Below are 115,343 nucleotides of genomic sequence, written 5' to 3'. Positions count from 1 at the left end.
TTCATCAATAAAAAAGAACTTGTGAAAATCACAAGTTCTCCTCCATACCTATTAAGCACTCTGATTGCCTTCCATTTGCGTTTTATACATATCATAATAACGCCCACGCTTTTTCATTAGTTCATCATGAGACCCTTTTTCCAAAATCGTCCCTCTATCGAGCACAATAATTTGATCCGCACTTTTAATCGTTGAAAGACGGTGAGCAATAATAAACGTCGTTCTTCCTTTTTTCACAACTTCCAGCGCTTGTTGAATCATCGCCTCTGTTTCTGTATCAATACTAGATGTTGCTTCATCTAAAATTAAGATAGCTGGATCAAAAGCAAGCGCCCTAGCAAACGAAATAAGCTGACGTTCTCCAGTGGAAAGCGTACTTCCCTTTTCTGTAATTTCTTCATTTATATTGTTTGCAAATCTTTCAGCACCAACATCATGCAATGCTTTTATGATACGCTCTTTTGAAATTTTTTCGTTTTCTAAGCTTACATTGGAAGCGACCGTTCCGCTAAAAAGAAACGGGTCTTGCAGTACGATTCCCATATGTTCACGGGTTGCTTGTTTCGGCATCTCTTTTACATCGTGACCATCAATCGTAAGCTTTCCTTTTTCAAACTCATAAAATTGAAAGAGTACATTCATGATAGAACTTTTTCCTGATCCAGTATGACCGACAAGTGCCACTGTCTCGCCTTGTTTCGCTTCAAAAGAAATATTTTTTAACACTTCATCTTTTCCATTATAAGAAAATGATACATTATCAAATTTTACATTTCCTTTTAAACGAGGCATACGTTCTTCTTCTACCGGTTCCCCTTTTTCCTCTAACAATTCAAAGACACGTTCTGATGCAACGCGCGCTTGCTCTAAGTTTGCAAGCTGGTTCACCATATTCGTAATTGGCGAGAATAATCGTGTTAAATAATCGACGAACGCATACAGTACCCCAAGTGAAATAATACCTGTAGCACTTAATGACGCACCGCCGAAATACCAAATTACTCCTGTGAAAGCGATATTTCTTAATACGGCTACTAAGTTATGCGAAGTTGCTGCATTTAAATTTAAAATTTTATTTTGATACTTAAAATAATCGCCATTTAATTCTTCAAATTCTTTTTTCGTTTCACGCTCTTGACGGAACGCTTGAATAATTGGCATCCCTTGAATGGATTCATTCACTGTTCCGTTAATATCAGATAAGCGAGAGCGCATTTTATGATTGTATACAGACGCATATTTTCTATAAAGAATCGCCCAAACAATTAAAATTGGGATAATTAATAAACATAATGAAGCGAGCTTCACATCTAATAAAAATAACGCAGCGAATATCCCAATAATATAGATGATACTAGAAACGAATGTTGCCAGCACCGTTACATATAAATCACGAATGGCCTCTGTATCATTCGTCACACGCGAAACAATTTTCCCCGCCGGTAAATGATCAAAGTACCGAATTGGCAACGTTTGAATATGAGAAAAAACATCTTCCCTCATAATTTGAATAATTTTGTTCGCTGCCTTCTGCAAGAAGAACTGCTTTCCGTATGCAAATAATGACACGACTACTAATAAAGCGAAATAGCCACCACCAAGTAATAATAGACGGTTTATTTCTGGTTTATAAAATGCAAACACTTCTTCTTTCGTTAATGCTTTCGCTTTATACACTTGCACCGCCTTACCATTTTGAACGGTAATCATATCCCTTTTTACAGTCCGTGACCCTTCCGCATTTACTTTATTCGGTACAAAATAATATTGAAAACCGACTTGCATTACGCGTACTTCTTTTCCTTTTTTCTCGCCTTGTTCAAAGCGATCACTTCGCTTATAAAAAGCCCCATTATACGAAACAGCATCTTCACTCTGTTCTGTTTCATACCAAGGTTTCTCTATCCCGACGATATGATCGTCAATCATCGTTTTAGCGACGAAAGGACCAGCAAGCTCTGCGATGACGAAAATAAATAACATTAACATCGCAGCAAAAATCGTCCCCTTCACTTTCATCGCGTATTGAAACAACCGTTTTGAAACACTCATATTTTCACCCCACTATCCGCACTTTCACTTTCACCTTGTTGTCTTTCAAACTGCTCAGCATACCAGCCTCCCTTTTGGATAAGCTGATCATGCGTACCTTCTTCTATAACTGCACCTTCATCCATAACGAGAATCCAATCCGCATGTTGCACTGCAGATAAACGATGCGTCGTAATAATCGTCGTCTTTCCGCTTCTTTCCGTTCTTATATTTTCAATGATCGCTGCTTCCGTACGAGCATCTACAGCTGATAAAGAATCATCCAAAATTAAAATTTCTGGATTTTGAATAACAGCTCGTGCAATCGAGATCCTTTGTTTTTGCCCTCCTGATAAAGAAACACCTTTCTCTCCAACGAGCGTTTCTAACCCTTCTGGTAAAAACTCTAAATCCTTTTTAAACGCAGCAATTTCAATTGCTTTCTCTAATTCTTCTTCAGTCGCTTCCCTATTTCCGAATAAAATATTTTCTCGCGCTGTTTTTGAGAACAAAATATGCTCCTGCGGTACATAACCAATCCAGCCGAGTACATTTTCATTCGTCATTTTATCTAATGTCACATCAGAAACTGCAATATCTCCATCTCCAAGCGGATATTGGCGAAGAAGCTGACGTACAAGCGTCGTTTTCCCGCTTCCTGTTTTTCCGACAACCCCTAGCGTTTCTCCTTGCTTTAATGTGAAAGAAACCTTTTTTAAATTTTCTTCAGTTGATGAAGGATATGAGAAAGACACATCATCAAACTGAATATAATCCGGCTCTTGCACAAGCTTTGGATGTTTCGGATTCTTTACATCTGGCTCATACGCTAACGTTTCATTCACACGGTCAAGCGAAGCATTTCCTCTTTGCATAACATTAATTAATTCACCAATTGCAAACATCGGCCAAATCATCATCCCTAAATACACGTTAAAAGAAACGAGTTCACCAAGGGTCACCTTTGACTGGAACACAAGGTATGCACCGTACACTAAGCCGATTAAATAACTAAGACCGACAAGCATTTTCACAGTTGGTTGGAATAATGCATCAATCTTTGCTACCTTCATATTTTTTTCGTAGACGTCATCTCCTAGATGATGAAATCTTTCCTCGTCTGCATTCTCTTGTACGTATGCACGAATAACGCGAACACCAGCGATTGATTCAAGCACTTTATCGTTCATATCACCAAACGCATCTTGCGCAACTGTAAATCTTTCATGCAATTTCTTTCCATATATATTCATCGCATACGCCATAATTGGAAGCGGAATAAGCGCTGCAAATGTAAGCTCCCAACTAATTGTAAACCCCATCATAAAGACAATCGTAAGCATATATAAACTAGAATCCACAAGCGTTAATATACCAAAACCAGCTGTCATAGCGATTGCTTTCAAATCATTTGTCGCTCTCGCCATTAAATCACCAGTACGATTTTTTTGATAAAAAGTCGGCGTCATCTTAAGTAAATGCCCCATAAATTTAGAGCGCATCGTTTTCTCAAGTACGAATGCACCGCCAAACAATTGATGTTGCCATACGAAAGTGAGGCCATATCCAACGATCGTAACCCCTATTAAAATAAGAATAGACTGTATAATAGCTTCGTTCGATAACGTTCCTGTTTTTATGTTATCTATCGTAACCCCTAACACTTTCGGGGGAATCACTTCAACTATATTCACAATTAAAAGAGCTCCAATGGCAATACTATATCTCTTCCAGTGCTCCCTAAAAAACCACTTTAGCTTTAGTAATACTGATAACAATGTAACCTCTCCCTTCTCGTTCTCGTTTACCTCTCATTTCTTTATCCACTATCCAGACCTATCACATTTACATTTCGTAACCCATACAATCTCATCACATTTTTCCACCTTCCAAAGTTTTTTATCGGAACTAAACAAGGGAAAATAAACAAAAAAAAGCATACCGCCGCTTGACGATATGCACAGGAATGCATAAAAAGCGTACGTTACGATATACGCAACGTACGCTTCTTATAAGACAAAGATGCCCTATATATCCGTACGGGTTGCGTAATGATATGAATGTTTTCTGCCATTTAACAGAGCTAAGCCCATTACATTTACGATTACAATCATTACGCACACCCCTTTCATTTATTTTCCATTTATAATCTTACAACTTTATTGAGTATTCTGTCAATTATTTTTTTACACTTTAAATAAAAATATATGATACACCATTTTGAAATAAGGGAATGTTCTGTAAGAAAGGGCATACAAAATAAAAAAAGAATAAGAAATCGTTTTCACAAACATTTCATTTGAAAAATGTTATCAAACCCCCTACAATCACCTTATACTCACTCTTACAAGTTGCTATTTTAGGAGGACTAATCATGACAACTAGCAATACGTACAAATTTTATTTAAACGGAGAATGGAGAGAAAGCTCTTCAGGAGAAACAATCGAAATTCCATCTCCATACTTACACGAAGTAATTGGACAAGTACAAGCAATTACTCGCGGAGAAGTAGATGAAGCAATTGCATCTGCAAAAGAAGCTCAAAAATCATGGGCTGAAGCTTCCCTACAAGATCGCGCAAAATACTTATATAAATGGGCTGATGAGCTCGTAAATATGCAGGATGAAATTGCCGATATCATTATGAAAGAAGTCGGTAAAGGCTATAAAGATGCGAAGAAAGAAGTTGTTCGTACAGCTGACTTCATTCGTTACACGATCGAAGAAGCTTTACATATGCACGGAGAAAGCATGATGGGCGATAGCTTCCCTGGCGGAACGAAATCGAAACTTGCGATCATCCAACGCGCACCACTTGGTGTTGTATTAGCAATCGCACCATTTAACTACCCAGTAAACTTATCTGCTGCAAAACTTGCACCAGCATTAATTATGGGTAACGCTGTTATTTTCAAACCAGCAACTCAAGGTGCAATTAGTGGTATTAAAATGGTTGAAGCACTTCACAAAGCTGGCCTTCCAAAAGGTCTTGTAAACGTAGCTACAGGACGCGGTTCTGTAATTGGTGACTACTTAGTAGAACACGAAGGCATCAATATGGTATCGTTCACAGGTGGTACAAACACAGGTAAACATTTAGCGAAAAAAGCTTCAATGATTCCACTTGTATTAGAACTTGGTGGTAAAGATCCTGGTATCGTTCGTGAAGATGCTGACTTACAAGATGCTGCAAACCATATCGTAAGCGGTGCATTCTCTTACTCTGGTCAACGTTGTACAGCTATTAAACGTGTACTTGTACACGAAAACGTAGCCGACGAGCTTGTTAGCTTATTAAAAGCGCAAGTAGCTGAACTATCAGTTGGATCTCCAGAACAAGACAGCACAATCGTTCCATTAATCGACGACAAATCTGCTGACTTCGTTCAAGGCTTAGTTGACGATGCTGTTGAAAAAGGTGCTACAATCGTTATCGGTAACAAACGTGAGCGTAACTTAATTTACCCAACATTAATCGACCACGTAACAGAAGAAATGAAAGTTGCTTGGGAAGAGCCATTTGGCCCAATCCTTCCAATCATCCGTGTTTCTTCAGACGAGCAAGCAATTGAAATTGCTAACAAATCAGAGTTTGGCTTACAAGCAAGTGTCTTCACAAAAGACATTAACAAAGCATTTGCAATTGCTAACAAAATCGAAACTGGTTCTGTTCAAATTAACGGACGTACAGAGCGCGGCCCTGATCACTTCCCATTCATCGGTGTAAAAGGTTCAGGTATGGGCGCACAAGGTATTCGTAAGAGCCTTGAGTCTATGACACGTGAAAAAGTAACTGTATTAAACTTAGTTTAATCTTATAAAAAGAAGCTGATCTATTTTTAGATCAGCTTCTTTTCTATATAAATACTTCCGAAAAACGAAGTATTTCATTCTACTTCCGATTTGGTTTTCCAAATCGAACTAAAACATGCCATAATAATTTTAATTCCTGAAGCACTTCTTCATAAGTGCCACGATCACTCCAAGATAATGGATTGCGTTTCAAATCCACTACAGCAGAGCCAATTATATTTGCATCGATACAATGATTCCTTGCAATGCGTCTTGCTAAAGATGGCATTTTTGAACCTCTAAAATCCATCGGAACTTCGTCTACCATAAGTACAAAACCGATGTGCCAATACAAATCAATAGCATACTTCAGGCAAATCTCTTCTAAAACTCTTCCTACATCCGTATCCTTAAATGAAGGATCTGCAACAAGCACCTCTACGTCTTCTTTAAGAGAAATCTCTCCATGAATCTGCGCTTCAATATAATGATTAAGATTACGGGCTGGCTCTTTGCTTACTAAATCTATAAACGGCCTTTTCAGGTTAGCCAGTAAATGATTAATAAATATTGTTGGAGTCAAATTTCCTTCACCAATTGCAAAATCTCTTACGAATGTCTCTTCTAAAAGAGCAGCTAAAATCATATCAAACTCCTCATAAGTCCCCTTTTCTTTCGGATCTTGATGCGAATCTAAATATGTATATGTAGAACGCGAAGAAACTTTTGGAGATAAAAGAAAATAACATGAACCAAAACGCGGAGCGGGCCCATCTGGATGTAACATTAAATTTAGCGCTCCGTATTTGGGCCGTTGCTCATTCGTTACGCCTTCTAATTGATATGCCCCTCCAAATATTCTCTTTTCCCAAAGGTCACGTTCACCACCAGGATAAGCAGATACGCTTCCATTAGATAGTAATGTTTCAAATTGACTTTTATATACTCCTTGCTCAAACAATGCTTCAGCAACACTTTTCATACTCGAATCAAGTCTGTCTGGATGAAAGTGTAAAGCAATCCTTGCATGAGATTTTAAATTAGCGACAGCTTCTTCAAATATTTCATCTGTAATATTAGACATTTTAAGTATATGATTAATCGTTGCTTTAGCCCCACGTTTTTCGTTCTCTGCATATTTTGAAATATACTCTAAAGCAAATAATTGAGATCTTGATAATTCCATAATCAAACCTCTCCTTTAATTAAAATGACCTTAATCATTTCAATTAAAAGCTTATTCTTTCCTTCTTATGAAACGAACCTGATTTATTTAAAAAAGTAATTTACTAAATCTTAATTATGCATACACGCATTTTTCATAGGCAAATGTACACATTCTACAGAAATGTGATATCCTAGCCATCGCTCAGCAATATGTTCAAATGATAAAACAGATCCCGTTGTAAAAAAACGATGTTTCGGATTCAGATTGTCAGACAAAATTCCTTTGTGCTGTAAAATGGTGCTTAACTCTATCGCCGTTTCTTCTGCAGAACTAATAATCGTTATATCTTCTCCTAGTTCCTTTTTTATATAGGACTCTAAAAGTGGATAATGCGTACATCCAAGAATTAACGTATCTATATCTTCTTTCGTTAATGGAAGTAAAGCTTATTTCACTTGCTGCGTGACATATGCTGTATCTTCTAATTGATTTTCTACAACTGTGGCTAAAGTCGGGCAAGCATAGCTATGCACTTCCAAATATGTATCCAGCTCGTGTAATGCTTTTTCATACATATTAGATTTTATCGTACCTACAGTTCCAATTACCCCGATTTCCCCTTTCTTTGTTACTTTAATTGCCGCTCTTGCTCCTGGATGTATAACGCCAATAACTGGAATGGAAAGTGCTTCTTGCAGCTCAGTCAATGCAGCAGCTGCAGCAGTATTACATGCTACGACTAGCGCTTTTAATGGAAACTGTTTGAGGAACTCAACCATTTCAAATACGAAAGATTGCACCTCCTCTACACTTCTTGGTCCATACGGGCAACGCTTATTATCACCAATATAATAAATGCTTTCTTTAGGCAATTGTCTTATAATTTCGCTCGCAACTGTTAATCCCCCAACTCCCGAATCTAGCACACCTATTACTGAATGTTTATGACATACAGACATTTACTTCATCCCCTTTTCAATCATCTAGCGCTAATAATATGTATTATATTACGAAAATTCAAATATCACATAACAACCCCTCTTACTTTTAATCACAAACTCTTCTCTATAATCTGATTATTACTATATCCATTGACGTATAAAAATTCATTTGTTACTCTTAAAGACGTTAATTTAATATTTAAATCCTCATTCGTATCTCGGTGAGGTAGAGGTTGCAATCATTAAGAGTATCATTTCAGGAGATGTAGTGGCATTGATGAAGGAATGAGAAAGGAATGGTTGCCGAAGTAAGTCGTGTCCACCATGCACGCTTGCTGGGTCTGCATTTAATAAGTGCAGAACTGTCACAAACGTTTCGTTTGTGGAGAGCTATCGAGAGGTATGTCGTGGGTTTCTTATAAGATAGAAAGCATGTAGCGGCAAATTACATGCTTTTTTTGTTTTGTTTGGGACTTCTCTTCCTAACTCAGGAAGACATACATATCTCCTCGCTTGACTTGGTTATACTAACTTTGGAGGTATTTTCTATGCAACAAAAAAAATGGGGCTTTTGGGTACTAACAGCTTTCGTTGTCGGTAACATGGTTGGCGCTGGTATTTTCATGGTGCCAAGTACGTTGGCACAAACAGCAAGCCCACTCGGTGTCACTTTAGCTTGGTTAACTACAGGGTTTGGTGTTTTAATGCTAGCTCTTGTTTTCGGTAATTTAGCAATTCGTCGTCCTGATTTAACGACAGGGCCACAAAGTCATGCATATGCTTTATTCTCAACACCAAAAAAGAAAAAAATGGCTGGTTTCAGTATGGTATGGGGATATTGGGTTGCAAACTGGGCAAGTAACGTTGCCATCATTACATCATTTGCGGGATATTTATCACTCTTCTTCCCAATTATGAAAGATACGCGACTACTATTTTCAATCGGCTCGTTTAACGTAGAAGTCGGAAAACTAATTACATTTACGATTTGTTCCATCTTACTTTGGGGAACTCATATTATATTAACAAACGGTGTAAGCGGAGCTGGAAAACTAAACTTCTTAGCAACAACAACGAAAGTAACTGGATTCCTTTTATTCATCATCGTTACGTTATTTGCATTCGAAGCTTCTAAATTTGGACAATGGTACACACCGATGATTGATAAATCAGGTGCATCACACGGTCTTCTTTCACAAGTAAATTTAGCTGCTCTTACAACGCTTTGGGCGTTTATCGGAATTGAATCAGCCGTTCTTTTATCAAACCGTGCTGTTTCTCCAAAAACGGTAAAACGTGCAACAGTTGCGGGATTACTTATTACAGTTGCCATCTACTTAGGAATTACAATTTTAACAATGGGTGTACTTCACGTTGATAAATTACAAGCTTCTGAACGTCCATTAGCAGATGCACTAAACGCTGCAATGGGTCACGGCGGCGGGAAACTGATGGCATTACTGGCTCTTACTTCCCTGTTCGGTTCTATCTTAGGCTGGATTTTATTAAGCTCAGAAGTACCTTATCAAGCAGCAAAAGAAGGTTTCTTCCCTTCCTTCTTCACGAAAACAAATAAAAAAGGAAGTCCAATTTACTCATTACGATTAACAAACATTATGTCGCAAGTATTCCTATTCTCAACATTATCAGGAACCATTGCGGAAGCTTATACATTCGTTATTACCGTATCAACACTGGCCTACCTCATTCCATATCTCGTTTCACCAATCTTCCAGTTAAAACTAGTCGCAACTGGTGAAACATATAAAAATGAAATGCGGGCAAGAATTACAGATGGCATAGTCGCAGTTATCGCACTTTGCTACGCACTATGGGTTATTAAAACGGGCGCATCCGATATAAAAACGTTCCTTCTCGGAATTGGTTTATTCGTAATCGGATTTGCTTTCTATCCATTAATGAATCGTGATCAGAAAAAAAATAACGAAAAGAAAAACGGGCAAGTTGCATAACGCAATTTGCTCGTTTTTTCTTTTGTAAAACATATATAATAGAACAAAGAGGTGAAAAACATGTCAATCGAATCGCTATGGAGCAGTCGCTTCCAACAACATATTCAAAATATCATTACATACTTTGCACGTATGATTAACGGTTTACTATATAGCTTTATCTTTATTTCATGCGTTGGTGCATATTATTATGCTCAGTTTCTAAAAGCATCTCCTTCTAAAGGAATATCTTTAATAATTATAACGATTGTACTTACATTCATTATAACGAGATGCCCTATCCGTACATTTATTCAAAAACCTGATGCTGTCTATTTACTAGCACTAGAAGAGAAATTAACATCTTATTTTAAAAAATCTCTTCTATACAATTACATCATGCAGCTTTTCCCATTATTATTTACGTTCCTTATTCTCGTTCCACTTGCTATGCAATCATTGCAATTAACTGTACCTTTTTTATGTACAATCTTTATCGTGTTAATGATTACGAAAGCCTGGAACATGTACATACATTGGATGTGGCGTGATAGTCACGAAAAAAATATATGGCTAATCATTCGTATTACTTGTAACGCCCTAATCATTTACATGCTGTTTTATTCCGCAAATGTTCTCATATTGGGCGGACTACTCTTACTACTTGCTTTCCTACTTCTATATACGAAAAAACAGCCTACAAAACGAATACCGTGGGATTACATAATCGAGCAAGAAGAAAAAATGAACGTTCGTTTTTATCAATTTGCTAGCATTTTCACAGATGTTCCGCAACTGAATAAACAAGTAAATAAAAGAAAATGGCTTACAAATTGGATTGAACCTTTATTACATAAAAAACGAGCAACTTTCTTCTATTTACATACATTAGCATTTTTACGTGGAAATGATTATTTCGGTATATATATTCGCTTAGGATTGATCGGTGCCTTCGCCTTATATTTTATACCAAACATATACGTAAAAGGCGCTATCGCATATATCGTCCTATATATGATTTCTATGCAGCTCCGTTCCCTGTGGAAATATTTTTCGGGAAATATTATTGTAGCATTATATCCAATTGATACTGAAAAGCGAATGAATCAATTTCTTCACTTAATCTTTATATTGCTAAGTATTCAACTCATTGTATTTTCGAGTGTTATACTCATTGCTACAGGTCAATTTTTACATATCCTTATCATTATGATTGTCGGGTTACTCTGGATCAAATTTATTATTGTACCAAAAACGAAGCAAAGAATTTCCGCATTTTAACGAAAAGAATTATCTTAAAAGCCAAGGAGAAAATAAACTTTCTCCTTGGCTTTTTTATTTTTCTTCCTCAAACAAGAATCACCAGCACAACCAATGTATTATGATTTTTACATACAAAAATCATAATACATGTTTACGTCCTAATAAAAAGGGTATCTATTAAATTAACAAAGTAAAGGAGGGGCCTATATTGTGAATAAAAAAATGGAGCAATTGAAGCACCATGTTACGGATAATCAACGCAAACATGCTTTAACAACAAACCAAGGAGTAAAAATAGCCGAGGATGAATTTTCTTTAAAGATGGGCTTAAGAGGCCCAACCTTAATGGAGGATTTCCACTTTCGCGAGAAAATGACCCACTTTGATCATGAACGAATTCCTGAAAGGATTGTTCATGCACGCGGAGTTGGCGCTCATGGTTATTTTCAGCTTTATGAATCGTTAGAAGCATATACGAAAGCAGATTTTCTTACTAATCCTTCAAAGAAAACACCTGTATTTGTACGGTTCTCAACCGTTCAAGGTTCTAAAGGATCCAACGACACAGTAAGAGATGTACGCGGATTCGCCACAAAATTTTATACAGATGAAGGAAACTATGATTTAGTGGGTAATAATATGCCCGTATTCTTTATCCAAGATGCTATTAAATTTCCTGATTTTGTCCATGCAGTTAAACCAGAACCACATAATGATATTCCTCAAGGAGCTAGCGCTCATGATACCTTTTGGGACTTTGTTGCGCATAATCCTGAGTCCACTCATATGGTCATGTGGCAAATGAGCGACCGAGCTATTCCGCGTAGTTTACGAATGATGGAAGGTTTTGGAGTTCACACATTTCGACTCATTAACACAGCAGGAAAAGCCCATTTCGTAAAGTTTCACTGGAAACCTACCCTTGGGGTTCATTCATTAGTATGGGATGAAGCTCAAAGGATTGCTGGGAAAAATCCTGATTTTCATCGTCAAGATTTATACGAAGCAATTGAAAAAGGGGATTATCCTGAATGGGAGCTTGGATTACAGTTAATTCCAGAAGAAGATGAACATAAATTTGATTTTGATATTTTAGATCCAACGAAATTATGGCCAGAAGAAGAAGTTCCCGTAAAATTAGTTGGTAAAATGACATTGAACAAAAATGTTGATAACTTCTTTGCTGAAACAGAGCAGGTAGCTTTTCACCCTGGTCATGTCGTACCAGGTATTGATTTTTCAAATGACCCTCTTCTGCAAGGAAGATTATTCTCCTATACAGATACACAATTATCTCGTTTAGGGGGCCCTAATTTCCATCAAATCCCTATCAATCAACCCGTATGTCCTTTTCATAATAATCAACGTGATGGTATGCATCAAATGCAGATTCATCGCGGTCAAACAAGCTATCATCCTAACGGATTAAATAACAATCAACCTGCAACCGTCCAAGCCGAACAAGGAGGATATGAACATTATCAAGAAAAGATTGATGGGCATAAAATTAGAGGTCGTAGTAAAAGCTTTCTTAACTTTTATTCTCAGGCTAAACTTTTCTACAATAGTATGAGCCCTATTGAAAAGCAGCACATAAAAGAAGCTTTTTGCTTTGAAGTTGGGAAGTGTAAATCAGACATGGTGAAGGCAAATGTAATTGCTCTCCTAAACCACGTCGATCGTCAATTAGCACAAGAAGTCGCTAACATTGTTGGAGCTCCTTTACCTAAAGAAAATCACGAAGTAAATTCAGATGCAAAATCACCTGCACTAAGTATGTCCAATACTATTTTTAAATCTGATTCTAAAAATGTCGCAATTCTATTAAATGGTGACCCAAGCGTCTCCCTTCTGTCCGAATGGATTCAAGCTTTTGCACAGCACCGAATGAACTATAGCATCATAGATAATAAAATTTATCATTTCAATGATTCCATTAAAGTAACTGATACTTATACAACAACAGACTCTTCGCTTTTTGATGCAGTATTAGTGTTTAGTAGTGAGTCTGTCATTCACCCCCCTGTTTTAGAATTTACAGAAACTACTTTTAAACATTTTAAACCGATAGCTCATGTCCTTAGTAATCCTCATGCTTTGGACAATAGTAAAATTAAATTAGATGGAGCAGGAGTTTATAACTTAACAAACACTTCAATTGAATCATTTATAGAAGGTATTGCCCAAGGAAGATTCTGGAACCGATAATATAATATAAGGAGCGGATTAGAATGAGTAAAAAAATTGCTATTTTAATAACGGATTATTTCGAGGACACAGAATACACAGAGCCAGTAGGAGCTTTTAAACAAAAGGGATATGAATTAACAACTATTGAAATGGAAAAAGGGAAAACGGTACACGGTAAACAAGGAAAAAGTGAAGTCGTAATTGATAAAAGTATTGACGATGTTTCTCCAGAAAACTTTGATGCCCTCTTCATACCAGGCGGGTTCTCCCCAGATATACTTCGTGCAGATGAACGTTTTGTTCGCTTTAGTAAAGCATTTATGGATGCGGACAAACCCGTTTTCGCTATTTGTCACGGACCTCAGCTACTCATCACTGCACAAACACTTGAAGGACGTGATGTAACTGGATATAAATCTATTGAAGTCGATTTAAAAAATGCCGGCGGGAACTTTCATGACAAAGAGGTTGTCGTATGTCAAAATCAGCTAGTAACAAGTAGACAGCCAGAGGACATCCCAGCGTTTATTGAAGAATCGTTGCGTATATTAGGATAACTAACCTCCTTTTATTTACATGAAAATAGTTAATCAGTGAGGTTTTATTCATCCCCCACTGATTAATTAGCCCCCACCAACTGGTCGTTTACAGGCAATCCGACCACCACAAATAGCAAGATAAATAAAAAGAGGGGAATCCAAAAGTTCAGTTTTAATAATCTTTTGGATTCCCCCTTTTTCTCGCCCAAAAATTCCTTATCACTTTTCATAGGCAGTTCTCATATAGTGAAAATGACTATATAATTCCTATCCATAAGTTAAATAATGATTTCGCACATATATAAATACAAAAGATGGGAGCCTAACTATGAACAATAATCCACCTTCTCCGCCCCAAGACAACTCCGAAAACAATAGCCGTGATATTACACTGCAAACATTACGGGTCATTGGACTCATCGTTCTTATTAGTGGTTATATCCTCGTTGCTCTCTCAGAAGTAGGTGAGCTGAAAACCTTATTAACAAATCCGAATGCTAACCCTGATTTAGCTGAAGTTGATCCGTTCTAAAAATTATATAAAAAGCGAGTCCCAGTATAACTGGTTCGCTTTTATATAGTTTCATCCAATTTGAGAAACATTTCTCTCATCCTCCTCATACTTCTCTTTCCCTATCGCCTTCATAAATAATAAAATACTGCTCATACCAACGATAAAGTACAGAGCACTCATGCCCCAAGATGCAATAAATGAACCTAGCATAACATCTAATGCCCCGTTCATTTTTGCAACTTGAAAGACCATCCCGTTAATCGCCATATAAGAACCCCTTGCCTCATTGTAAATTTAATTCCATCTCATTGTTTTTTTATTATAGAAAGTTGACAACATAAATATGCAAATCATTAATGATAATAAATATACAATTAGAACAATAGACAATTGTTTTATTTCAATGCTTTCAAAATAAAGACTCATAATTGGATATGACCAAGGGAATAGTATCCAATAGTTTGTATGAGAGATAAAAAAGCTACCCAATCCGCCTATAACCCCTACTAATAATGAAAGTAACGGGATTTTATAAAATATTATATTTATTAAAAAATGTAGATTCACAATAGTTAAAGAACTAATCACCATAAAAAGTATAGAAAAAATTAATCTTTGATAAACAGTCCCAAGATTATCAACCGTTAATACTATAGGTATACTAGTTATGACTAAAGCACATATTAAATAACTAAAAGTAATTATTAAGCAAAACAAAAACTTATTACTTAATATAGTTTTTAAAGTGATTCCATGATAAATAGCAGACATATATCCTTTTCTTCTAAATTCGTTTACAAAAGAAAACGACACTAATAGACCTATCGCAATAGGTAAAAACAACCTACAAAAAAGGCTCAGAATCGCTATATGCATGACAACGCCATCTTTTAATTGAGACGCTACAGTTAGAAAAACTTGAAAACTTATTGGTATCAACAAAAATACTAGTAACAGGATATACAATCCATTATGAAGACTTTTTTTATACTCACCTAATATACCCACTTATTTCACCCTTTATTATTCATATGTATAATATTTAAAATTCACAGTTAATAACATAATTCCTAAAATATATATTAAAGAACTTGCAAGATATATTAAAATAGTTGTTTTTTTAATCATTATGTCACTTACTATATTCAATGCATAAAATATTGGAAATGTCTTTGTGAATATTGCAGGGAATAATCCATATGTTACGCTAAAGAAAATCCAAATAACTGACAAGGATGCCGCTAAGACTCCCTTTTTTATTATTAAATGTAAAAGCAATTGAGAATATGGTATTGCTAAAGATAAAACGGTACAAAGTATCAACATTTTTAAAAAATACAGTATGGATATTTCATAACCATTTATAAAAGCATAGATACCTATTACCAAAAAATTTAAAATATCAAAGATCAAATAGAACAGTATAAACAATATATTTTTAGCTATCAATAACTTAAATTTTGAAATGGGTTTTGTATAAATAATAGCCCAAGTACCATATTTATTTTCAGAAGAAATGATAAAATACCACATACAAGCAGAAAAAATGCTTAATGTTAGTGTATTAAAGTTTACTGTAATTGCTATAAGATTTGTAGATTGAAACATGTCAGGATTATTCTTGTTAAAAATAAAATAACTTATACACAAAAAGCTTGATAATAATGAAAAAAACAAAGAAAATAATAATAATTTTCTCCCACCAATTTTCCTCATCTCACTATTTACACTTTTAAAGATAAATTGCATTATTATAGTAACTCCTTTTGTTTAGTTAAAGATAAAAATACTTCCTCTAATGTTGGCTTTTTAGGACTAACTTCAAAAATATCTATATCATTTTTAATTAATATTCTTGTTAAACTAGGAACACTATCTTGATTTATTATTACTTTGAATACCCCTTCTTTTTCTATGCTATAAGGCATACCCTCTGTATTTAAAACCCTTTCTGTGGCAGCAGTATCATCAACATGAACAATATATTCTCCAGAAGTAATAATACTGTTTAACTTCCCTTCATAGAGTAAGCCACCCTTATGTAGTAATGCTATGTGATCTGCTATCATTTCAATTTCAGCTAAATTATGACTAGAAATAAATATAGTCTTCCCCTCATTTTTTACTAAATGAAGTAATAAACGTCTAATCTCGTGTACTCCCTCTGGGTCTAATCCATTTGTCGGCTCATCCAGAATTAATATTTTAGGATTATTAAGAATAGCAAAGGAAATACCTAGCCTTTGTTTCATTCCTAAAGAAAAATCTTTCACTTTTTTATCCTTTGCTTTATATATTCCTGTAGTTTTTAATACTCTATCTATTTCATCTAAAGGTTCATTAATCATTTTTTGTACATAGGCTAAATTTTCATATGCTGTTAAATTAGGATAATAGGTAGGTGAATCAATAAAACACCCCACATTTTCAAATAATTCTTCTTTCCATTCTTTGATATCTTTATCATTAAATAATATCGTTCCTTTATCTAATGGAATTAATCCTAATAACATTCGCATTGTTGTTGTTTTTCCTGCACCATTTGGTCCAATAAAAGCATATAAACTTCCTTCAGGAACAGATAAGTTTAAATCCCTTACAATGGATTGATTGTCAAAAGACTTTGTTAAATTTTTTGTTTGAATTGCTAATTTCATTTTGTTCCTCACTTTCTCATTCTTAAATAAAAGTAAGTATCTATCAAATTCTTGATCTATTAGATAGTATATTTACCCTTTACCCAATGTTTGCAATTTAGACTTAGAAAATATTCCTCTTTGTTCTAATTTTTTATCAATAAGTTCATAAACTCTATCTTCACGCTCTAAATTATTTTCGTCATAAGTGATACTAATTTTAGTGGACGGTATGACGAGCATATGTTCAATAACTTTTTTGAAAATACTGTTATATATTCATTTTTTTACCACATTATCATCTAAAAATAATATATCATTAAATAAAATTTTAAAAAAGGTGTATTTACAGAAAATACAAAAACAACAAAATCATTCGACTTTTGAAATGAAGTATTAGTTATTATTTAACTATCTAAAATTCAAGTGCTACTTTTCAAAATAATACTAAAGTTAAAATTTAATTCTCGTAAAAAAATATCCCCACACAAATGTGCAGGGATGTAAACTATTATTGAATGACTTCTTCCAAATGATTCTTCACGTCTACTAAAAACTTCTCAATATCCGGATTCTTCACCACATCATAACAAGCAAAACTCTTTAACGGACTCATACCGAGAAACTTTTGTACGCGGTGTAAATGACTAAGCGCTGATTCTAAACTTTCTCCTTCAAAGAACTTCGTCTTATCTCCAAATGCTTTTTCAGGTGCATTCCAAGTTGTAGAGAACATATACTCTTTCTCTTTTAATAAACCACCTGTTCCATATTCATCTGCACCTTTAAAGAACAAACCATATTCATATACTTCATCCATATACGTTTTAAATAAGCCTGGAACACTAAACCAATAAATCGGTGTTTGATAAATAACAACATCGGCCCATAAAAATTTATCCTGTTCTTCTTTAATATTGTAACCATCTTGAATCGTTGTTGTTTTCACATAATGATTCTCGCCTAATAGAGTAACCATATAATCTACTAACGTTTTATTTAATCGTCCTTCCTTTGTACCGTATTTTTCATGACCATTTATAATAAATATATTTTTCATCGCTTTCCTCTCCCTTATATGATCTACTCTTCAGCTATTAAGCCGAGTTGCTGCTGTAGTGTAAGATTATCTTCTAAATGCCAATCCTCCGTTATCTTTCTGTCTTTCACATGTAAAATATCAATTGCAAAAAAATTAATTTTCTTACCATTATGCGTTCCTGTAAAAGAAAGACGGGCTGTTACTTTATCACCAACAACCAATAAGTCTTCAATCTCGCAATGTATATCAGGCACAACTTTACGAAAATTTTGCGCTGCAAACTTTAATCCTTCAATGCCTTGTGGTCGCCCTTTCGGCAATGTATTATCGAAGAAATCTTTAGTAACAGTCTGCGGAATAAGTTCCTCCTTACCTGTATCCCAAAATGCATAAAAACGCTGCGCCGCATGAACCATTTCTGTCGCTTCTTTTTTACTTAGTGAGGGATCAATTGTCATTGCTTTTGGCCTTGGCATTTCTTTTAATAACTGAACTTCACCTTTTTGTTCCGCGCCGCATGCTACAAGCACAATACAAATAACAAACAAACTAAGGAATCCAAATAACTTTTTTATCCCCATGGAAATCACCACCTCCTCATATAAATCCTTTATGTTTCGTATTACTATTGTATATGCACTAACTTCCCTTATGGAAGTAGTGATATTTTTTTCATATAGTTACCAAAAGTATAGTTTTGTGATACTATAAAGCAAATTCATCCAAAAAAATTTTATGGAGGCTTGTTCCATGAACAATATAGATCCAGTTGAATTAACGAAAGGTTTACCTGGCATACCTTGTCCTATCGCTAAAACGCTTGATGTAATTAGTACAAAATGGACATTTTTAATCATTCGTGATCTTCTTATCGAAGGAACATTACGCTTTAGTGATTTACAAAAATCAATGGATGGGATTAGTCCAAAAACATTATCGCTTCGACTAAAGGAATTAGAATCTCAAGGCATTATAACGAGAAAAGTATATCCAGAAGTTCCGCCTCGTGTAGAGTACACATTAACGGATAAAGGAAAGCAATTAGAGGGGATTTTTATTGAATTAAAACGGTTTGGATTAAGTTTATAAAACAAAAACCCCTTACCGTCGTAAGGGGTTTTATTACTTCGCAAAACTCTCAGCCAACTGTTTCTCTCTCCACATAAATGTAATGCCGAGACCAACTATTAAAACAACTCCTGAAAATGCATATGGATAATGAATATTCATATCAAATAATATTCCGCCCATCGCTGGTCCTGCGATATTTCCTAAACTCGTATAAGTCGAGTTCATTCCAGCAACGAATCCTTGCTCTTTTCCAGCTGCTTTTGATAAAAACGTCGTTAAAGCTGGACGAAGTAAATCAAATGCTAAGAAAATGAAGCAAGTAACGAGAAGTACAATCCAATAATTAAAGACTACAGTTGAGACGAATGCTAATACTGCACCTACAATTAAACATATTTGAATTAATACTTTCTCACCGAACATGTCTACCAATTTGCCAAACATAAATACTTGCACAACTACCCCAAAGATTGAACTGATTGTAATAATTGCTGCAATATCTTTCGGCGAGAAACCAAATTTATGATCTGAGAATAAGCTAAACACAGTTTCATACGCCGATAATCCGAATGCGAGTACAAATACGATAATAAATGCAATTGCATACATTGGATGTAATGATTTCTTTAAATCACCAATAAAACTTGATTCTTTCGTATTAGAAGAAATCTCTGCAAGTTCTTCTTTCGTTAACGGTTCTTTTAAAATAAAGATTGAAATCACACATGCTATAAAAGCAATTGCTGCTGCAACGAAAAACGGCACACGTATACCGTATTCTGCAATAAATCCGCCGATTCCAGGCCCTATAATGAATCCAGTACTAATAGCCGCAGATAAGTATCCCATCGCCTTTGGACGTTCCTGAATAGATGTAATATCCGCAACATATGCCGTAACACCAGGCATAATAAAAGCAGCACTAATTCCGCCTAATACCCTTGCCACATAAAGCATCCACACATCTTTTCCTAATCCAAAAAGAAGCTCTGAAACACCAAAAATAAATAATCCAATGATTATCATTTTCTTCCTACCGTAAAGATCAACCCATCGGCCTGTAATAGGTGAAGTAATGAGCTGTGCCATTGCAAACACTGCAACGAGATATCCCATCGTCTTCCCTGTTAAATGCATATCATTCATAAAGGACGGCATAACCGGAATGATTAATCCAATCCCTAAAAAAGCGATAAATATATTACTCAAAAGAATAACCAATACCATCTTTTGTTCTTTTATCGGTTTCTTCACTTTTTAACACCTCTTCCCATAAGTTCCTCTCAAAAAATAATACCCAAGAAGCTTTTTCTTTATCCTGCTCTTTGCGGGCTAGTAATGAGTGAGGATGCCTCCACTCATTAGAATTTCACTCTATCCTTCTACACATACATAAGTATTAGGTGAATGACTATCATTCAGTTTTCCTCAAAAATGAACCTACCTTTTCAGACAGGTTCATCTTACTACTTCTTTATATGTAGTGCATGTGTTAAAAAATCTAGTACTTCTGCCTTTTGCAAATCCACTTGCTCATCATCTTTATGATCATATAAATAAACTTGTTCCGCTGCTGATTCAACAAGAGCGATAAATAACTTCGCTGTTCGCTCTGCGTGAACCGAATCACGAATTTCACCGGCTTCTTTCGCCTCACTTAAAAATTCGCTTAACCACATATAAAGAGGCTCATACACAGCTTCCCACTCTTTTATATGTTCAGTAGATGCAAGACCTGCATACATTAAAGCTTGTATTTCACGGTATTCCTCTATAAAGTGAAACACCGCATCGATTACTTGTGCCACTTTATTTGAAAAAGGTACATCTTTTTGTACTTTTTCTTTCACTGCAAGTATCATCTTTTCAACCATCACTTCTGCTATTGCAGGCATAACAGATAGCTTAGAAGGAAAATATAAATAGAAAGTTCCTTGCGCAATGCCAGCTAATTTCACGATATCAGAAATCTTCGTTTTTTCGACGCCCTTTTCCTGAAACACTTCAATAGCTGCATAGACAATTTTCTCTTTTTTATTCATCATCTAAACCCTTTCACACGCATATTGAATGACTGTCACTCATTTTATAAGATAATCGATTGTACTGTCAATGATAGTGAACTCTAAGAGGAACTCATTTTTTTATAATAAAATCTCCTAATAAACAATTAGGAGATAAAAATGCAATATATCTTTAAGAAAGTGCCTTTAATCCTGTCACTCCACATACAATAAGAAACACACTAATGATACGCGCTTTACTTTTCGACTCACCAAACAAGAACATGTTTAACAAAACTGCACCTGCTGTTCCGATACCAATCCAAACCGCATATGCGACACTTACTTGTAAAAATAAGAAGGAAGTATACAAAAATGCGAAGGATGTAGCAAACCCACCGATATAAATCGCACCATTGGCTAATGTCTTATCTTTACTATACATTTTAAGTCCTATCACACCGACTATTTCACTAATTGCAGCACAAAATACGAAAAACCAACCCATTTTTAAGCAGCTCCTTCCACAGTTTCTTCTTTATTATCAGCTAGCTTTAAACCGATAACGCCAGCTACAACCATCACGATAAAAAATAACTTCCCTACACTGAAACTTCCGCCGAAAAGAAATACATCCATTAAGAAAGTACCTACCGTACCAGCTCCGGCGAAAACAGCATATACAGTCCCTGTTGCAAGATGTTCACACGCTTTAGAAAGGAAGTGAAAATCAACAGCGATAACTCCTAAAATAATAATCCAATGCCACCAAGTATTAGCCGTATTAAAACCAAACACCCAAAAAATTTCAAAGATACATGTTAATATGACATATAACCATGCTCTATTTTTCATACCTCTCACCTCTTATGACTGACTATCAGTCATTTTTATTTTAAAAAAATATACTCTTTCATCAATACTATATAAAAACAACTATCATCCTCATTTACCATTGTATTTGTTCCATTTCTAAGCTAACTGCATCCTGTCACATAAAAATGACTGAATGTCATTCATATATATATTGTACATGAACATTTTAAAAACTGTCAATGCCGAAAGTTTATTTAAAATTTCTTTCATCTGATTTGTATATTTCTTAATAATCTGTCAATACTGCTAGTAACATAATATTTTCTCCACTCCCCCTTGGAGAGATCCCTTGAATGGAGCAGTTAGCTTTTGCTAGCTGCTCTTTTTTATTTGTCCGCACACTTATGATGAAATACTCATAGATCAAATCCATTTTTCATCACATAACAACCATCTATTTATTTTCCAATAAGTTTTTGTATGCACTAATTTTATTCTCAAGCATCTTCTCTGTAACCTCTAAGTTTTCTCTTTGAATCTGAATAGATTTCCTATGATCTTCTAGGAGCTGTAAACGAGCTTCTGTTGTATGCTCCCCTTCTGTATATAATCTAGCGTATTCTCTTATTTTCGCTATTGGCATTTGCGTTTGTTTTAATTTCATTACAAACTGCAACCACTTTATATGTGACTCTTCGTAAAGTCGATTTCCATTTGTATCACGATTTGCAATTAATATATTTTCCTTTTCATAATAACGTAGTGTATGTGTGCTCACGCCTAATAATTTTGCTACCTCGCTAATTGTGTACATACTAAAACTCCCTTCACATGCTTACCCTCATATATTTTATAACCGTATCAAATTTATAAAAAACGTTTGACTTAGAGTATACTCTAACAAATACAATCTAACCATAAATGAATTTGAATTTAGGGGGATTTTATATGAAATACACGGTTATTACTGGCGCAAGTTCCGGAATTGGTTATGCAGCAGCTTTAGCATTTGCATCTCGCGGAAAAAATTTAGTACTTGTAGCTCGAAGACAAGAAGAATTAAACGAATTAAAATTGAAAATTAACGAAATGCATCCAGAATTGGATGTTGTCATTCGAAGAACTGATTTATCTGTTACTGAAGATGTTTATAAACTTTATGAAAGCCTACAATCTTTTCAAATTGAAACGTGGATTAACAACGCAGGTTTTGGTAATTTCGCCTCAATTGCTGAACAAAATTTAAATAAAATCGAGACGATGTTGCATGTCAATATAGAAGCACTAACAATACTCTCTTCTCTTTTCGTTCGAGATTATTCAAAGGTTGACGGAACACAGCTTATTAACGTTTCATCGGGAGGCGGATACACGATTGTTGCTGATGCTGTTACGTATTGCGCTACGAAATTCTATGTAAGTGCATTTACAGAAGGGCTGTCTCACGAACTGAAAGAACAAGGCGCAAAACTGCAAGCAAAAGTTTTAGCTCCTGCTGCAACTGAAACAGAGTTCGCGAAGCGTTCATTTGATATTGATGAATTCCAATACGATAATGTTGTACCAAAATTCCACACTGCAAAACAAATGGCACAATTTATGCTCGATCTTTATGATAGCGATAAAGTTGTAGGGCTTGTCGATGGTTCTACTTATAACTATGAACTTAAAAACCCCATTTTTAAGTTTGCAGTAAGAAAAACGAATTCAAGTTCTTAATTTCCCCTAAAACATAGATGCCCACTATTACGTAAATAATAGTGGGACTTTTTCTGTCTGAAAAATTCACCCAACATACCGAATCATCGCCACCTCATCACAATAATCAACCTTTGGACAATGCCTACAATCAATCCATACTTTCTCTGGCAATGCATCTCTATTCACAAAATCAAACCCGCACTTTTGAAAAAATTCCGTTTCATATGTTAAAGAAATAACTCTACTCACTTTTATTTTCGCAGCTTCATTCATGACATGATTCACTAACATACGTCCAATCCCTTTTCCTGCATATGTATGCGAAACGACTAACGACCGGACTTCTGCTAGGTCCTCCCCTAATACATGTAAACCAGCAACTCCAACAATTCTCTCGTCTTCTTTCATAACATATAAACATTGCAAATATTGATAAAGAGACAAAAGAGAACGTGGTAAAACAACTCCCTCTTTTGCATAAACCTCAATAAGACTATAAATTTCTTTCACATCACTCGTCACCGCATTACAGATTTTCATATTACATCCCCTTGCCCCTCAATATTAATATTTATAACTTAAAATGAATTTTAATTCATAATTTTATATAATAATACATCTCTCTTTTCTCCTCGTCAATCAATTTATACAAACAAAAAACCAAGCAATCTAATCGATGCTCGGTTCCTCATTTCGTATCGGCAATACCGTCGAATATTTAATTTCACGAAGTGCTAAACTTGTCTGTATCCTTGTAATACCAAGCTTATTCAACTTTCTAATAAACTGCTCTAGTTCTTTACGATCACGATTTGCAACCTTTAACAAATAATCGTACTCTCCTGTTAAACAGTGACATTCTAACACTTCCGGCATCGATTCTAATTCTTTCTCCAACACTTCCAGCTTGTCAAATTGATGAATATTTGTACTCATAAAAATAAAACATAATAAATCAAACCCAAGCTTTTCTTGATTTAAAATCGCAACTTGCTTATCGATGAAACCTTCCCCATCCAATCTTTTTATTCTTGCATGCATCGCAGCCGGTGATAAATTAACGCGACGTGCCAGCTCTGCATTACTTACTTGTGACTCCTTCTGCAATATATCTAAAATTTGTACATCCAAATCATCCAACACTTTAATAACAGACGACTCCATTACAATTCCCCCCTTTTTTCTTACCGATGATTATTCGAAAAAACACCTTATACCTTACAAAAAACTGAATATCATTCCGTAAATATCATTCATAACTAAAGATTTTATCGAGTTTTCACCATTATACAAAAGAATATATTACACAATAAAGAAAAATGCTAAAATTATTTACAATTCGTATTGATTACAAAAAAGGGGATTTTAGCATGCCTTATTTTTACGTCTTTTTACTATTACTAACGAGCTTATTATGGGGAGGAAATTTTGTCGTTGGAAAATCACTCGTCGATCATGCATCGCCGATGACACTGACAAATTTAAGATGGATGATTGCGATTGTTTGTTTATTACCGATGGTATGGTTTAAAGAAAAGAAAATCCTTCCACCACGTACCGCAATACTTCCTTTAATATTGATGGGAATTTCAGGGGTCGCTCTTTTTAACATCTTTCAATTTTTAGCATTAGAAAAAACATCCGCTACGAATGTAGGTCTTATCTCTACATTGAATGCAATTTCAATCGCATTATTTTCAGTATTATTTCTAAAAGAAAAAGTAAATTCACTTCAAATCCTATCCATGATTCTTTCATTCTTCGGGGTTATCCTCGTCCTATTAAAAGGTGATTTCTCGCTTTTATTTTCACTACATTTTAATAGCGGCGATTTATGGATGATTGCAGCAGTTTGTATTTGGGGAATCTATTCTGTTTGTAGTAAATGGGCAACAAAAACAACTACACCACTTATGGCAACGTTGTACTCTGGTATTTTCGGCGTTATTTTATTACTACCGTTTAACATAGGTAGCTTCACTGTTTCAAATATGAATACTTCTTTCATCACATCACTTTTATATACTGGGCTTATTTCGACAGTTCTTTGTATGGTATTTTGGAATATTGGTGTACAAAAATTAGGCGCAACTACATCAGGTATTTTTCTAAACTTCAATCCAATTTTCACAGCCATTTTAGCATTCATATTCCTCGGAGAAGAATTAACGTGGATACAAATTTTAGGGACAATTGTCGTTGTAACAGGATGTTATTTATTTTCTCATTTTAAAACTGTTGCCGTTCAGCCTGTTAGACCTTTAATGCGAAAACATTCTTAATGAAAAAACATCGTCATCTGGGTTGGCGATGTTTTTATTTTCTCTTCATTTCTTTTATATACTGCTTTTCCTCTTCTGGCGATAAACGTTCCGTCGCCTTGCCAGTATCTCCACCTTGAAGGCTCCATAAAAAGTTATGCTCCTCAACAGTTTGAGAAAAATCTCCTTTTTCCCATCTATTTATAATAGAAAATAACTTCATTTTATATTGAAAACCTGTACTATTTTCAATATCTCTTTTTACATTAGAAATTTCCTTTTTTGTCATCTCTACAAATCCCCATTTTTCAGAGGATTTTACCTTTTGGTGCACCATTTTATGCATAGTAGAAATAATTTCACCTTCACTAATTTGCGGGGCTTCTTCTGCAGCTTTTTTCTCTTTTTCGTTTGCCGCTCGCTCGGTTTGAATATTTGTATTTTCTTTTTCCACATATGCAAGCAATTTCTTTCCGCCAACTATAGAAGAGATGATTACCATAATGGTAATACATATACCTACAATCCATTTAAAAAGCATTAGCTCTTCATCGCTTCCCTAACAATATGACTATCTACATACTGCTTAAACTTCACGATTTTTCCATTTTCAAGCTGCCATACATGAACAAATTCTGCTTCAAATGATTTTCCTGTTTCTTTATAAACTCCAGAATACATACCTTCAGCAACAATTACATCTTTTCCGTTTACTTCATGATATGTATTTACACTTGCTTTATAAGCATCCCATTCTGATCCTAAACGGCTAAATACATTTTTCATTATAGCTTCCACGCCTTTATATGTTCCGCCGTACGGGAAACCTTCTGCCTCTGTCCATTCCACTTTTTCAGAGAGGGCTTCTGCTAAATGCTTTGCATTCGAAGAAGCTGATCCTTCATACGTGCTTTGAATAATTTCTAAATTTGATTTAGGCATATTACTTCCTCCCGTTTATTTATTTTTACACAAGACGTAACCAATTCGGTTACATCTTGTGTAAAAAAATATTTAAATTGTTTCATTCGTAATTCATTAGTTGTAATCATTATAGTTACAATAATTATTCAAGTCAACATTTATAAATAAAATTTACTTCGTTTTCATTACTTTCTCTTTTAAGAAACGATCTACATATCCTTCTGCTTTTACTACGAATAAATACGCACCCATTGATAATAATGCAAGATCTAATTCATATCCTGGATTCTTTCCATCTCCTAATAAACCTGCTTCTCCATTTACCTTTACAATAGCTCCAGCTAAAATAAGAGCGAATAACAATCCTACATATCGTACACCTAAACCGATAATTAATAATATACCACCAACTAATTCAACTGTTGCTACGCCGTATGCAAGACCACCTGGTAAACCGATGCTTGTAAACCATCCTGCTACGTTATCGATACCTGATTGAAACTTTGCTAAACCGTGTGCAAAAAACGTAACTCCTAACACGATACGAATAATTAAATTCCCAATATATTGATTCATTTTGAACTCTCCTTTTTGTTTTGTTATGGTGAACTTTTATTTACAAGTCAAAACAATACGGTATTTTATTTCATTCGTCAAATACTTTTTTAAAGAAAACAAAAAAACATTATCCGTTTTACGGATAATGTTTTCCTACAAAATAGCGCTAATTCAAGCTTTTATTCTATCGCATAGAAAAATTTGAAACATTTTTCCAGCGCCAATATAAGGCAGTAAAGAAACGTCCTCTTCCACAACTATTCCAACAACATTCACTTTCTCATCTACAGGTAAATCATGTGTAGCAACTTGCATCTCCCCTGCATATCTACCGTACAATTCATTATCAATTGTAATGCTGCCTTTCTTTCTTACAATTGTATGCATCGGCTGTAAAACCACTCTATTTCCTTCCCTTGATTCTACAGATCGAATAACATCACGAGCCGGATCTAGTCTATTTGTATGCACTTGCTCCACCACTTTTAATACTTCTTTATCAGTTATAAATGATTTGTAACGCAATGGAATAATCCCTCTACTCGCACTAGCTACTTCTTGCATACTTTCCAAACTTGCGCTTATATCTCCAATCAATACTTTATCAACACCACAATCTTGAACAAGTTCTAAGTACGCTTCAAGCGGGCGCATATTGCGATGTTTTTCTAACGTTGGTAACCCTTCATATAACGGACCTCGTTTTTCCGCATCTCCTGGAATAAATGCCATCGTCTTTATTCCGCACTTCTGTAAATATTGATTTTGCTTTTGTAAGAAGGACTTTGCTAGTCCTGTCTCTGGACGTGGGTAAAAATTATGCCATGCTTCTACATTCTCTACTCTTATATGTTCTGCAAGTAATTCTTTCCAAAATGGCTTTGTAATCGTACTCGCATTTAAAGCTACTTTCATCTTATGAGATACGCTTGCAATTTCTTTTGGCGCAATGCCGTAATCCATTCTTAAACCGGTAATGCCCCAGTCCAATAGTTCTTCCACATTTTCATATGTTAGCCCTAAATGGTGTAACGATTTTGGAGAAACATCAACCATTAACTCCATTTCATGTGCAAGAGCTTGTTTCCCTAATATTTGAATTAACTCTTTATACGTATTTGGATCATCTTCTGGAATGTGCAGTGATGTAAAAATAGATGTAAACCCATTTTCCTTCGCTACTTTTAGCCACTCTTCTTGTTTCTCTACTCGTTCTTTTGAAAGATAAATGGAAACTCCGATCATATAAATCTCCCTTTCTATTAATAGAAAAAGAGAAAGGAATCCCTTTCTCTATATGTTTTCTGCCATTTCTTCTTTAAATCCGAAGAAGTACGTAAAGATAAATCCGAAAGCATATGCAATTACTAAACCTAAGAAATAGAGTAAATATTTATTGTCAGCAATTAACGGAATTAAAGATAGCCCTGATACGCCAATTCCAAGAGAAGCTGTTTGCATAACTGCTTGGAATGCACCACCGACAGCCGCTCCTAAACAAGCAGTAATAAACGGTTTCCCAAGTGGTAATGTCACCCCGTATAATAACGGCTCACCAATTCCTAAAAAGCCAACTGGCAATCCACCTTTAATTACATTTCGAAGTCGTTTGTTTTTTGTTTTCACATAAATCGCAATTGCTGCGCCCACTTGGCCAGCACCAGCCATTGCGAGCACTGGTAATAAAGGTGTTACGTGTGTTTGATTAATAAATTCCATATGAATTGGTGTTAAACCGTGATGCAATCCGACCATAACGAGAGGTAAAAATGTTCCCGCAAGTACTGCGCCAGCAAATGCTCCGCCAATATTTAAAATAGCATTAATTCCGCTCGTAATACCATCTGATAAGAAACCTGCTAATGGCTGAATGGCTAACATCGTTACGATACTTACAACTAATACAGTAATGAGTGGTGTCACGATAATATCAACTGCGTTTGGCACTGCTTTTCGAACTTGTCTTTCCACTACAACCATAAGCCATGCTGCAAAAATAACTGCAAACAATCCGCCCCGTCCGGGCACTAATGCTTCACCAAACAATTTTACGTTTGCCATCGCCGGGTTGAAAATTAAAATACCAGCAATTGCCCCAAGAACCGGTGTCCCGCCAAATTCTTTCGCTGTATTCCAGCCGACTAAAATTCCTAAGAATGTAAAGATACCGCCGCCAATGAGTAGTAACATTTGTAACCACGTTGCATTTGGATCAGCACCAGCATTTTTCGCAAAGTTAGCAACCCCGTTTATAATTCCTGACGCAACAAGCCCCGGAATTAATGGGATGAAAATACTTCCTATTTTTCGTAAAAAGTTTTTCACCGGTGTATTATTTTTCTTCTTAATCTCTGATTTCATCTCTTGCCCAATATCTTCAAGGTGATGATCTGCTACCTCACCAATTCGTAGTCCTGTCAAACCTTCCATTTCAGCTGCTACTTTATTTACTGTTCCTGGACCAACGACAACTTGAAGCGTCTCATCTTCTATAACACCCATAACGCCTTCAACTTTTTTCAAAAGGTCCATATTTACTTTACTTTCATCATGAAGCGTTAAACGTAGTCTCGTCATACAATGAGCAATACTACGAATATTTTTTATTCCACCAAGTTGCTCCGAAATTTCCTTGGCCATTCTCTCTTCTTTCTTCATAATAGAATCCCCCTCCCTATTACTTTATAGTGCTTTCTTCACAAACCCTTTTGCGTATTTTAGTTTCTCCAGTGCTTCCCCATACTCACACTGCAACAACACCATAACAATGGCAGCTTTTACGTTACGTTCTGCCTTTTCATAATACTCTGCCGCTACTTCATAACTAGCGCCTGTTGCTTCCACAATAATTCGTTTTGACCGTTCTACTAACTTTTCATTTGTGGATTGAACATCTACCATTAAGTTTTTATATACTTTTCCTACACCAATCATCGAAGCTGTTGAAATCATATTCAGCACTAATTTTTGTGCTGTACCAGCTTTTAAACGCGTTGATCCTGTTAATATTTCTGCACCTGTTTCTACTTCCACATTTAAATTTGCATATTTACTTATTTCAGCATTTTTATTACAAGAAATACTCGCTGTACTCGCTCCTACGCTCTGTGCGTATTTCAAGCCGCCAATTACGTAAGGAGTTCTGCCACTGGCAGCAATTCCAATCACTGTATCTTTCTCATTTAATCCAATACTTTTTAAATCTTCTTCTGCTAACTCTTCGCGATCTTCGGCACCTTCCACCGCCTTAGTAAACGCTTTCAATCCACCTGCTATAAATCCTTGCACCATTTTATCATCCGTGCCAAATGTCGGCGGACATTCCACTGCATCTAGGATACCTAAACGACCACTCGTACCAGCACCAATGTAAATTAAGCGTCCCTCTTCTTCAAAAGATTTAATAACAGTCTGTACAACCTTTTCAATTTGTTCTATCTCTTTTTCAACTGCTAACGCAACAGTTCGATCTTCTTCATTCATACTTTGCAATACTTCTTTTATGCTCATTTCATCCAGATTCATTGTTTTCTCATTACGATGTTCTGTCGATAAATTTTCTAACATATTTCCACCCTCTTTGAAATTATATTTCACACTTTTATTATAACTTTAAGAAACTAAAAATCAATAACCCTTTCTTATTTTATGAAATAAAATTTCACAACATGACATATTTGTGTCAAAGATAATAAAAAAGATGAGTCTCCTCATCTTTTCTTCTACTTTAACTTCCGTAACCGCAACACTTCTTCTCGCGTCTCCATAAATTGATCCAATACTTTATTACCAATTCGGTTGAAAGTAATCACATATAAAGCATCAATCATATTCAGTTGCGTCATTCTCGACGCAATACTTGCAATACGATGATCTTGTTCTACATCTGGCATACAAAGACGAATGTCCGCTTCTTTATATAGGGGTGATGATTGATCTAATTTCGTAATTCCAATAACAGTTGCACCTTGTCTCTTTGCATACTGCGCCATTTCAAGCACATCTTTCGTTCGACCAGATGTTGAAATCGCAACAAATATATCACCTTCTTTTAAATTCGTCACAAGTGGCAACATCATATGAAAATCAGATAGCATCATCGCTGTAAATCCAAGCCGCGTAAATTTATAAGCCCCGTCCATTGCTGGCGTAGCTGATCCACCTACTCCGTAAAATATAATTTTGCCCGCATTGACAATACGATCCGCTGCTTTCTCAAGTTCCCTCTTATCTATTGCAGTAACACTCGCCTCAATTGCAGCTTTATTCACATAAGTAACTTTATTAAATAAATCATACGGTCCATCTTCTGTATTCATCACTGAAAAATCGTTAATATTATAATCAGCAATCGTTAATTCACGAACGAGTGCTATCTTAAATGCTTTAAAACTTCCGATTCCAATCGATTTACAAAAGCGAACGACACTCGCTTCACTTGCTCCTGCATTCGTTGACACTTCTTTCGTCGTTAAATTCGGTACAATCTCTGCATTCTCCATTATGTACATGGCAACCTTCTTCTCAGCTGGTGAAAATTGATCCATATTACTTTCAATTTTAAATAGTAATGTTGAAGCTTTCACTATTTAACCTCCACTTCTTACGGTTGCGTTCACTTATTTTCTCTTGCTTCAAGAAGGTAATAACCATCATCGCCAGGAGGATGAAACACATTTACAATGCGATTCCCTTTTTGATAAACAGTTCTTTCCCCCTCTGTCCACTTCTTTTCCCAACCGTTCATCCAAATCGCAACATCAGGTAAAAAAGCAGTATATTTCAGCTTCTGACCGTACTCACCATCTGCTTCTTCCGAAAAAATAGAAACCGGAAAATCTTTCACTTTTGATTCTTTCCATGCAGTAAATGGTATACATACTGCAATAAGTACGATTACACCGATAACCTTCTCCTTCGTAATCTTCACACTTCCCTCTCCTTGTCATATCACATACATAGATTTTACCATAATTACAAACCCTTCATGCTATATGATTATTGCTTTTGGGAATAAAAAAAGAGCTTACCTACATCAGATAAGCCCTTCCTGTCTATACAAAATATTTCTTCAAAAGTGGCGGTGTAATAATCGTCGTCAATATAACAACAATAACAATCGCTGTGAAATTTTCTTTCGCTAATAAATTCGCCGTAAGTCCATTTGCTGCGATGATAAGCGCTACTTCACCACGTGATACCATCCCCGCACCAATACTGATAGAAGATTCGCGATTAAATCCTGTCAGTCTTGCGCCTAAGCCGGATCCGATTAACTTTGTGAAAATCGCAACGAGAGTCATAATAATAATGAACCAAAGCTGACTTCCAATACCTTGAAATGTAATTTCCATTCCGATACTTACGAAGAATACTGGAACAAATATTGCATAAGCAATCGGTTCAATTTTATGTTCCACTTCATGCTTATACTCTGTTTGAGAAATAGCAATTCCTGCTGCGAATGCTCCAATAATGCCTGCAATTCCCATCATTTCACTGTAATAAGAAAAAGAGAAGCAAATAATAAGAGCTGCACTAATTAACGCTTCTGTTACACGAAGCGGGACAAGCATTTTCATAATCCAAGGAACGACTTTCCAAGCAATAAAAACAATACTTACAAAGAAAATAATTTTCTTTACAATGACCAGTGTTATATTCACATCTTGCGTTCCTAAAAAACTCATTACAAATGCTAATAAAATAACGACAATGACATCATCAAATACGGCAGCACCTAAAATGGTTGTACTTTCTCTCGTATTCATTTTTCCTAGATCACGTAGCGTCTGCACCGTAATACTAACCGATGTTGCGCAAAGTAATAACCCTAAAAAAATGGCATGGGATTGTATTAATCCAAACAGCAATCCTGTTACATAACCACCGATGAAAGGAAAAATAATTCCACCGGCCGCTACTGCAAACGACGATTTCAAATTCCGATTTAACTCTTCTAAATCTGTTTCAAGTCCCGCCATAAACATAAGTAACAAAACACCAATCTCACTCAATTCATCAATCAGTTCAGAACTATTAATAATACCAAGTACAGCCGGACCGATAATAATACCGACAATTAACTTACCAAGTACAGAAGGCTGACCAAGTCTTACACTAATGTCACCAGCTAATTTCGTACAAAGTAAAATGACGACAAGTTCAAAATAAAATAACATAGCATCTGCTCCTACTTTAACTTTAATCAGTGGGTCGTTAACCCCCGTCCATTTCTGCAAGTAGTTTCCCCTATTGATCCGCATTTTATTTGTCATATTTTTATTTGACAAAATATTCTGAATTATATTAAGATTAATCCAGCAATTTTAAAAAACTACATACCATAACTGCACCTCCACTTCCTTACTTACTCTTTTTTAATGGACTCATACTATAGTCGCAGTTATGGAAATGAAAAAACGGGGGGAGAGTCCAAAGTGAAGTCATTATTACGAAAAAAAGCGCTTAGTACTGAATCACCAAAGCAGCTAGCTAGAACATTAACTGCACTCGATTTAACATTTTTAGGAATCGGCGCCGTAATTGGGACAGGGATCTTTGTATTAACAGGTATTGTTGCAGCAAAACATTCTGGTCCTGGTATTATGCTATCATTCCTTATTGCTGCATTTACTTGTGCTTGTGTAGCCTTTTGTTATGCTGAATTTGCTTCTTCTATTCCTGTCTCAGGAAGTGTGTATACTTACGCATATATGACAGTCGGAGAAGTCGTCGCCTTCATCGTCGGATGGTGTTTAATGCTCGAATATTTACTTGCAGTCGCGGCAGTAGCTGTCGGTTGGTCTGGTTATTTGCAATCATTACTACAAGGGTTCAATATACACCTGCCCGCCATAATCGCCTCGGCCCCCGGCGTAGGAAAAGGTGGTCTCATCGATTTACCAGCTGTCTGCATTTTACTTCTTATTACTGGCCTTTTAAGTTTTGGTATACGTGAAAGTGCACGCATTAATAATATTATGGTTCTTATTAAGTTAGCCGTTATTATCGCCTTTATCGTAGCAGGTGCAAAATATGTAAAACCTGAAAACTGGACACCGTTCATCCCATTCGGATACGACGGTATTATTACTGGGGCTGCCACTGTGTTCTTCGCCTTCTTAGGATTTGATGCAATCGCAACAGCTGCAGAAGAAACGAAAAAACCGCAGCGTGACTTACCAATTGGTATTATCGGTTCTCTTCTTATTTGTACTGTTTTATATATGATCGTATCTTTCGTTTTAACAGGTATGGTTCCTTATACGCAATTAGACGTTTCTGATCCAGTTGCATTTGCATTGCATTTCGTTGGTGAGGATACAATTGCAGGACTACTCGCTGTTGGAGCGATGACTGGAATGACAACCGTTCTCTTAGTCGTTATGTATGGACAAGTTCGCGTTTCGTATGCGATGAGCCGTGACGGTTTACTTCCAAAAGCGTTAGCACGTGTAAATAAAAAAGTAAAAATCCCTTTATTAAATACGTGGATTACTGGCGTTGTTGCTGCTTTATTAGCAGGCCTTTTAGACTTACATTTGCTAGCGAATTTAGTAAACATCGGTACGTTAACAGCCTTTACATTCGTTTGCTGCGCAGTACTTATTTTACGAAAAACACACCCTGATTTAAAACGTGGATTCCGTACACCTTTCGTACCTGTATTACCAGTTGTCGCGATTCTTTGCTGCTTATATTTAATGATCAATTTGTCTAAAACAACATGGATTAGCTTTGCAGTTTGGCTTATAGTCGGCTTATGCTTCTATTTCTTCTACTCTAGGAAACATAGTCATTTAGCTATTGAAAAAACAAATGATGAAAAGAAAAAAGCATAACAAAATAGCTCGCCGTTTTAGCGGCGAGCTATTTTTCTGTACTATTATATTTTTTCGTTAACGACTGTAAAATGAAAAATATGCCGATGCAAGCTGTAAACCATGCCCAATTTCCTATTGGCGTTGCGTATTTCACAATTCCAATACCTACAAGCAATAGGAAAATAATCACCTGATATATGAGCTTCCACTTTTGCATATATTCCCTCCTTTACTTCGTTCCCTTCTTTTTATTCTTCCAGGCATTTAAACTATCAAAGAAGAAATTAATAAATAACGTGCCTAAACCCGCTAATAAAAACGTCATTAAAAATAAAACCCATATACTTTTTTCTTTTAAGAAATAATATCCTACAAGGAGCACAACCGCGATCCATACATATTCAAGAATTCTTTTTAGCTTTTTCTGTTCCAAATTATTCGCTCCTTCATTCTATACTAATTTTAGTATAACAAAAAAGAAGCCTATCATGATAAGCTTCTTTTCTTCTCTCTTATTTGTTTATGCTTTTTTCAACAAGTGAAATCGTATACTCTAATGTACGATTCATTGTTTCTACCTGTGTATCTTTTACTTTTACATCTTTCACTACAGCTTCGGCCACTGTAATTTTTTGACTCAGTGCTTTCACTGAACCGTCCGTTACATTTGCATCTTGCGCTTTTTTCACTACTACTTTTGCAGATTCAATATTGATTTGTAATTTTTCTTTCGGTGTTTTCGGTTGTTCTACTACTTTAGATTGTACAAATGTTACATTAGCTGTTTTTAATTCGTTATATGTTTGAACGATTTGCTCTCCCGTGCTCCCTACATTTTCAAACACTTGTTTTGCATTATTATAGCTTTTCTCTAGTTCTTGAAATGCTTCCTTTGAATATTGACCTGGCTTATCACCAAACTCATACGTACCAGCTAACACTTCTTTCCCTTTTCCAAGCTCTTCATATAACGCGTTCACTTGCTCTAATTTCGTACGGTTAGAAAACTCATTGTACGCTGCTAATACTTCTGAAGAACTTAACGCTTTACAATATAATTTCGCAAGCGCGATTTGTCCATTTAACGGAATGCCACCATTTCCATTGCTATCAGGATCCGCTCCAAGTGCAAATGGTACATTTGGATGATACACTTTCCCTGTAGCTGGTTGGCTATTTACTTTTTTACCATCGACATAAATAGCTACTTCACTTCCGTTATACGTTCCTGTTAAATGATACGTTTTGTTCGCTTCTAATTGAACTCCAACACGTTTATAGCTGCCACCAATGTGAGCCCATAATTCAACATATCCACTTCCTGTAGACTCAAATCCAATTCCGCCGCTCTCTGTATTTTGCAAAATACCTTGGCCACGGATTTGATTCATTGAAAATACCGTTTCTAACGTAAATGTATTTGCTACTTTCTCTTTTTGTGCTGCTGAAAATGGAAGGTATCCAAATGTATTAGATTGTCCGTTTAACTTCATAACATTCTTTTTCAATGCTTTATCATATTCAATAGTCACATTGCCCTTCACATCACCTTTTGTACCAAATGGTGAATTGTCTTTAAATGTACCATCTGCAAAATTCACATCGAAAACATCAGCCTTTGGCACTTTTACATTCGGATCAATCTCATCTTTTTTCGTAGTAATTTCTGCCGTTAAAGGCTGCGCACTTTCATTACCAAACGAATCAATTGCAACAACTTCAAGTGTATATGTTTTCCCACCATCTAACCCTGCCAGTGTAAACGTAAGATCTTTCGGCACTGGATCACGATAAAACTCTGAGAATGCTAACAATTTATTTTTCATTTCACCCGTTTGCTTATCTCTAGCCTGCACACGGTAAGAGTGAACAAGGAGGTTGTCCAACGCTTGTGGGAATGTTACTGTTGCCGCATTTTCTGTTACATTTGATACAGCAAGCTTTACATCCTTAGCAAAGTATGGCTTTTCTTTATCACGATCTTCTACATGTGTAAATGTTTCTTTCTTTGCTGGTAATTTAATTTTCCAAGGCTCGCCTGTCCAAGAATTCGTATGGAAATCACGACGATTAATCGTTACTTCTTTATCATCTACTTCTACTAATAAACCTTGGCTTAACGTACTAGCTCCTGGCGGGATATTCCCTTGTACTTTACCACCTTCAACTTCCATATAACTTACTGAAGATGTACCAACTGATGTAAAGTCTTTTTGATGTATCGATCTCGGATCATCTAATGGATAATGTGAATGACCTGAAAACGTAATAACTTGTGGGTATTCTTTTAATACTGCATTAATTTTTGCGCTATCTTGTGTTCCCCATTCATGACTACCGTATACTGTCTCTTTAATGTGTTGATGTAAAAATACAAAAATCGGTTTTTCTGGATCATCTTTTTGCGCTTTTGCCATTTCTTCTTTTAACCAATTAATTTGCTTGTCCGAATAATAGCCATGAGTTGTTCCATTCTCTGGAGACATAACAAGGAAGTGATAACCTTTTACCACTTTATGATAATAAATTGATTCCATACCTGTTTTTTCTAAGAAACGCTTCTGTGCGCCCTCTACAGATAAACCGTTCCAATAATCATGGTTACCAAGAGAATTCATTCTCACGGCATCTTTATTTGCATTTTCATTATACACTTGCATGAAACGATCATATTGCTGCACTGATCCTGTATCTGTGAAATCACCTACAATAACAAATGCATCTTGCTTTGGTGCTAGTGTATTAAACTGTTCAATCGCTCTTTTCCAGCGAAACGTATCATCTGTTCCACTGTTTTTAATATGCACATCACTTACAACTGGAAAAACTATCTTCTTCTCACTTGATGCCTTTTCTTGCTTTTTCTCTTCCGCCTTGACTGATGTACTCCATGGAAATGATACGAATGCTAATACAAAAAACATTAATAATCCAATAAGGCCTTTTACTTTTCTTAAAGCATTTCTGTCCACGTGAATCCTCCTCATAATAATTGATTCATTACAAGGGCTATTTTATCTAATACATGTTAATGTCGTTTAAATAACAAATGAACTTTATTAGATTTTTGTAAATATACAGTTAATTAGAAATTAAGTCCAACATTACTCGTACTATTGTATACAACCACCTTTTGTCTAAAAGAGTCTGATCATTCTTTTCCTATGACTATTCACATATAATCTTTTCTATAACACTAATGATAAGTTAAGGTTTAAGCCTATTAGACAATCTTAATTTTTAATATTTCCTTCTTTTTTTAACACATCGGCCATGCTTTTACATTTAATAGTAATAAAAGACAACTTAAAAGGAGGGGTTGTATTGAAGAATAAAAAAAATATCGGCTGTTTCGCTCCTTTATCTATTATTTGTCCAGACCCTTGTCCACCGCCCCCTCCTCCAAATCCAAATTGCGAGCGAGTAACAAATGAATTTGCAGGGAATTTCCTCATAACTAATAACACCATCTCCTCTGCCAAAGATGCATCACAATTAATGATACTATGGCAAAGTGATGGGATACTACTTATATCAGGTACTGTCTCGGTTTACAATAGTACTAGCAGCAACGAAGCAATTACAATTCAAATCGTTGGAACAGTAACCAATATTTTCACTGTGTTTCCTGGTAATACAATATCGTACACAGGAAAAGACCTACAGTCGATCAATATTATCAATATAACAAGTAATCCTTCACTATATTTAGAAGGCAAGTACTGTTGCGAATTTACATGTTGCTTATAGAATACCAATTTCATTATTTCCTTAATATAAAAAGCATACCGTTCACGGTATGCTTTTTATGAGATTGGATAACGTACTGTAATACAAAACTCTCCTTGATTAACAGTCGTTCCTGTCGTAGTAATTCGGACAGTAGTAAAATATCGGACAGTGAAAGTACCACTACTTTGTGGTTGTACAGTAATTGTATCAACCACTGTTGCACCTACTAAAAAATCAACTGTAATCGGGTTGGCACCTACATCATACTTCACGTAACCTGAACCATATACTTCTTGCGTGATATTATTTGTATATACAATTTGAGTACCAGCACCTGTAATAGACCAGTCTGTACATACTTGGTCTTGCACAAGTGTTTTATTAGAACAACAAGACAAACTGGAACTTCTCATTCCCATTTCGATCCTCTCCTATTCTGCTATGAAAGTGGATAACGTGTTGTAATACAAAATTCTCCCTGATACGTTCCAGCAGGTGTTGCAGGTAACACAACTTGTATACTATCAAAGCGGCGATACGTAAAAGCAATACTCGTTCCTGGGTTTAATGTTTGTGTATCAATTGTACCCCCAGCAGAATCAAGTACCTCTACAGTAATTGGGCCTGGTCCAACATCATATTTAACAAAACCAGTACCAATTACGTTTTGGTTAATATTATTTGTATAGAGAACATTATCAATTGCTGTTGCAACTACAGTAGCAGACCACGGACTACACACTTTATCTTGCACATAATTTTTATCTGGACAACAAGTTAATGCTGACCCTGAGCACTCACAAGACATAGTTGTTTCCCCTCTCTCTTTTATATTCCCTATATGTGTATGTCCCCCAGAGTCTTTTGCCTGTACTATTCATCTATTTTCAAAAAATATTCATGTGACTAGATAGATTCTGTTTTGTTTCTTTTTTTCATATATTTATAGACAAAGATACTAGCAACGATAAGAATAACGCCTCCTAATATCGGTAACATATATTGCCCAACAACATCCGCTGCTTTTTCCCAATGTGGACCTAATTTCATTCCAAAATAAACATACAAAGTCGTTAACGGGAACATTGCTACAAATGTATATATGCTAAATTTCCATATGTTCATTTTCGCCATACCACATGGAACAGAAATAAGCGTTCGAACTCCTGGCACAAAGCGTCCAACAAATGCTACAACCGGTCCATATTTCTCAAAGAAATCATCTGCTTTTTGAATTTGTTCTTCTTTAATGAAGAAGTATTTCCCGTATTTTATTAATAGAGGACGACCACCGTAATAACCGAGTGCATATAACGTTAAAGGTCCTGTCGTTCCGCCGAGGGTTCCGGCTAATACAGCAAGCCAAAAATTCATATCTCCCTCGTACACCCAATAACCAACCATGGGCAAAACTACTTCTGCTGGAATAAATTCAAACGTTAATGCTAACACAACTCCAAAATAAGAAAATTGCTTTAAAAACTCGATTATATCTAAAATAATTTGCTCCATATTTTCTACCCCAACTCCTATCCTACGTTTACGTTATGCTTTTCTTGTAATTGAACTGGCGCCATTTTTACAATTCGGTTCAAAATAAATAATACAATTCCAATATCATCTAAAATACCGATAAACGGTAAGAAGTCTGGAATTAAATCGAGCGGCATCGCAACATAACCAACTAAAAACGCAATAGATAAAATTTTCTTCTTTATTGAAACCTCTTTTGAAGTGAAAAAGTCAAATAGGAATGGAACAAATCGGCGAACATGAAATACAACTCTTAATCTACTAATAAGTTTTTTCATTTTTATATCTCCTCTCTTTGTATACAAAAAGGCCCCTACCAAACATGGTAAGGGTCCTAAAAAAGACAATAAGGGGCCTTTACCATTGCTGGTAAAGGTCTCACTAACAACGAAACGTTGCCAATAAAGCCGAGGGTTTCTCCCTGTAATGACGACTTTACTGTAATAAGTTACTCCCCTTTATATACACAATTTTATACAATCACATTAAAATATTTTGGAGGGCTTGTCAATATATTTTATATCCCACATCCTCCTGCTTAACATTCCGTAAAAACAAAAAACGTATAGGAAATTTCTTACTATCTCATAATATACATAATCATTTTTGAATGAAAGGAGAGGCTTCATTTGCATACCGTATGGAAAGGTGCCCTTTCACTTGGACTATTAAATATAGGAATCAAACTATACAGTGCCGTAGAAGAAAACGATATAAAGTTTTTAAGTCTTCATAAAGAATGCTTAACACCTATTAAATATAAAAAATTTGCTCCTGATTGTACGGATGAAGAAATTGATGATAAAGATATTGTAAAAGCCTATGAATACGCACCTCATAAGTACATTATTATGGATGAAAAAGAATTAGCTGAGTTGCAAAAAGCTCACGAACCAAGATCTATTCGTATTATATCTTTTATCCAAAATAACGAAATTGATTCTGTTCTCTACGATCGTTCTTATTTTATAGGCCCTACCTCAGGACATGAAAAATCATATTTATTATTAAAAGAAGCACTTGAACGTACGAATAAACTTGGTCTTATCCATATTTCCATTAGAAAAAAACAACATTTAGCTATTATCCGTAACTTTGAAGATGGGCTTATATTACAAACTATTCACTACCCTAATGAAATTCGCGATATAACAAATACACCTAACTTACCAAGTAACGAAAATTATCCGATTCAAAAACAAGAACTCACAGCAGCAATCAATTTAATCCACCATCTTACAAATCCTTTTGAACAAGAGATGTATACAGATGAGTATAAAGAAGCCCTTACCGAACTAATCGAAAACAAAATTGAACAACAGGAAAAAACCGAAACAATCTCTCCAACTCCAAACATCATCAATATTATGGAGACATTACAGGCAAGTATTGAACAAGCAAAAATAAAAAGAGAAAATAAAGCAGAAAAAGAGGCCAAATAAAATTGACCTCTTTTTTCTTTAAAGCGGATTACATTTTGGCATCTCAAGTCCAGACGATTGTGCTAATTTTAATAAGTAATAACATTCTTCTCTTGCCATATGATCCGCCATTCTAGCAGATAATGCACTTAATATTTCATTCGATAACTCCAGCTCTTCGACCTCATGGAGAAAATGCGAAAATAATTTTAACTCAAGTGAAACATCTTTTGTAAACTTCTTTAATGCAGGAAAATGATGAAGCTCTGTCCGTAAATACCCCGTCATTTCAACTGCCTTTAAATAAAATTGTTCAAAGTGCTTCGTAAATTCTTCGCTTTTCTCTTTTAATCTTTTTTCAACAAGATCTAATCCACCAGAAATAGACCCTGCATGGCCAGCCGCATCCGTTAACCAAACGAGATGATAATGTAATTCATGAAAAACAGGCGGAACTTCTCCTTTATTTAAAAATTCTAACACTGTTATATACTCTTCTACTTCGTTTACCATATGATTGATGAAAGTTGGCGTAAAATGAATAGTGATTTTTCCCTCGAGTTGTTTCTGTATAATACTTAATTTAAACGTTCGTATTTCCTTTGCGGCTCGTTCTGCCTCTTTTGAAAACGCAATGAGATTCACATTACGAACTTTATTTAACAGATTCGTAAATGTTTCAACAAAATAAGTGGCCTTTTTTATATCCTCTTTTTCCTTCGGAGCTAATGCATCAAGTAAAAATTGCGAATGATCAGTAAGCACCTTTAGCCAAAATTGATGCTCAAACAATGCACTTTCTTCATAATTCCTCTCCACTAAATCCCCTCCGTTTATTCGTCCTTCTCTATCACTTGAATTTTATATCCATCTGGGTCTTGTACTACAATACTCTTCTCACTTTTGTTTTCTGTATATGCAATTTTATAAAACACTAACCTCTTCTTTAAGTTCTCTATGTTAGAAATTGAAAACATTAGTACATCAACCGAATCCGTAACACTCTTCTCACGCCCACCCAAACTACGATTCATTACAAAACTAACTCTCATTGAATCAGCATCATACCAAACCCCTGTTACATCTAATTGGGGTCTTTCTAAACTAGGCTTGATTCCTAAAATCCCTTCATAAAAATACAAAGTTTCCTTTAAGTTTTTCACTTCCAATACAATGAATTGTTTCACATTCTCCACATTCATTCCCCCCGTACCTATTACTTTTTTATATGTGTCATAAAGGCCTATTATGTCTGAATACAATACGTAGTGATGAAGAATATAGGGAGGTTTATTAATGGATAAATATATGAAATCATATGTGCCATATCATAGTCCTCAAGATCCTTGTCCTCCTATTGGTAAAAAATATTACTCTACCCCTCCTAATTTATATTTAGGTTTTCAACCGCCAAATTTACCACAATTCTCACCGAAAGAAGCACTACAAAAAGGAACCTTATGGCCTATCTTTTATGATTATTACGAAAATCCTTATAAAAAAGGGCGGTGACTACTGACGTGAACCAGCCACTACCAGAAGAGTATTATCGACTTTTAGAGAATCTCCAAGAATTAGACTTTGTATTAGTTGAACTAACCCTTTACTTAGACACCCACCCAGACGATACAGCAGCTATTAACCAATTTAATGATTTTTCCTATAAACGAAGAGTATTAAAACAACAGATGGAAGAAAAATATGGACCGCTTCAACAGTATGGAAATAGCTATTCTAATGCCCCTTGGGAATGGAGCAAAGGTCCTTGGCCATGGCAAATATAAAGGAGAGAAACTATGTGGATTTATGAAAAAAAATTACAATACCCTGTTAAAGTAGGCACTTGTAATCCAGCACTTGCAAAATTATTAATTGAGCAATACGGTGGTGCAGATGGAGAATTAGCTGCTGCACTACGTTACTTAAATCAGCGTTATACAATCCCGGATAAAGTCATTGGCCTCCTTACCGATATTGGTACAGAAGAATTTGCGCATCTTGAAATGATTGCTACAATGGTTTATAAGCTGACAAAAGATGCGACTCCTGAACAGATGAAGGCAGCTGGTCTCGACCCTCATTACGTCGATCATGACAGCGCACTTCATTACCATAACGCAGCTGGTGTTCCATTTACTGCAACCTATATACAAGCTAAAGGTGATCCAATTGCCGACCTATACGAAGATATTGCGGCTGAAGAAAAAGCGCGTGCCACATATCAATGGCTTATCAACCAATCTGACGATCCCGACATAAATGACAGTTTACGCTTTTTACGCGAACGAGAAATTGTCCATTCACAACGTTTCCGAGAAGCGGTTGAAATTTTAAAAGAAGAACGCGATAGAAAAATATATTTTTAATACACGTATCCTAGCGATATGTGTTTTTTTTACGTTAAAAGTTAAATCCTTCCTATTAAACATACAAATAGTATATTTATTCGATTTAATGCATTATTTTTTAATTTTTTCAAAATTCCCTATTGCTTTCTAGTCATCAGACCTTTAAAATAATAACAGTTACTCGACAAATTATTTGAATTTTCGACAAAAATACTCATTAGGAGGATTTTCTTTATATGCGTACAACTTTGAAACCAGCGCAAATACTTTCGATTAGTTTATTACTCTTCGCAGTTTTCTTCGGTGCTGGTAATATGATTTTCCCGCCCCTTCTTGGCCTTTCTTCCGGAGAAAATATGTGGGTTTCCATTACAGGGTTTATTATTACAGACGTCGGTTTATCTTTACTTGCTATCGTTGCTGTTGCCCTTGCTGGTGGTAGTTTTAACACTTTAGCGAGCCGTGTTCATCCAAAATTCGCAGCAGTATTCGCTATCATTATTTATCTTTCAATCGGCCCACTATTTGTTATTCCACGAACTGGATCTGTATCTTATGAAATTGGGATTGCACCACTTTTCCCAGATCAATGGTATTCTATGTTAGTTTTTAGTGCGATTTTCTTTACAGTCGTTTACTTCTTATCATTAAATCCATCCAAGCTAGTAGATCATATTGGTAAAATATTAACGCCAATTTTACTTGTAATTATTGCAATTATGGCAACAAAAGCGATTCTTTCACCAGGAACGTTTGCAGAGCCTATCGGTGACTATAAAGACATCCCGTTTTTCAAAGGATTTCTTGAAGGATTTTTAACGTTAGATGCAATTGGCGCTCTCGTACTATCAACAATTGTTGTAAATGCAATTCGTCAAAACGGTATACAAGAGAAGAAATCTATCGCGAAATATACAATCATTTGCGGAAGTATCGCTGCTCTATTCTTAACAATTGTTTACTTCTTACTCGGTTATATCGGAGCTTCAAACGGAAACTTGGGACAATTCGAGAACGGTGGTCAACTATTAGCAACTGTTATGTACCAATTCTTTGGGACAAGCGGTAATGTTTTATTAAGTATCGCCATTATCTTCGCTTGTTTAACAACAGCAATTGGTGTTGTAAGTGCATTCGCCAACTATTTCGCAACAGTATTAACAAATGTTTCTTACAAAAAGCTCGTACTATACGTTTGTATCTTTAGTTTCGTTATTTCAAACTTAGGATTAAGCTTATTAATTAAAATCACACTACCTGTATTAATTATTTTGTACCCAATTACAATCATTTTAATTTTCGTATCATTTATCGATAAATATACGAAACGTAAACCTTCTGTCTACATCGGAGCAATGATCGCAGCATTCATTATTAGCTGTATTCATGCACTTGATAATGTGGGAATGATACCAAGTTTTATCGCTAATATCGTACACACGATTCCTTTTTATAACTTAGGAATCGGCTGGATCGTTCCAGCAATAATTGGTGGTATAATCGGATACTTTATTCCGCAAACAGAAGCTGAAGGTGAAGTTTCTGCAAAGTAAAAAGAAGCAAGCATGAAATCCATGCTTGCTTCTTTTTCTCTTCACATCGTATGTTTAAACGTAAACAACTCTTCCTTTGACTGTACAGCAGATTGTTCCTCTTCTACAACTTCCTTCTTTATCTCTCCCCCTAATCGAACTTTCAACATCGCCTCTTCTAGACTTTTTACAATCATATTTCCTGAAAAAATGGTAAGCCCGAAAAATGTAATTGGGACGAGAGGAATCCATGGATGCACTGTTAAAGATCTAAAATAGACTCCAATTAGCCCTGACCATTCATGTGTGTAAGATTCTATTTCTTCTATCGGTCCTAAAAACTTAACCGTTCCGCCAAAGAATATTTCTAGTAACCCTAAGTGCAGTAAAATAGTAAGAGTCTGCGTAAACTGCTGAAAAAATACAAGTATAAACGTCATATAAAGGTGCGGGAAAAGATGCTTTATAACAATATGTCTTCTCGATCCACCTAATATGCGTGCGGCATCAACAAATTCCTCCGTTCGCAATTTACGAACTTCCTTCGCAACATACAGTGCAATAACTGGCATTACAAGCATTACAAGTAAGACAACTTGAAACGAAGCCCTTTCAAAAAAGGTTGTTGTTTCCTCCCCGCTTCCAAATGCATTTGCAGATTGAAGAAAAAAATACGCAATCATAACTGTCGGAATAACTGTAAAACTATCAAAGAAAGCCTCAATTTTTGAAAATCCTCTTTTTATATACGTTCCGAGTACGACACCGAAAAACACACCTATTACCATTCTAAGTGCCGCAATTAAAATAGATATACCAATCGTCCACTTCGCGCCTTCAATAACTAAATGTAAAAGGTCGTATCCTTTCCGATCTGTCCCGAGTAAAAATTGTAATGAAGGTGAAAACGGTGGCACTTGTGGATTTTCATCCGCATCATATTGCAATGTAACTTGTCTAATATGTCCATCATTCCATAACGTATTTCCGATGCTCAAAAGAACTAATAGGAGAAGAAACCCAATGCTTATCCAAAATCTTTTATCACGTTTTATATACGTCCACATATTATAATCTCTCCTTCATCGCAGCCGGAATGAGATAATGAAACAATTTAAATAAAATAAAAATCGGAATATATATAAGAAGCACACTAACGATGAAAACCTCAACTCTAATACCAAAATAAGATTTCAAAAACATAAAAATACCACCCGTATTAAAAATCCATTCTATAATATATAAATTAGATAACATAAAAAAGATATTCGTTTTCGCAAAGAATAATGTACTAAGCAACACATTTCGTAAAATATGACGATTTAAAATATGAAAGCGCCCCAGCCCTTTCGCCTTAGCAAATAGTACATAATCTTTTTCTAGTTCATTTTCAAAACGAAGCACGACCATTTTTACAAACATAATCGTAGTCGGGATGCTCAAACAAAGTATCGGCAATCCTCTAATTGACTCGCCTCCAATTGAAGCAATTTGAAAAGGTAAAAAACCTGTTTGTTTAAAAAACCATATAACTAAAATTTGTGATACTAAAATAAGAAGGATATCTGGAATAGATTCTAGGAAGATAAGAAATGATTTAATTCGATGTTGTATACGCGGTGAACTACTCATAATTACATAAACAATACAAAATGCTACAAATAATGAAATAAAAAAAGCAGCTAAAAAAATAATAATCGTTTCTTTATAATGGACGAACAGCTGCGGAAATAAAAATTTACCTTTCACATATTGCAAATTGGAAATATCCATTAAGTTCACAAACACTTCTTTTAAACTCTGTATGTACTTTGATACATCCAGCTTAAATCCATAAAACAATTTCGGCAGAGCCCCTAACATAATAATCCCCAAAATCGAAATAATAAATTGAATTGTCACTTCCATCCCATTCAGAAAAACTTTTTTGACCACGTTTTCCCTTCTCTCTCTTTATATTTTACTCTCTAATTTTATTCTTAATTTTCTGAATTGTAAATATTCAAACATAAAAAATCACTAGGTTATGATCCTAGTGATTCTTTATGCGCATGCCTTTCTCTTTTTGCAAACGGCATATACAAAATAAAACACCCAATAAGCGCTGCGAGTTCTAATGAAATAATATAGTAAGGATGCGGTCCTAACATATCGAGTAATGAAGCTGTTTCTGGCTTATGAGCTAAAAACATATAATTACCGCCTGTTTTATAATTCACAAACGAAACAAGCGGAATCAATATGTTTAAAAATATCATCGTACGCTTAATAGATTGCAAGGTCGGTCTATAGCCTTCCACCCAAGTCATAAAGAGTGGTGCCCAAATGAGCAATATATGCGCGATAAAATATTCAATGAAACGAAAATGCGGAAAAGCATACTGCAAGTTTGGCGTTAAAATAGCTTGTGATGCACCAATAATTCCCGTGAAAAATACAATCTCATATATGCGGTAACTTTTTGTTACGATCATAATCGACGCTAATAATAAACTAATCGTACATAATTCAAACGGTAATGAAGTAGCTAGCTCAAAAATCCCCGCTTTCCACTCCCACATATGAAGCCCAATTTCACTACCTATAAATAAAAATGCAATTGCATATCGAACCGTTATATTCCACTCACTTTGACGTAATACATCTTGGTATTGATACAGAAAAAATATCCCCACCAACATAATAAATAATATAAGGGCATGTTGCCTTGAGTATGGAATAAATGGTTTTAATGGGTGTGCGCTAAAATAAGCTTCCATCTTCCTTCCTCCTTTCCTCCATACAATATTATTGTAAGAAAGAAACGACGAGTCAATTCATTTGCTTACACTAGGACAACCTCTACCTTACATTTACATATTCATACCTTACAAAACTGTAAGGTTATTGTAAGCTAAAACGATTTGTCAGATTCTTTACCTCTTCTATACTTAATGTAGATACTAAAACGAACGAAAAGGTGATAAATAGATGAAGAAGAAAAATAAAGTGTTAATTACTAGTGTAGTAGCAATCGGAATTGCAGCTGGATCATACTTTGCATTTGCTGGTGGCGGTTCAGATGTAGCAATGGCATATAGCGGATATAAAGTAACCGAAAAACAAATCCAAAACGCGCAAAAATTTGGTGGCGAAGTTATTCCAAATGGAATTGAAACTATTTCATTCGATCCAACAAAAGGAACATATGAATTAGCTGTGAAAAAAGGCGATGAAGTGAAAAAAGGTCAGCTTCTATTTAAATACAATGATCCGACTGCGAAACAAGGTGTAACAGAAGCAGAAATGCAAAAGAAAATCGCACAAAAAGAAGTAACGTTGCTCCAAAAACAAATTGATGTAGCGAAACAAAAATTACAAAAAGATAAAAATGCAGGCCTTCCTGCTGAAGCATTAAAAGCATCAGAAGCCGAAGTTGGGCAATTAGAATCACAAATTGAAATGAAAAAGTTTGAAGTTGAAAAAGCTGATGAAATGATTAAAGCAGCAAAAGAGAAAGTAAACAATCTTTCTGTAACAAGTCCTGCTGATGGCGTAATTGATGATATCGTAAAAACTGCTGACGAAAAAACAGGTATGAGCGGAATTACTCTTCGTCACGCTGGTCAATTTAAAGTAAAAGGTCAAATTTCTGAATATGAGCTTGCTAGTATGAAAGTTGGGCAAGAAGTAACTGTTTCATCAAAAACTGTCGCTGGTAAGACTTGGACAGGAAAAGTAACAGAAATCGGTTCTACACCATTAAAGAGCATGGATGAAAATAAAACTGTTTCTAACTATCAATTCACTGTCACATTAGATAATAGTGACGAATTACAAAACGGCTTCCACGTTTACGTAACAAGTAAATCTGGCGAAGCAACTGGTACAATTGTTCCGAAAAGCAGTATCGTGAAAAAAGGTGACAAAAATGTTGTCTTCGTTGTAAAAGACGGTAAGGCGAAAGAACAAGCAGTTACTGTTGAATTCGAGACTGATAGCGAAGCAAAAGTTTCTGGAGTGAAAAAAGGAGAGGAAATTATCTCTAAACCTGAAAAAGACTTAAAAGATGGTATGGAGGTTGTCGCCCAGTGATTAACTTAAAAGGCATCACGAAATCCTTCCAAAATGGTGCAGAGTCCGTTCAAATATTACACGGAATTGACGTAACACTGAACCAAGGAGAATTCACTTCAATTATGGGACCTTCTGGTTCTGGTAAATCAACACTAATGAACATTATCGGTTGCTTAGATAAACCGACGACAGGTACGTACGAACTAGCCGGTCAAAATATTTCAAACATGACTGAAACAGAACTTGCACACGTACGTAATAAAGAGATCGGATTCGTATTCCAAAACTTCATGTTATTACCGAGACTTACAGCGCTTCAAAATGTAGAACTACCTCTTATTTACGCTGGAGTCGATAAAAAAGAAAGACGCGAGCGCTCATTAGCCGCTTTAACAAAAGTCGGTTTAGCTGATCGCGCTACTCACTTACCGAACGAATTATCCGGTGGTCAAAAGCAACGTGTCGCCGTTGCCCGCGCAATCGTAAATAACCCGAAATTCATTTTAGCCGATGAACCGACGGGAGCACTTGATACGAAAACAAGTACACAAATTATGGACCTCTTTTACGAATTAAATAAACAAGGCTCAACAATCATTATGATTACCCATGACCGTGAAATCGGGGAAGCTACAGCACGTCAAATTGTAATTCGTGACGGAAATATCGTCCAAGATTGGAGAGGTTAATTTTGAATACGAGTGAAAATATACGCATGGCCCTTTCCTCTATCTTTGCTCATAAAATGCGTTCTATCTTAACGATGTTAGGTATTATTATTGGGGTTAGTGCCATCATTACTATTATCTCGATTGGGGATGGAACAAACGCAAAGTTCCGCGAACAAATCGGGAATGAAAAAAAAGATCAGTTTTCTGTAAATTATAAGACAGAAGATTACTCAGATATGGACGGCAAAATTTCCTCAAGCATGTATGAAAGTATATCCAAAATTTCTGGTGTGCAAGAAGTTTATCCAGATGTAAAAGGAAAAGAAAAAGTATATGCAGGAAAAAAAGAATTAGATCTTGATATTACCGGTGCAAAAGGTGATTATTTTGAAGATACATCTAAATTCAAACTTGAGCACGGCAGATTTTTAACAGCAGCTGATTTAGACAGACCTGAACACACAATTGTATTAAATACAGATGCTTTTGATAAATTATATTCTTCATGGGAACCAAACTTATATGTAGATATAAAAGGTACACCATACAAAGTAGTTGGCGTATATTCAATAAAAGCAATGATGGGTGGCATGACATTTAAAGAAGGTGTCATTTCAGCAGAAAACTGGCCTGTACTATTCGGGAAAAACAACTACGATTCTGTAACGGTAAAAATTGCTCCTGGTCAAGATAAGGAAACTGTTCAAGAAGCAGTTGTAAAATCATTAAATGAAGCAAAAAAACCAGAGCATTCAGGTAAATTTGAAGTACCAGATCCACAAGAATTCTTAAAAGAAATTGATAGCTTCACAGGTATATTAAAAAGTGTATTCGGTGGTATTGCTGCTATTTCCTTACTTGTAGGTGGTATTGGTGTAATGAACATTATGCTAGTATCTGTAACAGAGCGTACACGTGAAATTGGTATCCGTAAAGCATTAGGTGCAACACGTGGTAAAGTATTAATGCAATTCTTAATCGAAGCTTGTATTTTAACAGCACTTGGTGGTTTTGTCGGATTTATGCTTGGAATCTTCTTCGCATGGATTGTCGCAATGTTTGCAGGATGGCCACTTGTCGTTTCACTAAAACTAGGACTTATCTCCGTTGCCCTATCTATGTTAATCGGTATACTATTCGGTTTACTACCAGCTAACAAAGCTGCCAAACTGGATCCAATTGAATGTTTACGATATGAATAAACAAAAACGTAGGAGTTTATACTCCTGCGTTTTTTATTTACCTATTAAATCGAGTTTCTTCTATTATATATGTTTCACGTTACAACTATCATTCTAATACTCTTCATTATTTATAGGTACTAAGGCTATTATCTAATCCTATTATTGCAAAAATACTATGTAACAGACGAAAATCAAGGCGTAATTTTTTCCATACTTCGACTGATTTTGTAACAATTATATCGATATTTTATTAAATTTCACCTCATTTATATATTTTCACGCCTAAAAAGATTATCGTTTCATAACTAAATTTCCATTCAAACAGTAAAATAAGCTATTTTTGTAACACTATAGATATCATCAAGAAATATTACTGTAATATTATTAACGTTACAGTAATTGAAATACTACTCATTTTGTGTTTCATATGCCCTAATACGCCAAAAAACAACAAGGAAGCGCTATCAGGATATTTATGGAATTGTTACAGAATATTAATGCCCCATTACGAAAGCTTTGTAATTTTATGTTTTTCGCAAATAAGAAAATAATGGTTGCTATAATGAGGTCAACGAAAACAAATGCAATGGAGGCTATTATGAAAAAATTTATGGGTATAGCAACAGCAGCGGTTTTTGGTCTTGGGATTTTCACAACATCTGCTAAAGCAGAAACAATCGTAACGACTGACGTACTAAACGTACGAGAAAACCCAACTACTGAATCAAAAGTTGTAGGAAAATTATTAGATGGATATAAAGTAAATGTTTTACATACAGAAAATGGTTGGTCAAAAGTTCAATTGAATAGCGGTAAAGAAGCTTTCATAAGCGCTGACTATACAAAAGACACTTACTACGTAACAGCAAACGTATTAAACGTACGTGCTGGGGCAAACACAGACTCAGAGATTCTTGGTAAGTTGAAAAAAGATGATGTAATTGAAACAACACACCAAGTACAAAATGATTGGATTCAATTTGAATATAACGGAAAAACAGCTTATGTTCATGTTCCTTACTTAACAGGTAAAGCACCAGTTAAAGTTCAACCAGTAGCTAAAGTTGAAAAAACGACTACAGTTCAAGATACAGCTAAAGTTCGTGAAGCAGCTAAAGCTCAGGAAGTAGCTGAAACTCAAGCAAAAGCTAAAGCAGTGGAAGCAACTAAAGCTCGCGAAGCAGCTGAAGCTCAAGCAGAAGTTAAAGCTCAAGAAGCGGCTAAAGCTCGTGAAGCAGCTAAGGCTCAAGAAGCAGCTAAAGCTCAGGCAGATGCTGAAGCTCAAGCAGAAGTTAAAGCTCAAGAGGCAGCTAAAGCTCGTGAAGCAGCTAAAGCTCAAGCAGATGCTGAAGCTCAAGCAGCGGCTAAGGCTCAAGAAGCAGCTAAAGCTCGTGAAGCAGCTAAAGCTCAAGAGGCAGCTGAAGCTCGTGAAGCAGCTAAGGCTCAAGAAGCTCGTGAAGCGGCTAAGGCTCAAGAAGCGGCTAAAGCTCAAAAACCAGCTACACAACAACCTGTTGCAAAAGAAACTGAAACAAGTACACCATCATCTTCTCGTGAGTTACGTGTTGTAGCAACAGCTTACACAGCAGATCCACTTGAAAATGGTTATAAAGCAGGCGACCAAGTAAAATCAGCTTTAGGCCACAACTTAACAGCTAATCCAAACATGAAACTAATTGCAGTTGATCCAAGTGTCATTCCATTAGGTTCAAAAGTATGGGTTGAAGGTTACGGAGTAGCAATCGCTGGTGATACTGGTGGAGCTATTAAAGGTAATAAAATCGACGTTTTAATGCCAGATAAAGGTTCATCAAGTAGCTGGGGACGTAAAACAGTTACAGTTAAAGTATTAAACTAGTTATAAAAAAGAGCCAGTCTCATCGTTGAGACTGGCTCCTTTTCTATAATTATTACATTCTTTCTTTCTCTTGAAAGTAAGCAATATTGTCTCGAAGCCACTCCCTCTCCGACATAAACAAGTTTCCACGTTTTTTGTATACCTTATCAAATATCTTTAAAACTTCTTCATGATTAGCAAACTTATGTAAGAAACGAAGAGCAATGATAATCTCTGCTTCATCCGTAGGCTCTACTTCATTTTTACGTCTTCTAGCAACAATTTTATTCACACGTTCGCAAATTGCTCTCATTGCCATTTCGTCGCCATACGTATAAATAGCTCGAACAGCTTCATATTTCACCATAACATTTCTATCATGTAAAGCTTCAATATAAACTATTTGTAAGTCCGATCCCCCTATTTTTGCTAAAACCTCAATAACGGTTGAACGAACATAGGCACTATTACTATATAAAAGCTTTGTTAACGGCAGAATCGATTGCTTCGTTCCAATCTCAAACAATGTATAACAAATATGTGTAATCTCATCTTTATTTTCTTCAGTATCCAACAACTTTAGCAACGCACTTTCCGCTTCTAACGATTTATATAACTTTAAGGAAGCAACTGCCCAATAACGAACACTATCGTTTTTATGATAAATATACGGAATGATTTTATTTGTACTACTTATTTCTGGCAATGTATAAATATTACTAAGCAGTTCACTTAACAAAGTCGGGCTTTGTTCACATTCCAAACGATCTATAAGATAATCAGCAATATAGATTTCCTTCGTATTGATGGCGAGTTTCGTCATTAAATAATAAATATCTTTCTTCATAGATACCTTTTTTGCTTTGATTACCTTCTGCTGTAAATAAAGAAAAGTTAATAAGTCATTTAACGCTTTTGCTTCATCATACGCACGATGCCAAATCTCTGTTTCCTCATCAGCCATCCGCCTTAATAAATCATCTATATACTCTTCCATCTCCTTCTCTCCCGTCCAAATTAAGTCTATCTCTTTGCATTCTATATACGATAGATTACTATTTCAACAGAAAAAAGAGGATGTCACAGCATCCTCTCCTTCTCTTCCCTATTCCACACAAGTAAACTGCGTCCAAGCTCCTACATAATCTAGTAAGAATAACTCCTCTTCTGCAATTGTACCGACAATATTTTTCCGTTCATCTATCGGCATTTCTTTCAGAATGATTTGCAGTTCACCTTTATACTTACCAAATGAATTGTTTCCAATTACAACTTGCCCTCTTTCCTGCAGCACACTTTCACGCACTGGGAAGTCATAATCTTTGTACTTTTTACGTACTTCTGTAGAACGTACCATATACTCTGTTATGTCGCCGCGCCTTACGTGTAATTCTTGCAGCGTAGCTCTCTTCTCTACTTCAGTCGCTTCGTCTACAAAGTGCACTTTTAGCTGTAACATGTAGCGATTTAAGTTTCCTAGTTTCTCTAACTCTTCCTCACTCGCATAAGCATTTCCGATAATGACATCATCAATTAACCCTGTTGCCCATAAATGCTTCGCTTGTACTTCAATTGGTAAATTACGATGCTCTTCTAATGTACATAATCCATCGTTAATATCCCATGGACCGATGTTTGCGACATGTGATGTAATAAAGGCTGCACTGCGAATACCATGCTTTTTAAAGCGTTCACTACAGCGAATGAAATAATCGTATGGAAGACCAGTGAATTTTTGCGGATAAAAATTATGGCAACCAATTAAAGCTGATTTATTCGCTTGATGCGAAAGAATATTTTCTAAGTACGCAATATCGTTACTTACATTTAACTCAATTTTTAAACCGTACGGATTATTCGTCATTTTCGCTTCCGTTAATCCGTCAAAACCTACATCTAAACGAATACCGTCTGCGCCTAATTCTGCGAAAAATGATAGATCGCTATAACTAATACCAAGCTGATCAAACACAGCTGGAGCTACATCTAAAATAACTTCCATATTGTTATCTTTTGCGTGATTGATAATCTCTTTAAATTCAGCTACAATTTCTTCTTTCGGACGATTCACAGATAACAAACAAGTAAATATTCTTGAGAAACCGTGTCGTGCCGCTGCGGAAATATAAGCCATATCTTTTTCTTTCGTTGAATGTTCTGGATAAAGTGAAATTCCTAATTTACGCTCCATGCTTTTGCATCTCCTTCACACGTTGTATTAATGCCATGCTCGTAAATCTATATTTTGCAGATAAACACGTTGCACATAAAATTGTCGGTACAATAATTACGTACGGTGATTGCAATCCTAACATTACATATGCACCCATTGAACAACCGATAAATAAAACTGATACTAGTAGTAACACTAATAAAGATTTACTTTGTACCCATTTCGAATAATGGGCAATACACTGTCCGACCACGAATGTAATTAAGATGATAATTGCTCCGAGCATTCTGTTTTCTCCTCTCCTGCTAATTGTTGTTTCTCATACATTTTGAAGAATGGATAGTAAATAACGAATGAGATGACAAAGTTAACAAGTACAAGTACACCAGCCATAATTGTCCAGTCCGTACTAATTACCGCTGCAATTGGTGCTAACATCGTAAATGGCAGTTTCGCCATCATAAGTGGAATCATACCTGAAACAACTGCAAAATATGATACTGTCGTTGTCACTAACGGTGTAATAACGAACGGAATAATTAGAATTGGGTTCATTACAATCGGTGCCCCAAAAATAATTGGTTCGTTAATATTGAATAAACCTGGTACGAATGATAATCTACCTAACTCTTTTAGGAACTTAGATTTAGAGAACATAAACATAATTACTAAAGCTAACGTTGAGCCTGATCCGCCAATCCATACGAACCATTGAATAAATTGCTCTGTAAATAAGTTTGGTAACTGATGTGCATTTCCTGTAGCCGTGAATACTTCCATATTTTCAAGAATTGCTGAATCCCACATCGGACGAATAATTGGTCCTAAAATCGCTGGTCCATGTATACCGAATGACCAGAAAAACACGATTAAGAATACTGTTAATAAACCACCGAATAAATTATTTCCTACTAATACTGATTTTAATGGTGCGATTAAATATGTGATCGTTGTATTCACATCAAATTTCAAACCGTAGCGAATGCCCCAGAATAAAAGAATAACTGCTAATGTTGGAATTAATGCTGCAAACGAATTTGAAACTGCTGGTGGTACACTATCTGGTAATTTAATGGAGATATTATGCTTAATCATAAAATGATAAATTTCTACTGCAATTAATGCTGTAACAATTGCGCCGAATAAAGACGTTGCACTTAATGTTCCTACTGAAATATATCTACCTGCATCAATAACACCTGGTACAGCTTTCGTAATTTGAATTGGTTCAACTGATGCTAGTAAAAAGGCGAGTACAGATAATAACCCTGCACTTAACTGATTGAGCTGATAAAAGTTCGCGAGCGAAGCCCCTACACCAAACGCTGCGTATAATGCCATTAGTCCTACTGTAAATCGGAATGGAATATCTAAAATATGGCGAAACGGTGCAATCCATTCCATATATGCATCAATTGGTAAATTTAAAAAGATAACAAAAAATGATCCGACGATCGTTAACGGCAATGTAGAAATAACCCCGTTTCGAATTGCTAATAAATGTCGTTGTCCTGCAATCTTTTGCGTTGTTGGCATAATCTTTTGTTCCATAAAACTCATAAACCCATTCATCAATAGCCCTCCTCTTTCTCTCTACTATAAAAGAATGAAATAAACTTTATAACATTATAATGTTTATATTTAAAAAGATATAATTATGCTAAAACTAATTGTTCTGCTTGCTTAAGCACCTTCAAACCATCACACATGCCATAATCTCGTTGGTCTATAATCGCAACTGGTATATTGTATGAATTTGCAAGAAATTCTACAGCTGGAAATAAATATTTCACCTGTGGGCCAATTAAAACGACATCGGCTTCCTTAATTTCAAGCTTCACTAGTTCTGAATCAACTGCCTTAATTTTATAATTCTTCCCCTGTTTCTTTGCCTCTTCTTGCATTTTTCTTACGACCATACTCGTTGACATACCTGCTGCACAACATAATAAAATGTACATCTTATACGGTCACTTTCTCTTCTACTCGTTTATGAAGAGCAATAAATTCTTCAGCCAGTTCTTTCACTGTAATTGCATTCATTAAATGATCTTGTGCGTGCACCAACAGTAAACTAATTTCTGCATGATTTCCTCTTGCCTCTTCTTGAATTAAATCCGTTTGAATACGATGCGCTGCTGAAATTTCCTCACTAGCAAGTTTCATCTTTTCACCGGCATTCCCGAAATCTCCTTGTCTTGCAAAAGCAATTGCTTCAAGCGCCGCACTTCTCGCATTGCCACCATGTAAAATTAACGCAAATGGAGTTTGCATATCAGCCATTTTAAATTCCCCCAAGCTATATGTTTTCTATATTTCCATCTTATTATGAAAACGCATACAATTAAACATAAAAAACTTCCGTTATGTAACGGAAGTTTTTATATACTTTTTCAAAATGATAATAAAATCTCTTGAAAATCTTCAATTACCTCGGTCTGAGTAAGTTTCTCTATCGTAGTTTGACTAGACATAATATCATATAAAAAATCATAAAGCCTTTGCAAATCTTCATTATTATTGCGCTTTACACTAAATAAAATAATTACTTGTACTTTTTTATCTCCCCAATCAACAGCCTTTTCAAGTGTGCAAAACATCAAAAAAGTTTCCTCACTTAATAACTGCATCGGATGCGGGATTGCAACTGAATTCCCAACCGCTGTCGGAGACGTATTTTCTCTTTCCATAACAGAAGCATAAAAGTTTTCTGGTACATAGCGTTTCTCAGCAGCTTTCTCACATAAAAACTGAATAACATCCTCTTTCGTAGAAGCACTATAATTTAAAAAGATTAAATCTTCCTTAATATAAGGCTGCACACTAGTATTCACATGCGTAAACAACCGCTGACCAATCGATTTAATCTCTTTATCATCAAATATTGAATTCACTTTTATAACTGGAACAGGCAAGCCACTCGGTATATGAATCGTACTAATAATACAATCTATTTTTTCTTTATAAAGATCTTCTACTTTCAATTGATAATAGCCTGTAATACCTACAATCTCTAATTTATCTCGGAACTGTGATAAAATTTTATATTTTAATAGTTGGGCACTTCCTTGACCAGTCGCACAAACTAATAAGCATCTTTTCTTTTGATTTTGCTCCTGCAAACGGCTCATAGCTCCACCGAAGTGAATTGCAATATAACCAATTTCACTTTCAGGGATCGATTCACTCGTATATTCACCAATGATATCTCCAACGAGAACCGCAATTTCAAAAGCATACGGATAATTCTTTTTCACTTCTGCCAAAAGAGGATTTCTCGTATTTAACTTATACTTCAAACGATTTAATAACGTTTTTAAATGAATACCAAATCCAAATAATAATTCTTCATCATAATAAAAAATAAGATTCCGTTCTTCCGCTACTTTAAAAAGAATATGTTGCATAAATGCATATATATCTTTCCCTAATAGCTCTTCTATATTTTCATAGCGATTTCTCGTTGTAACAGCAGTACTTAATAAATGCATCGTCACATATAATACTTCTTCTTCTGGAAATGAAAATTTTAACGCTTTCTCTAAATCTCCTAAAATCTGCTTCGCAATTGTATATTCTTTCTTTATTATAAGTTCTGATTGCTCCGCATGCAGTCCTTTCATATAATGTTGACTTTGACAACGCTTTAATGCGATTGCAATATGAATGACTAAATTATCAATTTCTATATCAGATAAATATATTGTTCCGCCTTCAATATACTTTAATATAATTGAACGAATGAGTGATATATGCGGTAGCGATAAATATGTCTCCGTCTGCTCAAATTGCTCATGAAACGGAGTATGGTCATAACGCGGTAAACCATATTGTGATAAACAAGAACGAATATTAAATTCCTCTCCAACAATACGTATACCATAATACGGTCTCTTCTCAATTTGTAATTTATAGCGACCACATATATCTGTAACATCTTTCATAATTAAATTGACCGTTGATTTGCTCACATACATCTCTTCCGCTAATTCTGAAAGCTTCACATATCCCTCTGTCATTAAAACACGCTGCAGAATGTACGCTATTCTTTCTTCATAAGAAGTTGGGATCTTTTCCGTCTGTTTTTGAAATAGACTCACACAAAAGTCTTCAAATTTCTTCTTTTGTATAATTTCTAATTCGTACCCAGTCCCTCTTTGCGATTCGATTTTCGCTCCATTTTCTTCCAATATATCATTTAATAATTTTATATCCTTTTGAATCGTCTTCGTCGATACATGTAAACGGCCCGCTAAAAAAGCTCGATTTAACATCGATTTCTCTTCTAAAAATTCCTCTAAAATAGAAATTAATCGCTGATGCACCTTTGTCATAGCTCTTCCTCTCGCTCTTTATATATAAAGGGGGAAAAGCTGCTGAAATCAGTAGTTTTTCCCCTTTATATTCTCTCTATTTCTTTAATGTAAATCCGAATTTATCCCATGCTTGTAAATAGTCTAGTAAGAAAATCTCTTCTTCTACAATTCGACCAACTACATTTGTTTTTCCTGTATTCACCATATCTTTTAATGCAATTTGTAATTCGCCTTTATACTGACCATATTGTTCATTATCAATTAATAAATCCCCACGCTTAATTTCACGCGTATTATGAGGTTTAAACTCTTCTTTTTTATATTTCACACGACTTTGTGTAGAACGAATCATATATTCAGATACATCTCCGCGATAAAAATGTGGTTCGTTTAATACGATAATTCTTTCTAGTTCTGTCGTTGTATCATATATTTCTATATCAAATGTTTGTTTCTCTTTATTTAATGCACCTAGTGCTTGTAATTCTTCTTCTGACGCATATGCGTTTGCAATAATAACATCATCAATTAATTCCGTCGCGAATAAATGTTTCGCCTGTGTTGTCATCGGTAATTCACGATGCTGCTCTAATGTACATAACCCTTCTGTTACTGGCCAAGGTCCATATGTTGCATCAAATGATGAAATAAAAGCAGCCGTTCTCATACCGTAATCTTTAAATTGTTTCGAGCATTTAATGAAATGATCGTATGATAACCCTGAATAACGATGCGGATAAAAATTATGACAACCAATTAAATTTTCACGATTTGGTCTATGACTCATAATGTTATCTACATACTTCGTACCATTGCTCATATTAATCTCAATTTTCAAACCATACGGATTATAAGTCATAATTGATTCTTCTAATCCTGAAAAACCAACATCTAAACGAATACCGTACGCACCCAATTCATGGAAGAATGATAAATCATTATACGAAATACCTAATTGTTCAAAAACAGATGGACTAATATCCACTAATACTTGGAACCCTAATGCATTCGCATGTGAGATCGTTTCTTTAAATTCTTCAATAATTTTCTCTTTTTCTCCATCCACAGATAATAAACATGTGAACACACGTGTAAACCCATATTTACTTGCTAATGTTAAATACTCCTTATCTTTCTCTACTGTTGAATGTTCTGGATAAATAGAAATACCTAATCGTCTCATATGTACACGCCTCTTTCTTCATCATATTGTAAACCTTTTCAAATATATGTAGTGAAAAAGTATATATCCCCTTCTTGTTCACTACTCCTTTGAATCCGCTTTCTTTAAAGAAAAAACAATTTCTATCATTCTTAACACCTACAAGTCTATACATCTATACTTTACATCTTTTTTTCATAGTTGTGTAGCCTTTACACAAATTTGTCAGTTTTTCACCTTAAAAATTGTTATCCGTTTTCAAGACACCTTCCTTGACTGTTGCATTGGCCAATACATATACTCGAAAGAAAAGAGAAAATTTTATATAGGGGATGAATATATGGGAGAAGCAATACTCGTAAAACGAGAACCGTTATGGACAAAAGAGTTTGTTGCTTTAATTTTTGCAAACTTATGTATGTTTTTAGGGTTTCAAATGTTAATTCCAACCTTACCTGTTTATGTGAAAGAAATTGGTGGCACAAGTTCAAATATCGGATTTGTTGTCGGCATGTTTACCGTTGCGGCACTTTTTGTTAGACCGCTAACTGGGAACGCCTTGCAAAAATTCAATAAAAAAATCATTTTAATGATCGGTACTGCTATCTGTTTACTCGCTATGGGCAGTTACCTTTTCGCCTCAACTATTTTTCTCTTGCTTGCTGTTCGTATTTTGCACGGAGCTGGTTTCGGTATTACAACGACTACATATGGAACTGTCGTTTCTGATTTAATTCCCTCAGCTCGCCGCGGAGAAGGCATGGGATATTTTGGTCTTTCTGGAACACTTGCAATGGCCCTCGGTCCACTTATCGGACTATGGCTTATGCAAACATATAACTTCACAATTCTTTTTTTATGTGCATTATCGTGCACAATTGTTTCATTAATATTAACGAAACTACTTCAAATCCAAAAAACGAAACAGCCTCCACAACAATCATCTAGTACTTTTCTCGATGGATTTATTGAGCGTAAAGCTTTACTTCCTTCATTATTAATATTATGTATTACATTAATGTACGGAGGAATCGGAAGTTTTATCACACTATTTGCTACAGAAGTCGGCATAGCTGATATTAGTCTCTTCTTTTTATGTAACGCACTAGCAATCGCTGTGACTCGTCCATTCTCTGGAAAGCTATATGATGCGAAAGGCCATACATTCGTCATCATTCCGGGAGTTATTATAACGTTTACAGGTATTATTTTATTGTCGTATACGACGACAATTCCGAGCTTAATTATTGCTGCAGCATGTTACGGAAGTGGTTTTGGAGCGATCCAACCTGCACTACAAGCATGGATGATTGACCGCGTAGCACCGCATCGACGCGGCGTAGCAACTGCTACATTCTTCTCCGCATTTGACCTTGGAATCGGCGCTGGAGCGATTATCTTTGGATTTATTGCTCACTTTACAAACTATGCAACTGTATATCGTTACTCCTCTCTATTACTTATTGCTTTTCTCTTCATTTACATTACAAGCATAAGAAAACAAAAGCATGGCGATAAAAACACGGAAAAAGCTGCTGGATAATTCAGTGGCTTTTTTATCATGTTAAAATAATTGTTTTCCCTCATTTTGCTGTTCTAAAACTACATGCATTTCCCTACATATTTTTTTAACGTTCATCAAAAAATATACGATGAACTTGCAGACGCTTTCCTTGATATTCGACTGAACAACATTATTCTAAAAAGTGTGATTTCTTTACAAAATTAAGATTTATACAAGATAAAAACCAATGAAATGCAGTTGTTTCTTTAAGGGATTGTAAACTTTTATTCCCTTTGTAAATTTAGTGTAAATTTTACTAGCAAACCGTTTACAGTGACTCAAGGTTCAGTTAATAATTACATCGTACATGAAATTTAAGGAGTGGAATGCGTGGAATATAATGTTCAAGATATGATCTTCCAGTTCATTGGTGGATTAGGTATTTTCTTATTCGGGATTAAATACATGGGCGATGGACTGCAACAAGCAGCTGGAGATCGTCTTCGCGATATTCTAGATCGTTTTACAACAAACCCACTTATGGGTGTACTAGCAGGTATGTTAGTTACTGTATTAATCCAATCCAGTTCAGGAACAACCGCTTTAACAGTCGGACTTGTAAGTGCCGGATTTATGACATTAAGACAAGCAATCGGTGTTATTATGGGTGCAAACATCGGTACGACAGTTACTGCATTTATTATCGGAATTAAAATCGGAGAATATGCTCTCCCAGTTATGGCAGTTGGAGCAATCTTACTATTCTTCTTTAAAAATAAAAAAGTACATTCTGTAGGTCAAGTTGTATTCGGTTTTGGTATGTTATTCTTCGGTTTAGAATTAATGAGCGCAGGTATGAAGCCTCTTCGTTCTTTAGAATCATTCCAAGAATTAACAGTGAGCATGAGTGATAATCCAATTTTAGGAATTGTTGTCGGTACAGTCTTTACTTTAATTGTACAAAGTTCAAGTGCAACAATCGGTATTTTACAAGAACTATTCGGTCAAGGTGCAATCGATTTACAAGCAGCTCTTCCTGTATTATTCGGTGATAACATCGGTACAACAATTACAGCTGTATTAGCAGCAATCGGTACTTCAATTGCAGCAAGACGTGCAGCATTAGTTCACGTTATCTTTAATATTATCGGTACAATTATCTTTACAATTTTATTAATACCATTTACAAGTTTAATTCAATATTTCCAAACATCATTAAACTTGAATCCAGAAATGACTATTGCATTTGCACACGGAACATTTAACGTAACAAATACAATCATTCAATTCCCGTTCATTGCAGTGTTAGCATGGATCGTAACAAAAATTATTCGTGGTGAAGATGCAGCGATTGACTTCAAACCACAACATTTAAATCCAATCTTTATTGAACAATCTCCAGCCATCGCTTTAACTGAAGCTCAAAAAGAGATTATCCGTATGGCTGAGTTCTCATTACATGGATTAAAAGAAGCAAATCAATTTTTAAATACACAAGACAAAAAACACGCAAACATGGCTACTCAATTAGAAGGAGCTATTAACAATTTAGATAAAAAAATTACCGAGTATTTAGTTTTACTATCAGAAAAGCCACTTTCACCTACGGATTCTGAAAAACATTCTGTTTTAGCAGGTGTTGTTGGAGATATTGAACGTGTCGGTGATCATGTAGAAAACCTTGTAGAACTTGTAGATTTCCAAATTTCAAACCGTGTTTCACTATCAGATGAAGCATTAGCTGAATTAAACGAAATGCTTGAGTTAACAATTTCAACACTGCAAGACTCAGTTGAAGCTTTAACAAACTTCGATACTGAACTAGCTCAAACTGTTATTGCCAAAGAACGCAAAATCGACCAAATGGAACGTGTTCTTCGTAAACGTCACGTATTACGTCTAAACGAACGCAGCTGTTCAGGTGATGCAAGTATCATCTTCGTCGATATGGTAAGTAACTTAGAGCGCATTGGCGATCACGCTGTAAATATCGCTGACGGTGTTTTAGGTGAACAAGGAAAAATCAATCTAAAACAATCATTATAATAAGAAAGAGACGCTAACTTAAGCGTCTCTTTTTTCATTATATTTTAACAACTGTTCTTCCTTTTAACTTTCCTTGCAATATAAGTGCAAACTTCTTCTCTAATTCTTCTAATGTACATTCTTCTGTATAAGATAGTAACTCTTTATTTCCCCATTCTTTCGCTAAAAGCGTCCAAACATCTCTTCTCACATCTACTGGGCATTGCACGGAATCTATCCCTAAAAGGCTTATACCTCGTAAAATAAACGGATATACCGTTGTTTGTAGTTCCTGGCCTGCCACATTACCGCATGTCGTTACACAACCACCATACTTTACTGTTTTTAAAGCTGTTTCTAGCATATGTCCACCTACAGTATCGATAACTCCCGCGTATATCCCTTTTAACATCGGTCTTCCTGATTCATCATTCAATTCCGCGCGATGAATCACCTTTTTCGCTCCTAGACGTAGTAGCATATCTTCCTCTTCCATTTTTCCTGTCGCTCCTACTACGTTAAACCCTAGCTTACTTAATATACTAACAGCTACACTCCCTACGCCGCCTGTAGCACCCGTTACTAAAACATCTCCCATACTAGGCTTGACTCCTGCTCCAATAAGCTTATATACCGACAAAGCCGCAGTAAAACCTGCTGTCCCATACATCATACTTTCCTTTAATGACATTCCTTCCGGTAAAGGCACGACCCAAGATGATGGCACGCGAATATATTCTCCGAAACCACCAGAGGTATTCATACCTAAGTCATATCCCGTTACAATAACTTGATCTCCTGCTTTAATGGTAGCATCTTCACTACTCACAACCACTCCTGCAGCATCAATTCCTGGCGTATGAGGATATGTTCTCGTAACACCCTTATTACCAGTAGCTGAAAGAGCATCTTTATAATTTAATGAAGAATAATGAACTTGTATGAATACGTCTCCCTCAGGTAAACTACTTACTTCTCTCTCAACAACTTTTCTTACAAACTGATGATTTTCCTTTTCGTTCACAACGATTGCTCGGAATGATGTATGATTCATTATGCTCTCTCCTTTATCCGTCAAATTCTTCTTTATTATATAGAAGAAATAAGTAAGCTTACTCATCTCTTCTTGGCTATATTTCAACAAATCTTACTTCTCTATCACTTTCTCACAATATATATTTTCATTTCTACTAAAACAACTTATACTTATTCTACATCTCAAAAATATAATATAGAAAATCTGACTTTTTATAAATATATTGAATTTTTACGAAATGTAAATGTTTTGTAATGTTTTTTTTCGCTAAATTTCATTATAATAAGTGGATATGAGTGTCGTATTTCAATCCAAATGAAGGAGTACAGGAAATGGAGCAAAACCCATCTTTGCAAGAAAATACACGCAATAAACCGAAAAAAAATAAGAAAAAAATAAAAATTATTATAAGCGCTATACTATTCGTTTTATTAATAGGCGGCGGTTATACTTGGTTTTTAGTAAATAAAGCATCTTCTGCTGTTCGAAATGCCGCACACGATTTAGCACGCGGTGATAAATCTGATTTACGTGATAAGGCTGTAAAACCTATTACAAACAATGTCTCTGTTTTAATAATGGGTGTTGATGAAAGCGATGTCCGTGGAAAAGAATATGGTGAAGCTATAAGAACAGACGCGCTTTTACTTGCAACATTTAATAAAGATAGCAAAACTGTTAAACTATTAAGTATCCCACGTGACACATATACTTATATTCCAATAGAAAAGAAAAAAGATAAAATTACACACGCTCATGCATTCGGTTCTGCTAAAAACGGAAAAAATGGTGGACCACAAGCAAGCATTGATGCAGTTGAAAAATTAATGAATGTTCCTGTCGATTATTTTGTAAAATTCAACTTTAAATCATTTATAAAAATCGTCGATGACTTGGGCGGTGTTGAAGTTGATGTACCAGTTGAATTTACTGAGCAAGATAGCAATGATAATGCTGAGGCTATTCACCTAGAAAAAGGTGTTCAAAAGCTAAATGGCGAAGAAGCTCTTGCTCTTGCTAGAACAAGACACATCGATAGTGATGCAATGCGTGGACAACGTCAACAACTCGTTATCGAGGCTATTTTAAAGAAACTAACTAGTGTTGGTTCTGTAACAAAAGTTGGCAACATCATTGATGATATTAACGGCCAATTCGTTACAAACTTAACATTTGATGATATGCTTTCATTCTATAAATATGGATCGGATTCGGAAATTGAGAAATTACAAATCCAAGGTGATGATTGCTATATGGCAAAAGGTGACGATACTTGTAGCAAATCTGCTGGTGGTGGTCGAACTTACTACTACAATCCAGATAAAAAAGAATTAGCTAATGTTACAAATGAACTTCGTACTCATCTTGGACTACCTGCATATACAAAGTTTGACTCAGACTCTGATTCGAAAAAGACAAAAGAATCTAAGTCTGAAAATTCAAGTGAACGCGAATCAAGTAACCATGAAGTGAAAAATAAGAACAAAAATAGCAGTGAAGATACAGAAACATCGTCTAACGACAATGAATAGTAAAGAAGCCGTACTCTATGGAGGTAGAGTACGGCTTCTTTTTATTTCTTCAGAATTAAAAATCAGAACTTTCTAACTATCTTTTTTAATATTTTTAAATTATAATAAATAGTAGCAATCTATTCCAATTATCAGGGGGCTCATACATATGAAAGCTGCAGTAAAACATAACATCTCAGATTTTAAAGACTACTTAAAATCCAACGATATATACATGGAAGAAAATATAGATGAAAATGATGGCTCTGTTCATTTTTCAGTAGGATTAGAGACTGAAGCTGGCGCAAAAATTCAACTTATCGCTGCTTTCCAAAACGAACATCCTACGGTGGATATATACTGCTTCAATGTTGCTCACGTACCTGATGCAACATCAACAAATGATATTTTACATGTCATCAATGAATTAAATACATCTTATCGCTTTGCAAAATTCACATTAAATAAGCAAAATGCAATTGATATTTCAACATCTCTTGCATTCTCAGAACCAAACTTTAATCCAGCACTTGTCTTTGAACATACGAGAATGCTATATAAATTAGCGAATGACGAATATAAAAACTTAATGAAAGTTATTTGGGCATAAATAAAAGGATGGGCTGCAAGCAGCCCATCCTTTTATTTCGATATCATATCAATCCACATCTTAATAGCAGTGCCGACAATTAAAATCGATAACATATATTGTAGTACTTTTTGATTTATCCTCTTCCCGACTCGCGCTCCAAGTGGCGCAGCAAATATACTTGCAACCGCAATAATTAGAGCTGGAATGATAACTACTTGTCCAGTAATCACTTTTCCAGTCGTAATCCCTACTGAGGAAATAAACGTAATAGCGATAGATGTCGCTATCGTCATGCGCAATGGTAATTTTAAAATAACTAGCATAATAGGAACTAAAAGAAACGCACCTCCAGCTCCAATAATGCCCGAAACACCTCCTACAATAAACGCTAACACACTTGCTAACCATTTATTATACTTAACTGCTCCACTATTATTTTTCTTCGGTACAAACATCATCATAGCTGCAATGGTCGCCAATACTGTATAAACAACATTTACAGCGTGTTCATCTAATAGATTTGCACTAAAACTTCCTATAAAACTTCCTATTAATATACTAGCTCCCATATACATAACTAACGTTTTATTCATGTCATTACTTTTCCGGTATGCCCACGCGCCTGCAAAAGTTGCAAAGAATACTTGTACCGCTGTAATACCGCTCACTTCATGTGACGTATAGCCAGTAAATCCTAGCAATACTGGAATGTATAAGATCATCGGATAATTAATAATCGCGCCACCAATCCCAACCATTCCTGATATAAATGATCCTATAAACCCAATTATAAAAAGTAATACGACTAAGCTCATCTTACATCCCCCGCCTTCTAAAAAGAAGGTGATTTAAATGAATAAGTTTACATTCCCATCCGAAGCATCTGCTAAATATGCCCCTACACCTGCAAACTCTACGCCTTCCATAATCTCTTCCTCTTTTAACCCTAATAAATCTACTGTCATTTGACAAGCTACAAGTTTAATCCCCTGTTCTTTTGCCAAATCAATTAAATCTGGCAAAGGCATTGCATTATGTTTTTTCATAATGCCTTTAATCATCTTTGGTCCCATACCAGCAAAATTCATTTTGGATAACCCCATCTTATCAGCACCGCGTGGCATCATTCTTCCAAATACTTTTTCTATAAATGTTTTCTTTACATTCACATATTCATCTTTCCTTAAAGCATTTAATCCCCAGAAAGTATGAAAAATAGTTACCTCTTGATCATACGCCGCTGCGCCATTTGCAATAATATAAGCAGCCATTGCTTTATCGTAATCTCCGCTAAATAAAACGATTGTTGTTTTCTTCTGTTGTTCCATATTGTTCTCCCTCCAATTACCTATAGGGGTATTTTTATTTATAAAAATTGTTTCTCCCTATTCTACTTTTCCTTCCCAAGCTAACATACCACCTACCACATTGATTACTTGAAAACCGTAACTTTCTAAAAATTGAACAGCTCTTGCACTTCTCCCGCCTGAACGACAAACGATAATATATTCCTGATTTTTATTTAATTCATGCATACGAAACTCTAATAGTCCTAGTGGAATATTACATGCTTCTGGAATTTTCCCTTCAGCTACTTCTTCTACTTCACGTACATCCACAATATTTACCGCTTCTTTACGCAACAATTTTTCTTCTAATTCTTTTGTAGTCATTTCTTTCATTTTAAATTTCCTCCTCACAAACCATTCATACCACCTGAAACGTTTATTACTTGCTGAAACCCTAGTTTTTTCAATACCTTTGCTGCTTGCTTACTTCTCATTCCACTTTGGCAAATAACGATTACTTCCTTATTCTTATCTAATTGATTCGCCTTACTTGCTAGATCATTTAGGGGGATATTTTGAAAGCCTTTCATATGATTCCCTCTATATTCACCTACTGTACGGACATCAATAAAATACTTCCCCTTTTTCCCCACTATACTTTTCAATTCTTTGCCATTTATATTTTGAACACCTTTCACTGGTAAAAATCGTGAAATAACAAACCATGCAGCAAGTACAATGAAAAGCGTACTTAATATTGTGTTCATATAACCAACCTCTCTATATTTACAAAACTATTGCTTCACTACGCCTTCCTAATCCAAAACTTCAGCACATCGCCTTCTTCTTCAAGCTTTACGATGTCATGGCCACATTTATTTGCCCACGCTGGAATATCCTTAACTGACCCTTTATCCGTTACATGTATTTCTAACACTTCTCCAGTTTGCAAAGTATCCATTGCTCTCTTTGTTCTTACAATCGGCATTGGACATGCTAAACCTTTCGCATCTAACACTTGTTTTATATTCATCATCAATTCCTCCATTTTTTATTTATTTCATTATTCGTGCACTGCACAACGATTTGGACCAATCTCCATTTCACGCTCTTTATCCACACTTGGGTGAATTTTACCCATATTGGTTTGACGAATTTCTTCATATGCATTTGGCTGAGGTGGTAAGTTTTCTGTTACAACTTTACGGAACTCTCCCTCATCCTCAATATTTAATCCTGCATTATGCTCAAATAAATCTTTTAATTTTGCACTAACAATACCACTTTCGTTCATTTCACTTATTTTTGAATAATGAGCCGGTAACACAACTAAATTTTGAGATAGCTCTTTATATCGGCTATACAAAGTATTACGTAAATCACTCACCCAATCTTCAGCCTTACCAGCAAGATCAGGACGCCCAATTGAATCTACAAATAAAATATCGCCTGATAATAAATAAGAATCATCTACAATGAATGACGTACTTCCAATCGTATGCCCTGGTGAGTATAACGCGTCAATTTCAATTTTAGTACCCCCCACCGTAATAACAGATCCTTCAACGAGCGGTTCGTATGAGAAAACGACTTCCTCCGCATCTTTTGGCGGTAACCAATACGTACCCCCTACTTTTTCCGCTAACTTACGTCCTCCAGAAATATGGTCTGCATGTAAATGTGTATCCATTACATTCTTAATCGTAACGCCATGCTCTTTCGCAAACTCTTCATATGCCTCGGCTGTCCTTACCGCATCAATAACTGCTGCTTCACCGTTTGAAACGACCATATAAGATAAACAGCCTTTTCCTAGGCGGTTAAACTGATACATACTTCCGCCATTTTTTAAATCTCCAACTTTTATAGGCTTTACATATTCACTCCAAGCTTTCATGCCACCAGCTAAATAATAAATATTTTGTAATCCCGCCTCTGTTAATTGCTCTGCCACAAATATAGAAGACCCTTCTTTTGCACATACTACTAAAACATCTTTATCTTTAGGTAATTCACTTACAATATGATCTACACCATCTAACAAGTCAAAGTAAGGTTTATTAATAGAAGAAACTTGTTTCCCTTCAATTTTCCAATCTTCATAATCCGTCTCATTACGAACATCTAAAATGAATAACTCTCCGAATAAAACTTTCTCTGCCACATCTTTTGCTTGTAACGGTTTAACATTCATTTTATTACCCCCATAGGTATATTTTCTTTCAAAAAAATTTACTTCTCTATATTCCCTTTCCACTCTAACATGCCTGGGATGACATTTTTCACATTTGCATAACCTTTCTCTTTCAACATGTGGCAAGCTACATCACTACGGTTACCAGTTCGACAAATAACATAAATTTGCTTCATCTTATCTAATACTGCACTGTCTAATTCACCTAATGGCACCGAAATGGCGGATGGAATATGGCCAAAAGCAAATTCTGCTGCTTCGCGAACATCTAATACAATGCTCTCTTCTCCATGAGACAATATAGACTGTAATTCTGCATTCGTAATTGTATGTGGATATTTCACAACTTCATTCACTTCATGCTCGTTTGCTTTCCTAACATAATGCATCAATACATCACCCTCGTGTTTCGTCCCGATATATTGATGTCCTACTTTACTCGCCCAACTTTTTATATCTACCGTAGATCCTTTATCTGTTGCCTTAACTTCAATCACTTGCCCTGGTGCCAATCCTTCTATCGCCTTCTTCGTTTTCACAATAGGCATCGGACAAGCCAAACCTTTACAATCTAAACTCATATCCACTTTTATACTCATAATCGATTCCTCCACAATTCATATACACATACCTGTAGGGGTATATGAAAACGTTTTTGAAAATCTGTCAACACTTACGTTTGACAGATTATCGGCTTTTTACAAGTAATTGAACAGCTTCTTTAATTAACTCTTCATTTGAACCATTACCACTTTCAAACTGTTCACGCAAACACTGCTCTAAATTCGTTCCAACAACGAGTCCAATTGTACGATCAAGTGCAGAACGAGATGCTGTTAACTGTGTAATAACTTCTCGGCAATCTTTTCCTTCTTCCATCATACGAAGCACACCACGAACTTGACCTTCAATACGTTTCAATCTATTTTTCATATCTTGATTATATTCCATTCTATAATCACCTCATTACCATTATGTCACCATTTATAACCTATGACAACATATTATACCCTATAGGGTATTTTGTAAACCCCTATTTTTAATTTTTGTCTTATATGTTCGCGAAACAAAAATTAAAACCTTAATCTATAGGTTTTCATCTTTCACTAAATCTTGAAGTAGAAGATGAAAAATATCAATATACAACACGTTCTGGCAATACTGTCCCATACAATTTAAAACCACCATCTACATTCTTTACCTTATATCCTTTTTCCATTAACATACGCGCTGCAACATACCCTCTCATACCAAGTTGGCAAGTGATATATATTTCTTTTTCCATTGGCACTTCATCCAATCGATCACGTAATTCATCTAACGGAATATTAATAGAGCCTTCAATCATTCCCTGTTTTAGTTCGTTAGGCTCTCGAACATCAATAAGGTACCCACCATTTTCAACAATGTGATCTATTTCATGCCATTGCACTGTGTCCACAAAACCATCTACTATATTACTTGCGGCATACCCCACCATGTTTACTGGATCTTTTGCAGAAGAATACGGCGGGGCATATGATAATTCTAAATCTGGTAAATCGATTACAGTTAAATTTGCCTTCATTGCCGTTGCAATAACATCGATACGCTTATCTACTCCATCACGCCCTAAAGCCTGTGCTCCGTAAATTTTTCCGCTTTCTTTATTAAAGATTAATTTTATTAGCACTGGCGTAGCATTCGGATAGTATCCCGCATGAGAATTTGCCTGTACATGTACTACCTCATAGGGTATATTTAATCGTTTTAATATTTTCTCATTTACTCCAGTAGAAGCAACTGTTAAATCAAAAACTTTAGCCACAGAAGTTCCCATCGTACCTTTATATAAAGAATCTGTATGCCCATGAATAATATCTGCTAACATGCGACCTTGACGATTAGCGGGCCACGCTAAAGGAATCATCGTTTCTGTTTCTGTAACAAAATCTTTCACTTCAATCGCATCACCAATTGCATATACATATGGGTCAGATGTTTGAAATTTCTCATTTACCTTTATCGTTCCTCTAACTCCCAATGCTAATCCTGCATCTTTCGCTAAACTACTCTCTGGTTGTACACCAATTGCTAAAATAATCATATCTGTTTTTATAACTGAGCCACTTTTTAAACGTACAACAGTCCCATTCTCTTCTAACGCATCTACACCATCTTCAAAAACAAGCTCAACATTGTGCACCTTCATATGCTCATGTACATATGCCGCCATTTCGTAATCAATTGGTGGCATCACTTGATTTGCCATCTCTACAAGAGTAACCTCAATCCCGCGTTCTCTTAAATTCTCAACCATTTCCACTCCAATAAATCCTCCACCAATAACCGTCGCATGACGTGGTTTCTTCTCATCAATATACGCTTTTATACGATCTGTATCAGGTACATTTCGTAACGTAAACAACGCCTTCGCTTCTTCAATGCCCGGAATAGGTGGAACAATTGGTTTCGCCCCTGGTGAAAGAATCAAAACATCATATTCCTCGTTATATGTTTCATCTGTAGTTACATTCTTTATCGTAATTGTTTTCTCTTCTTTATTAATCTTTACAACTTCACTCAATACACGTATATCTAAATTAAAACGTTTTGACATCCTTTCAACAGTTTGTACTAATAACTTTTGTCTTTCTGTAATGACACCGCCAATATAATATGGCAATCCACAGTTTGCGAACGAAATGTATTCACCGCGTTCAACCATAATAATTTCATCTTCCTCACTTAAACGACGAAGCCTTGCAGCTACTGATGCCCCGCCAGCAACTCCGCCTACTACAACAATTTTTCTAGACATATTTCGAACCTCCATATTATTTAATTTTCTCATGCATCACACAGAAAAACCTATACCTGTATGGGTATATGATAGAGTATGAAAAATTTATTTTCAATCAATATGTCTTTCTTTCACAAATTTGAAACAAATAAAAAAGAACTTAGATACCTCCAAGTTCTTTTGCGTATAGTTCTATAACTTTCTGCACGATTAAACCAATGTATAAATACGTGTTTTGAAAATTTAAATACACCTGTATTTAAATTTTCAAAATCAATAGCTTCTTTACATAAGGTTAAATCCATTCCACGTAAAATTCTTTAATGCCACAACCTGAGAAAACGAATCCCAATGGACTCTTTTTCTACAATGATATATTTATTTTTTTCGTTGCATCTCTATCATTAATCATAACCATCTGCGTCTCGTTATTTGGCAAAAATACGATATATTTTCCCGTTCTCACATTCCTCCAAATAACTTTTCCTTCTTCGTCTGTTTTCCCTATTGAGATCCCAATTTCTTTACTGGGTTCAGGTGATTCGTCTTTCATAAGTATAATTTCAAAATCTTTTATTGGCTGTTTTTCTTTATTTTTCACGTGAAAAGTTACAGAATTAACAACCTTACTAAACTTCTTTTCATTATTTACTATATAACTAGTCATTACGATTATGACCAATACACAAAATAAAATCCATAAAGGCTTATTATATTTATTCAGACCATTTTTTAAGATTATTAAAAACATCGTCTGTCACCCGGTTTCCAGAATTCCAAGAATTACTTCCTACTGTATGGGTAGCTATTATTGTTACACCCGTACGAGAATAGTCATGATATACAGGTGCTCCACTTTGACATCCATAAGTGTCCATCCTATATGTTAAAATTCTAGGACTAGTGCCTTCAATTGGTCCATAATCTGTCCACATAGTATATTTTTCATTTCCTACTTTATCACATGGATACCCTGGAACTACTGCGAGTAATCCCTTTGGAGACTCTACATTAGTAGTTCTATATCCTAACCAACCTGTATAATCTCCAGGAGATCCATTTAATTTAATGGCTCCATAATCAAATTCCGAATCTCCATCATCAGTCCATCCACTTACTGAATAAAGCTTTGTCCAACTATAAGGCAAATACGGTGCTTGGTCTCCATTTCTACCAGGAGTCACAATAACATTTTTTGCCCATCCACCAAGCTTTTTATTGTAAACACAGTGCCCAGCTGTAAATACTGTATCTTTACTAATTAGCGCTCCTGTACCCCCATAAACCTCTTGTCCATTAAATTGAATTACTAAGTGTACTATAGCCCTATAAGGATACAAAGTTGTATTAGTAACTCTAATTCGATCATCTCTTCCTATTACAGAATGTATAAGGATATTAGATGGATAATTAAAATTACTGTCTCTTAATAAGTATCCCCAATCTTCCCCACCATGTTTACGCCCTTCAAATGAAGGTGAAACAAGATCTTCTCCCCTTCGATCATTACTATACAAAGATTGTTTTTGAAAAAGTACACGTTCTCCCTCATTTGAAACTGATGTCCACGGTACATCTTCTGCATACACCTTCTGATTCACCAAAAATACTGTACAAAAAAAGATAAAAAGAACACCAAAACTATAAAGAGCCAACCTACATCTTATAGAACTAAAGCTATCCAACATAACTTACCTCCTATACAAATGATAGCGAACAATTGAAGATCCCTTTATAAATTCTAGTTTTTCTTTTTTTAGAAGTCAATGCAATTAATAATGATTATCATTATTAATTGCGTTGACTTAACAAAATCAAACAATGAGTCATATTCTTTACTCTGCGTTCAAAAACCTGTCTCATTAAAGTTTCACCATATTACATAAATCCATAACCTTTTTCACAATCAACTCCGCAATATTCTCTCCCGGTGGCATTAACAAATTTGTAACTGTTCCATACACAATAGGACTTAATTCTACTTCATATCCGCCATATGCATATTCGTCTTTTGTCGGTAAATAACCAAGATATCCGTTCATATATCCACCAAAGAAAGCCAATTCATTTTGAAGGCTCTCTTTCATTGCTAAGGCAGTTTCTGAAAAAGGTTCCATCGGTATACCTGAAAACATACCATCATTAACTTGAAACAGTTGAACTTCTAAATCTATACGTAACTTCCGAATACCTTGCCTATATTTCTCTAATACGATAGCAAGCCATTCATCCGTATTCACGCCCCACTGCTTCTCGGCTAATTGAGCCATGCTTCGTATCTCATCAATTTCAGGAATATCCTTCAGCTTCATTTGCAGCATACTTGAAACTGTTCTTAAATTTACAATTGGGCTATATGTAACTGTTGGTAACATCGTTAATACATGTCCACTAAGTAAATAAGCCATTTGTTTTAACGCTTCACTTGAACCGCGGTACTTCGCATTCACATTTCCAGCGGCACCTTGAACGATAATAACAGGGCAGTTCACTATCTGCTCTAAAATCTCTCTCGTCATTCCAGGATAATCCGCTGATAATTCATCACTATTTTCTTTTAAAACATTCGGATGCGCAGTACAAAATACTAAAATCCCAGATAACTCCTTCGTTTCAGCATCTCTTATTGCTAACATACCAATTCGCTTATCTACAACACCATCTATATTTGTTCCCATCTTCGCTCTTCCATCACATGTTCTCTCTCTTCGATTTACCCCAATATCACCTGTCGTAACACCCCAGCCAACTTCACATAGCTTCAAGTTGTTATTCGCAGTAATAGCACCATGCACTACATTATTTACTAAAATCGTTTTATACGACTGCACTAGCGGATTATCACCGACTGTCTCTGGACCGGAATGCGTATGAGTATAAACAACCGTTATTCGCTCAAATGGCACATGAAGCCTACTTGCTACTCGCTCACGAATCATATTCGTATCTTCTACTAGCATCCCAATATTATCAATACTTATAAACACAGTCTTCATTTCATCTTTTTCAAATACAAAAACTGTCCCGTAAATACGTTCTTCAACATTATTTATGCCTGTCTCTATATGATATCCGACAAAATCAATACCTACAGGCGGCGTAATATCAACCTTACATATCCCTACTTTGCTCATTTAAATCACTCCATTTCTCTATGTAACTCCCTTTTTTCAAGAATAGCATATTTAACTTTGTTCCAAATAAAAAGAACGGACACAGTATCCTATGTCCGTTCTTCCCCTCACACATACTTCCGATGCACCATCTTCCCATCATAAGAAAACACAACGCCCTTACTCTCCACAATGGACTCCATATGCACCGTTCTTCCCCATAGCTGATGAAGATATGGTAATACTTTTTCTAAGTATTTTAAATCGAGCTCGATTCCTTCGTAACTATGTTTAATGTATAATTCTCCGTTCTTTAAGTAGTCTCCATCTTCTACTACTAAGTACGGGAACCCACCATTTGTCCGCATATTTACAAGTTGATCACGCACATTTTCCCATTCTTTATCTATTACTTTATATTCTTTTCCTTGGCGCTGGAATAAGTACATATCTTCTCGCATAACAAGATCTTTATTTAAGTAGTTTCTTAGGAACGATACGTCCCATTCAATTTCGCGTACTTCAAACATTTTGTCACGGCCAGATCCTGGTTTTACGCCTCGTCGTTTCATTTCTTCTGTTGGATTGTTGTACCGTTCTTCAATATCTTCAAAGATTTTAATACCTAGGTAGTATGGATTAATACTTGTTTTTGATGGCTGTACAACACCTGCATTTAATTTCGCAAATTCAATAGCTTCATCAGATGTTAAGTCCATTTCACGAAGTATGCGTTGATGCCAGTAGGATGCCCAGCCTTCGTTCATGATTTTCGTTTCAAGCTGTGGCCAAAAATATAACATTTCTTCGCGCATCATCGTTAATATATCACGCTGCCAATCTTCTAACTCACGGCTATATTCTTCAATAAAGAGCAGTAAATCTTTCTCTGGTTGTGGTGGAATTTTCTTCTTTTTACGCACATTAGAACGTTCCTGCTTTTTATTGCGATTATCTAAATTCCATAAATCATCGTATTGCGACACCTTTTTCTTTTCTACTTCTTCATCTTCTAAATCATCAATACTCCATGCGAGCTTCGGACGCATAAGCGACGGATCAATATGCTCTTGAATGGCAAGTACGGCATCTAAAAATGTTTCTACCTCTGCCTTTCCGTACTTATGCTCATACGCTTTCACACGGTCCGCTGTTGCCGCCATACTCTCTACCATATCTCGCTTCGTATTTGAAAAACGAATATTATTTTTGAAGAAATCACAGTGTGCTAAAACGTGCGCTACAATTAATTTGTTTTGAATTAAAGAGTTCGTATCTAATAAAAAGGCGTAACATGGATCAGAGTTAATAACGAGTTCGTATATTTTACTAAGTCCTAAATCGTATTGTAATTTCATTCTGAAAAATTGTTTTCCAAAACTCCAATGTGAAAATCTTGTCGGCATCCCATATGCACCAAATGTATAAATAATTTCCGCTGGACATATTTCATAACGCATCGGATAAAAATCAAGCCCAAATCCAGTCGCAATTTCCGTAATTTCCGCAATCGCATATTGCAGTGCTTTATCATCACTTGCTCTCATTATTTTCCCTCCTTACACTTTCCCTTAAGAAAGTGTATGATGAAGAACAAGCTTTCATGAGGATTGATTGCATAATAAAAAGACACCCCCGCAAAAACGAGAATGTCTTATCTATTAACCCTCAATAATCTCCATCTTCTCCGTAATCGGAGTACGAGCTTTTCCTTCTGGTGCTTTATCGAAATAGCCGATATGAAGAATTCCAACGATACGTTGGCCTCTTGTTAAACCGATTCCTTCTATAAATAATGGATTGTAGTTTAATCCGCCTGATTTCCAAACACAACCTAATCCACGTTCCCAAGCAAGAAGTTGGAAGTTTTGCATAAATGCACATGTTGCAGCATAATCTTCATCACGTTGAATTTGACGCGGATCTTCATTTATATATACAACGATTTGTGCAGGCGTGCTTAAGAAACGATCTGATAAAATTTTACCGCGTTTCGCTCTTTCTTCTTCCGTGAAAGAGTTTAATACCGCATCTACTAATTTCTTGCGGCCTTCTCCGATGTATAGTTTACAATTCCATGGTTCACGGTGCTTATGATTTGGTGCCCATGTTGCATCGTTTAATAGTTCAATTAATAAATCTTTTTCTACTGCTTTGTCTGTAAATGTACGAACAGAGCGTCTTTCTTTAATCACATTAGCGATGGAAGTATATGTAGTCATATTTATCTCTCCCTTATTTTTATCTATATGTATAAGTTTATCATTAGTATTGATATTGATTTTCAATTTCGATTATACCTTAGTTTTTTACTATTAATCAATGTTTTATGTTGGAAAACTTCTAAAAACGTCATTCCATGCTGTGAATAAAAAAACTTAACTTGTTCACAAGTATTTCACATTTTATGGAAATGATATGTGTACAGTTTTCTACATTATCCATCTAGGAGGAGTTTACATGTACAAAAAAATCGCGGTAAGTATGACTATGGCAGCATTATTATGCGGAGCAATTATCTTCCCCGCTTCCGCTGCCACCCCAAAAGAAGTAACAATGCATCACCATAAACCAATTTCAGATGAAGAAATACAATCGCTAGAAAAACTCGGCTATAACAAACACGAAATTTGGAAAGCTGCTCATATTGCAAGAATTAGTAATAAAGAAATAAAAGATGTTTTAGCTTACTATAAGCAAAATAAATCTTGGGAGAAAACAGCCGAGCATTTCGGTGTAGATTCAAGTAAGCTGAAAAAGCATCATATGAATAAAGAAACAAAACAAGCACTGCTACAACAGCTGGCAACTATGCAAAAATCCACACCGGATCAGCTAAAGCAAAAAATGAAAGAATATAACATCAAATTGCGTCATCTTACTGTGTTAACAATCATCTCTCAAAAAAGCAATACCCCTCTTGATGATGTATTAAAAATGAAAAAAGATGGAATGGACATTAAACAAATTGCCGAAAAATTAAATGTAAAAAAAGAAGATATACGAGCGGAAATGATGAAATTAGTGAAGTCTATTAAAGAACAAAAAACAAATTAAAATGCTAAAAAGGAAGAGGCTTTCACTACTCTTCCTTTTCTTTATGAACTTTCAATTTTTAAGTATAAATTCCCGTCTTTCCCAAAAACTAACACAAGTAAATGATGTAAGTTAGGGGTGAGAAAATGTTCGGTTTATCATCTAAGAAATCAAAAAAGACTAATACAAAAACACTTTGTTCTATCCCAGAATTTATACAAACCATGAAAGAATCAAGCGATTTTGTCTCTTATAACATACTTAAAGATGAAACGTTGTGCTTGTTTTATTATAAATCTGTCGTGGAAGCACTTATTATTAAACAATTCATTTTAACTCCTATAAAAAAGGAATCGGAACAAATCCAAAACATCTCTGATTTATGTAATATTATCTCTATTGAAGACATTATTACCTCCCCTTCTATTGATGATATTCGTGAAAAATTATTAGGTGGATATATTTTAATACGCTTAAAAAACAATTCGAATCCTGATCAATATGCTTTAATTCGTGCCGAAAGTACTGTTTTAGGAAAACGATTATATAACGATACAGAAAATGAGTATAGCGTAATCGGGCCTAAAATCGGTTTCGTTGAAAACCTTGATACAAATATCCACTTATTACGCCGAAATATCGTAACGGAGCAACTCATTTTTAAAGAAGTTACCGTCGGATCTATATCAAAAACAAAAGTAGCAGTTGCTTATATAGAAGGAATTACAAATGAACAATTTGTCAACACCGCAATTCAACGGCTAGAAGACATTGACTTTGATGTCCCATTTGATTCAACTATGATTGAGCAATTTATTAGTGATAATAGCAATTCACCTTTTCCTGTTCTATTACCTACAGAACGATTAGATCGAGCTGTATTTGCATTAATTAACGGGGAAGTTTTAATTTTAACAGATGGCTCTCCATATGCTTTATCAGGACCAACAACGTTACTGGATTTTTTCATTTCACCAGAAGATTATTATTTACCGTGGATGATTGGATCGTTCTTTCGTATTATTCGTTTTTTCGGAGCTATATTTTCTCTTTTTTCCTCCGCTATTTATACAGCGGCTTTAACATATCATTATCAAATGATCCCTGCCGATCTACTAGGTCCTATTATTTTCTCGAGAGCTAACGTACCTTTTCCTCCTATTCTAGAAGCACTCTTTTTAGAAATTACAATCGAATTGCTTCGTGAAGCAGGGGCGCGTTTACCAACAAAAGTCGGACAAACGATCGGGATTGTTGGGGGGATTGTAATTGGCCAAGCATCTGTTGAAGCAGCTTTAACAAGTACAATTTTATTAATTGCAGTTGCTTTATCCGCCCTTGCATCTTTCACAACACCGACTGTAAAGATGTCTTCTACTATCCGGTTGTTACGCTTTCCGCTTATTCTCTTAGCCGGTGCATTCGGAGGATTAGGCCTCGCTGTCGGATTTGTATTTATTTTAGCTCATTTAATTAAATTAAAATCGCTTGGATCACCTTATTTGTTACCTTTATATCCATTTCGTGGTTTAGGTACAGCAGAAGGTTTTCTTCGATTACCATTTAGTCAAACGGCACAAAGACCTTCTTTTCTTAGACCAAAATCAAAATGGCGCTACAATCCAAACAAATCGAAGCAAAAACGTGATGGTGAGAATGAATGAAAAAAATTTTATTGCACCTTATCATTATCTTCTTCGTTTTACAAACTGGCTGTACACAAACGTATATAGTGGATGCACAGCGTATTATTCATATTGCTGGATTTGACATCACAAAAAACAAAAAATTCCAAGGAACTATTCTATTCCCAGAGTACACACATGGTGTAAAGTCTAAACCAGAGACGCAAACAACATCTGCCCGTTCACTTGAAACAATTGCTTCACGATTAAATGCGAAATCTCCTCACAATGTTGTTGTAGGTCAAATGCGTGTCGTCCTATTTGGAAAGGCTCTAGGGGAACGCGGAATGGGAGAGATTATTACTAACTTACAACGTGACCCAAATATCGGGCGTGATGTACAACTAGCAATTGTAGATGGATCGGCTGAAGAGCTTTTAAATTACGGGAAAAAAAATGGGTCTTTATATATTGCTGATTTACTCGAGCAAAATATAAGAAATGAGAACATTCCACAAACTGAATTAAACATTTTTTTATATAATTATTACTCTTCTGTATGTGATGCCTATGTTCCTTATATTAAAATGGACGATAATCATTCTGTCGCTGTCAAAGGACTTGCCTTTTTAAAAGGCGATAAAGTCGTCATGTATACGGATAAAAGACATTCTGTTTTAGCAAAATTACTTATTAATCCTACGAAAAATGGACGTTACGAAGCAGCAATAAAAAAGGATAAACATAAAGGTATGGTTGTGATACAAAACTTAGCTGGGAAAAACAAATATGATATAGATCAAACTGGCGACATACCAAAAGTAAAAATCCATTTAAAATTAAATGGATTAATTAAAAACTCTCCTAATTGGATTGATTTAAGAAAAGAAACAAATATCAACTATATAAAAAAACAAATTGAACGAAATGTCGAAAAAGACTGTGAAGATTTAATAAAACAATTTCAAGAAAAGGAAATTGATCCGTTAGGAATACGAGATGAAATTAGAAGCCATACGAGAAAATGGAATATAAAACAAATTCGAAATATGTATAAAAATGTAGCGGTAGATATAAATTTAGATCTTAATATTGTACAATCTGGAATCGGAGAATAGTGAGGTGAAATAAGCAATGAATACAATGAATAAAACAAAGACAGTATCTCCATATTTTGCATTTATTTTATTGCATTCTCTCCAGATTGGTATAGGAATTCTCGGATATCAACGTGTAATTTTGAAAAATGCAGGTTATGATGCTTGGATTTCTCTTATTATTGCAGGTATTGCAACTCATATTGTACTGTTTTGTATGTTAAAAATGCTTGAAAAAGACGGAGATTTAATTAGTATTCATACAACAACCTTTGGAAAATGGGTTGGCTCTATATTTTCTGTAATTTTCACTCTTTATTGCTTATTATTTTGCCTTACTGTTCTTCGTACATATATAGAAGTGATACAAGTTTGGATTTTCCCTACCATTAAGTTATGGAAACTTACGCTTATGTTTTTATTAGTCACTTACTACATTATAAAAGGTGGCTTCCGTTCTGTGACAGGGATATGTTTTTGGGGTATTGTTCTTCCTATGTTCGTTGTATTCTTTTTAGTCTATCCGATGAAGTATGCACATTTTCGTAATATTTTACCTATTTTTACACATTCACCCTTTGACATGCTTATATCTGCAAAACACTCTGCATTGGAATTTCTAGGGTTTGAAACAATTCTTATCTTTTATCCCTTTATTGAAAAAGGAAAATCTTTAAAAAGATGGGCCCATGCTGGAATTGCTTTTAGCACCTTAATTTATGTAGTTTTAGCTATCGTATCTTTTATGTATTACAGCGAGGGACAATTAAACCGTACTATTTGGCCTACTTTAACGATGTTAAAAATAATTAAAGTTCCTTTTATTCAGCGCTTTGAATATATTATTATTTTCGTTTGGTTTTTAATTATTTTACCAAACCTTTGCTTAACCATTTGGTCATCATGTCAAACGATGAAGCGTTCCTTTCATATTTCATTTAAATTTACATTACCGTTTTTTATTTTCATCATATTTTCAGCTTCTCTGTTCTTCACAAACCGTGAAAGTATCAACACATTAAATACCGTACTATCTCAAGCGGGTTTATATATTGTATACACTTATATCCCGATTTTATTTTTGTTTCATTCACTAAGATGGCGCTTCAAAAATCAGTCAAAAAAATCTTCAACCGATACACCGTAATCTCTGATACAATTTGATTAATACATTTGTAAAGGGGACAAGCGAATGAAAAAGTATGTATTTTCTTTACTTGCAGTACTAAGCTTAATTCTTGCTGGATGCGGAAGTACTGGTACAAATGACCAAAAATCTTCTGAATCAAAAAAAGAAGAACATGACCACGCATCGCACACTCAGCAAGCTGACATTCAAGAGAAAACAAAAGGAGTCGACACACTTCCGACCTTCCTAGATAAGCTTGATCCACAAATGAAAGATATCTACACCGTGGCTGGACAAAATGCAGAGCTATTAGATTGGATTCCATGCTATTGTGGTTGCGGCGAAAGTGTAGGACATAAAAATAATAAAAACTGCTTTATCCGTGAAATTAAAAAGAATGGTGAAGTTGTTTGGGATTCCCACGCAACGACTTGCGTCAATTGCCTAGAAATCGCAGTTGAATCTGCTTCCATGAAACAAAAAGGAAAATCAACGCTAGAAATTCGTAACTATATCGATAATAAATATAAAGAAGGCTATGGCAAACCAACACCTACGCCAATGCCAAAAGCTTAAAAAACGAGGAAACTCCTCGTTTTTTCTTTTCATTCACTTTTTTTCTTAACAAATTCTTTCAAGTGTATTTCCCCTTACTTATCACACACTATATATAACTCTCGGTAAGGAGGGTACACAGTGCAAACATATAACGACTATGATAAAGCTCTCTATTACACGTATTGCTGTAATTGGGATAAATTACTCGTTCTCATGGTTCAAACGAACGATCAATTATTTTCTAAACGTATTGAGCATTTTTTACACGCTTATCAATACAGTAAAGAACTACCAGAAGTTGATAAACAATTGCAGCTCCTATTTCAATATATTGACCACGCATCCCAAAAGTCGCATGTAGAAGAAGTAGAACAAATTCAAATGTAAAATATAGCGCTATTCTCTTCCGGAGAATGGCGCTTTTTTAAAATGTTTATATCAATAAAAGTTTCTCCTTATAAAACTTTTATTGATAAACATATTTTTTCTTTCTTTTCCATACTACTTCATACTATAATTTAGTATGTAACTATTATAAGAGAGGTATAAAATATGGGACGAGAAAAAAAGCAAGAATATGCTTTACTTACCGCATGGGGAGCTTCTTTTATCGCTACACTAGGAAGTCTGTACTTTTCCGAAATCATGAAATTTGAGCCTTGTGTTCTTTGTTGGTATCAACGTATTTTTATGTATCCATTCGTTTTATGGCTTGGTATCGCTGTAGCAAAGAAAGATTATCGCATTGCAAGTTATTCTTTACCAATCGCAACTATTGGTGCTTGTATTTCTTTATATCACTATGCAATTCAAAAAGTCGCAGCATTTTCAGCTGCTGGGGCAGCTTGTGGACGTGTACCATGTACGGGAGAATACATAAACTGGTTCGGTTTTGTGACAATCCCGTTTTTAGCACTTATCGGCTTTATTACAATCGCTGTTTGTAGCTTTATTGTCATCAAAAACAAATAAGGAGATGAAAGAATGAAAAAAATGCTTATATTTGGTGGTATTATTATCGCCTTGTTTGCGGCAATTTTCGCTGTAACACAAATGGAAGAAAAAAACGCTACTAGTCAAAAGATTGATAATCCTACTGAAAGTAAGACAAACGGTCCTGACTACTACACAAATAAAATTTCTCTTTCAGATCTTCAAAAGAACTTAAAAGAGAAAAAAGAAGAAACAGTATACTTTTATCAAACATCTTGCGTTCATTGCCAAAAATTATCTCCTGTCCTAGTGCCAATGGCTAAAGACTTAAACGTTGATATGAAAGTTATGGATATTGAAAAATTAGATGCTCCTTGGGATGAATATAAAATTCAAGGTACACCAACAATCATTCATTTTAAAGATGGCAAAGAAGTGAGCCGTATTAGCGGTGAACAGCCGAAAGACAAATTAAAAGAATGGCTTGAGCAAACGAAAAAGTAACAAGAAAAGGAAACTCCTTCTACACATGAAATGGGCGTAAAATCCCACACTAATGTATAAGGAGGGGGTTTTATGCCAGAAGTAAGATGTTCTGTTTCCAACTGTTCTTTTTGGGGACAAGGTAACTTTTGTCAAGCAAGTGCGATCATCGTTCAGCCTGATGCAGATGAAACTGGTCAAACTGAAAATGATTCATATACAGCTGCTGTTTTAACCAACGAGACGCTAGAAAGTTCTGTAGCAACGAGTGTAGAGACTTGCTGTCATACATTTAAGCCTAGATATTAACAATTATTCCACCTCATATACGTGAGGTGGTTTTTTCTTTCTCTCTTCTTGTTTACGTCATCTCTAATTCTCCCTATAATAAAGTTAACATTTTTATGAATACGAAGGTGAAATACTATGGCTAAAACAATTGCAGATATCGCCAAATTGGCTGGAGTTGCAAAAAGCACAGTCTCTCGTTACTTAAACGGCGGATATGTAAGTGATAAAACAAAACTTAAAATCGAAGGTATTATTCAGGAAACAAATTTCTCTCCCAATACATTTGCTCAAAGTTTAAAAGCAAAAACAACAAATTTAATTGGTGTCATCATCCCCCGATTAGACTCCTTCGCTACAATGAAAACACTTATCGGGATCGATAAAACATTACAGGAAAATAACTATCAAATGCTTGTAGCAAATGCAAATCAAACAACCGGAACTGAAATACAAGCAATTGAAAACTTTATAAAACAAAAGGTAGCTGGCATTATTTTATTAACAAAAACATTAACGAATGAACATCAAAAAATTATGGCTAATTCAAACATCCCTATTTTATTCGTCGGGCAAGAATATAAAAATCAATATTGCCTCGTTCACGATGATTATGATGCAGCTTATGAGTTAGGGGCATACGTTTTATCGCAAGGCCATCGACATATTGCCTATTTAGGAATAGAAAAAGATGATATTTCTGTTGGAATAAATCGAAAAAATGGTTTTCAAAAAGCAATTGAAAATTTAGAACCGACTTGCAACGTTTCATATTACGAAACAACTTTCCGCATAGAAGATGCCATGAAACAAGTACAACATATTTTAGATAATAATCGCCCAACTCTTATCGTATGTGCTACAGATAACATCGCTCTTGGCGCAATGAAAGTCATTCACTCCCACTCTCTTTCTGTACCAGGTGATATTTCTGTAACAGGATTCGGTGGATATGATATTTCAGAAATGGTACACCCTAGTTTAACGACAATTGCGTTTGACTATGAGTATGCTGGAAAGCTTGCTGCCACTTCTCTTTCACAGCTTGTTGAAAACAAAACTATACCAAAAATATTACACTCTCGTTATACATTAAAAATCCAAGAAAGCGTTGACAAAATATAAAGGCGCTCTATAATAAAATTAAAACCGGTTCCACATTTTAAAAACAGGATTTTCAACATCATTTCCCTGTTTTTTATTTTAACTCTTTGCGGAACCGGTTCCACAAAAGAAAATTTATAGTAAGGGGGAATTTTTATGGATATGAAACAAATTGCAACTCAAGTAATACAGAATATTGGTGGAAAGGAAAACATTGTTCGTGCCACACATTGCGCGACTCGCCTTCGTCTTATATTAAAGGATGATACGAAAATAAACGCTGCAGAAATCGAAAACATCGATGGAGTAAAAGGTGCTTTTGCAACGACCGAGCAATATCAAATTATTTTTGGAACTGGCATAGTAAACAAAGTATATGATGAATTCTCAAAACTAATTGGAATAGCCGAACTAGATTCTACAACATCAAACAATATACCTAAGAAAAAAATGAATCCTATCGCCCGCCTAGCAAAGACACTATCTAATATTTTTGTTCCAATTATTCCAGCTATCGTCGCAAGCGGTTTACTTATGGGTCTACTCGGAATGTTGAAAGCGTTTAAATTAGTTCCTGGAGATCACTCACTTATCCAATTACTTGATATGTTCTCAAGTGCAGCTTTCATCATTTTACCTATTTTAATTGGAGTTAGTGCCGCTAAAGAATTTGGTGGAAACATTTTCTTAGGTGCAGTTGTTGGTGGTATATTAACTCACCCAAACTTAACAAATCCTTGGACTCTTTCAAATGCAAAACCCACTGTTTTACATTTCCTTGGTATGGATATTGATATGATTGGCTATCAAGGTACTGTTTTACCTATTTTATTATGTGTATATGTTATGAGTACAATTGAAAAAGAACTTCGAAAACGTGTTCCGAACTCTTTAGATTTATTAGTTACACCATTCTTAACAATTATTATAACTGGCTTTTTATCACTTATTATTATCGGACCAATTGGATATAAAATCGGTGACGGCATTACGTACCTTTTAAATACAATTTATCAATTTGCAGGACCAGTAGCTGGACTTATATTCGGTGGATTGTATTCAACAATCGTTCTTACTGGCTTACATCATAGCTTCCACGCTATTGAAGCGGGCTTACTCGCAAATAAAGATATCGGTGTCAATTTCTTACTCCCTATTTGGTCAATGGCGAACGTTGCACAGGGCGGTGCTACTTTAGCTGTCTATTTCAAAACAAAAAACAAAAAAACGAAAGAAATTGCAATTCCAGCCGCAGCTTCAGCATTTTTAGGAATTACAGAACCAGCTATTTTTGGTGTCAATTTAAAACTTGGTAAACCATTTATTGCAGCAGCTATTGGCGGCGCAATTGGAGGCGCTTACGTTGTTTGGATGCAAGTGGCGGCTAATGCATACGGTTTAACAGGTATTCCGATGCTTACAATTGTTGCACCTCTTGGCATGATGAACATGATTCACTATATAATTGGTTTCGCTATTGCAGTTATCACTGCTTTTGTTGCCACATTCATTTTATATAAAGAAAGTAAATAATAACGGGGTGAAAACCTATGTCAAAATATAAAACAATACTGCAATCTAATAAAGACGAATTACATTTTTTATATGAAATTGCAAACCAAGATTCATGGAAACCAATTTATCATATCCACCCAACATTTGGATTAATGAATGATCCTAACGGTGTATCATACTACAATGATGAATATCACGTTTTTTATCAGTGGTATCCATTTGGTCCCATTCATGGAATGAAGCATTGGGGGCATGTGAAGTCAAAAGACCTTATTAACTGGGAGCGTATGCCTGTAGCCATCATCCCTACTGAAAGCTATGAATCACACGGTGCATATTCTGGTAGTGCTATCGTAAAAGATGGCCTTCTTCATCTACTTTATACAGGGAATATAAAAAAGCCTGATGATTCCCGTGATGCAAAACAATGTATGGCAACAATGGATTCACAATATACGATGACGAAATATAGTAATAATCCTGTTATTGATATAATTCCTGACGGATATACAAAACATGTACGTGATCCAAAAGTCTGGAAACATAATGATATGTACTATATGTTACTCGGTGCCCAACGTGAAAATAAAACAGGAACTCTATTACTATACAAATCACAAGACCTATACAATTGGCATTTCCAAGGCGAAATTACAACAAACTTAAAAGAATTCGGATTTATGTGGGAATGCCCCGATTACTTCCAATTATCAGGGAAAGATGTACTTCTCTTTTCACCGCAAGGAATTGAAAAAGACGGAGAAAACTTTCACAATGTATACAATGTCGTTTATGCTATAGGCCATTTCGATATTAAAAATTTATATTTCCATGTTGATTCCTATTACGAAGCTGATAAAGGATTCGATTTTTATGCCCCTCAAACTTTAGAAGACTCTACTAGTCGTCGCCTATTGTTTGCTTGGGCAGGATCAAGTGAAATCACATATCCTTCTGATGATTATATGTGGGCTCATTGCCTAACACTTCCACGTGAATTAACATTAGAAGATAACATCTTAAAACAAAAACCAGTTTCAGAATTAACAAAACTACGAACAACAAAAAAAGACATTTCAGGAGATATAACAGCTGGATTAAATGTATTATCAACGCTTGATGATGAAGACTCCTATGAATTAATTGTTACACTTAAAACAGAAGATGCAAAGCGTTTTGGTCTTTCTCTCTTCCACAATGAGGAGGAATGTTTCCCCATTACATTTAATCGGGAACAAGGTACTATTTCTATAGACAGGGGCAACTTCTACCATCAATTTGGCGGAGAATATGGATTTGAACGCTGTAAAAAAATCGATATTCAAGATACGATAGAACTACAAATATTTGTAGATAAAAGCATCGTGGAAATTTTCTTATACGATGGTTCAACAGTCTTTACGTCTCGAGTTTTTCCTCGAAAAGACATGAAACATCATATCGCAATCTTTTCAGATGCAAAACTAAACTTTACCATCACACAATATAAGCTGAAAAGAGGGATTGTATGAGAAATGTCTTTTGTATAGGTGAACTATTAATTGATTTTGTGTGCCGAAATACTAATGTTTCTTTAGTAAACGGTTCAGATTTCGAAAAAAAAGCTGGTGGAGCACCCGCTAACGTTGCTGCTGCGATTACAAAATTAGGTGGACACGCTACATTTATGGGGCAAGTAGGAAACGACCCATTTGGTGAGTTTCTTGAACAAACTTTACAGCGTGCGCAAGTCGATACATCCATGCTCATAAAAGATAAACAAACAACACTTGCATTCGTATCCATCGATCAAGATGGCGAACGTGATTTTACTTTTATGCGTGGTGCAGATGGTGAATATCAATTCAATAGCATTGATTTATCAAAAATACAAACGAATGATTTAATACATTTCGGTTCAGCGACAGCTTTACTATCAAGCCCATTAAAAGAAACGTATTTTCAGTTGTTACAATATGCGAAAGATAAAGGCCATTTCATTTCTTTTGATCCAAATTATCGAAGTGCACTCATTACAAATACAGAACAATTCTCTCAAGATTGTCTAACCTTTATAAAACATGCACACTTCGTAAAAGTAAGTCAAGAGGAAGCTACTATGCTCTCTAAAGAGAGTGATTTACAACAAGCTGCACTCAAATTATTAAATTATGGCGCAAAAGTAGTAGCTATTACACTTGGAAAAGACGGTACCCTTCTTGCGACAAATGAAGGTCAAACTATTGTCTCTTCTATTTCCATTCAACAAGTCGATACAACTGGTGCTGGTGACGCTTTCGTTGGAGCAATGTTATATCAGATTGCCCAAAGTGAACATACACTTTCGTATCATTTCAAAGACTTAACAGCATTTATCTCCTTTGCAAATAAAGTAGGCGCTATCACATGTACAAATTACGGTGCAATTGCCTCTCTTCCATCATTAACAGATATAAAAGCATACGATTAATCGTATGCTTTTTTTACATTCCTCTCCAAAAATCATGCATAATAAAAAAGTACAAAATAACGAGAACGGCCGTCCCGCATAGGGTAATGCGCCGATATATACTCTTCTCTCCTTCCCTCGCTTTCACAAACGCCCAAATAAATCCGAAGAATAATATTAAATCAACATATGGAACATAAAAAGAAAAGACGAGAAACGCATATAAATACACGATAAATAAACAGGTCGTTACTAAGAAAACTTTAAACGCAAATTCACTTTTCATAATATAACCGCCCCCTATCTGTACTGTATTATATTCAGCAAAATACAATAGTTGCAGTTAAACTCCAAGTATAAATAAGCTACCGTCTATAATACGGTAGCCATTACGGAACATTGTATTTCCGTTTATATATATTACTTAAAATCGAAGAAGGAATTTGCTCGTAACGAACTTTCTCTCCTGTTTCATCTATAATATACGAATTGTTTCCTATATAATATATTCCATCTTTTCGTTTTGAGTACACTGGATATCTTTCATTTGGCAATACCGTTTCCACTTTCGTTAACTGTCCATTTGGTTCTTGCCAATATATATCCGCGCGGTCTACTAACGTAAGTACTCCAATTTGTTCTTTTTCTATTTTTCGACCATTCCAGCTCACAACGCGATAACCAAGTTTATTCGCTTCATATTCGGGGCTCGTATGAAAACGAGAAATGATTACTTTTGTTTGTAATTGTACTCGGTCATATAACCATTGTATATCCCTGTCATGCATACGAATACAGCCATTTGATTCCCTACTTCCAATCGTCCATTCCCGGTTCGTCCCGTGAATTGCATATTCATTCTTATCTAGTCCAAGCCACCTCGTACCAAGAGGGTTATTCGGTGCACCCCCAGGTATTTTTTTTCGATGGTATTCTTTATTTTTAAATTTAGTTATAATACAAAAATTACCTTCAGGCGTAGGTGTACGATCTCTTCCAGTCGTTACTGGAAATGTTTTTGTGTAATTTCCATTTTCAAAAAAAGACAACTGGTTCGTCGTAAGATTTACTAATATTAAATGATCTGTATTAGCAAAAGCACTAACCGGTAGGATGAAAAATAATAGTATGATGAAACATAACTTTTTCAGCTATACCCCCCCTAGCGCTCCCTATAATAAGTGGAATTAACATTACTTTGCTCTTATAAATGAAAACTATCCATTTACAATAACGCCCCCATTTACATGTATCATTTGCCCAGTAACATAGGATGAATCACCAGATGCCAAGTATACGTATGCCGGCGCTAATTCATATGGTTGACCAGGTCTTTGCATCGGAACATTGCTCCCAAACTGAGAGACTTTCTTCTCATCAAAGCTCGATGGAATAAGCGGTGTCCAAATCGGGCCTGGTGCAACACCATTTACCCGAATCCCTTTTTGCACTAACGATTGAGAAAGTGATCTTGTAAAAGCTACGATTGCTCCTTTCGTTGCGGAATAATCAATTAACGTTTCATTTCCTTCATATGCAACGATAGATGCCGTATTTATAATGACATCCCCTTTCTTCAAATGAGAAAGGGCTGCTTTCGTAACGTGAAAATAAGAAAAAATATTAATACGAAATGTTTTTTCTAGCTGTTCTGCTGTAATATACTCTAGCCCTTGCTGCGGATATTGCTGTGCAACGTTATTCACTAAAATATTTAAACTACCTAACTGCCGGGCGGTCTCTTCCACAATATCTTTACAATGCTGTTCATTACTCAAATCCCCCGGCAACAATACACACTTTACACCTTCTTTTTCAACACGTTGTTTCGTCTCATTTGCATCTTCTTCCTCATCTAAATAAGCAATCGCAACATTTGCTCCCTCTTTTGCAAAAGCGATGGAAACTGCTCGTCCAATTCCGCTATCTCCTCCCGTAATTAACACATTCTTCCCTTTTAACTTTTCACTTCCTTTATAGTTTGCATCTTCAAACTGCGGAAGGGGGCTCATTAATGATTCAATACCTGGCTGCTTATTTTGATGTTGCGCAGGCATTGTTATAAAGTTTTTTTGCTGTGGCATAGCTGCTTTCAACTCCTTTTCCTTAGCATGTGCACAATAAAAAGCTGAAATTCACACATCGTTTTACGATTAATATTCGAATTTAAGACACAAAATATGAATTGTTATAAACTTTTTATGCAAAACTATTGCAAAATAGATAAAAAACGAATATTATATATAACTGTTGTGAAAATTATTCGTAAACAGAAAGGATGTTTATATGTTTAACCTTTCAAAACATAAAACTTCTATTAAAACTGAAATTATGGCAGGTATTATTACCTTCTTAACAATGGCATATATCATTGTCGTAAACCCTGTTATCCTTGGAGATGCAGGTGTTCCATTTGAACAAGCATTTACAGCAACAATTATCGCTGCTGTTGTCGGAACATTATTTATGGCAATCTTTACAAACTTACCAATCGCAATCGCGCCAGGTATGGGATTAAATGCTTACTTCTCTTACTCTGTTGTAAAAGCGCATGAAGGCATGACTTTCGCAATTGCATTCTCTGCTGTATTCGTAGCAGGTATGATTTTAATTTTGTTATCATTCACATCTTTCCGTACAAAATTAATGGAAGCAATTCCTGAAAACTTAAAACATGCAATTACTGCTGGTATCGGTCTTTTCATCGCCTTTATCGGTTTACGTTTAACAGGTATCGTTACAAAAAATGATGCAAACTTAGTTGGACTTGGTGATCTTCACTCTGCTCCAGTTCTACTAGCATTGGCTGGGCTTGGAATTACTATTGTTCTTATGTCTTTAAATGTAAATGGCGCACTATTTATTGGTATGCTATTAACTGGTATTATCGCTTTCTTCACAGGACAGTTAACATTCTCAAACGGTGTTACATCAATGCCTGGATTACCAGAAGGAATTATCGTTTCAAATCCAATTACTGCTGTATCTGACGTAATTAACTACGGATTATACGGCGTTGTATTCTCATTCTTCCTTGTTACACTATTCGATACAACAGGTACATTACTTGGCGTTGCACAACAAGGTGGATTTATGAAAGACGGAAAGCTTCCAAAAGCAGGACGAGCTCTTCTATCTGACTCATTCTCAGCAACTATTGGTTCTATGTTCGGAACGACACCATCAACAGCTTACATTGAATCATCTGCTGGTGTTGCAGCTGGTGGTCGTACTGGTTTAACAACTGTTACAGTAGCTGTTCTATTCGCATTAGCAGCATTCTTCGGACCATTAGTAAGTGCTGTTTCTGGTGTATCAGCTATTACTGCTCCATCATTAATTATCGTTGGTAGTCTTATGATGGGCTCAGTTCGCCACATCGATTGGGACGCATTTGATGAAGCATTCCCAGCATTTTTAGTAATCTTAAGCATGCCACTTACATCAAGTATCGCAACAGGTATCGCACTTGGATTTATTTCATACCCACTTATGAAAGTGGCAAAAGGTAAATTCCGTGCTGTTCACCCACTTGTGTATGTATTTGGAATTTTGTTTGCTTATCAATTGATATTCTTACCACATTAAAATCTCTCATAAAGAGGGATTTTTTTATACATAAAAAGTAGAGCATCGAAATTCGATGCTCTATTTTCCTTTTTTAAAAGCAATATAAAAAGACTGCAGAGAACTCCATCTCCACAGCCTAATTATTATTTTTGCAAGAACGCCTGCAAATCTGCAAATTGCCTCTTTGCATCTTCATAGCCTTGCTCGTATAAATTTTGTAGTTTTGCTGTATCTTTTTCCATACGATCTACTTGAAGCGGCACTTCTGGGCGAATAACAAATAAATTGCCAGCTTGTTCTTCTTTTTCAATATAGTGAAGTGTTTCATTATACACTTCATAACGATTCAGCATCGTGTTAACAAGGTTCGGATATTTTTTATAAGCTTTCGCAGCAATCCACCCAAATCTTGATTTTTTCTTTGCGTAACCATGATTTCTCGTTAAAATTACGACTGATTTTTTAAATCCATCTTCCTGTGCTTTACGAACTGGAATTGGATCAGAAATCCCACCATCTAACAGTTGTTTACCGCGGTAATTTACTACTGGTGCAATGAAAGGCAATGAACTAGACGCTTGTAATAAATTTAGCGCATCATCATTCGTTCCTTCTTTTTCAAAATAAACAGATTGCCCTGTTTCACAATCCGTCGTTCCTACAAGGAAACGTTCCGGGCTATTAAAGTATGTTTCAAAATCAAACGGCACATGCTTTTCTGGAATTTCGTGGAAAATGAAATCCATATCAAATAGCTGACGTTTTCTCCATAAGTTTTTATACGATAAATATTTCGGATGTGATGCATAATCAATATTGACCGTTTTATTTCTATTTCTTTGTCTGGAAAGATACGACGCTGCATGACAAGCACCAGCTGATACACCGATTACATATGGAAAATATAAATCTTGTTCCATAAAGTATTCTAATATCCCGCCCGTGTATACACCACGCATACCGCCGCCTTCTAATACTAACCCCGTATTTTCAAGCATGTTACTCTCTCCTATATATATATTGACTCTTTAATTATTCACCATGTTAAGTATCTTTTTCTATTATATATGAGTTCTTTCAGAAATTATATTTAAAAGACTTGAGAAAAAGGAGTTTTTTCTTCCAATTATATTTCCAAATGACCGGAGACATCCTTTATAAACCTTTGAATAAAGTCTTGCTCTTCTTTCGTATATCCATCTAAAAGTAACAACCACTTTTCTTCAGCTTGCTTATGCAATTTTTCATGAGCTTTATATATTTCATTCCCACTCTCCGTTAAGCTGAAGAAGATTTCTTTTTGATTATCTAACATTTGCATCTTCTCAACGAATTGCTTTTGAAACAACTTTGTACAAATTTTAGAGATTGCTCCCTTCGTCATGCCCATTTCTGTCGTAATTGCCGTTACATTCATCAAACCATTTTTTCCGATACATTCGATTACATGTAACTCAGATAAAGACATACTACTTACACCTGTCTCACGAAGAAACTTCTCGTTTTGTCGTTTTAAATGTTCTTCTTTTTTATGCAAAAGTGTACGAATGTCCGACAGTATTTCCATTTGCTTCGTTGTATGCTTCAATCCGTTCGCCTCCTAAGTTTCCAAAGAAACAATTTAACTATATACCATTTTAAAATTATTTTTTCATCTTTACAAGTGAGAAAATCATGTTAAAATAAATTTAGTTTCCAAGGAAACTAAAATACAAGGAGGTTAACAAGATGAAAAAATCTAAACTAACTTTCATTTTATATGTTGTCTGTATTAGTGCCTTACTCGGTTCCTTCGCTCAAAATATTTACACACCTATCTTACCGATGATTCAAAATTCTTTTCACACTTCTCTTTATCTTGTAAATGTAACAGTTTCACTTTTCACATTCGTTCTTGCAATTATGCAGCTCGTATATGGACCTTTAATTGATACAAAAGGGAGAAAATCTGTCCTTATCCCTAGTTTAGTCATTAGTACAATTGGTTCAATCGGATGTGCCTTTTCGGCAAACATTTATTTATTTCTCTTTTTTAGAGCTGTTCAAGCTATAGGAATAGCGGCTATACCTGTAGTTTCAGCAACGATTATCGGCGATTTATTTGAAGGAAAAGAACGCGGAGAAGCGATGAGCCTATACCAAATGTTACTTGCCCTCGCACCTGCAATGGCTCCTCTCATAGGTGGTTATCTTGGCAGTATAAATGGTCACTTATCTGTATTTCTCTTTTTATCTACACTTGGCATTATCTTATTAATTATAAACATTTCACTACTCCCAGAAACAAAGCCAAATATAATTAAACAATCTAAAGCACAAAAGAATTACTCTCTTATCTTAAAAAATAAAACTGGATTTTCTATTACTCTTATTGGCTTCATTCAATTTTGTATTTACTTTTGCTTTCTCGTTTTTTTACCGAGTATTTTAACAAATTCATTTCATTTAACTGTAAATAAAATTGGTCTTATGTTTGTACCAATGTCTCTTTCTATCATGCTAGGAAGTTTTTGCTACAAGTTTTTGCAAAAACGCCTCACAACAAAGCAAGCTTTATTTATTACGAGTTTCTTCAATATTATATGTGTCGTTTTATTCTCTTTCACATATAACATCAATATCCCATTCATCATTATCGTTACATCTTTGTACGGTTTTAGTATGGGACTTTCTATGCCAACTCACACTACTTTATTAACAGAAGAATTCGTACAAGAACGCGCAACAGCTATCGGTATGTACAACTTCATCCGCTATCTTGGTATGGGCACAGGGCCACTTATAGGTGGATTTCTTTTATTTAACCAAAATTACTTTTGGATTTTCTTCCTAGGCGCAATTATGTTTTTACTTGTAATCTTATATACAATGAAAATGCTAAGTTTTCATTCTGTACAAAAAGCAAAATAGAGCCCCCAAAAAGGTCGGCTCTATTTATCCTCTTTGATCCGCAACAATATGAATATCAATATACTTTGTTTGTCTCATAATTTCATTTACAATAGAGCCTTTTCGTATTTCTTCCCACCTTGTTCTAGCCGATTGTCCAAGTAAAATTTGCGTCACCTGTAATCTTTTTGCCACTTCAATAATAACATCTGCTGGCTTTCTTCCCTTTGCTTCTTCTAATACAAAACTTGCATCAAATTGATTCGTTAGCAACTTCCACTCTTCAATCGTCTGCTTTTTTCCAGCTGAAATAGAATCTATATTTTCCCTCTCAACGTTTAATACGTACAATTCAGCGTTTAACCGATCAGCCATGCGCCATCCCCGTCTTATTAATTTCTCCGCTGTTGAACTGTATTGTACACAAACGAGAATTTTTTCTTTCACTCCGATTGGTTCTATCACTGTTTGACTAATCTTTTCGTCCATATCGTCAGCGACTTCACGAAGCGATAATTCCCTAAGTGCTCCTAAATTATTAAGCGTAAAGAAATTTTGTAAGCTTTGCTGAATTTTTTCTTCTTTATATATCTTTCCGTCTATTAACCTCTTCCGAAGTACTTCCGGTGTTGCATCAACGAGCTGAATTTCATTTGCTTTTTGTAAAATAAAATCTGGAATTCGTTCTCTTACTTTTACATTCGTAATTTGAGCTACAATATCATGAACACTTTCTAAATGTTGAATATTAAAAGCTGATAATACCGATATACCAGCCTCTAACAATTCCTGCACATCCATATAACGTTTCTTATGTTTAGAACCAGGAACATTACTATGCGCAAGTTCATCCACTACGACTACTTGAGGCGCGCGTTTTTTTATTCCTTCCACATCAAGCTCATAAAATACCTTTCCTTTATACTGTATTTCTTTCAAAGGAACTTTTTCTAAATCAGCAATTGCTTCTTCCGTCTCTTTTCTTCCATGCGTTTCAATTAAACCAATTACAATATCAATTCCATCTTTTTTCATTTCCCTTGCATCAAAGAGCATTTTATAACTTTTTCCTACGCCTGGAGCTGCTCCTACATATAACTTTAACTTTCCCCGATTTTGTTGCCGAATATATTCTAAATATTCCTCTGGCGTTCGCCTTTGAAACTTCGGTTCATAATCATCCGCATACAAAATAAACACTACCTTTCATTCGAAACAACGCTACCTCAATCCGTTAGATTGAGGTAGCACTGTTACTATTTCATTAATTTCTGTAATGCCAAATTTAGCTTTAAGACGTTTACGCGGGTCTCTCCAAATAAACCAAGTGCAGCACCTTCTGTTTGATCTTTAATCAATTGATTAAGTTTTTCTTTCGGAATATTCGTTAATTTCGAAATGCGATCCACCTGCACCGAGGCCGCCTTTGGACTAATATCAGGATCAAGCCCTGAACCTGAATTTGTCACTAAATCTATCGGTACTTCTGTTACTGGAACTCTCGGATTTTGTTTCTTCCACTCTTCAATACTTTTCTCTACTCGTTTCTCTAAATCTGGATTAGATGGTGCATAGTTATTTGAACCAGATGCTTCAGCCTTATATTCAATACTAGAAACACGCCCTTGAAAATAACGTGGATCCGTGAAGTTTTGCCCGATTAATTTAGAACCAATCACTTCATTTTTATCATTATATATTAGACTTCCATCCGCATTATCCTTCATTACTGCTTGTGCAATACCAGTAACAATAAGCGGGTATACAAGTCCGCACAACACTAGAAATGTAAAAGTAATACGGATAATTGGTGATAGTATACTTTGTTTCTTCTCCATCTTTTTCCCCTCTTCCTTATATGAACAAGCCGACAATTATATCAATTACTTTAATTCCAATGAACGGAACGATAACTCCACCAAGCCCATAAATAAGTAAGTTTCGGCTAAGCAATGCATTAGAACTCATCGGTTTATATGCGATACCTTTCATCGCTAACGGAATGAGTAATGGAATAATAACAGCGTTAAATATTAATGCTGATAAAATAGCTGACAGTGGTGATGTTAATTTCATAATGTTCAATGCCTCCATTTGCGGAATCGCAAGTGTAAACATTGCTGGAATGATTGCAAAATATTTTGCTATATCATTCGCAATACTAAACGTCGTTAAAGCACCTCGCGTCATTAACAATTGCTTACCGATTCCTACAACCTCAATAATTTTCGTTGGATTCGAGTCTAGATCAATCATGTTTGCCGCTTCTTTCGCTGCTGTCGTACCACTGTTCATCGCTAATCCAACGTCCGCCTGTGCTAATGCTGGAGCATCATTTGTACCATCACCTGTCATCGCTACAAGTTTCCCTTTATCTTGCTCTGCTTTAATGACAGCAATTTTATCTTCCGGTTTACACTCGGCAACGAATTCATCTACTCCAGCTTCTTTTGCAATGGTTGCTGCTGTTAACGGATTATCACCTGTACACATAACCGTTTTAATCCCCATTTGGCGTAACTGTTCAAAACGCTCACGCATACCCGGTTTTACTGTATCCTTTAAATAAATTAAACCGTAAATACGATTATCTACTGCAACTACAAGTGGTGTTCCGCCCTCTTTTGAAATTAAGTCTGCTTTTTGATTTACATCTTTCGGAATTGTTCCGCCTTGTGACTCAACCCATTCAATAACGGCACCTACAGCACCTTTTCTCACTTTCGTTCCGTCTTGTAAATCAACACCACTCATTCTCGTTTCTGCTTTAAACGGAACAAACTCACCTTGTTCTGCAAGTTCTCTATTATATGATATAGATTTTCCCTGCACATACTCGATAACAGATCGACCTTCTGGTGTTTCATCTAAAACAGAACTAATAGCGGCCCACTTTCCAACTTGCTCAATCGTTTCATTTCCTACAGGTAATAATGTATGAGCCATTCGGTTCCCAAAAGTAATTGTACCTGTTTTATCTAAAATAATTGTATTAATATCGCCCGCAGCTTCTACTGCTTTCCCTGACATCGCTAGCACGTTAAATTTTGTCACCCGATCCATCCCCGCAATACCAATCGCTGATAGCAAACCACCAATTGTCGTTGGAATTAAACATACTAACAACGCTACAAGTACAGCAGTATCAATTTGAAAACCTAAATAATTTGTAAAAATCGGCAACGTCACAACGACGATCAAGAAAATAAGAGTTAAGCTCGTTAATACTGTATTTAAAGCAATCTCATTCGGCGTTTTTTGACGAGCAGCTCCTTCTACTAAAGAAATCATTTTATCGATAAATGATTCACCAGGATTACTCGTAATGACAATTGTAATTTCATCACTTACGACCATCGTTCCACCTGTTACGGAACAAAAATCACCGCCTGCTTCTTTTATAACAGGAGCTGATTCACCTGTAATTGCAGATTCATCTACAGATGCTAATCCTTTGATTACTTCGCCATCACTTGGAATCATTTCTCCTTGTTTTACGATAACAACGTCACCTTTTCTAAGATCAGTTGCTGAAACTTGGACAATGTCTCCATTTTCTTTTACTACATTTGCAAACACATCTTTCTTCGACTGCTTTAAAGAATCGGCTTGCGCTTTACCACGACCTTCTGCTAATGCTTCTGCAAAATTCGCAAATAAAACTGTAAATAATAGAATGAGAGAAACTGTTATATTAAACCATCCTGGTATACTACTAGAACTGCTTGGAAGAAAAGATAAAATGAACGTAATGATAAATCCAATTTCCACAACGAACATAATCGGATTCTTTATCATGACTTTCGGATTCAATTTCGCAACGGATTGCTTCATCGCATGTGTTACGATATCACGATCCATCGTTTTCGCTTGTCTAACTTCATCTTCTACAGCATGTATTTGTGACTCATTTAATTGTTTTTCTTTTACTACTACCGGTCTCATCATTTACCCTCCATTACTTCAATGTAAGAAATTCTGCAATTGGACCGAGTACTAACATCGGGAAGAATGTTAATGCACCGACAATTACAATTGTTCCAATGAAGATGCCACCAAATAAACTATTATCTGTACGGAACGTTCCGACTGTTTCTGGCACTACCGTTTTTTCTTTCAATGAAGCTGCCACAGCTAGCATCGTAATTAAACTGAAGTAACGTCCTAAAAACATAACTAAACCAGTCGTAATATTCCAAAACGGTGTATTATCTCCTAATCCTTCAAATCCAGATCCGTTATTCGCAGCTGACGATGTATATTCATATACCACTTGCGTCAAACCGTGGAAACCGGAATGAGAAATAGCATCCGTCCCTAAATTTGTTGAAAGAGCTAATGCCGAAAATCCTAAAATGAGCAATGGATGAAATAAAATCGTGACCGCGATTAATTTCATTTCCTTACCTTCAATCTTTTTACCTAAAAACTCTGGTGTCCGTCCAACCATTAACCCAGATATAAACACCGCGATAATTGCATACATAATAATGTTTACAAAACCTGCTCCAACGCCACCATACACAGTATTTAACATCATATTTACAAGCGGAACTAAACCGCCAATTGGTGTTAACGTATCATGCATCGTATTAACAGCGCCTGTTTCAGCAGCTGTCGTTACCGTTGCGTATAGTGAAGAAAATACTGTTCCAAATCGTACTTCTTTCCCTTCTGTACTTCCTTGTACATGTTCGATACCCATTCCATTTAATGCCGGATTCCCATTTAGTTCAGATGTCGTAATCGTTATAAATCCTAGTAAAAACACCATAAAAAGTGATACGAAAAGGATGCGACCTTGTTTTTTATTTCCTACCATTCGCCCGTACGTAAATGGAAGTGCTGTTGGTAATAACATCATAAGCATCATTTGCAAAATATTACTCATTTGTCCTGGATTTTCAAAAGGATGCGTAGAGTTCGCTCCGAAAAATCCACCGCCGTTATTTCCAAGTTCCTTTATGGAAACGAATGATGCAACAGGTCCACGTAATATACTTTGCTTTGCCCCATCAATCGTTTGTGCTGTAACCGCCCCATCTAACGTTTGCGGTACGCCAAGTGCGACAAAAACTAGTGCCGCAATAAATGCAATAGGAAGAAACACTCTCGTTAACGCTCTCGTAAAATCAACGAAAAAGTTACCAAGTTCTTTTCCAGCAAGTCCTCTTATAAAAGCCATAACGAGCGCTAATGTCGTTGCTGGTGCCGCAAACATTAAAAATGTAATTCCGATTAATTGTGATAAATAAGATAAACCATTTTCACCGCTATAATGCTGTAAGTTTGTATCAGCCATAAAACTAATTGCTGTATTAAAAGCGAGCGTAGGCTCCATCCCTTCAATATGCGCTGGATTTAGTGGCAGCACACCTTGTAATCTGAAAATGAAGTATACGACAACGATCATAAATCCATTTAATAAAACTAATGATAATGCGTACTGTTTCCACGTTTGATTGTATGCTTTTACACCCGTAATTTTAAAAATAAGTTTTTCAAAAGGCCCGAATACTTTATCTAACGTTTTGCTACCTTGAAAAGCTTTTTCTAAATAAATCCCCGTTGGCTTTGCTACTAAAATAAACAAGAGCATTGTAATAATGACTGCAACCCAAATCATAATGAATGATTCCCCCTAATTAAAACTTCTCTGGATTTAATAATGCATACACTAAATACACTGTAATTGCTGCGACAATAACCGATAAGACAATCATCATGATTGCTTTCCTTCTTTCACAACTTTATCTGACCAACTTGCAAGACTTGCCATCGATGCAACTAATAAAATAAAAATCCCGACCATTACAACATCTAACATAACTATCCCTCTCTTTTTGTTAAAATTTACCATTTAAATATTAAAAAAGAACACTGAGCTCTACTCAGTGTTCAAAAAATGAACAACAAAAAGTAAACCTCCTCTCTAAACGCTTACGAGGTTAGCTGTCGGATTCGGGCCTAAAGAGTAGCCCTACTTTCAAAACTGAAAGATTCACCCCAAGTGACGATGCACAAAATTGGTTCCCCCGCTCCATTTCTGGAACTCAGCGATTTTAGGTTTTTTTGGAAATTTTATGAATGATTTATGAGAGTAAATATACTCCTCTATATTTCACTTGTAAAGGGGTAAATTACTGAAAATAATAATATTTACATTCATTTAAACGCTTACATTGAAGATTATTACTGTTATTTCATCTATTTTCTTTATTTCTCTTTTCTTTTCTTAAAAATGACCTTTTAAATATGAAATAAAAAGAGCGAATGACATGAAGTGCATAGCTTGTTGCACTCAGCATTCGCTCTTTTTTATTCAACCTTTATTCTCCTCGTAAAAATGCACGTAAATTTCTCCCACGAATATAAACTTGTGTCAATTCTGCATGTAGCTGCTCATACTCGGTAATATCCATCTCTAAATACAAAGCATCTTTTGATGGTAATATAATATATGGCCCTGGAAAAAGGGGATCAATCTGGACCAATTCTTGAACTCGCTCTACCGATACTGCCCAACGATTTGCTATATCTCCAAGTAATAGTACCTTCATCATTTCTTCCCCCGCCCTATTCAAAAAATAAAAAAGAAATATTATCACAATTTGTAAACACGACAAACTTAGCTCCAATGGTTTCATAGAGCCTCGCTGGATATCGTTTATTCCTTGTAACAACAGTAATAGGTGCTTGAAAAGAAAAACGAATGTGTTCTGTGAAGAAACTAACGATTGGAAGCTCATCCCCTAGTAAAATGACCTTCTTAATACACTCACAAATACTAGTAAAATCCTGCTCCTTACTACAACTATAAGTCCAATCAAACCCACAATTCCTAACTTCAGCCGCTACCTCTTCATTTGCTGTAAAAATAACTAACTCATGTTGAAATGCAACTAGATCTCTTAAACTATTTACCTTACTTTCTTCTCCAACACAAATAAGTGTTAGTTCCATGTACCTCATCCTCCTTAGTATAAAAGAAATCAAACATAGATTGATATTCCCCTATACTAATCAGATCGATGAAGTGATGTATCCATCATGGCACCGTCCTCTCTCAAGACGCTTACGAAGTTAGCTGTCGGATTCGGGCTTTGAGAGTAGCCCTACTTTCAAATTTGAAAGATTCACCCCTAGTGACACTGCACAAATTGGTTCCTCCGCTCCATATAATTGGACTCAGCGTTTACAAAAAAATATATTCTGGCTGATATATTACTCCTGTATTTTGAAAAAGTAAACAGAAAAAAAGCCAGTTATAAAACTGGCTTTTCACTTATCTATACACGCGTTCTATTCACTTTATACGCAAAATGATTCGTTGGTCCATGACCACTACCAATATTCAATGGCTCTTCAATTGCTATACTAATAAATCGTTTTGCTTCTTGAACAGCATCTTCAATTGAGTATCCTTTCGCAAGTCCTGCTGTAACCGCTGAAGCAAATGTGCACCCACTTCCGTGCGTTTGCTTTGAAGGAATTCGCTCGCTTCTAAACTCAATAAATTCTTCTCCATCAAAGAGGAAATCAATTACTTCATTACCTTGATATTCTGCATGTCCGCCCTTCATAAGCACATATTTAGCACCTAATTCGTGCAATACTTTTGCAGCTTCCTTACTATCTTCAACATTATGAATCTCCATCCCAGTTAACACTTCTGCTTCTGGGACATTCGGTGTTATAACAGTTGCTACTGGTAATAAATATTCTTTTAATGCTTGAACTGCTTCTTGCTGTAATAATGATGCACCGCCTTTTGCAATCATAACGGGATCTAGCACAATATTATTCCAGCCAAACTTTTTAATTTGTTCTGCAACAATTTGAATTATTTCACTACTAAATAACATTCCTAGTTTCACTGCATCTGGTGTTACATCCGTACCAATTGAATTCAGCTGTTCTGTAATACCTTCTAATGGAACAGGATATACCCCTTGAACGCCAAGCGTGTTTTGAGCAGTAATTGCCGTAATAGCCGTCATTCCGTATACACCAAGCTCTTGGAATGTTTTTAAATCTGCCTGAATTCCAGCACCGCCGCCGCTATCAGACCCTGCAATTGTTAAAGCTTTATTCACTTTCATCCCACTCATCCTTTTCTATCCAAAATAGCGATGATAAATCGTTTTTGCTTCGCTTATATCTTTCGTTCCATGTACGAGCACACGGCCATCTTTAAAGGCTACTAACCTCTTGTCTTCAACAGAAAATGATAGTAAATATGGATTTATATTTAAATCATTTACACGACCTTCCAACAACTCTTTATATTGTTCAAAATTCATTTCATCTTTATGAGGTGGTCTAATTTGAACTGTATTTCGCCCGCATAAAACTGCTGTTTTTGATGTGTTTTCTTTATTTAAATACGGATATAATGCATTCTCTCCGCATGAAGGACAATTATGCTGGCGAAGTTTTTGCACATTCATACATGAATACTCATTCTTCCACATATCAAACGATACAAGCCCATCTCGAAGTGATTCGTAATCTTCTACTAACAGTTTAAGAGCTTCTGTTACTTGATGAGAAACGACAAGAGATACAGCAGGTGATATAATACCCGCTGTATCACATGTTGCCCCGCCAAGCGGAATCGACTGTAATAAACATGATAAACATGGTGTTTTACTAGGAAGGATTGTGTAAGAAAGACCGTAACTACCTACACATGCACCGTAAATCCATGGAATAGAATATTTTTGTGATATATCATTTACAATAAAGCGCGTTTCGAAATTATCAGTCGCATCAATAATTACATCAACATTTATAACAAGTTCTTCTAGCTCTTCAGCTGTTACATCTTGAACGAGAGCTTCTATTGTTACATCACTATTAATCTCTTCTAAACGTTTTTTAGCCGCTATAGCTTTTGGAAGATTATTCTTTACGTCGCTCTCTGCATACAATTGTTGTCTTTGTAAATTACTCCAATCTACATAATCACGGTCAACAATTGTTATCTTGCCAACACCTGCTCTTACAAACATCTCTGCATTTGCACTACCTAATGCACCTGCACCGATAATAAGCACATGCTTTTCTCTTATCTTTTGCTGTCCTTCTTCTCCAATTGGAGAAAATAGTTCTTGGCGAGAATATCGATTATTCAACTACGCTCATTCCTTCTAAAGGACTACTTGCAGTTGCACAACGCTTACGTGCAATGCGACCTGCTTCAAATCCTAAACGGCCTGCTTCAATACTTAATTTCATTGCTTGTGCCATTTTAATAGGATCTTTTGCTCCTGATACAGCTGTATTTAATAACACGCCATCTGCTCCTAATTCCATTGCAAATGCCGCATCAGCTGGGCTACCAATACCGGCATCAACGATAACTGGTACTGTCGCTTGTTCAATAATGAAGCTCAAATTTAATGGATTTACAATACCAAGTCCTGATCCGATTGGAGATGCTCCTGGCATAATCGCATGCACGCCAAGCTCTTGTAATTTACGTGCTAATACAACATCATCAGATGTATACGGAAGTACGATAAATCCTTCTTCCAGTAACATTTCAGATGCCTTTAATGTTTCTACCGGATCAGGTAATAACGTTCTATCATCACCAATAACTTCTACCTTTATCATGTCACAAAGCCCAGAAGCTTTTGCTAATTTTGCAATACGAACAGCCTCTTCAGCATTTTTTGCTCCTGCTGTATTTGGTAATAACGTATATTTTTTCACATCAAGTTTCTCTAATAAATTAGGTTGCTTTGCATCAAAGATATCCATACGACGTACTGCAAACGTTAAAATTTCAGCTTCAGAAACGTCAATTGCCTTTTGCTGTACGTCAAAATCAGGGAATTTACCTGTTCCTAATAAAAGTCTAGAATGAAATGAAAATGGTCCAATGTTTAACATAATCAACCGCCTCCTACGAAAGTTACAATCTCAATTTGGTCTCCATCAAAAACAGATGTATCTGTATGATCATCTTTTTGTAAAATATCTTTATTACGCTCTACTACAACAATTCTGTTATCTAGCTCTAAATGTGTAAGTAGCTCAGCTACTGTTTTTACACTCGCTGGCACTTCAATTTGGTTACCATTAATTTTTAAATTCAAACTTCCATCCCCTTTCTAAACTCTTCTAGAAAGCAATGAATCTAGCAAATGATTCTCTTGCTTTCCTTCTATTAAATCAGCCATATATTGGCCAGAAATAGGACTTAATAAAATACCGTTTCGATAATGGCCCGTGCAAGCATATAAACCTTTTATTTCTTCATGCTCTCCCATATAAGGAGCTTCATGATTCGATTGTGGTCTTAATCCTGCCCACGTGCTTTCCCATTCTGCTTCTTTTAAAGCTGGCAATATTGTATAAGCACGCTCTAATATAGAAGTTATACTTTCTGGCTGCACAGTTTTATTGAACGTATGTGGCTTCATTGTTGCCCCAATTACGTAACGTCCACCGCGCTTTGGAGTAATGTAAAATCTTTCTTGAAAAATAGGTGCTTTTAAAAGTTGTTTTCTACTTCTTACCGCAACCACTTCTCCTTTAACTGGATATGTACCCCAATCGCGGTGAAAATAACTGAGTAACTTCGTGCTCCATGAACCTCCTGCAATAACGACTTTCTCACATGTGAAAATACCTTCACTTGTAATAACTCCAGTCACTTTATTATTTTCAATACGGATATCAAATACTTCTGTCTGTTCATATATATCAGCACCGGAAATCGCTGCAGAATGTGCGAATGCTTTCGTAAGCTCTGGTGCAATAACATGACCGTCTTTCGGATAATATACTGCTCCTATAATAGATTCGGATAGATATGGCTCTTTTTCCCGCACATGGTCTCCCGTTAGAAAATAAGAATCTTCACCTGTTTTCTGCTGCCAATCCATAATGTGAAGAATTCTTTCCTTCTCATCTTCATTTTGAGCAATACGATAAATTCCTTTTTCTTCATATCCAATATCAACACCCGTCTTTTCACGTAAAACTGCTGCAAGTTGTGGAAATATAGCTCGGCTTTCTCTAGCAAGTTCAAATAGCGGATCATACGCATCCCATTCTGCCTGAACACCAAGTAAACCAGCAGCTGCTTTTGAAGCTTCCGATGCAATACTTTGCTTCTCCACAATCGCTACTTTATGTCCTCTTTCTGCTAGAAAATGTGCAACTGAACTACCAATTACACCACCACCAATAATCGCTACATCATACTTCTCACACATGTTTTTCCGCCCACTTTCTTATTGATTCCTTATAAGATTTCGCTTTGCTATACGGGTTACTACTACTTACAATTCCAGACATAACTGCTATACCGCTTACACCGTTAGTAAGAACATCCACTGTGTTTTCTGGGGTAATTCCTCCAATTGCTGTAATCGGTATAGATAAACACCTTGCAATGTCTGAAATTTCTTCAAGCCCTCTCGCTGGCACACCTTTTTTACAATCTGTCGGAAATACATGGCCATAAACGAGTGAATCCGCTCCATTTTTAAAAGCTACTATTGCTTCATCTAGCGAATGCACAGAATAACCGACATGCAAATACGAAAACTTTTCTTTCACTGACTTTACATCTGTACTTCGATATCCTAGTTGAACACGAGGAATATTTAATAAAATTGCAATATCAATTCGATCGTTTATGACAATTTTAGAAGCTGGAAAGCCCTCCATTAATAGACTTTCCACACCTTCATATAATTCCTTCGTACTCTTCTCACGCTCACGAATATGCAAATAATCAATCTCACTCTCAATTTGCATCGCTACATTCACTAACTCTTCGAATGGCATATGGCCATTTGAGATTACGTGGAGCTCATTTTTCATATTCATTCGCCTACTTTAAAATATTTTCGAATAATTCATCGGCTGGGACGGTTTCATTCGTCATTCCTTTGTCCTTCAGCCACTTATTTTGTTTCTCCCAAGATTCTTTTGAATCTGATAAGAATGGCTCATCTTTCGTTTCCATCTTCTCTAATAAAATTTTCATACTTTCCTTTTCAACTTCTGGCACAAGTGGGAAGTTTTCTTTTTCTTGATGATTTAATAAAATATTCAATGCTTCATCTGGGTTTTTCTTCATGAAATCATAGCCTTTTTTCGTACCACGTAAGAAAGCTTGCAACGCCTCTTTATCTTTTTTCAACGTTTTATCACCTGTTACAAACACAAGCTCATGATAGTTTGGTACTCCGTAATCAGCTGGATTAAAGTACGCTGGTTCATGGCCTTCATGACGCATAACAGGTACTTCATGGTTAATGTATGCCCCTGTTACCGCATCTACTTTCTTCGTAATTAATGCTGGTACTAAATCAAAGCCAACATCTACTACTTTCACTGTATCAGGATTACCACCAGCTTCTTTTACCATCGTTTTTAAATACATCTCACTTAATGGTGTTCCAGAGTATCCTACTGTTTTTCCTTCTAAATCTTTCGGTGATTGAATGCCCGCTGATTTCAGTGATACAACATGATTTAATGGTGAACGTACGACAGCCCCAATTGATTTCACTGGAATTTGCTCATTCGCTTTCGCCATAACAACATCTGGCTGATAATACAAGCCAACTGTCACCTTCCCTGCTGCTGCCAGCGTTAATGGATCAGTCGGATTAGAAGGGAATTTAATATTTACCTTTACACCTTCTTCTTTAAAGTATCCTTTTTCAATTGCTGCATAGATAAAGCTATGTACCGCATTTGGATACCAATCTAACATGACTGTTATTTCTTTCTCTTTTTTACTTTTGTCTGATGCTGAATTACTCGAACATCCTGCAATTATTGCAATTAATAATGTAAACACAAAGATGCGCTTTAAAAATTTCATGAATGCTTCCTCCAACTAATGAATTTCTTTTCTAATATGGAAATAATTACGACGAAGAAAATAGCTAATAATGATAACAATACAATAGGTGCAAATACGCCAGCTCCATCTAACTGCGTCATCATTCTCTTACTGAAATATCCAAGCCCAGCTTGTGCACCGAGCCATTCTCCAATTGCTGCTCCGATAACACTAAGCGGAACTGCAATTTTTAAAGCTGAGAAAAAATAAGGAAGAGCAGACGGCAACTTTAATTTAAGAAAAATATCTCTTTTTGTTGCTCCATATGTAACTAAGAGCTCCTCCCATTCTTTTTTCGTACTACGCAGTCCATCATACGTATTGACCGCAATTGGGAAAAACGTAATTAAAACTGTGACAACAACCTTACTCCAAATTGTATATCCAAACCATAAAACAAATAGCGGAGCAAGCGCAGTAATCGGAATCGTTTGTGAAGCAACTAATAATGGATAAAATGCTCTCTCCATCCATGTACTCGCATTCATTAACATCGCTAGCCCTACACCTAATACGATAGAGATAACAACACCTATTAAAACGACGTATAACGTTGCAGGTAAATGAACTGTAAATAATATGTCTTTTAGTTTCCATATCTTCATTAAAATCGCAGAAGGTGACGGTAAAATGTACATCTCATCTACAATTCTTGCTCCTATTTCCCACACAGCTAGTAAAATACTAGAAAGTGTAATAGCAGGAACTAATTCTTTCAATCGGTTCATCACACAAGTACCTGCCTTTGTAACATACTAAGAAGCTCATCTTTCAGCGCTAATACTTCCGGTTTATATAAATCTTTTCGTGTTCTGTTATGATCAAGCGGTACAGTCCGCTCAGTCAAAGTCGTTATCGGCTGCTGTTCCACTACTAAAACTCGGTTTGAAAGAAATAACGCTTCTTCAACATCATGAGTAATGAATAAAATTGTTTTTTCCCACTCTTGCCATTGTTCAAACAACCATTCTTGCAAAGAGGTCTTCGTTAAAGCATCCAACGCACTAAATGGTTCATCTAACAGCAATATCTCCCCGCCTGTTAATAAAGTTCGAATAAAAGATACACGTTGTCTCATACCACCAGATAAATCTTTCGGATATTTTTTCTCATACCCTTGCAAACCAAATTTATGTAACAGTTCCTTTGCCTTTACTTCTGCTTCTTTCTTCTGTACACCTTGGCACTCTAGCGGCAGGGCAGCATTCTCAATAATTGTTCTCCACGGCAAAAGCATATCTTTTTGCGGCATATATCCTACAGGATGGTTCTTTGTTTCTGTCAGTTCTATCTGTCCAGTACTTACCTTTTCTAGACCTGTAATAAGGCGAAATAAAGTACTTTTTCCACATCCACTCGGTCCGATAATACTGACAAACTCTTTCTCATGTATAGAAGCATTTAATTCATGGATGATTGGTTTCTCATCGTAATGAAAAGAAACATTATGAAACTGTAGTATGTTCTTGCTCCTCAAATCCCCACATCTCCTTACGATAGGACATATCCCAGAATAAATATTCAAATCGACTGGAATATAAGAAGATCTCCTCTAATCTTTCTAGTTCTTTCTCAGACTTTCCAACTGCCATTTCATTTAATAAATCTATTAACCAAATACAAAGATTACCGTATTCTTCCGAACTATATCCTTGAATCCACTCACCAAAAAACTCATGATCTCTTGCTCCAGGAATATCATTTAAACGCTTTCCAATTTCCCAATAGCTCCACATACATGGAAGAAGCGCTGCTATTAATTCCGCAAATGTGCCATTTTGAGATACAGACATCATGTAATTTGTATAAGCTAAATTTTTAGCAGATGGTTTCGCAGACTCTATCTCCTCTATAGAAATTCCAAGTCTTTTTGCATATTGTTTATGGATTGTCATTTCGCCATTTAATATTCCATCAATTTGTTCAGCGAACTTTCCCATTACTTGTGGATTCGTTGCTTTTACAACACCAATCGCATATAACTTTGCATAATCTAGCAGATATAAATAATCTTGAATAATATAATACTGGAATTTATCTTTTTCTAACGTGCCATCTCCCATACCCACTACAAACGGATGATTATGACTCATCTCCCAAACCGGTTGCACAGTTTCTAATAATCTATCGCAAAATTTCATTTCTCTATCCCCTTTCAATATATGTATCTAAATAAAAAACCACTTCTATATATAAGAAGTGGTTACAGCAAATAAAGTTATACATTTATTCGATGTTCCACTTCCCTTCGCTAGTATTACCTAGATCAGGTGTTGTAAGGGTTAAGGATTATTCCTCTCTCAGCAAGTCAAGCACCCCTAGTGGTTTCAATATGAAATTTTCAAATAAAAAAGCCCCGTTTCTATACGCAAAGAAACGGGGACTCATTGTTAGTGTCCGAATTGCTTCCCTACGCTAGCATAATCTAGATCAGGTAATAAAAAGGATCAAAGGCTTACGGCCTACTCTCAGCTGGCAACACCAGCTCTCCTAGCAAACTATAAAATTATCACTGTCAGTATAACACCCTAATAAGACATCATCAACTTTTTTAATTTTCTTAATTATCAACATAATATCAAAATTATACAATACATACATTCTATTTTAGAAAATAAAACCCCAATTAATTGTATAAAAAGGAATCATTATCCTCAAAAAATTTATTTTTATATTGATTTCATATTACATTTATGTGAATACCCCCACTATATTATATCTTTATACTATAATAAAATTACAACTATACAACTAGAGGAGGTCTCTATTCCATGAATATGAAAGCTACTGCTTTAACAGCAACTACTGTAGCGATTGCTTCTTTACTTCCTTCTATGGGTGAAACAAATGTACAAAAAGCAAACGCTGAACAATTATCTAATATTAAAACTGGGTATGTCAAAGTCGATCAAGTAGCATTACATACAGAAGATAACGTAAAAAGCACATCAATTGATACAATTCGCTTTAATACAAAAGTGAACATCCTTGAAACAACTAATGGTTGGTATAAAGTATCTGTTCATAATAAAGTAGGTTATGTACAAAAAGATGCTATTTTACTAAAAAACAAACTTCAATCTAATGATCAATACATCGTTAATGCTAATGCATTAAACGTTCGCTCTGAACCTAATTTAGAATCTTCCATTTTAGATGTATTACCAAATGGTAAGTTTATTACCGTTCAAGAAGATCAAGGCGAATGGTATAAAATATCACATAATGGCCAAACAGGTTACGTACAAAAAGCATTCATCTCTAATGGTTCACAACCCTTAGTAAAAGGAATCACCGTTCAAAATAATACAAAATATACTGTTGCAACACCTAATCTAAATGTACGTAGCACCGCTAGTACAAGTAGCGCTCTACTCGGTTCATTACAAAACGGTACACAAGTACAAGTAGTAGAAACTGTAGGTACTTGGTATAAAATTCGTTTTGGCACAGGATACGGATATGTAGCAAAACACTATGTAGTACAAAATCAACCACAAGCTAAAACAGATCAACCTTCATCAATTCCAGCTGCTTTCAAATTCCCTGCTCAAGGAAGAATTAGCTCAACCTTTGATATACGCTGGGAACAAATGCATTATGGTATAGATATTGCCGCTCCAGGAAACGTCTCTATCCAAGCTGCTGCTGCAGGTAAAGTTGTGAAATCTTATTATTCAGCTAGCTATGGCAATGTTGTTTTCATTGCACATCAAATCAATGGGAAATTATATACAACTGTTTATGCTCATATGAAGGATCGCACTGTACAAGCTGGTGATCAAGTACAAACTGGACAATTAATAGGTCATATGGGAAACACAGGTCATTCATACGGGCAGCATCTTCATTTTGAATTACATAATGGAGAATGGAATTTTGAAAAAACAAATGCAGTAAATCCACTGCCATATTTAGTTAGGTAAATTGTATGCCACGCAATATACCTCTTATAATTGAATACGTAGCCTTTTTAGGTTTAATCTGTTGTTTAATCATTTACAATACAAACATTGTATTTTTATCTATTATTATTGCTTTTGTTGCATTAGAAATTATGATGGAATCATTTCAAGTGCAACTAAAACAAAAAATTGCCCATATTTATAATGCTATTTTTCTTTTGAGTGCTCTCATAACAAATATAATTAGTAATGGCTTTTATTTATCTACTGTATTTCCAGTATTCTTTATGGCTGTTTTATTATTTGTAGCTAGATATATTAATGTCCCTTATACCCAAAAACAAAAACAAGAACAAGAAGCTTAGAAAGAGGAGACACTGTGTACCAATCTTTCAAAGATGCTCCAATAAAATACATATTGCATTTGTATAAGAAAGCCAATACTTTTTTTGGTATACAAGGAAGTTATACTGCACAACTTCTCCTATATGGAATGTTGTTTCTTGTCTTAATCACTTTCTCCTTGTTTTACTAACAAAAAAGGATCTCACATAAATAATCTGTACCCTTTGTAAAGGACATTTTAAAAAAAGTTAGGCGGCATCAAGAAGATGATTTCTGTATTCGACAGGAGTCATCTTCTTTAAATTCCACTGATATCTATGC

At 35.5% G+C, this 115,343-nt stretch carries 127 protein-coding genes, 2 pseudogenes and 5 riboswitches; of the genes and pseudogenes, 41 read left to right on the top strand and 88 right to left on the bottom strand.

All coding sequences use genetic code 11. From position 1 onward, the window contains the following. Positions 1-51 precede the first annotated feature (51 nt). The gene (locus MR112_RS20270; RefSeq protein ID WP_074554200.1) at positions 52-2,052 is read right to left on the bottom strand and encodes an ABC transporter ATP-binding protein; all 2,001 of its coding nucleotides are present in this window, start codon (positions 2,050-2,052) and stop codon (positions 52-54) included. Further along, complete coding sequence (locus MR112_RS20265) at positions 2,049-3,809, bottom strand: ABC transporter ATP-binding protein (protein ID WP_000953783.1); 1,761 nt, start codon at positions 3,807-3,809, stop codon at positions 2,049-2,051. Before MR112_RS20265 ends, MR112_RS20270 begins: the two co-directional genes overlap by 4 nt. A 596-nt stretch (positions 3,810-4,405) precedes the next feature. On the opposite strand from MR112_RS20265, the gene gapN reads away from it, so the two are divergent. Beyond that, positions 4,406-5,845 (top strand): NADP-dependent glyceraldehyde-3-phosphate dehydrogenase, encoded by a 1,440-nt coding sequence (gene gapN / locus MR112_RS20260; RefSeq protein WP_000213634.1) that lies wholly within the window; start codon positions 4,406-4,408, stop codon positions 5,843-5,845. Positions 5,846-5,924: 79 nt separating this feature from the next. Here gapN and MR112_RS20255 read toward each other — a convergent pair whose 3' ends face one another. Together MR112_RS20255 and racE are read right to left on the bottom strand one after the other, a co-directional pair. Further along, the gene (locus MR112_RS20255; protein WP_074554202.1) at positions 5,925-7,010 is read right to left on the bottom strand and encodes a DUF3626 domain-containing protein; all 1,086 of its coding nucleotides are present in this window, start codon (positions 7,008-7,010) and stop codon (positions 5,925-5,927) included. 110 nt (positions 7,011-7,120) lie between these two features. After that, positions 7,121-7,951: pseudogene (gene racE / locus MR112_RS20250) on the bottom strand (glutamate racemase). Positions 7,952-8,152: 201 nt separating this feature from the next. Next, positions 8,153-8,334, top strand: a riboswitch (Lysine riboswitch). Between the two features lie 147 nt (positions 8,335-8,481). Between racE and MR112_RS20245 the strand changes: the two are divergent. The 4 genes from MR112_RS20245 (at position 8,482) to MR112_RS20230 (ending at position 13,895) form a co-directional block, all read left to right on the top strand. Further along, positions 8,482-9,906: an amino acid permease gene (locus MR112_RS20245; protein WP_001186299.1), complete on the top strand. Its 1,425-nt coding sequence runs from the start codon at positions 8,482-8,484 to the stop codon at positions 9,904-9,906. A gap of 60 nt (positions 9,907-9,966) precedes the next feature. Beyond that, positions 9,967-11,166, top strand: a complete 1,200-nt coding sequence (locus MR112_RS20240; protein ID WP_078187046.1) for an ABC transporter permease — start codon at positions 9,967-9,969, stop codon at positions 11,164-11,166. A gap of 192 nt (positions 11,167-11,358) precedes the next feature. Beyond that, positions 11,359-13,356: a catalase gene (locus MR112_RS20235; RefSeq protein WP_001035774.1), complete on the top strand. Its 1,998-nt coding sequence runs from the start codon at positions 11,359-11,361 to the stop codon at positions 13,354-13,356. A 23-nt stretch (positions 13,357-13,379) separates the two neighbouring features. Next, positions 13,380-13,895: a type 1 glutamine amidotransferase domain-containing protein gene (locus MR112_RS20230; protein WP_000037548.1), complete on the top strand. Its 516-nt coding sequence runs from the start codon at positions 13,380-13,382 to the stop codon at positions 13,893-13,895. A 62-nt stretch (positions 13,896-13,957) separates the two neighbouring features. Here MR112_RS20230 and MR112_RS20225 read toward each other — a convergent pair whose 3' ends face one another. Further along, positions 13,958-14,107: a hypothetical protein gene (locus MR112_RS20225; protein WP_162900581.1), complete on the bottom strand. Its 150-nt coding sequence runs from the start codon at positions 14,105-14,107 to the stop codon at positions 13,958-13,960. Between the two features lie 98 nt (positions 14,108-14,205). On the opposite strand from MR112_RS20225, the gene MR112_RS20220 reads away from it, so the two are divergent. Then, positions 14,206-14,409: a hypothetical protein gene (locus MR112_RS20220; RefSeq protein WP_001063856.1), complete on the top strand. Its 204-nt coding sequence runs from the start codon at positions 14,206-14,208 to the stop codon at positions 14,407-14,409. A 51-nt stretch (positions 14,410-14,460) separates the two neighbouring features. Here the strand turns inward: MR112_RS20220 and MR112_RS20215 are convergent. From MR112_RS20215 to MR112_RS20190, 6 genes and pseudogenes are all read right to left on the bottom strand, one after another. Beyond that, positions 14,461-14,679, bottom strand: a pseudogene (locus tag MR112_RS20215) (MDR family MFS transporter); the annotation flags it as partial. A gap of 6 nt (positions 14,680-14,685) precedes the next feature. After that, the gene (locus MR112_RS20210) at positions 14,686-15,399 is read right to left on the bottom strand and encodes an ABC-2 family transporter permease (RefSeq protein WP_078187047.1); all 714 of its coding nucleotides are present in this window, start codon (positions 15,397-15,399) and stop codon (positions 14,686-14,688) included. A 15-nt stretch (positions 15,400-15,414) separates the two neighbouring features. Then, on the bottom strand, positions 15,415-16,140 hold the full coding sequence (locus MR112_RS20205; protein WP_001159640.1) for an ABC transporter permease: 726 nt from the start codon (positions 16,138-16,140) through the stop codon (positions 15,415-15,417). 2 nt (positions 16,141-16,142) lie between these two features. Next, positions 16,143-17,048: an ABC transporter ATP-binding protein gene (locus tag MR112_RS20200; RefSeq protein WP_000761417.1), complete on the bottom strand. Its 906-nt coding sequence runs from the start codon at positions 17,046-17,048 to the stop codon at positions 16,143-16,145. Positions 17,049-17,538: 490 nt separating this feature from the next. Continuing rightward, positions 17,539-18,087: an NAD(P)H-dependent oxidoreductase gene (locus MR112_RS20195; RefSeq protein ID WP_059304112.1), complete on the bottom strand. Its 549-nt coding sequence runs from the start codon at positions 18,085-18,087 to the stop codon at positions 17,539-17,541. Positions 18,088-18,110: 23 nt separating this feature from the next. Beyond that, complete coding sequence (locus MR112_RS20190) at positions 18,111-18,650, bottom strand: ester cyclase (protein ID WP_000511552.1); 540 nt, start codon at positions 18,648-18,650, stop codon at positions 18,111-18,113. A gap of 169 nt (positions 18,651-18,819) precedes the next feature. Between MR112_RS20190 and MR112_RS20185 the strand changes: the two genes are divergently transcribed. Continuing rightward, complete coding sequence (locus MR112_RS20185; RefSeq protein ID WP_001059470.1) at positions 18,820-19,158, top strand: winged helix-turn-helix transcriptional regulator; 339 nt, start codon at positions 18,820-18,822, stop codon at positions 19,156-19,158. A 33-nt stretch (positions 19,159-19,191) separates the two neighbouring features. Here the strand turns inward: MR112_RS20185 and MR112_RS20180 are convergent, their stop codons facing one another. The 5 genes from MR112_RS20180 to MR112_RS20160 form a co-directional block, all read right to left on the bottom strand. Then, positions 19,192-20,394 carry an MFS transporter gene (locus MR112_RS20180; protein WP_000742953.1) on the bottom strand — a complete coding sequence of 401 codons (1,203 nt, stop codon included), beginning with the start codon at positions 20,392-20,394 and terminating at the stop codon, positions 19,192-19,194. A 212-nt stretch (positions 20,395-20,606) separates the two neighbouring features. Continuing rightward, entirely contained in the window at positions 20,607-21,185 is a 579-nt protein-coding gene (locus tag MR112_RS20175) for a TetR/AcrR family transcriptional regulator (protein ID WP_002025356.1), read from the bottom strand. A gap of 151 nt (positions 21,186-21,336) precedes the next feature. Then, entirely contained in the window at positions 21,337-21,651 is a 315-nt protein-coding gene (locus MR112_RS20170) for a DMT family transporter (RefSeq protein ID WP_000539671.1), read from the bottom strand. 2 nt (positions 21,652-21,653) lie between these two features. Further along, positions 21,654-21,998 carry a DMT family transporter gene (locus tag MR112_RS20165; RefSeq protein WP_000796022.1) on the bottom strand — a complete coding sequence of 115 codons (345 nt, stop codon included), beginning with the start codon at positions 21,996-21,998 and terminating at the stop codon, positions 21,654-21,656. A 415-nt stretch (positions 21,999-22,413) separates the two neighbouring features. Continuing rightward, entirely contained in the window at positions 22,414-22,773 is a 360-nt protein-coding gene (locus MR112_RS20160) for a MerR family transcriptional regulator (RefSeq protein ID WP_000288068.1), read from the bottom strand. A gap of 134 nt (positions 22,774-22,907) precedes the next feature. Here MR112_RS20160 and MR112_RS20155 point away from each other — a divergent pair, with 134 nt between their 5' ends. After that, a complete protein-coding gene (locus MR112_RS20155) occupies positions 22,908-23,678 on the top strand; it encodes an SDR family NAD(P)-dependent oxidoreductase (RefSeq protein ID WP_078187207.1) in 771 nt (256 codons plus the stop codon). Between the two features lie 66 nt (positions 23,679-23,744). Here MR112_RS20155 and MR112_RS20150 read toward each other — a convergent pair whose 3' ends face one another. Both MR112_RS20150 and MR112_RS20145 read right to left on the bottom strand, forming a co-directional pair. After that, the gene (locus MR112_RS20150; RefSeq protein ID WP_000686669.1) at positions 23,745-24,200 is read right to left on the bottom strand and encodes an N-acetyltransferase; all 456 of its coding nucleotides are present in this window, start codon (positions 24,198-24,200) and stop codon (positions 23,745-23,747) included. Positions 24,201-24,329: 129 nt separating this feature from the next. Then, positions 24,330-24,824: an Lrp/AsnC family transcriptional regulator gene (locus tag MR112_RS20145; protein ID WP_000446097.1), complete on the bottom strand. Its 495-nt coding sequence runs from the start codon at positions 24,822-24,824 to the stop codon at positions 24,330-24,332. A 206-nt stretch (positions 24,825-25,030) separates the two neighbouring features. Here MR112_RS20145 and MR112_RS20140 point away from each other — a divergent pair, with 206 nt between their 5' ends. After that, entirely contained in the window at positions 25,031-25,942 is a 912-nt protein-coding gene (locus tag MR112_RS20140; RefSeq protein ID WP_078187205.1) for a DMT family transporter, read from the top strand. A 34-nt stretch (positions 25,943-25,976) separates the two neighbouring features. Here the strand turns inward: MR112_RS20140 and MR112_RS20135 are convergent, their stop codons facing one another. The 9 genes from MR112_RS20135 to MR112_RS20095 form a co-directional block, all read right to left on the bottom strand. After that, positions 25,977-26,462, bottom strand: a complete 486-nt coding sequence (locus tag MR112_RS20135) for a PRK06770 family protein (RefSeq protein ID WP_000897995.1) — start codon at positions 26,460-26,462, stop codon at positions 25,977-25,979. Continuing rightward, complete coding sequence (locus MR112_RS20130) at positions 26,462-26,863, bottom strand: nuclear transport factor 2 family protein (RefSeq protein WP_078187204.1); 402 nt, start codon at positions 26,861-26,863, stop codon at positions 26,462-26,464. The genes MR112_RS20135 and MR112_RS20130 overlap by 1 nt, the downstream gene beginning before the upstream one ends. 153 nt (positions 26,864-27,016) lie before the next feature. Next, positions 27,017-27,421, bottom strand: coding sequence for a DoxX family protein (locus MR112_RS20125; RefSeq protein ID WP_078187203.1), 405 nt, complete (start codon positions 27,419-27,421; stop codon positions 27,017-27,019). A 153-nt stretch (positions 27,422-27,574) separates the two neighbouring features. After that, on the bottom strand, positions 27,575-28,648 hold the full coding sequence (locus tag MR112_RS20120; protein ID WP_075677774.1) for a DUF871 domain-containing protein: 1,074 nt from the start codon (positions 28,646-28,648) through the stop codon (positions 27,575-27,577). A 48-nt stretch (positions 28,649-28,696) separates the two neighbouring features. Then, positions 28,697-30,061, bottom strand: coding sequence for a PTS transporter subunit EIIC (locus MR112_RS20115; RefSeq protein WP_000711293.1), 1,365 nt, complete (start codon positions 30,059-30,061; stop codon positions 28,697-28,699). Between the two features lie 24 nt (positions 30,062-30,085). Next, a complete protein-coding gene (gene murQ / locus MR112_RS20110) occupies positions 30,086-30,970 on the bottom strand; it encodes an N-acetylmuramic acid 6-phosphate etherase (RefSeq protein ID WP_000892350.1) in 885 nt (294 codons plus the stop codon). A 155-nt stretch (positions 30,971-31,125) separates the two neighbouring features. Then, positions 31,126-31,989: a MurR/RpiR family transcriptional regulator gene (locus MR112_RS20105; RefSeq protein WP_242245240.1), complete on the bottom strand. Its 864-nt coding sequence runs from the start codon at positions 31,987-31,989 to the stop codon at positions 31,126-31,128. 29 nt (positions 31,990-32,018) lie between these two features. Then, a complete protein-coding gene (locus MR112_RS20100; protein WP_000704958.1) occupies positions 32,019-32,333 on the bottom strand; it encodes a hypothetical protein in 315 nt (104 codons plus the stop codon). Between the two features lie 124 nt (positions 32,334-32,457). Next, complete coding sequence (locus tag MR112_RS20095; protein ID WP_063245573.1) at positions 32,458-33,681, bottom strand: cation:proton antiporter; 1,224 nt, start codon at positions 33,679-33,681, stop codon at positions 32,458-32,460. Positions 33,682-33,786: 105 nt separating this feature from the next. Here MR112_RS20095 and MR112_RS20090 point away from each other — a divergent pair, with 105 nt between their 5' ends. Beyond that, positions 33,787-35,247 (top strand): branched-chain amino acid transporter BcaP, encoded by a 1,461-nt coding sequence (locus MR112_RS20090; protein WP_002040681.1) that lies wholly within the window; start codon positions 33,787-33,789, stop codon positions 35,245-35,247. A 28-nt stretch (positions 35,248-35,275) separates the two neighbouring features. Here MR112_RS20090 and MR112_RS20085 read toward each other — a convergent pair whose 3' ends face one another. The 4 genes from MR112_RS20085 to MR112_RS28930 form a co-directional block, all read right to left on the bottom strand. Further along, positions 35,276-35,446 carry a hypothetical protein gene (locus MR112_RS20085; RefSeq protein ID WP_001174838.1) on the bottom strand — a complete coding sequence of 57 codons (171 nt, stop codon included), beginning with the start codon at positions 35,444-35,446 and terminating at the stop codon, positions 35,276-35,278. A gap of 12 nt (positions 35,447-35,458) precedes the next feature. After that, the gene (locus MR112_RS20080; RefSeq protein WP_000435797.1) at positions 35,459-35,662 is read right to left on the bottom strand and encodes a hypothetical protein; all 204 of its coding nucleotides are present in this window, start codon (positions 35,660-35,662) and stop codon (positions 35,459-35,461) included. 79 nt (positions 35,663-35,741) lie between these two features. Further along, entirely contained in the window at positions 35,742-38,201 is a 2,460-nt protein-coding gene (locus MR112_RS20075) for a LamG-like jellyroll fold domain-containing protein (RefSeq protein ID WP_242245239.1), read from the bottom strand. Between the two features lie 261 nt (positions 38,202-38,462). Further along, on the bottom strand, positions 38,463-38,711 hold the full coding sequence (locus MR112_RS28930; protein WP_002025365.1) for a hypothetical protein: 249 nt from the start codon (positions 38,709-38,711) through the stop codon (positions 38,463-38,465). Between MR112_RS28930 and MR112_RS20065 the strand changes: the two genes are divergently transcribed. Continuing rightward, positions 38,596-38,979: an S-Ena type endospore appendage gene (locus MR112_RS20065; protein ID WP_225989749.1), complete on the top strand. Its 384-nt coding sequence runs from the start codon at positions 38,596-38,598 to the stop codon at positions 38,977-38,979. The two genes, MR112_RS28930 and MR112_RS20065, sit on opposite strands and share 116 nt — an antisense overlap. A gap of 56 nt (positions 38,980-39,035) precedes the next feature. Here MR112_RS20065 and MR112_RS20060 read toward each other — a convergent pair whose 3' ends face one another. The 4 genes from MR112_RS20060 to MR112_RS20045 form a co-directional block, all read right to left on the bottom strand. Next, positions 39,036-39,380 (bottom strand): DUF3992 domain-containing protein, encoded by a 345-nt coding sequence (locus tag MR112_RS20060; protein ID WP_000525819.1) that lies wholly within the window; start codon positions 39,378-39,380, stop codon positions 39,036-39,038. Between the two features lie 20 nt (positions 39,381-39,400). After that, the gene (locus tag MR112_RS20055) at positions 39,401-39,769 is read right to left on the bottom strand and encodes a DUF3992 domain-containing protein (RefSeq protein WP_001277537.1); all 369 of its coding nucleotides are present in this window, start codon (positions 39,767-39,769) and stop codon (positions 39,401-39,403) included. Between the two features lie 98 nt (positions 39,770-39,867). Continuing rightward, on the bottom strand, positions 39,868-40,473 hold the full coding sequence (locus MR112_RS20050; RefSeq protein WP_000435017.1) for a DedA family protein: 606 nt from the start codon (positions 40,471-40,473) through the stop codon (positions 39,868-39,870). Between the two features lie 17 nt (positions 40,474-40,490). After that, entirely contained in the window at positions 40,491-40,772 is a 282-nt protein-coding gene (locus MR112_RS20045; RefSeq protein ID WP_000733844.1) for a YkvA family protein, read from the bottom strand. Between the two features lie 351 nt (positions 40,773-41,123). Between MR112_RS20045 and ku the strand changes: the two genes are divergently transcribed. Further along, positions 41,124-41,936 (top strand): non-homologous end joining protein Ku, encoded by an 813-nt coding sequence (gene ku, locus MR112_RS20040; RefSeq protein ID WP_000557737.1) that lies wholly within the window; start codon positions 41,124-41,126, stop codon positions 41,934-41,936. An 18-nt stretch (positions 41,937-41,954) separates the two neighbouring features. Here ku and MR112_RS20035 read toward each other — a convergent pair whose 3' ends face one another. Both MR112_RS20035 and MR112_RS20030 read right to left on the bottom strand, forming a co-directional pair. Beyond that, positions 41,955-42,734 (bottom strand): DUF2935 domain-containing protein, encoded by a 780-nt coding sequence (locus MR112_RS20035; protein WP_000440988.1) that lies wholly within the window; start codon positions 42,732-42,734, stop codon positions 41,955-41,957. 14 nt (positions 42,735-42,748) lie between these two features. Beyond that, positions 42,749-43,177, bottom strand: a complete 429-nt coding sequence (locus MR112_RS20030) for a VOC family protein (RefSeq protein WP_162837398.1) — start codon at positions 43,175-43,177, stop codon at positions 42,749-42,751. A gap of 34 nt (positions 43,178-43,211) precedes the next feature. On the opposite strand from MR112_RS20030, the gene MR112_RS20025 reads away from it, so the two are divergent. The 4 genes from MR112_RS20025 (at position 43,212) to brnQ2 (ending at position 45,816) form a co-directional block, all read left to right on the top strand. Beyond that, positions 43,212-43,427 (top strand): spore coat associated protein CotJA, encoded by a 216-nt coding sequence (locus tag MR112_RS20025; protein WP_000362187.1) that lies wholly within the window; start codon positions 43,212-43,214, stop codon positions 43,425-43,427. A gap of 8 nt (positions 43,428-43,435) precedes the next feature. Continuing rightward, complete coding sequence (gene cotJB / locus MR112_RS20020) at positions 43,436-43,699, top strand: spore coat protein CotJB (protein WP_001075543.1); 264 nt, start codon at positions 43,436-43,438, stop codon at positions 43,697-43,699. A 12-nt stretch (positions 43,700-43,711) separates the two neighbouring features. Next, positions 43,712-44,281, top strand: a complete 570-nt coding sequence (gene cotJC, locus MR112_RS20015; protein ID WP_000265278.1) for a spore coat protein CotJC — start codon at positions 43,712-43,714, stop codon at positions 44,279-44,281. Between the two features lie 218 nt (positions 44,282-44,499). Then, the gene (brnQ2, locus tag MR112_RS20010) at positions 44,500-45,816 is read left to right on the top strand and encodes a branched-chain amino acid transport system II carrier protein BrnQ2 (protein WP_001260934.1); all 1,317 of its coding nucleotides are present in this window, start codon (positions 44,500-44,502) and stop codon (positions 45,814-45,816) included. Between the two features lie 41 nt (positions 45,817-45,857). Here brnQ2 and MR112_RS20005 read toward each other — a convergent pair whose 3' ends face one another. From MR112_RS20005 to MR112_RS19995, 3 genes are all read right to left on the bottom strand, one after another. Next, positions 45,858-46,862: an ABC transporter permease gene (locus MR112_RS20005; RefSeq protein WP_000269976.1), complete on the bottom strand. Its 1,005-nt coding sequence runs from the start codon at positions 46,860-46,862 to the stop codon at positions 45,858-45,860. 1 nt (position 46,863) lies between these two features. Then, the gene (locus tag MR112_RS20000) at positions 46,864-47,730 is read right to left on the bottom strand and encodes an ABC transporter permease subunit (protein WP_000239670.1); all 867 of its coding nucleotides are present in this window, start codon (positions 47,728-47,730) and stop codon (positions 46,864-46,866) included. Between the two features lie 89 nt (positions 47,731-47,819). Next, complete coding sequence (locus MR112_RS19995) at positions 47,820-48,554, bottom strand: YwaF family protein (protein ID WP_000388698.1); 735 nt, start codon at positions 48,552-48,554, stop codon at positions 47,820-47,822. Positions 48,555-48,765: 211 nt separating this feature from the next. Here MR112_RS19995 and MR112_RS19990 point away from each other — a divergent pair, with 211 nt between their 5' ends. The 4 genes from MR112_RS19990 to entC all read left to right on the top strand — a co-directional run bounded on the left by MR112_RS19990 (position 48,766) and on the right by entC (position 53,564). After that, complete coding sequence (locus MR112_RS19990; protein WP_000728807.1) at positions 48,766-49,869, top strand: efflux RND transporter periplasmic adaptor subunit; 1,104 nt, start codon at positions 48,766-48,768, stop codon at positions 49,867-49,869. Continuing rightward, positions 49,866-50,540, top strand: a complete 675-nt coding sequence (locus MR112_RS19985; protein WP_242245238.1) for an ABC transporter ATP-binding protein — start codon at positions 49,866-49,868, stop codon at positions 50,538-50,540. The genes MR112_RS19990 and MR112_RS19985 overlap by 4 nt, the downstream gene beginning before the upstream one ends. A 26-nt stretch (positions 50,541-50,566) precedes the next feature. Next, positions 50,567-51,724, top strand: a complete 1,158-nt coding sequence (locus MR112_RS19980) for an ABC transporter permease (RefSeq protein ID WP_002197439.1) — start codon at positions 50,567-50,569, stop codon at positions 51,722-51,724. Between the two features lie 457 nt (positions 51,725-52,181). Then, positions 52,182-53,564: a cell wall-binding protein EntC gene (gene entC, locus MR112_RS19975; protein WP_048538585.1), complete on the top strand. Its 1,383-nt coding sequence runs from the start codon at positions 52,182-52,184 to the stop codon at positions 53,562-53,564. A 52-nt stretch (positions 53,565-53,616) separates the two neighbouring features. Here the strand turns inward: entC and MR112_RS19970 are convergent, their stop codons facing one another. The 8 genes from MR112_RS19970 to MR112_RS19935 all read right to left on the bottom strand — a co-directional run bounded on the left by MR112_RS19970 (position 53,617) and on the right by MR112_RS19935 (position 61,215). Then, positions 53,617-54,540 carry a HEAT repeat domain-containing protein gene (locus tag MR112_RS19970; protein ID WP_048538586.1) on the bottom strand — a complete coding sequence of 308 codons (924 nt, stop codon included), beginning with the start codon at positions 54,538-54,540 and terminating at the stop codon, positions 53,617-53,619. A 108-nt stretch (positions 54,541-54,648) separates the two neighbouring features. Beyond that, positions 54,649-55,734 carry a DUF871 domain-containing protein gene (locus MR112_RS19965; RefSeq protein ID WP_000440054.1) on the bottom strand — a complete coding sequence of 362 codons (1,086 nt, stop codon included), beginning with the start codon at positions 55,732-55,734 and terminating at the stop codon, positions 54,649-54,651. Continuing rightward, positions 55,724-56,002, bottom strand: coding sequence for a hypothetical protein (locus tag MR112_RS19960; RefSeq protein ID WP_000900048.1), 279 nt, complete (start codon positions 56,000-56,002; stop codon positions 55,724-55,726). The genes MR112_RS19965 and MR112_RS19960 overlap by 11 nt, the downstream gene beginning before the upstream one ends. Further along, positions 55,978-57,288, bottom strand: coding sequence for a PTS sugar transporter subunit IIC (locus MR112_RS19955; protein ID WP_001013053.1), 1,311 nt, complete (start codon positions 57,286-57,288; stop codon positions 55,978-55,980). The genes MR112_RS19960 and MR112_RS19955 overlap by 25 nt, the downstream gene beginning before the upstream one ends. Positions 57,289-57,371: 83 nt before the next feature. Next, complete coding sequence (locus MR112_RS19950) at positions 57,372-57,677, bottom strand: PTS sugar transporter subunit IIB (RefSeq protein ID WP_000275642.1); 306 nt, start codon at positions 57,675-57,677, stop codon at positions 57,372-57,374. Position 57,678: 1 nt separating this feature from the next. After that, positions 57,679-57,999: a PTS lactose/cellobiose transporter subunit IIA gene (locus MR112_RS19945; protein ID WP_000774631.1), complete on the bottom strand. Its 321-nt coding sequence runs from the start codon at positions 57,997-57,999 to the stop codon at positions 57,679-57,681. A 110-nt stretch (positions 58,000-58,109) separates the two neighbouring features. After that, positions 58,110-60,050, bottom strand: a complete 1,941-nt coding sequence (locus tag MR112_RS19940; protein WP_048538587.1) for a BglG family transcription antiterminator — start codon at positions 60,048-60,050, stop codon at positions 58,110-58,112. A gap of 76 nt (positions 60,051-60,126) precedes the next feature. Then, a complete protein-coding gene (locus MR112_RS19935) occupies positions 60,127-61,215 on the bottom strand; it encodes a DUF871 domain-containing protein (RefSeq protein WP_001253349.1) in 1,089 nt (362 codons plus the stop codon). Positions 61,216-61,534: 319 nt separating this feature from the next. On the opposite strand from MR112_RS19935, the gene MR112_RS19930 reads away from it, so the two are divergent. Further along, entirely contained in the window at positions 61,535-62,737 is a 1,203-nt protein-coding gene (locus tag MR112_RS19930) for an MFS transporter (RefSeq protein ID WP_000503245.1), read from the top strand. A 351-nt stretch (positions 62,738-63,088) separates the two neighbouring features. After that, positions 63,089-64,744: a Na/Pi cotransporter family protein gene (locus MR112_RS19925; protein WP_000456278.1), complete on the top strand. Its 1,656-nt coding sequence runs from the start codon at positions 63,089-63,091 to the stop codon at positions 64,742-64,744. A gap of 37 nt (positions 64,745-64,781) precedes the next feature. Here the strand turns inward: MR112_RS19925 and MR112_RS19920 are convergent, their stop codons facing one another. Beyond that, positions 64,782-65,777: a YhdH/YhfP family quinone oxidoreductase gene (locus MR112_RS19920; protein ID WP_001016960.1), complete on the bottom strand. Its 996-nt coding sequence runs from the start codon at positions 65,775-65,777 to the stop codon at positions 64,782-64,784. 314 nt (positions 65,778-66,091) lie between these two features. On the opposite strand from MR112_RS19920, the gene MR112_RS19915 reads away from it, so the two are divergent. Beyond that, the gene (locus tag MR112_RS19915; protein WP_048655907.1) at positions 66,092-67,291 is read left to right on the top strand and encodes an LCP family protein; all 1,200 of its coding nucleotides are present in this window, start codon (positions 66,092-66,094) and stop codon (positions 67,289-67,291) included. 148 nt (positions 67,292-67,439) lie between these two features. Beyond that, positions 67,440-67,880 carry a hypothetical protein gene (locus MR112_RS19910; RefSeq protein WP_000642362.1) on the top strand — a complete coding sequence of 147 codons (441 nt, stop codon included), beginning with the start codon at positions 67,440-67,442 and terminating at the stop codon, positions 67,878-67,880. Between the two features lie 32 nt (positions 67,881-67,912). On the opposite strand, the gene MR112_RS19905 is transcribed toward MR112_RS19910, so the two are convergent. The 14 genes from MR112_RS19905 to MR112_RS19840 form a co-directional block, all read right to left on the bottom strand. After that, positions 67,913-68,677, bottom strand: a complete 765-nt coding sequence (locus MR112_RS19905) for a sulfite exporter TauE/SafE family protein (RefSeq protein WP_048655908.1) — start codon at positions 68,675-68,677, stop codon at positions 67,913-67,915. Between the two features lie 33 nt (positions 68,678-68,710). Then, positions 68,711-69,190 carry a DsrE/DsrF/DrsH-like family protein gene (locus MR112_RS19900; protein ID WP_000437746.1) on the bottom strand — a complete coding sequence of 160 codons (480 nt, stop codon included), beginning with the start codon at positions 69,188-69,190 and terminating at the stop codon, positions 68,711-68,713. 57 nt (positions 69,191-69,247) lie between these two features. Further along, positions 69,248-69,544, bottom strand: a complete 297-nt coding sequence (locus tag MR112_RS19895) for a rhodanese-like domain-containing protein (RefSeq protein WP_000661810.1) — start codon at positions 69,542-69,544, stop codon at positions 69,248-69,250. Positions 69,545-69,558: 14 nt separating this feature from the next. Next, the gene (locus MR112_RS19890) at positions 69,559-69,918 is read right to left on the bottom strand and encodes a rhodanese-like domain-containing protein (protein ID WP_001092318.1); all 360 of its coding nucleotides are present in this window, start codon (positions 69,916-69,918) and stop codon (positions 69,559-69,561) included. A gap of 38 nt (positions 69,919-69,956) precedes the next feature. Next, positions 69,957-70,187 carry a sulfurtransferase TusA family protein gene (locus MR112_RS19885; RefSeq protein ID WP_002182462.1) on the bottom strand — a complete coding sequence of 77 codons (231 nt, stop codon included), beginning with the start codon at positions 70,185-70,187 and terminating at the stop codon, positions 69,957-69,959. Positions 70,188-70,214: 27 nt separating this feature from the next. Further along, positions 70,215-71,345, bottom strand: coding sequence for an MBL fold metallo-hydrolase (locus MR112_RS19880; RefSeq protein ID WP_048655909.1), 1,131 nt, complete (start codon positions 71,343-71,345; stop codon positions 70,215-70,217). Positions 71,346-71,383: 38 nt separating this feature from the next. Continuing rightward, positions 71,384-71,944 carry a sulfurtransferase TusA family protein gene (locus tag MR112_RS19875; protein ID WP_226368524.1) on the bottom strand — a complete coding sequence of 187 codons (561 nt, stop codon included), beginning with the start codon at positions 71,942-71,944 and terminating at the stop codon, positions 71,384-71,386. Between the two features lie 88 nt (positions 71,945-72,032). Further along, positions 72,033-72,296 carry a metal-sensitive transcriptional regulator gene (locus MR112_RS19870; protein ID WP_000456206.1) on the bottom strand — a complete coding sequence of 88 codons (264 nt, stop codon included), beginning with the start codon at positions 72,294-72,296 and terminating at the stop codon, positions 72,033-72,035. Positions 72,297-72,480: 184 nt separating this feature from the next. Next, the gene (gene cdr, locus MR112_RS19865; protein ID WP_226368525.1) at positions 72,481-74,145 is read right to left on the bottom strand and encodes a CoA-disulfide reductase; all 1,665 of its coding nucleotides are present in this window, start codon (positions 74,143-74,145) and stop codon (positions 72,481-72,483) included. 346 nt (positions 74,146-74,491) lie between these two features. Next, positions 74,492-74,878 (bottom strand): DUF2606 family protein, encoded by a 387-nt coding sequence (locus MR112_RS19860; protein WP_242245237.1) that lies wholly within the window; start codon positions 74,876-74,878, stop codon positions 74,492-74,494. Next, the gene (locus MR112_RS19855; protein ID WP_242245236.1) at positions 74,844-75,815 is read right to left on the bottom strand and encodes a trypsin-like serine peptidase; all 972 of its coding nucleotides are present in this window, start codon (positions 75,813-75,815) and stop codon (positions 74,844-74,846) included. The genes MR112_RS19860 and MR112_RS19855 overlap by 35 nt, the downstream gene beginning before the upstream one ends. Positions 75,816-75,989: 174 nt before the next feature. After that, the gene (locus MR112_RS19850; RefSeq protein ID WP_242245235.1) at positions 75,990-77,261 is read right to left on the bottom strand and encodes a neutral/alkaline non-lysosomal ceramidase N-terminal domain-containing protein; all 1,272 of its coding nucleotides are present in this window, start codon (positions 77,259-77,261) and stop codon (positions 75,990-75,992) included. A 107-nt stretch (positions 77,262-77,368) separates the two neighbouring features. After that, entirely contained in the window at positions 77,369-78,787 is a 1,419-nt protein-coding gene (spoVR, locus tag MR112_RS19845; RefSeq protein WP_001202693.1) for a stage V sporulation protein SpoVR, read from the bottom strand. Positions 78,788-78,901: 114 nt separating this feature from the next. Then, complete coding sequence (locus tag MR112_RS19840; protein WP_000214819.1) at positions 78,902-79,462, bottom strand: nitroreductase family protein; 561 nt, start codon at positions 79,460-79,462, stop codon at positions 78,902-78,904. A gap of 238 nt (positions 79,463-79,700) precedes the next feature. Between MR112_RS19840 and MR112_RS19835 the strand changes: the two genes are divergently transcribed. The 13 genes from MR112_RS19835 (at position 79,701) to MR112_RS19775 (ending at position 91,457) form a co-directional block, all read left to right on the top strand. Continuing rightward, entirely contained in the window at positions 79,701-80,297 is a 597-nt protein-coding gene (locus tag MR112_RS19835) for a hypothetical protein (protein ID WP_144560733.1), read from the top strand. A 125-nt stretch (positions 80,298-80,422) separates the two neighbouring features. Further along, positions 80,423-81,940 carry a spore germination protein gene (locus tag MR112_RS19830; protein ID WP_000467489.1) on the top strand — a complete coding sequence of 506 codons (1,518 nt, stop codon included), beginning with the start codon at positions 80,423-80,425 and terminating at the stop codon, positions 81,938-81,940. Then, positions 81,937-83,019: a Ger(x)C family spore germination protein gene (locus MR112_RS19825; protein WP_000722248.1), complete on the top strand. Its 1,083-nt coding sequence runs from the start codon at positions 81,937-81,939 to the stop codon at positions 83,017-83,019. The genes MR112_RS19830 and MR112_RS19825 overlap by 4 nt, the downstream gene beginning before the upstream one ends. A gap of 16 nt (positions 83,020-83,035) precedes the next feature. After that, positions 83,036-84,145, top strand: a complete 1,110-nt coding sequence (locus tag MR112_RS19820) for a GerAB/ArcD/ProY family transporter (protein WP_071739633.1) — start codon at positions 83,036-83,038, stop codon at positions 84,143-84,145. Between the two features lie 45 nt (positions 84,146-84,190). Next, positions 84,191-84,703, top strand: a complete 513-nt coding sequence (locus tag MR112_RS19815) for a PCYCGC domain-containing protein (RefSeq protein WP_000761026.1) — start codon at positions 84,191-84,193, stop codon at positions 84,701-84,703. Between the two features lie 120 nt (positions 84,704-84,823). Next, positions 84,824-85,072 (top strand): YhdB family protein, encoded by a 249-nt coding sequence (locus tag MR112_RS19810; protein WP_001195459.1) that lies wholly within the window; start codon positions 84,824-84,826, stop codon positions 85,070-85,072. A 165-nt stretch (positions 85,073-85,237) separates the two neighbouring features. Continuing rightward, complete coding sequence (locus tag MR112_RS19805; protein ID WP_000532265.1) at positions 85,238-85,657, top strand: disulfide formation protein C; 420 nt, start codon at positions 85,238-85,240, stop codon at positions 85,655-85,657. A 12-nt stretch (positions 85,658-85,669) separates the two neighbouring features. After that, the gene (locus tag MR112_RS19800; protein ID WP_086404827.1) at positions 85,670-86,122 is read left to right on the top strand and encodes a thioredoxin family protein; all 453 of its coding nucleotides are present in this window, start codon (positions 85,670-85,672) and stop codon (positions 86,120-86,122) included. 72 nt (positions 86,123-86,194) lie between these two features. Next, entirely contained in the window at positions 86,195-86,410 is a 216-nt protein-coding gene (locus MR112_RS19795) for a DUF1540 domain-containing protein (protein ID WP_001115482.1), read from the top strand. A gap of 117 nt (positions 86,411-86,527) precedes the next feature. Further along, entirely contained in the window at positions 86,528-87,514 is a 987-nt protein-coding gene (locus tag MR112_RS19790) for a LacI family DNA-binding transcriptional regulator (RefSeq protein ID WP_078385968.1), read from the top strand. A gap of 135 nt (positions 87,515-87,649) precedes the next feature. Further along, positions 87,650-89,026 (top strand): sucrose-specific PTS transporter subunit IIBC, encoded by a 1,377-nt coding sequence (locus tag MR112_RS19785; protein WP_242245234.1) that lies wholly within the window; start codon positions 87,650-87,652, stop codon positions 89,024-89,026. A 17-nt stretch (positions 89,027-89,043) separates the two neighbouring features. After that, a complete protein-coding gene (scrB, locus tag MR112_RS19780; protein WP_000049733.1) occupies positions 89,044-90,519 on the top strand; it encodes a beta-fructofuranosidase in 1,476 nt (491 codons plus the stop codon). Further along, positions 90,516-91,457 carry a carbohydrate kinase family protein gene (locus MR112_RS19775; RefSeq protein WP_001246640.1) on the top strand — a complete coding sequence of 314 codons (942 nt, stop codon included), beginning with the start codon at positions 90,516-90,518 and terminating at the stop codon, positions 91,455-91,457. The genes scrB and MR112_RS19775 overlap by 4 nt, the downstream gene beginning before the upstream one ends. Positions 91,458-91,470: 13 nt before the next feature. Here the strand turns inward: MR112_RS19775 and MR112_RS19770 are convergent, their stop codons facing one another. The 3 genes from MR112_RS19770 to MR112_RS19760 all read right to left on the bottom strand — a co-directional run bounded on the left by MR112_RS19770 (position 91,471) and on the right by MR112_RS19760 (position 93,520). Further along, positions 91,471-91,722 (bottom strand): hypothetical protein, encoded by a 252-nt coding sequence (locus MR112_RS19770; protein WP_000834195.1) that lies wholly within the window; start codon positions 91,720-91,722, stop codon positions 91,471-91,473. 103 nt (positions 91,723-91,825) lie between these two features. Further along, positions 91,826-92,587 carry a L,D-transpeptidase gene (locus MR112_RS19765; protein WP_025687114.1) on the bottom strand — a complete coding sequence of 254 codons (762 nt, stop codon included), beginning with the start codon at positions 92,585-92,587 and terminating at the stop codon, positions 91,826-91,828. A 66-nt stretch (positions 92,588-92,653) separates the two neighbouring features. Continuing rightward, the gene (locus MR112_RS19760) at positions 92,654-93,520 is read right to left on the bottom strand and encodes an SDR family oxidoreductase (RefSeq protein ID WP_001136261.1); all 867 of its coding nucleotides are present in this window, start codon (positions 93,518-93,520) and stop codon (positions 92,654-92,656) included. Between the two features lie 202 nt (positions 93,521-93,722). Here MR112_RS19760 and MR112_RS19755 point away from each other — a divergent pair, with 202 nt between their 5' ends. After that, positions 93,723-95,024, top strand: coding sequence for an NCS2 family permease (locus MR112_RS19755; RefSeq protein WP_000482715.1), 1,302 nt, complete (start codon positions 93,723-93,725; stop codon positions 95,022-95,024). Positions 95,025-95,149: 125 nt separating this feature from the next. Here MR112_RS19755 and MR112_RS19750 read toward each other — a convergent pair whose 3' ends face one another. Both MR112_RS19750 and MR112_RS19745 read right to left on the bottom strand, forming a co-directional pair. Beyond that, a complete protein-coding gene (locus MR112_RS19750; RefSeq protein WP_000892679.1) occupies positions 95,150-96,004 on the bottom strand; it encodes a patatin-like phospholipase family protein in 855 nt (284 codons plus the stop codon). 128 nt (positions 96,005-96,132) lie between these two features. Beyond that, positions 96,133-96,594, bottom strand: a complete 462-nt coding sequence (locus MR112_RS19745) for a MarR family transcriptional regulator (RefSeq protein ID WP_000683327.1) — start codon at positions 96,592-96,594, stop codon at positions 96,133-96,135. Between the two features lie 140 nt (positions 96,595-96,734). On the opposite strand from MR112_RS19745, the gene MR112_RS19740 reads away from it, so the two are divergent. After that, positions 96,735-97,916, top strand: a complete 1,182-nt coding sequence (locus MR112_RS19740; protein ID WP_000748727.1) for an MFS transporter — start codon at positions 96,735-96,737, stop codon at positions 97,914-97,916. A gap of 24 nt (positions 97,917-97,940) precedes the next feature. On the opposite strand, the gene kdpDN is transcribed toward MR112_RS19740, so the two are convergent. The 19 genes from kdpDN to tenA all read right to left on the bottom strand — a co-directional run bounded on the left by kdpDN (position 97,941) and on the right by tenA (position 112,913). Next, the gene (kdpDN, locus tag MR112_RS19735; protein ID WP_003269552.1) at positions 97,941-99,095 is read right to left on the bottom strand and encodes a KdpD-like non-kinase potassium sensor; all 1,155 of its coding nucleotides are present in this window, start codon (positions 99,093-99,095) and stop codon (positions 97,941-97,943) included. Between the two features lie 56 nt (positions 99,096-99,151). Further along, the gene (gene kdpC / locus MR112_RS19730; RefSeq protein ID WP_227900089.1) at positions 99,152-99,733 is read right to left on the bottom strand and encodes a K(+)-transporting ATPase subunit C; all 582 of its coding nucleotides are present in this window, start codon (positions 99,731-99,733) and stop codon (positions 99,152-99,154) included. A gap of 16 nt (positions 99,734-99,749) precedes the next feature. Further along, positions 99,750-101,840 (bottom strand): potassium-transporting ATPase subunit KdpB, encoded by a 2,091-nt coding sequence (kdpB, locus tag MR112_RS19725; RefSeq protein WP_001248003.1) that lies wholly within the window; start codon positions 101,838-101,840, stop codon positions 99,750-99,752. Positions 101,841-101,853: 13 nt separating this feature from the next. Next, positions 101,854-103,521 (bottom strand): potassium-transporting ATPase subunit KdpA, encoded by a 1,668-nt coding sequence (gene kdpA, locus MR112_RS19720; RefSeq protein ID WP_000638328.1) that lies wholly within the window; start codon positions 103,519-103,521, stop codon positions 101,854-101,856. Between the two features lie 19 nt (positions 103,522-103,540). After that, complete coding sequence (gene kdpF, locus MR112_RS19715; protein WP_223153441.1) at positions 103,541-103,618, bottom strand: K(+)-transporting ATPase subunit F; 78 nt, start codon at positions 103,616-103,618, stop codon at positions 103,541-103,543. Further along, entirely contained in the window at positions 103,618-103,722 is a 105-nt protein-coding gene (locus MR112_RS19710) for a SipW-dependent-type signal peptide-containing protein (RefSeq protein WP_000887894.1), read from the bottom strand. The genes kdpF and MR112_RS19710 overlap by 1 nt, the downstream gene beginning before the upstream one ends. Positions 103,723-103,818: 96 nt before the next feature. Next, positions 103,819-103,964: riboswitch (cyclic di-AMP (ydaO/yuaA leader) on the bottom strand. 134 nt (positions 103,965-104,098) lie between these two features. Next, positions 104,099-104,221 (bottom strand): hypothetical protein, encoded by a 123-nt coding sequence (locus MR112_RS28790; protein WP_001034421.1) that lies wholly within the window; start codon positions 104,219-104,221, stop codon positions 104,099-104,101. A gap of 3 nt (positions 104,222-104,224) precedes the next feature. Continuing rightward, on the bottom strand, positions 104,225-104,458 hold the full coding sequence (locus MR112_RS19705; RefSeq protein WP_002025339.1) for a hypothetical protein: 234 nt from the start codon (positions 104,456-104,458) through the stop codon (positions 104,225-104,227). A 13-nt stretch (positions 104,459-104,471) separates the two neighbouring features. Further along, entirely contained in the window at positions 104,472-104,858 is a 387-nt protein-coding gene (locus tag MR112_RS19700) for a hypothetical protein (protein WP_000424087.1), read from the bottom strand. 93 nt (positions 104,859-104,951) lie between these two features. After that, positions 104,952-105,099: riboswitch (cyclic di-AMP (ydaO/yuaA leader) on the bottom strand. Between the two features lie 85 nt (positions 105,100-105,184). Beyond that, positions 105,185-105,997 carry a bifunctional hydroxymethylpyrimidine kinase/phosphomethylpyrimidine kinase gene (gene thiD / locus MR112_RS19695; RefSeq protein ID WP_211477931.1) on the bottom strand — a complete coding sequence of 271 codons (813 nt, stop codon included), beginning with the start codon at positions 105,995-105,997 and terminating at the stop codon, positions 105,185-105,187. 15 nt (positions 105,998-106,012) lie between these two features. Then, a complete protein-coding gene (gene thiF / locus MR112_RS19690) occupies positions 106,013-107,032 on the bottom strand; it encodes a thiazole biosynthesis adenylyltransferase ThiF (RefSeq protein ID WP_001065417.1) in 1,020 nt (339 codons plus the stop codon). Continuing rightward, a complete protein-coding gene (gene thiG, locus MR112_RS19685) occupies positions 107,025-107,795 on the bottom strand; it encodes a thiazole synthase (protein WP_000931981.1) in 771 nt (256 codons plus the stop codon). The genes thiF and thiG overlap by 8 nt, the downstream gene beginning before the upstream one ends. A gap of 2 nt (positions 107,796-107,797) precedes the next feature. After that, a complete protein-coding gene (thiS, locus tag MR112_RS19680; protein ID WP_001049502.1) occupies positions 107,798-108,001 on the bottom strand; it encodes a sulfur carrier protein ThiS in 204 nt (67 codons plus the stop codon). A 15-nt stretch (positions 108,002-108,016) separates the two neighbouring features. Further along, entirely contained in the window at positions 108,017-109,126 is a 1,110-nt protein-coding gene (gene thiO / locus MR112_RS19675; RefSeq protein ID WP_000333312.1) for a glycine oxidase ThiO, read from the bottom strand. Next, complete coding sequence (gene tenI, locus MR112_RS19670) at positions 109,119-109,739, bottom strand: thiazole tautomerase TenI (protein WP_000787170.1); 621 nt, start codon at positions 109,737-109,739, stop codon at positions 109,119-109,121. The genes thiO and tenI overlap by 8 nt, the downstream gene beginning before the upstream one ends. Before the next feature lie 10 nt (positions 109,740-109,749). Beyond that, a complete protein-coding gene (locus MR112_RS19665) occupies positions 109,750-110,751 on the bottom strand; it encodes an ABC transporter substrate-binding protein (protein WP_000670415.1) in 1,002 nt (333 codons plus the stop codon). After that, entirely contained in the window at positions 110,748-111,500 is a 753-nt protein-coding gene (locus MR112_RS19660; RefSeq protein WP_001080853.1) for an ABC transporter permease, read from the bottom strand. The genes MR112_RS19665 and MR112_RS19660 overlap by 4 nt, the downstream gene beginning before the upstream one ends. Then, positions 111,500-112,249: an ABC transporter ATP-binding protein gene (locus MR112_RS19655; protein ID WP_001256797.1), complete on the bottom strand. Its 750-nt coding sequence runs from the start codon at positions 112,247-112,249 to the stop codon at positions 111,500-111,502. The genes MR112_RS19660 and MR112_RS19655 overlap by 1 nt, the downstream gene beginning before the upstream one ends. Continuing rightward, positions 112,218-112,913 (bottom strand): thiaminase II, encoded by a 696-nt coding sequence (gene tenA / locus MR112_RS19650; RefSeq protein ID WP_000666821.1) that lies wholly within the window; start codon positions 112,911-112,913, stop codon positions 112,218-112,220. The genes MR112_RS19655 and tenA overlap by 32 nt, the downstream gene beginning before the upstream one ends. Before the next feature lie 85 nt (positions 112,914-112,998). Beyond that, a riboswitch (TPP riboswitch) is annotated at positions 112,999-113,102 on the bottom strand. Between the two features lie 60 nt (positions 113,103-113,162). Next, a riboswitch (TPP riboswitch) is annotated at positions 113,163-113,274 on the bottom strand. Between the two features lie 269 nt (positions 113,275-113,543). On the opposite strand from tenA, the gene MR112_RS19645 reads away from it, so the two are divergent. Continuing rightward, a complete protein-coding gene (locus MR112_RS19645) occupies positions 113,544-114,698 on the top strand; it encodes an SH3 domain-containing protein (RefSeq protein WP_001056037.1) in 1,155 nt (384 codons plus the stop codon). A 5-nt stretch (positions 114,699-114,703) separates the two neighbouring features. Then, positions 114,704-115,042, top strand: a complete 339-nt coding sequence (locus MR112_RS19640) for a hypothetical protein (protein WP_174767230.1) — start codon at positions 114,704-114,706, stop codon at positions 115,040-115,042. A gap of 228 nt (positions 115,043-115,270) precedes the next feature. Here MR112_RS19640 and MR112_RS28925 read toward each other — a convergent pair. Next, positions 115,271-115,343 (bottom strand): IS3 family transposase (locus MR112_RS28925; protein ID WP_333563856.1); only part of this gene is annotated, 73 nt, incomplete at its 5' end.

It is taken from the genome of Bacillus cereus group sp. BfR-BA-01330 (assembly GCF_022663885.1).
In the GTDB taxonomy this organism is placed as follows: Bacteria; Bacillota; Bacilli; order Bacillales; family Bacillaceae_G; genus Bacillus_A; species Bacillus_A cereus.
The sequence above is the reverse complement of the archived record's forward strand: the minus strand, read 5'-3'. Positions and strand labels throughout refer to the sequence as shown.

Bases quoted from the DNA above. Each gene is read 5' to 3' on its own strand.
- MR112_RS20190 (WP_000511552.1), bottom strand. From the start codon at position 18,650: ATGGGGATAAAAAAGTTATTTGGATTCCTTAGTTTGTTTGTTATTTGT.
- MR112_RS19790 (WP_078385968.1), top strand. From the start codon at position 86,528: ATGGCTAAAACAATTGCAGATATCGCCAAATTGGCTGGAGTTGCAAAA.
- MR112_RS19660 (WP_001080853.1), bottom strand. From the start codon at position 111,500: ATGAACCGATTGAAAGAATTAGTTCCTGCTATTACACTTTCTAGTATT.
- MR112_RS19840 (WP_000214819.1), bottom strand. From the start codon at position 79,462: ATGACTACATATACTTCCATCGCTAATGTGATTAAAGAAAGACGCTCT.
- murQ (WP_000892350.1), bottom strand. From the start codon at position 30,970: ATGTTAGAAAATTTATCGACAGAACATCGTAATGAGAAAACAATGAAT.
- MR112_RS19900 (WP_000437746.1), bottom strand. From the start codon at position 69,190: ATGGAACAACAGAAGAAAACAACAATCGTTTTATTTAGCGGAGATTAC.
- MR112_RS19895 (WP_000661810.1), bottom strand. From the start codon at position 69,544: ATGAAAGAAATGACTACAAAAGAATTAGAAGAAAAATTGTTGCGTAAA.
- MR112_RS19930 (WP_000503245.1), top strand. From the start codon at position 61,535: ATGGGAGAAGCAATACTCGTAAAACGAGAACCGTTATGGACAAAAGAG.
- MR112_RS20225 (WP_162900581.1), bottom strand. From the start codon at position 14,107: ATGAAAAGTGATAAGGAATTTTTGGGCGAGAAAAAGGGGGAATCCAAA.
- cdr (WP_226368525.1), bottom strand. From the start codon at position 74,145: ATGTCTAGAAAAATTGTTGTAGTAGGCGGAGTTGCTGGCGGGGCATCA.
- MR112_RS20060 (WP_000525819.1), bottom strand. From the start codon at position 39,380: ATGGGAATGAGAAGTTCCAGTTTGTCTTGTTGTTCTAATAAAACACTT.
- thiG (WP_000931981.1), bottom strand. From the start codon at position 107,795: ATGTTAAACATTGGACCATTTTCATTTCATTCTAGACTTTTATTAGGA.
- MR112_RS20115 (WP_000711293.1), bottom strand. From the start codon at position 30,061: ATGAAGAAAGAAGAGAGAATGGCCAAGGAAATTTCGGAGCAACTTGGT.
- MR112_RS19875 (WP_226368524.1), bottom strand. From the start codon at position 71,944: ATGAGTATAAAAGTGGATATGAGTTTAGATTGTAAAGGTTTGGCTTGT.
- MR112_RS20255 (WP_074554202.1), bottom strand. From the start codon at position 7,010: ATGGAATTATCAAGATCTCAATTATTTGCTTTAGAGTATATTTCAAAA.
- MR112_RS20095 (WP_063245573.1), bottom strand. From the start codon at position 33,681: ATGACAAATAAAATGCGGATCAATAGGGGAAACTACTTGCAGAAATGG.
- MR112_RS20005 (WP_000269976.1), bottom strand. From the start codon at position 46,862: ATGTGGACGTATATAAAACGTGATAAAAGATTTTGGATAAGCATTGGG.
- MR112_RS19885 (WP_002182462.1), bottom strand. From the start codon at position 70,187: ATGATGAATATAAAACAAGTGTTAGATGCGAAAGGTTTAGCATGTCCA.
- MR112_RS20125 (WP_078187203.1), bottom strand. From the start codon at position 27,421: ATGAATCAATATATTGGGAATTTAATTATTCGTATCGTGTTAGGAGTT.
- MR112_RS19700 (WP_000424087.1), bottom strand. From the start codon at position 104,858: ATGGAACTAACACTTATTTGTGTTGGAGAAGAAAGTAAGGTAAATAGT.
- MR112_RS19890 (WP_001092318.1), bottom strand. From the start codon at position 69,918: ATGAACACAATATTAAGTACGCTTTTCATTGTACTTGCTGCATGGTTT.
- thiD (WP_211477931.1), bottom strand. From the start codon at position 105,997: ATGAAAGTGAATAAAGCTTTAACAATTGCAGGGTCTGATAGCGGCGGC.
- MR112_RS19795 (WP_001115482.1), top strand. From the start codon at position 86,195: ATGCCAGAAGTAAGATGTTCTGTTTCCAACTGTTCTTTTTGGGGACAA.
- MR112_RS19995 (WP_000388698.1), bottom strand. From the start codon at position 48,554: ATGGAAGCTTATTTTAGCGCACACCCATTAAAACCATTTATTCCATAC.
- MR112_RS19775 (WP_001246640.1), top strand. From the start codon at position 90,516: ATGAGAAATGTCTTTTGTATAGGTGAACTATTAATTGATTTTGTGTGC.
- MR112_RS20155 (WP_078187207.1), top strand. From the start codon at position 22,908: ATGAAATACACGGTTATTACTGGCGCAAGTTCCGGAATTGGTTATGCA.
- MR112_RS20175 (WP_002025356.1), bottom strand. From the start codon at position 21,185: ATGATGAATAAAAAAGAGAAAATTGTCTATGCAGCTATTGAAGTGTTT.
- gapN (WP_000213634.1), top strand. From the start codon at position 4,406: ATGACAACTAGCAATACGTACAAATTTTATTTAAACGGAGAATGGAGA.
- MR112_RS20130 (WP_078187204.1), bottom strand. From the start codon at position 26,863: ATGCCTAAATCAAATTTAGAAATTATTCAAAGCACGTATGAAGGATCA.
- MR112_RS19710 (WP_000887894.1), bottom strand. From the start codon at position 103,722: ATGTTAGATGTTGTAATGGTCGGGATTTTTATTTTATTAGTTGCATCG.
- MR112_RS20120 (WP_075677774.1), bottom strand. From the start codon at position 28,648: ATGATCGGAGTTTCCATTTATCTTTCAAAAGAACGAGTAGAGAAACAA.
- MR112_RS19800 (WP_086404827.1), top strand. From the start codon at position 85,670: ATGAAAAAAATGCTTATATTTGGTGGTATTATTATCGCCTTGTTTGCG.
- MR112_RS19920 (WP_001016960.1), bottom strand. From the start codon at position 65,777: ATGAATCATACATCATTCCGAGCAATCGTTGTGAACGAAAAGGAAAAT.
- MR112_RS20090 (WP_002040681.1), top strand. From the start codon at position 33,787: ATGGACTCATACTATAGTCGCAGTTATGGAAATGAAAAAACGGGGGGA.
- MR112_RS20055 (WP_001277537.1), bottom strand. From the start codon at position 39,769: ATGTCTTGTGAGTGCTCAGGGTCAGCATTAACTTGTTGTCCAGATAAA.
- MR112_RS19910 (WP_000642362.1), top strand. From the start codon at position 67,440: ATGAAAGCTGCAGTAAAACATAACATCTCAGATTTTAAAGACTACTTA.
- kdpA (WP_000638328.1), bottom strand. From the start codon at position 103,521: ATGATTTGGGTTGCAGTCATTATTACAATGCTCTTGTTTATTTTAGTA.
- MR112_RS19760 (WP_001136261.1), bottom strand. From the start codon at position 93,520: ATGCCACAGCAAAAAAACTTTATAACAATGCCTGCGCAACATCAAAAT.
- MR112_RS19990 (WP_000728807.1), top strand. From the start codon at position 48,766: ATGAAGAAGAAAAATAAAGTGTTAATTACTAGTGTAGTAGCAATCGGA.
- kdpF (WP_223153441.1), bottom strand. From the start codon at position 103,618: ATGATTGTCTTATCGGTTATTGTCGCAGCAATTACAGTGTATTTAGTG.
- MR112_RS20135 (WP_000897995.1), bottom strand. From the start codon at position 26,462: ATGCTTTTTAAATGGATTGTAGGTATATGTATTACCATTATGGTAATC.
- MR112_RS19830 (WP_000467489.1), top strand. From the start codon at position 80,423: ATGTTCGGTTTATCATCTAAGAAATCAAAAAAGACTAATACAAAAACA.
- MR112_RS19860 (WP_242245237.1), bottom strand. From the start codon at position 74,878: ATGTTTTTAATAATCTTAAAAAATGGTCTGAATAAATATAATAAGCCT.
- kdpC (WP_227900089.1), bottom strand. From the start codon at position 99,733: ATGGAGAAGAAACAAAGTATACTATCACCAATTATCCGTATTACTTTT.
- MR112_RS19950 (WP_000275642.1), bottom strand. From the start codon at position 57,677: ATGTACATTTTATTATGTTGTGCAGCAGGTATGTCAACGAGTATGGTC.
- MR112_RS19935 (WP_001253349.1), bottom strand. From the start codon at position 61,215: ATGAGACGATTAGGTATTTCTATTTATCCAGAACATTCAACAGTAGAG.
- MR112_RS20200 (WP_000761417.1), bottom strand. From the start codon at position 17,048: ATGAAATTAGCAATTCAAACAAAAAATTTAACAAAGTCTTTTGACAAT.
- MR112_RS19740 (WP_000748727.1), top strand. From the start codon at position 96,735: ATGAAAAAATCTAAACTAACTTTCATTTTATATGTTGTCTGTATTAGT.
- scrB (WP_000049733.1), top strand. From the start codon at position 89,044: ATGTCAAAATATAAAACAATACTGCAATCTAATAAAGACGAATTACAT.
- MR112_RS19980 (WP_002197439.1), top strand. From the start codon at position 50,567: ATGGCCCTTTCCTCTATCTTTGCTCATAAAATGCGTTCTATCTTAACG.
- MR112_RS19820 (WP_071739633.1), top strand. From the start codon at position 83,036: ATGAATACAATGAATAAAACAAAGACAGTATCTCCATATTTTGCATTT.
- MR112_RS20160 (WP_000288068.1), bottom strand. From the start codon at position 22,773: ATGTACACAATTAGCGAGGTAGCAAAATTATTAGGCGTGAGCACACAT.
- MR112_RS20025 (WP_000362187.1), top strand. From the start codon at position 43,212: ATGGATAAATATATGAAATCATATGTGCCATATCATAGTCCTCAAGAT.
- MR112_RS20185 (WP_001059470.1), top strand. From the start codon at position 18,820: ATGAACAATATAGATCCAGTTGAATTAACGAAAGGTTTACCTGGCATA.
- MR112_RS19915 (WP_048655907.1), top strand. From the start codon at position 66,092: ATGGAGCAAAACCCATCTTTGCAAGAAAATACACGCAATAAACCGAAA.
- MR112_RS19770 (WP_000834195.1), bottom strand. From the start codon at position 91,722: ATGAAAAGTGAATTTGCGTTTAAAGTTTTCTTAGTAACGACCTGTTTA.
- MR112_RS19815 (WP_000761026.1), top strand. From the start codon at position 84,191: ATGAAAAAGTATGTATTTTCTTTACTTGCAGTACTAAGCTTAATTCTT.
- MR112_RS19905 (WP_048655908.1), bottom strand. From the start codon at position 68,677: ATGAGCTTAGTCGTATTACTTTTTATAATTGGGTTTATAGGATCATTT.
- entC (WP_048538585.1), top strand. From the start codon at position 52,182: ATGGAATTGTTACAGAATATTAATGCCCCATTACGAAAGCTTTGTAAT.
- MR112_RS20195 (WP_059304112.1), bottom strand. From the start codon at position 18,087: ATGAAAAATATATTTATTATAAATGGTCATGAAAAATACGGTACAAAG.
- cotJC (WP_000265278.1), top strand. From the start codon at position 43,712: ATGTGGATTTATGAAAAAAAATTACAATACCCTGTTAAAGTAGGCACT.
- MR112_RS19965 (WP_000440054.1), bottom strand. From the start codon at position 55,734: ATGGAGCGTAAATTAGGAATTTCACTTTATCCAGAACATTCAACGAAA.
- MR112_RS20270 (WP_074554200.1), bottom strand. From the start codon at position 2,052: ATGAGTGTTTCAAAACGGTTGTTTCAATACGCGATGAAAGTGAAGGGG.
- MR112_RS19940 (WP_048538587.1), bottom strand. From the start codon at position 60,050: ATGACAAAGGTGCATCAGCGATTAATTTCTATTTTAGAGGAATTTTTA.
- MR112_RS19755 (WP_000482715.1), top strand. From the start codon at position 93,723: ATGTTTAACCTTTCAAAACATAAAACTTCTATTAAAACTGAAATTATG.
- MR112_RS19640 (WP_174767230.1), top strand. From the start codon at position 114,704: ATGCCACGCAATATACCTCTTATAATTGAATACGTAGCCTTTTTAGGT.
- MR112_RS19825 (WP_000722248.1), top strand. From the start codon at position 81,937: ATGAAAAAAATTTTATTGCACCTTATCATTATCTTCTTCGTTTTACAA.
- thiO (WP_000333312.1), bottom strand. From the start codon at position 109,126: ATGTGTGAGAAGTATGATGTAGCGATTATTGGTGGTGGTGTAATTGGT.
- MR112_RS20045 (WP_000733844.1), bottom strand. From the start codon at position 40,772: ATGAAAAAACTTATTAGTAGATTAAGAGTTGTATTTCATGTTCGCCGA.
- tenA (WP_000666821.1), bottom strand. From the start codon at position 112,913: ATGAAATTTTGCGATAGATTATTAGAAACTGTGCAACCGGTTTGGGAG.
- MR112_RS19750 (WP_000892679.1), bottom strand. From the start codon at position 96,004: ATGCTTGAAAATACGGGGTTAGTATTAGAAGGCGGCGGTATGCGTGGT.
- MR112_RS20245 (WP_001186299.1), top strand. From the start codon at position 8,482: ATGCAACAAAAAAAATGGGGCTTTTGGGTACTAACAGCTTTCGTTGTC.
- MR112_RS20145 (WP_000446097.1), bottom strand. From the start codon at position 24,824: ATGGAGTCGTCTGTTATTAAAGTGTTGGATGATTTGGATGTACAAATT.
- MR112_RS20150 (WP_000686669.1), bottom strand. From the start codon at position 24,200: ATGAAAATCTGTAATGCGGTGACGAGTGATGTGAAAGAAATTTATAGT.
- MR112_RS20230 (WP_000037548.1), top strand. From the start codon at position 13,380: ATGAGTAAAAAAATTGCTATTTTAATAACGGATTATTTCGAGGACACA.
- MR112_RS19805 (WP_000532265.1), top strand. From the start codon at position 85,238: ATGGGACGAGAAAAAAAGCAAGAATATGCTTTACTTACCGCATGGGGA.
- MR112_RS20165 (WP_000796022.1), bottom strand. From the start codon at position 21,998: ATGAAAAATAGAGCATGGTTATATGTCATATTAACATGTATCTTTGAA.
- MR112_RS19850 (WP_242245235.1), bottom strand. From the start codon at position 77,261: ATGAGCAAAGTAGGGATATGTAAGGTTGATATTACGCCGCCTGTAGGT.
- MR112_RS19855 (WP_242245236.1), bottom strand. From the start codon at position 75,815: ATGTTGGATAGCTTTAGTTCTATAAGATGTAGGTTGGCTCTTTATAGT.
- MR112_RS19870 (WP_000456206.1), bottom strand. From the start codon at position 72,296: ATGGAATATAATCAAGATATGAAAAATAGATTGAAACGTATTGAAGGT.
- MR112_RS19705 (WP_002025339.1), bottom strand. From the start codon at position 104,458: ATGATGAAGGTACTATTACTTGGAGATATAGCAAATCGTTGGGCAGTA.
- MR112_RS19960 (WP_000900048.1), bottom strand. From the start codon at position 56,002: ATGCTCGGAGCAATTATCATCTTAATTACATTCGTGGTCGGACAGTGT.
- MR112_RS19645 (WP_001056037.1), top strand. From the start codon at position 113,544: ATGAATATGAAAGCTACTGCTTTAACAGCAACTACTGTAGCGATTGCT.
- kdpB (WP_001248003.1), bottom strand. From the start codon at position 101,840: ATGAGACCGGTAGTAGTAAAAGAAAAACAATTAAATGAGTCACAAATA.
- MR112_RS20170 (WP_000539671.1), bottom strand. From the start codon at position 21,651: ATGGGTTGGTTTTTCGTATTTTGTGCTGCAATTAGTGAAATAGTCGGT.
- MR112_RS20140 (WP_078187205.1), top strand. From the start codon at position 25,031: ATGCCTTATTTTTACGTCTTTTTACTATTACTAACGAGCTTATTATGG.
- MR112_RS19945 (WP_000774631.1), bottom strand. From the start codon at position 57,999: ATGGCTGATATGCAAACTCCATTTGCGTTAATTTTACATGGTGGCAAT.
- MR112_RS20205 (WP_001159640.1), bottom strand. From the start codon at position 16,140: ATGCAATTTATCTTTAAAAGTGTAAATAGTGAGATGAGGAAAATTGGT.
- MR112_RS19970 (WP_048538586.1), bottom strand. From the start codon at position 54,540: ATGGAAGAGTATATAGATGATTTATTAAGGCGGATGGCTGATGAGGAA.
- MR112_RS19955 (WP_001013053.1), bottom strand. From the start codon at position 57,288: ATGAATGGGTTTATGAGTTTTATGGAACAAAAGATTATGCCAACAACG.
- spoVR (WP_001202693.1), bottom strand. From the start codon at position 78,787: ATGAGAGCAAGTGATGATAAAGCACTGCAATATGCGATTGCGGAAATT.
- MR112_RS20085 (WP_001174838.1), bottom strand. From the start codon at position 35,446: ATGCAAAAGTGGAAGCTCATATATCAGGTGATTATTTTCCTATTGCTT.
- MR112_RS19785 (WP_242245234.1), top strand. From the start codon at position 87,650: ATGGATATGAAACAAATTGCAACTCAAGTAATACAGAATATTGGTGGA.
- MR112_RS19880 (WP_048655909.1), bottom strand. From the start codon at position 71,345: ATGAATGTTAAACCGTTACAAGCAAAAGATGTGGCAGAGAAAGTTTTA.
- tenI (WP_000787170.1), bottom strand. From the start codon at position 109,739: ATGAAAAATGAGCTCCACGTAATCTCAAATGGCCATATGCCATTCGAA.
- MR112_RS20220 (WP_001063856.1), top strand. From the start codon at position 14,206: ATGAACAATAATCCACCTTCTCCGCCCCAAGACAACTCCGAAAACAAT.
- brnQ2 (WP_001260934.1), top strand. From the start codon at position 44,500: ATGCGTACAACTTTGAAACCAGCGCAAATACTTTCGATTAGTTTATTA.
- MR112_RS20050 (WP_000435017.1), bottom strand. From the start codon at position 40,473: ATGGAGCAAATTATTTTAGATATAATCGAGTTTTTAAAGCAATTTTCT.
- MR112_RS19835 (WP_144560733.1), top strand. From the start codon at position 79,701: ATGTACAAAAAAATCGCGGTAAGTATGACTATGGCAGCATTATTATGC.
- MR112_RS19665 (WP_000670415.1), bottom strand. From the start codon at position 110,751: ATGAAATTTTTAAAGCGCATCTTTGTGTTTACATTATTAATTGCAATA.
- MR112_RS20240 (WP_078187046.1), top strand. From the start codon at position 9,967: ATGTCAATCGAATCGCTATGGAGCAGTCGCTTCCAACAACATATTCAA.